Below are 114,577 nucleotides of genomic sequence, written 5' to 3' on the forward strand. Positions count from 1 at the left end.
ACATCCTGTTGCCGTTGTATTTGATACTGGCCGTGTTTCTGGTCAGTCAGGGCGCGATACAGAACTTTCTACCCTATCAGCCGGTGCAGGCCTTGCAGAACAGCGCCGAAGCATCGTCTCTGCTATTGCCCATGGGGCCGGCGGCGTCTCTGGACGCATCCAAAGTGCTCGGCGACAACGGCGGCGGTTTCTTTAACGTCAACGCCGCGCATCCGTTCGAGAATCCGACCGCATTCGCCAACTTTGCCGGCATGCTGGCGATGTTTTTGCTGCCTGCCGCGTTGTGTTACAGCTTCGGACGCATCGTCGGCGATACGCGTCAGGGCTGGGTCATGTTCGGTGCGATGACCGTCATGTTTGTCGGCTCCGCGATAGTCGCGCTGTGTTTCGAACAGGCCGGCAACCCGTTGCTGACGCCGCTGGGCATTGATCAAAACCCCGGCGCGCTGCAGGCGGGAGGCAATATGGAAGGCAAGGAGTCGCGCTTCGGCATAGCCGGCTCGGTGTTGTGGGCGGTCATTACCACCGCCTCCGGCACCGGCGGCACCAATGCGATGCACGATTCGTTTACGCCTGTCGGAGGTCTGGTACCGCTGTGGTTGATGCAGATCGGCGAAGTGGTGTTCGGCGGCGTCGGCGTCGGCCTGATCGGCATGATCGTGTTCGCCATGCTGGCGGTTTTTCTGGCCGGACTGATGATCGGCAGAACCCCCGAGTACCTGGGCAAGAAAATCGAAAGCTTCGAAATGAAAATGGTGTCGATCTCGATACTGGTCACGCCGCTGCTGGTGCTGCTCGGCACCGCCATCGCCGTGAGTCTGGATGTCGGCAAGGCCGGGATGCTGAACGCGGGAGCGCACGGTTTCAGCGAAATTCTGTACGGTTTTTCGTCGACCGCGAACAACAACGGCAGCGCATTTGCCGGCTTGTCGGCCAATACCCCGTTTTACAACAGCCTGTTCGCCACCGCGCTCTGGTTCGGACGTTTTGCCGCGCTGATTCCGTATCTGGCGATTGCCGGTTCGCTGGCGCAAAAGCACAGGCTGGAAGCAGGCGAAGGCACTTTGCCGACGCATGGCCTGCTGTTCGGCGCGTGGCTGGTGGGGACGGTGCTGATCGTCGGCGCGCTGACCTATTTCCCGGCATTGGCGCTGGGACCGTTTGCCGAACATTTCGCGCTGTCGCCTCAAACCACTACCTGGAGCCATCCATGAAACAACCGATGTTTTCTTTGTTGAGCCCGCAAGCACTCAAACCGGCTTTATGGGAATCGCTGGCAAAAATGGCGCCTCGTGTGCAGATGAAAAATCCGGTGATGTTCGTATGCTACATCGGCAGTATTGCCACGAGCGTATTACTGCTGCAGGCGCTGTTGACCGGAAAGGACGCGGATACGGTCAGTTTCATCCTCGCCATCGCCTTATGGCTGTGGTTTACCGTGCTGTTTGCCAATATCGCCGAGGCGCTGGCGGAAGGGCGAAGCAAGGCGCAGGCCGCTACGCTGCGTTCCATGCGTAAAACGGCGGAGGCCAAAAAACTGCGCGGCGCAAAGCATGATGCGGATTGGACCCCGGTATCCGCCGGCGAACTGCGTTGCGGCGATGTGTTTCTGGTGGAGGCGGGCGACGTCATTCCGGCGGACGGCGAGATCGTCGAAGGCGCCGCTTCGGTCGACGAAAGCGCGATTACCGGCGAATCGGCCTCGGTGGTGCGCGAATCGGGCGGCGATTTCTGCTCGGTAACCGGCGGCACCGTGGTGTTGTCCGACTGGCTGGTGGTGCGGGTTGCCGCCGATCCGGGCGACAGCTTCCTGGATCGCATGATCGCAATGGTCGAATCCGCCAAGCGCAGCAAGACGCCGAACGAAATCGCATTGACCATTGTACTGGTCATGCTGACCTTCGTATTTCTGGTGGTCGCCGCATCGATACTGCCTTATGCCCTTTTCAGCGCAAACGCAGGCGGGACGCCGGTCAGCATTCCGGTGCTGGTTGCATTGCTGATTTGCCTGATACCGACCACCATCGGCGGCTTGTTGTCGGCGATCGGCGTGGCGGGCATGAGCCGGATGTTTCAGGCCAACGTCATCGCCACCTCGGGACGCGCGGTGGAAGCCGCCGGCGATGTCGATGTGCTGATGCTGGACAAAACCGGCACCATCACTTTCGGCCATCGCCATGCGACCGATTTTTATCCCGCGCCGGGTGTTACCGAGCAAATGCTGGCCGAAGCGGCAGTGTTGTCCTCACTGGCCGATGAAACCCCGGAAGGGCGCAGCATCGTTCTGTTGGCGCATCAGTGCTACAGCCTGAAAAACAGTTACGATCCGGAAGAGATCGACGCAGTGATTCCGTTTACCGCGCGCACGCGCATGAGCGGCGTCGATATGCACGGACGCCAGTTGCGCAAGGGCGCCGCCGATGCGGTGCAGCGTTATGTCGAAGCGCAGGGCCGCACCGTTCCCGAGCAGGTGCGCCGGCGCGTCGAATCCGTGGCCAATAACGGCAGCACGCCGCTGGTGGTCACCGACGGCGCAACCGTGCTCGGCGTCATCGAACTGAAGGATGTCGTCAAAAGCGGCATACGCGAGCGTTTCGCCGACCTGCGGCGCATGGGCATACGAACCATCATGATCACCGGCGACAATCATCTGACCGCGGCGGCGATAGCTGCGGAAGCGGGCGTCGACGAGTTTCTTTCGGAAGCCACCCCGGAAGCCAAACTGGAGCTGATCCGCACGCACAAATCCGCGGGGCGCGTCGTCGCGATGACCGGGGACGGCACCAACGACGCCCCGGCGCTGGCCCAGGCCGATGTTGCTGTAGCGATGAACAGCGGCACGCAGGCGGCGAAGGAAGCTTCCAACATGGTGGATCTGGATTCCAATCCGACCAAGCTGATCGAGATCGTCGAAATCGGCAAGCAGATGCTGATGACGCGCGGCGCGCTGACCACCTTCAGCGTCGCCAACGATGTCGCCAAATATTTCGCGATCATTCCGGCGGCGTTTGTCGGCGTATACCCGCAACTCGGCGCGATGAACGTGATGAATCTGGCGACGCCGTCTTCGGCGATCCTGTCGGCGGTGATATTCAATGCGCTGATTATCGTGCTGTTGATTCCGTTGGCGCTGAAAGGCGTGACTTACCGGCCTTTGGGCGCGGCGCAGTTGTTTGGCAGGAATCTGCTGGTGTACGGTGTGGGCGGTTTTTTTGCGCCGTTCATAGGGATCAAGGTGATTGATATGGCGTTGACCACATTGAGTTTTATATAGAGCAGCTCATTGTAACCATGCACATCTGAGTTTCTAAATAAATGACCCCCCTAAACTTTTGAAATGCCCTGTAGGAGCGGGCTTTAGCCCGCGAGCGGTCTGTTGGTCTGTTATTTGCCGGCTAAAGCCCGCTCCTACAAAGATATATAAAAAGCGGAGTAGAAATGAACAACATAATCAGACCGTTATTCACGAGTTTTATTTTTCTGACCTTGGTAACCGGGGTGGGATACCCGCTGCTGGTTACCGCGATAGGCCAGAAATTTTTCCCCTATCAGGCCAACGGCAGCCTGATCGAGCGTCAAGGCAAGGTAATCGGCTCGCAGCTGATCGGCCAGAGTTTTACCGAGCCGCAGTATTTCTGGGGCAGGCTCTCGGCGACATCCCCTACCCCCTATAATTCAGGGTTGTCGGGAGGCTCCAACCTGGGGCCGCTGAATCCGGCGCTGCTACAGAACGCGCAGGCGCGCCTGGATGCGCTGCATGCCGCCGACCCCGGTAATCAGGCGGCGGTGCCGATCGACCTGGTAACGTCCTCCGCGAGCGGACTGGACCCGGAAATAAGCCTGGCAGCAGTGGAATATCAATTGAAACGCGTCGCGAATTCGCGTCATTTATCGGAAGCGCGTTTGCGAGCGCTGGTGAATGCGCAGGTACAACACCCATGGCTGGGGTTTGTCGGGGAAACGCGAGTGAATGTTCTGACGTTAAATCTGGCGTTGGATGCGATGATCCACCCTTGAGTTTTCCGTCAACGGAATAGTTATTCGGTTAATAATTAAGTGAGGTATATACAATGGAAATTGCAAGATATCTTCCGCGCATGTTGATAGAATTTTTCTTTTTTGTAACCTTTCTTCTGGTTTTTTGGCGGGTTTTCCTGTTCAGAAAACAAAAATAACCGCGGACCCGGACGGGGTGTGCGGCAATCGCTCAAAGGCGTTTCTTGCACGTTTCGATGATGGATTCAAAAACCAGGCTCTACGGAGATGAAAAAAAAACGGCCTAATCCCGATGCATTGCTGGCGCGCGTCAAACGGACGGATGCAAAGCGGAAACGCGGAGCCTTGAAGATTTTCTTCGGCTCGGCCGCCGGGGTCGGCAAAACTTTTGCGATGCTGCTGGCCGCGCGTGAACGCATGTCGCACGACGATGTCGTCGTCGGCCTGATCGAAACTCACGGGCGCAAGGAAACCGAAGCGCTGCTGGACGGCTTCGAACTGCTGCCGCGTCTGGTTACTCGCCATAAGGGCATGACGCTCAAGGAATTCGATCTGGACGCCGCGCTCAACCGCCGGCCCGAGCTGATATTAGTGGACGAGCTCGCCCACACCAATGCGCCGGGATCGCGCCATCGCAAGCGCTGGCAGGATGTCGCGGAACTGCTGGACCTCGGCATCGATGTCTACACCACGCTGAACGTGCAGCACCTGGAGAGTCTGCACGAAGATGTGGGAAGCATCGTCGGCACGCGCATCTGGGAAACCGTACCGGATACGTTTTTTGACGCCGCCGACGAAATCGCGCTGATCGACTTGTCTCCCGACGAACTGTTGACGCGTTTGCGCGAAGGCAAGATTTACCTGCCGCAGCGCGCGGAAAATGCGATTCGCAACTTTTTCCGCAAGGGCAACCTGATCGCGCTGCGGCAACTGGCGCTCAGGCGCACCGCAGAGCGCGTCGATGCGCAGATGCAGGAGTACCGGGCGGATCACAGTATAGACAGTATCTGGCAGATCGGCGAGCGCATATTGGTTTGCATCGGCCCGAACGATCTGGCCGAGCGTTTGGTGCGGGCGGCAAAACGTCTGGCGTCGAGTCTGCATGCCGAATGGATAGCCGCCTATGTCGAAACGCCGGAGTTACAGAAATTACCGGCGGAAAAACGCGACGACATACTGCGCGCGCTGCGTTTGGCCGAAAGCCTTGGCGCATCGACAGTCACGCTGTCGGGCTCCGATATGGCGGACGCGGTGATCGCCTATGCCCACGACAACAATGTGACCAAGCTGGTGTTGGGAAAACCGGGCCGACAGGGGTGGCGGCGCTGGTTTCTCGGATCGGTGGTGGACACTATCATCAATCGAGCGCCCGATCTGAATTTCTATCTGCTGGGCGGCGAGGCCCGGTCGGCTATTATAACACAGCGACAACGCCGGTCAGCCGAGCTGATCATCGCCCCTGGGTCGGGCGATCATCAATTTTCCCGTTTTTTAGGGAGCTTGTGGATACCTTTGGTATGCACGGCAGCGGGATGGCCTTTTCGCGACGTAATCAAACCAGCCAGCATATTGATGATCTATCTGCTCGGTGTGCTCCTGGTGGCAATACGCTATGGGCGCGGGCCGTCCATACTGGCGTCATTTTCCAGCGCCGCGTTGTTTGCATTCTTTTACGCCCCGCCGATTTTTTCTTTTATGATCTCCGATCAGGAGAATATGATCGGTTTGCTGGTGATGCTGGTGGTTGCAGTCATCACCAGCGGTCTGACCGGCAAAGTGCGCGCGCAAGCCAGAATTGCCGCTTTGCGCGAAGGCCGCGCTTCGGCGCTGTATCGTTTGAGCAAGGAGCTGGCCAATGCGCGATCTGAGCAGGAAATCGTGTTGACCAGCGTGCGTCATATTCATGACGAATTTGACGCGCTCAATACCGTGATTCTGCCCGACCGAGATGGACATGCCGCTTATCCGGTCATGGCGCCGATTACCGAATCGTTGTGCGGAGTCGACCTCGGCGTAGTGCGCTGGGTAATGAACCATGCGCAGCCGGCCGGACACGGAACCCAGACCCTGCCCGGCGAACGCGCTCTTTACTGGCCGCTGACCGGATCGGAAGGCATGCTGGGCGTATTGGTGATGGAGCCTGCCAATTTGCGCCGCGTGTTTCTTCCCGAGCAGCGGCGCCTGCTGGAAACCTTCCTGAACCAGATAGCGCAGTCGCTGGAACGTGTGCGCTCGGCGGAACAGACCGGCTTTATGATGGTGCAAATGGAAGCGGAAACGCTCAGAAACTCATTGCTGAACTCAATTTCCCATGACTTGCGCACCCCGCTGGCTACCATACTGGGCGCTTCCGGCAGTCTGGAAGAAGGCGGCGAACGTCTGGACGCCGCCAGTCGCAAAAAGCTGATCCACGCAATACACGAAGAAGCGCGATTCATGTCTGATCAGACCGCTAAAATACTGGAAATGGCCAAACTCGAATCCGGCAAGGTCAATCTGCACCGGCAGTGGATTACCGTGGAGGAGATTATCGGCAGTGTTTGGCATCGTTGCGAAGATATGCTGCAGGCCAGGCGGGTAAACCTCAAGGTTACAGACGGATTGCAGCTGGTCTATGTCGATGTACCGCTGATCCAGGTGGTTATGATGAATCTGCTGGATAATGCCTGCAAATATTCTCCAGCTGATGGGGCTATTGATTTACATGCGGAAACAACACGTTATGCGCTGGAGATTTTTGTCGAAGATAACGGACCCGGAATTCCGGCGGGTCTGGAGCAAAAAATCTTCGACAAGTTTTTTCGGGTGGAGTCGGAAGGCGTGCAACGCGGCGTTGGCTTAGGTCTGTCCATATGCCGCTCCATCGTCGAGGCGCATGGCGGAGAACTGCGCGTAGAAAACAGAGCCCAGGGCGGCGCGTCTTTTCAGATAATATTGCCCGCGCATGAACAACCCCGGATCGATACGGGCGAAACGGAGATGCTGAAACCATGAACGGCAACACGCTGCGCATTCTGCTGATTGAAGACGATCCGCAAATGCGCTTGTTTTTAACAACAACCCTGGAAGATTCCGGTTGGAATGTGCTGCAAGCGGCTACCGGTAAGCAAGGCCTCAGCCTCGTCCGAAGCCACGGCCCCAATATCGTTATTCTGGACCTGGGTCTGCCGGATACGGATGGCGTCGATTTGGCGGTCAGGCTGCGCAAATTATCTCCGGTACCGATTATTGTGGTATCCGCGCGCGACCGCGAAAGCGATATTACGCGTGCGCTGGATGCCGGAGCCGATGATTATCTGACCAAGCCGTTCCGTAACGCCGAGTTGATTGCGCGCATCAAAGCAGTTGCCCGGCGCGCGGCGCGAACTGATGCGCCCTCCTTGACCGGCGTTTTCAGCGTGGGCGATTTGCGTATCGATTTCTCCCGGCGGCAGGTGTTCGTTGCCGCATCCGAGATTCATTTGACGCCGATCGAATACAAACTATTGCTGCTGCTGGCGCGTCATGCCGGTCTGGTGGTAACGCACCGGCAAATCCTGCAGGATGTCTGGGGTCCCTCGCATGCCGATCAAAGCCATTATGTGCGCATTTACATGGGACATTTGCGGCATAAGCTCGAAACCGACCCCGCGCGTCCGCGCTATATTTTAACCGAGGCGGGCGTCGGCTACAGGCTGTGGGCAGGGAACGATGCGCCGGTATTTTAAGTGTCTGTTTTTTATGATCAATCAGCTATCGTTGTGTATCTTTGCCGGAGCGGACTTGTGAAGCGAACTTCGAAGGCTCGCATCAGCGTGCCGGATAGCTCATCATTTCTTGCCTATTTTAGGCTCGGTTCCATTCAAAATACGCTTGATGTTCGCGCTATGGCGCCAAAGCAGCATTACGGCGAGTATCGCCGCGGCCAGTGTGAGCGCGATGTCCTTTAGCAACAGCCAGACGAAAACCGGCGCCAACGAGGCCGCAACCAGCGCCGACAGGGATGAAATCCTGCCCAGGAATGCAACCAGCAGCCAGGTGGCGAGCACACTCAATCCGGTTGCCCACGAAAACCCGGCAAGCACGCCCAGCGAAGTCGCAACGCCTTTGCCGCCCTTGAAGCCGAAAAAAACCGGATAAAGGTGTCCGAAAAAGGCAGCCACCCCTGTTGCCGCCACCAGCTCGCCGGAACCGCCCAGCATTTGTGCCGCGACGACCGGAATCAGCCCCTTGAGCATATCGCCCAACAGCGTGATCGCGGCGGCTTTTTTGCCGCCCAGGCGCAGCACATTGGTAGCGCCTGGATTTTTGGAGCCTTCGCTGCGCGGATCCGGCAACCCGAGTATCCTGCTGACGATAACAGCGCTCGAAAGTGAACCGAGTAAATAAGCAGCCGGAACAATTAGACTATACCCTAGAGTGCTCATGATTTATGCATATTTGTGATGTTTTGCCGGTAGTCCGTTTATACGCGAAATTCTGTAAAACAGTTTGGGGTAGAATTAACTGCGCTGCGAATTTTTCGCTGCGCCGGGACGACCCAATACCCTCAATGCTTTGTAGCAAAGGCATGATGCGTATGCTACTCCCATTGTCGGCACACTTAACTTTCACGCCAAGTCTGGAATAACCATGGACATTATATTTCTACGAGGTCTGGAGATCGAGACCATTATCGGCATTTATGACTGGGAGCGCGTGACGTTGCAAACGGTAGTCCTTGATCTGGAAATGGCGACGGACATACGCGAAGCCGCGCGCTCGGAGCAAATTGAACACTGTCTGGATTATAAGGCGATTTCCATGCGCTTGCTCGAATTTGTCCGCGGCAGTCAGTTTTTGCTGGTGGAAACGCTGGCGGAACGCGTAGCGGAAATTGTGTTGACCGAATTCAATGTACCCTGGTTGCGTTTATCAGTGGATAAAAAAGGCGCAGTACCTGCTGCGCGCGGAGTTGGAGTGATTATTGAGCGGGGACAGCGCATATGAAAAATCCTGAAGTCGATGTTTTTTTGAGTATAGGCAGCAATATCGACCGTCACTTGCATATTACGCAAGCATTGGACGACTTGAAACAGCTATTTGGCATCAGCACCTGTTCCAGCGTATATGAAAGCGAAGCCATCGGATTTCCGGGAAAACCGTTTTTCAACCTGGCCGTAGGTTTTTTGACCAACCGGGAGGCCCGGGAGGTGAAACGCCTGCTGCGCGAGGTTGAAGTAAAACACGGACGCAAACCGGACGCGGCAAAATTCGAAGCGCGTACACTGGATATCGATATGCTGGCTTACGGCAATCAGGTAATTACCGAAGACGGTTTGATGCTGCCGCATCCTGACATAACGCGCTATGCGTTCATGCTGGAGCCGCTGGCGGAAATAGCGCCCGATTATGTACACCCCTTGCTGGGGCGGACCTATCAGGAAATTTGGGACAATTTCGATCCTGAAATGGTTAACCAGCATTCCGTTGCGCTGGTCGGAAAACCCTGATAGGCCTGCAACAGATCAGGAAAGCACCGGTAGTTAAAATCGGCGCCAAATAAGCCGGTAATACTAGGTTTAGGGATTGTGACCGTAAACCGTCACCCGGTTACGTCCCTGGCTCTTCGAGGTGTACAAGGCTTTATCGGCTCGGTTCAGGAAATCGGTGGATGATTCTCCCCGAATATACCTTGCGACGCCCAGAGAGATGGTGAAGTTTCCGATCTGCTCATTGCTGTCCTCGCGCCGGATCCGGCAAGACGCAACCGCGACGCGGACTGCTTCGGCCAAAGCGCGTGCGCCTTCCGGCGAAATTTTCGGTAACAGCACGGCAAACTCCTCCCCGCCATAGCGGGCCGGCACATCCTCGTCCGAAACATTGCGTTTCAGCAACTCCGCGACAGCCTGAATAACCTTGTCACCGAAAAGGTGACCGTAGGTATCGTTGATTTTTTTGAAGTGATCGATATCCGCCATCACCAGACAGCAATTGAACGCTCCGGCGCTACTCTCGCTTAACAGGGATGCAAGCGCCTCATCAAAGCCGCGCCGGTTGGCCAAACCGGTTAAACTATCCTCCAGCGAGTCCTGCCGTACCCGCATCACCTCGGCGCGCAACGCTTCAATTTCTTTACAGTTCTCAAGCAGCCGCTCGACCAGAGAGCTGGTCGACTGTTTCAATTGCTGGGTTTCCTGCAGCATTTGCGCGACAGTGCTATCCGAAGTTGCTTGCGGGGTATTAAACATATTGTATATTCGCCCGGAAAAAGAACCGGGGGCGTTTTCAGAGTCCGAGCCCGTCGGCGCCGCTTCTGAGGATAATTTCTCACTGAATTGCTGCAAAGAATGGCTATAGTGTTCGACCTCCTGCTCGGTGATGGCGACCGATTGCGAAGCATTGGCCATCAGGCGCTGAAGCTCCAGAGGAAGCTGGGCCATGACGTCCTCGTTCAGGACGACAATAAAACGGCGGTACAGCGCTTCCATGGTGTCCCCGTCCAACACCGTTTTTTCAGTCAAAGCCAAGTCCATAGCCGTTTTCAGCCGCGGGTTGACCCCCGAGATATATTCGTACCAGACAGCGAAACTGATGGGATTCATGGGCGCAGAGTGCTTGGCCATCAAAGGCATAATCTGCTTCACAAATGTTACGCTTTCCTCGACGCTCTCCTGGTACCGCATGAATGCCCTCAAACTTGCCGCTGCTATACTTATATATAATAAGCGATTTCATAAAACGATGCGCGGCTTTCAGCACCACTGAACGGATGCGGACGCACGAACCAGTCTGCTCCCTGCAAACCGAATAAGGCGGTGGCTCCCTTCAGCAGACCGTGACGAAAGTTGTTCCATCCAATATCGATGGATATACTAAGCTATCCTTGCATTCCCTATCACGAGTTCGGTATCTTAACGGGCATATGAATACGCTCATTGAAGTTGAACAACTCTACCGCTACTACGGCGACCACTGCGCCGTTAAAAATGTCGGTTTTACGCTGGAAAAAGGCGAAATACTCGGTTTCCTCGGGCCGAACGGCGCCGGGAAATCGACTACCATGCAGATAATCTGCGGCAATCTGGCGCCCTCTTCCGGCCGCATCATGGTCAACGGCGTCGACATGCTCGATCAGCCGCGCGAGGCCAAGCGCGCGCTGGGCTATCTCCCCGAGATTCCTCCGCTTTACCGGGAACTGACCGTCGACGAATACCTGGAATACTGCGCACAGCTGCATCGTATTCCGCGCAGACTGCAGGCGCGTGCGCTCGCAACCGCCAAGGACCGGTGCGGACTGAGCGATGTCGGCGCGCGTCTGATCAACAATCTCTCCAAGGGTTATCAGCAACGTGTCGGCATCGCGCAGGCCATCATCCATATGCCGGCGGTGATTATCCTGGATGAGCCCACGGTGGGACTCGATCCGATACAGATCAGGGAAATAAGAGAATTGATCCGGGAACTGGGCAAAGAGCACGGCGTCATTCTGTCCACGCATATACTGCCGGAAGTCCAGGAGTCGTGTACACATGTGCAGATCATCCATCAGGGACAACTGGTACTCAAGGACACCATCGACGGACTGGAACGCCAAATGCGTAATTCCAGTCTGCTGTTGACCACGGCGCGCCCGCTGGATATTGAGCGCCTGAGCGGAGTTGATACAGTTCAGTCCGTTGACGATCTGGGAGAACATCAGTACCGCATCTATCACGAAAAGGACGGCACTCCGGCTGAACAGATCGCCCGTACGGTTGTTGAATCCGGCTGCGGCCTGCTGGAAATGGTAGCGGAGCGGCGCAGCATGGAACAGGTTTTCATCGATATGACCCACACAGCCGATCCGTTACAGGAGTTGCCGTCATGATGGCGCTGATTATTGCCGCGCGCGAATTTCGCACGCTTTTCGTTTCACCGCTGGCTTGGGCGGTGCTGGGTGTAATGCAACTGATACTCGGCTTCATGTTTCTGACGCAGCTGGATTATTATCTGATGCTGCAACCGCGAATCGCCGGCATGGAAGACGCCCCCGGCGTCACCGATATGATCATCGTACCCTTGTTCGGCAACACCGGCGTGCTGATGCTGCTGGTTACGCCCTTGCTCACCATGCGCTTGATCGCGGAAGAGCGCCGCAACCGCACATTGAGTTTATTGTTTAGCGCGCCGGTGTCGATCAACGAGATTATTCTGGGAAAATTCTTCGGCGTTTTCGCGTTTCTGCTGGTTATGGTGGCGTTGATAGCGCTGATGCCTCTGTCGCTGCTGCTGGGCGGCGGGCTGGATTTCGGCAAACTGGCGGCCTGTCTGCTGGCCATGGCGCTGTTGCTGGGCAGCTTCGCTTCGATCGGGCTATATATTTCCGCTCACTCCGCACAACCCACCGTCGCCGCCGTCGCCACATTCGGCGCGCTGCTCGGACTGTGGATCATCGACTGGTCGGGCAAAAGCGACGACAAATCCGGAGGCGTTTTACAGGAGTTGTCATTATTGCATCATTACGAAAATCTATTGCGCGGTCTGGTGAGCACAACCGATCTGGCTTATTTCTTCCTCGTTATTTTCGCCTTTATTGTACTTAGCGTACATTCTCTGGATAACGATAGATTACAGAAATGAAAATCAACGCCCGTACCCACCTGGAAATTCGCCTGCAAAATCTGGCCTTTTTGTGTCTATTTCTAACAATCACCGGCTTGCTGGGCTGGCTGAGCACCCGCTATGTCGCCGAATTCGACTGGACTGCGGGCAATCGCAATACGCTTTCGGAAGCCAGCCGCAAGGTAGTCGACCTGCTGGATTCGCCGGTCAACATTACCGTCTTCGCACGCGAGGAAAAGGTGCTGAGGGATCGCATCAAGGATCAACTGGAGCGTTACCAGCGCTACAACAAATCGGTGACCTGCCGGTTTATCAACCCGGACACGCAGCCGACCCAGGTACGCGAGCAAGGCATCACAGTGGATGGGGAACTGCTGCTGGAATACCACGGGCATAGCGAAAAAGTACAGGAAGCCAACGAATCCGGCATTACCAATGCCCTGCAACGTTTGCTGCAGGGCGGCGAACGGCGGCTGGTTTTTCTGGAAGGGCATGGCGAGCGCTCGCCCAGGAACAAGGGAGATGCCGATATGGGCCAGTTTGGCGATGAAATGACACGCAAAGGCATAACGGCCTCCACACTGAATTTGGCGCAAACGCCCGCTATTCCGGAAAATACCAGCGCGCTGGTGCTGGCGAGTCCGCGCGTGCGGCTGATGTCCGGCGAAGTGCGGCTGATACAGGATTACCTGAACAAAGGCGGCAATTTGCTATGGCTGCAAGACGCCGGTGACGCGCATGGACTGGAACCGCTCCTGCAACAATTCGGCTTGAAGCTTTTACCGGGGGTAATAGTCGATCCCTCGGCTCAGCTGTTCGGCATCAACGACCCTACCTTTGTCATGGTCACCGAATATCCGCCTCATCCGGCCATGCGCGGTTTTTCCATCATGACGCTGTTCCCAATGGCAAGCGCGCTCGAAACAAGCGGAAAAACCGATTTTCAACCTACCCCGATACTGTCTACGCTCAGGCATGCCTGGACTGAAACCGGTTCTCTCAAGGAAACCAAGCTGCAGTTCGACGCCGACAAAGGCGAGCGTCAAGGACCGCTGGTTATCGGTTTTGCATTGGCAAGAGCGCGTCCTGCGTCCCAAGCCAATAATGCCGGCAGCACCGCAGAAAATACCGCCCCCCCCCAGGAACAGCGTATAGCGGTAATAGGCGACGGCGATTTCCTGGCTAACAGCTATCTGGGTGAAGGCGGTAACCTGAACCTGGGCGTCAACCTGGTCAACTGGCTGACGCAGGACGACCGCTTCATCAACATCCCCCCTCTGACCGCAACCGATAGAGCGCTTAATTTATCTCCCATTGCATCGATAGCGATCGCGATTGTTTTTTTGATTCTGTTACCCCTGTTGTTCTTCGTTTCCGGCGCCGTTATCTGGTTTAAACGGAGAAAACGCTGATGCAGAAAAGACTGCTGATTAATCTACTGCTGTTGCTGGCGGTGCTGGTGCTTGGCGCGATAGTTATTTTCGAGCCGGGCAAGGAAGAACAACCCGAATCCGTCCGTCTCACGGAACTTGACGATACGACGATAGATCACTTCGTGCTGAAAAACAACAGCGGAGAAATTGCCTTCGAAAAACGTGAAGACCACTGGTGGCTGACTGCGCCGTTTTCGGCTCCCGCCAACGACATCCGCGTCGGGCAACTGCTGGCCATCTCTCACGCCGCCAGCGCCTCGCATTACCCGTTGAATACCGAAGACCTTCCCAGATTCGAACTGGACAAGCCCAAGGCGTCCATAACGCTGGGCCAGGTCAAAATGGTTTTTGGCGGCGTCGACCCGATCGATTTGCGTCGCTATGTCTGGGTAGGCAAAACCCTGCATCTCGTTGACGATGATTTTTCTCACCATATTTCCGCTCCGGCAACCGAATACGTGGAAAGAAAGCTGTTGCCGGAAGGGAGCAAACCGAATGTACTAACGCTGCCCGGACTGAAATTGACTCAGGATAAGGACGGACGCTGGCAGGTCGACCCTGCCAGCCCTGCCGCATCGGGCGCAGCGGATCTGGTGGCAAACTGGCAAACTGCCAGAGCAATCGATGTCATGCAAATCGCACAACCGGTGCAAGGCGACATCATACATATCGACTTTACCGACCACGCGCCGGTGGAGTTCGTGATATTAAAACGCGACCCCGATCTCATCCTCGCCAGAGCTGACTGGGGATTGCAATATCAGGTTACTGCCGAAACCGCGGCACAGCTACTGACTTTGGCTCTAAAACCGGCGGTGGCGCCTGCCGCGCCGGTCAGCCCGAATGACAACGTGGAAGAAGAAGACTCAGAACCGGCCGACAGCGACGATCAACTCAAAATTGACGAGCATGATACTGAGGACGAGCCGGACAAGTAGCTTGCCGACTATCATTTCGCCTCTATCCGGGCAAGGTAGCAAAACGAGTCGGCAAGCAATTGTTTAGTCAGCCTCTCCCTTTGGGCGAGAGTGAGCGGCGAAAGGCCAATCCCGACCAATTAATAGCCCGACAAGGCAACAAACCCCAGCAATGCCGGAATTACCCGAAGTAGAAACCACGCGCAGCGGCATTGCTCCGCACATAGAGCAACAAGGAATAGAGCAGGTTGTGGTGCGCGATACGCGCCTCCGCTGGCCGGTGCCTGCAGAACTTGCACAGCTTGCTCAAGGACGGACAGTATTAGCCGTAACACGCCGCGCAAAATACCTGCTGTTGGCGTTGGATAACGGCAACCTGATTATTCACCTCGGCATGTCCGGCAGTCTGCGCATCACGCAATCGGGGCTGCCGCCGGAAAAGCACGATCATATTGACATTGCGTTCGCCGGCGGCAAATGTTTGCGTTTTCGGGACCCCAGACGCTTCGGTTGCCTGTTATGGTCTCAGCAAAACCCGCTCATGCACCCGCTTCTCGCCTCATTGGGTCAGGAACCGCTCGACGACTGCTTTAGCGGTGAATATTTACATCAACGGGCGCAGGGACGATCCATACCGGTTAAAACTTATATTATGGATCAACATATCGTTGTCGGCGTCGGCAATATTTACGCAAACGAAGCCCTGTTTCTTACAGGCCTTCACCCGCTTGTACCGGCGAAAGCCATCAGTCCGCAGCACTTCCGGCAACTGGCCGCAGCAATTAAATCAGTGCTGTCGCTCGCCATTGCGCAAGGCGGGACAACCTTGCGCGATTTTGTCAATGAAGCGGGCAAACCAGGCTATTTTCAACAGGCGCTGAACGTATACGGACGCAACGGCCAGGCGTGCAACCGTTGCGGGACAACGATACGGAGTTTGCGCATAAGCCAGCGCTCCTCGTTTTTTTGCCCTCTATGCCAAAACGGCCGGTAGTAGAGTCGCAACCCTTTTGCCTACGGCCGTTTTTAGGATAACCTATCCACTTTCAGCGCTACCGGAACAACAAAGTGAAACTCAGCGTACAACAGTTCAAGGAATGGAATGATAAAAGCATCACATTGCTTGGCATGTCCGGCGTCGGTAAAACGCGTCTGTCCAACATGCTGCGCAAAAACGGCTGGTTTCACTATTCAGGCGACTACCGCATCGGCACCCGTTATCTGAGCGAACCGATACTCGACAACATCAAACTGCAACTCATGCAGATCGACCTGTTACGCGACTTATTACGCTCCGATACCATACACATTACCAATAACATTTCCGTCGACAATCTTGCTCCGGTTTCCACGTTTCTCGGAAAACTGGGCAATCCCGAAAGGGGCGGGTTGAGCCTGCATGAGTTCAAACGCCGGCAAAGCCTGCATAGAGCGGCGGAGATTGCCGCGATGCACGATGTTCCCGAGTTTATTTTCAAGGCAAAAGCCATCTACGGATATGACAAGTTTATCAATGATGCGGGCGGAAGCCTGTGCGAACTGGAAAGTCCGGAAGTGATGGATACGCTCGCGAAAAATACGCTGATCGTATACATACGCGCCAGCAAGGAAGACGAGGAGGCATTGGTCAGCCGTGCGCAAAAAGCGCCGAAACCGCTCTATTACCGTGAAGCATTTTTAGACGAACAATTAAGTCGCTACATGCAGGAGCACGAACTTTCCTATGCCGCGCTGATAGATCCGGACGAATTCGTGCGCTGGATATTCCCGCGGTTGTTTGTATCCCGCATACCCAGATATGAAGCGCTGGCGGAGCAGTATGGCTATGTCGTCCACTCCGAGGAGATCAAACAGGTCAACAGCGAAGCCGACTTTCTGGCACTTTTGGAACACGCCATTGCAAGAGAAATCGCCTGATTCATCGTGCTTTCATCCTTCACCCCGAATCGCCCCCCTTATGCCACTCGTAGCCAACTCCAATCTTCCCGCCTTTACCGCACTTAAAGAAGAAGGCGAAATCATCATACCCAAAGACATCGCCTTACATCAGGATATCCGCGAGCTGCATATCGGCTTGCTGAATCTGATGCCCGACGCGGCATTGGCCGCGACGGAGCGCCAATTTCTGCGATTGATAGGCGATAGCAACGAAGTTGCCCAGTTTTATGTGCATTTATTCACACTGGATGAACTCGTGCGCGGAGCGGAGGCAAAAACGCATATTGCGGCCTACTATGAAACATTCGATGAAATCCGGGAATCGGGACTGGACGCGCTGATTATTACCGGCGCGAATGTTACGCGTCCCGATCTCGCCCTGGAAGACTTTTGGCGCCCCCTGATAGAAGTAGTAAACTGGTCCTTCGATAATGTGACTTCCACGCTCTTTTCATGCCTCGCCACTCATGCCGTCATGCAGTTTCATTACGGTCAGAAACGCAGGCGCTTGCCGCAAAAGCGCTGGGGAGTCTACAACCACAGGGTGCTCGACCGTACACATCCGCTGGTGGCCGGCGTCAATACCCGTTTCGACGTGCCGCACTCACGCTTTAACGACATACATCTCGATCAGTTTGCCGAGGCCAAGCTGAGAGTACTGGTTGCGAGCGAAACAGCAGGCGTACATCTCGCCACCAGCCCGGACGGCTTCCGTCAGGTTTTTTTTCAGGGCCACCCGGAATACGATACCATCAGTTTGATCAAGGAATATAAACGCGAGGTCATGCGCTACGCGCTAGGCGAGAGCAATGATTATCCTCCCGTCCCGGAACACTATTTTTCACGCCTGATTCAGGCCGTGCTTGAGGAACATAAGGAACAGATTGGCTCAGCACGTTTAAAGCAAACCATCCCCCCCAAATTTCCGGAGTCGCTCATAACGCCGACTCTGGATAACACCTGGCACGATACGGCTGAGGCAATACTCAGCAACTGGGTAGGCAAAATCTATCAAATTACCCACACCGACCGGCGTTTGCCATTCATGCTGGGCATAGATCCGGAAAATCCGCTAAATTTATATTAAGTTACTGATAATAAGCATTGTCCACGAAAGACACGAAAGGCACGAAAATAATTCATAACACGGCTTCTCCAACCGTTGCTTCAGGGTAGCGGCCTCAACCACTTTAAGTACCGGTGGATACGTCGGCGCCTTACCCAAGGCAATTCGCCACTATCGTTTGTTCGTGAGTTTCGTGTTTTTTGCGGACCTGCTTTTGATGTCAACGCGTTGCGGGCATCACCTTCACGCTCCGCCAGTTGAAATCCACCTCCTCGTCCGCGCCAAACACAACCGTGAAGGGAAAAACGCCCTCCAGCGGCATGTTGCCGCGCTTCGGCGGTGTAAAGCGCCAATGCTGCACAGCGCCCAATACCTGATTGTCCAGCTCATCATGGCCACTGCTCTGTACCAGATCGACGCCGCTGCAACTGCCGTCGGTAGCAATATGAATCAGCACCTTGACCACGCCTTGATAGTTGCGTTGCATCGATTGGCGCGGGTAGATGATCCGGGGATTGACATTGACGATGGAACCGGGACTCAGTCCTCCCTCAGGCGAAGTAAGACCGCCGGAATGGCTGTCGCTGCCGCCACCGCCGCCCCCACTGCTCGCCATGTCGCTGGAAAAACTATGCGACTTATAGGCAAAAGGATCATCAAACGTCTGAACCGGCTTTTCCTTGACCGGACTGGGTTTGGCTATCCTGGGGGGCGTTTCTTTCGGAGGCTCCTTTACCGGCCTTGGCTTGACTACCTTGGGAGGCGCAGGTTTCATCACCTTTACCGGTTTGCTGGCCGGCTTGGGCCTGGTTGCCGCCTGTACAGGTTGAGGCGCTTTTGACGGCGCAGGAGGCGCAGGAGGCGCAGGTGAGTTAGTTTGCGGACCGGCTGATTTTGCCGGCGGCAGGCTCGACAATGAGACTTCTATGCGTTTTTCGCCCTTCTCGGCCAGCAGCGGCTTGGGCTTTTCGTGGTGCTGCTGATAGTACAGCGAGAACAGGATATGCGCTATGATCGAAAGAGCAACGGCAATCCACAAAGGTCCATTGATCGTTTTCGATTGCAGATCCGCTGTTTTGCGCTCCTGCGCCCTTAATTTGCGCTCATACAGTTCCTGTATAGCCAGCAGCTCCAGAACCAGCGCATCTTTTTCAGCGTGGCTCATGCCGTCCAGATCGGCTTGTGTCGGGCGATTTTTATAAAACAGGTTCAAAATATACTGATAGCAGAGATGATATAGCGCGGACGGTCGGATATGCGCCTAAGGCATTTCACAATCTATGGGTATGATTTTACCACTGTCTTGATGAAGCGCCGGTTTAATTAATCTCATTTAAACAGTTGCCGCTGAGCCCATCGTACTGGGTACGTCTGCATACAGATCAGGACACCGTCAACCTGCAGAGGGTGCAGGCCACTATCTCATCCCTGCCCGGACGGCCACGGATTTGCTCATGCTCACCAAACGAAATCGACTCCGCGAGCAGCCCAATGCTCGCGGAACCCCGGATTCAACGGAAAATATCTGTTATGAACTCTACCGGGAACAGGAGGATTTTTATCGGACAAGACGGAAAACGCTATTCACAAACCCAACTCGCCCAATCCAGGATGTTCATTCGGGCGGCGGCCCAACGGCCAGAGAAACAATCTGTCCTCAGCCTTGATCGGTAAATCGTTAATACTGGCAAAGCGGCACTGCATCAAACCGAGCTCGTTAAACTCCCAGTTTTCGTTGCCATAGCTTCGAAACCAGTTACCGGCATCATCACGCCATTCATATGCAAAACGCACCGCGATGCGATTACCGGCGGCAGCCCATAACTCCTTGATCAGGCGATAATCCAGCTCTCTGGCCCACTTGCGCTGTAAAAACGCGTGAACCTGCTCCCGGCCTACCGGAAATTCGGAACGGTTACGCCAACGCGTATCTTCGGTGTAAACCTGAACGACGCGACCGGGATCGCGGCTATTCCAGGCATCTTCCGCCATGCGCACCTTCTGCGCGGCAGTTTCCGGGGTAAATGGCGGTAAAGGCGGTCTGGTTTCCATAAGCTATTCTCCGAAATACATATCCGATAACATATAATAGACTGTGATGTCTACATTCGAAGATAGCGTAGCAGGATGTAGACAGATTTGTCTACTACAAATAGAGCGACTACGAAAGATGCCGCGATCTCTGGCTGCGTGCGTAACACCAGTACTGCTTCTCCCTGCCGGTTTCACACTTGCCTACCAACAACCCCAGGCTTGTGATGCGCAGCTCAGCCGCTTTTCTCTCGGGATGCCGTTGTCGCCTCGATTTTGCCAGAAACGGTCCGGTTGAAAATCCGCTTGCAGACGCGGCAGTAAATCTTCGGCAAAAACGGTAAGGCCGTCATAGCCGCCAAGACACGCACAAAGTGTTTTCTGATTCACTAAATTCATCCTCTTTTAATCGAGCCTCCATCGTACTCGAAACAAGCGGATCGCCAATCATTATTGTTCAGTAGATTTTATGCGTGGGCCGCCCGATCAATATTTCGCTTGCGCCCCAGTTGGTGACATTGCGGAAAGCGTCCGACGTTATGAAAGCCTGAAAAGCGGCCTGATCCTTCCAATGCGAAATGATCAGGAACTTGCTGGGCTCGCCATGCTCGCTGTAGAGCCTGGATTCCTCGTGACCATTCGCTTGCGCCAGCGCGTTGGCAACGTCTTCAAAAGCTTTTGTAAACTGACTTTCCTTGCCGGGAATAACGTGGTAATTCATTCCGATAGTAATCATGGTCTCTTTTTGTATGTGTGGTTGAATTAAATTGCGATATTACCTGATTTATAAGAGAGCGTGCGAGTTGCAGCGGTTGACCATGAATCTACCGGCGGCGTTACTTTAACGTAGCGCCGCCGCTAGCATGCTCAAACAGCGTTGAACATGACCATGCCGGCCCAGCCGAAACCGACAGTTGAAACGACAAACGTTGCGGCTGTATATACCTTGGCCCAAGTATATTGCCAGAAATCCGGCTTGAGCATCGCGATGGTAAATACAGTGGGATTGGTGAAACCACCGATTGCGATCAGCCAGCACGCTTCGACAGGCAATGCAATGCCAGCCGCTTTAGCAACGGCGTAAATCACCAGGTTGAGGCCGGCCATCAGAATATAATCGATGTGCGCCTTGATCAGCAGGCCGTAATCCTTGATCAAACCGCCATCCAGACCCTTGATCGGGAACCAGCGGGAAAACGTACCCAGCCAGGCGCAGGCCAGCGAACAGAAAATCAGGATGACGCCCATTTTCAGCATAACTTCCACTTTATTTATCCTATTCTTACTTGTAAATATTGAGATTGAGCTTTCAAATCGAGAACGATGCAGCGGAAGCGTGTCGGTAATATTAACCAAGCTGCAAAGTCCACCCCTTCGGCTACCGCTCAGAGCAAGTAGCTCACCACAGGCCGTGGAAGCTCTCTGCCCCCATCTCTGGGCGCAGAAGGTCCAGCTTGTCTCACCGCGCTTCCTTTTCAACAGCCATGCTGAACAGTTACTTCCTGTTTTCGAGTTCAAAGTTTAGAAACGTGGCGTTGATGTAGGCAACAATTTCCTCCACAGCTTCGCAACCAACCCCGCGCCAGCTTTTGCCTGCGGGCAGTAACCGGACATGTGGTCCATTCAGGCACGCTCCAAGGCATCCCATTCGCTCCAAGGGCACTAACAACCCTGCTTCGGCCAGTTCCTGCTCCAATTTCACGGCTATATCCAAACCTCCACGATTCCCGCAGGAATGCGGGTTCGGTGCATGTCTTTTCATGGCGCATACGACTAACTTCATATCAATACGCTACGAGTGACTCAAAAAGTAGACCGGAGGAATTACATACTAACCGGTCAGTATTCCTTGTTCAAGAGTAAGTATTAACGCTGTCACAACAGTCAGGTGTTATAAAAGGGTCTAAACAAGCCGTACAGGTATACACGCAAGATTATACCGGCCGGGAATTTCCATTGAAAACCAATGTACCGATCGGTATATTGCTAAGATATCGTCAAACATCCTGGTGTCCATGGCCCGTAACCTGAAAGAACAGATACTCGAAACCGCTTCCAGGCTTTTTTACTGCCAAGGAATCAAGGCCACGGGAGTCGAAGCCATTGTGAAAGCGGCGGGAACCACCAAAATAAGTTTCTACAAGTATTTCCCGTCCAAGGATGAACTCGTGATCGCGTTCCTCCGCAAGCGCGACAAGGACTTCACCTACTGGTTCGTCGAACAGGTTGACTGCAAGGCGGAGCAGCCGATAGACAAGCTGCTGGCGATTTTCGATGTGCTCGGAGAATGGATGGAAATCCCGGAGTTTCGGGGCTGTGCGTTTATCAACGCGGCGGCGGAGTTTCCCTTGGAAGGCAACCCCGTGCATCGGGTGTCCGCGGAGTTTTACGATCAATTCAGGCGCTATATCAGCAATTTGGCCGGACAGTGCGGCATCGAAGCACCGGAAAGTCTAGCTTTGCAATTGAGCCTGCTGGTTGAAGGTGCGATTGTTTCCGAGCAAATGAAGCGCCATTCGGGCGCTGCTGAGCTGGCCAAACAGGCTGCCGGAGTACTACTGCAAAGCCGCTTGAGCGGCGCTGATTAACAGCTATCCCTGTGCCACCAAATCCCTGACCATCTCACCCAGTTTCTTCAACGCACATTCCAGCCAAGCGTTCCAGCGCAACGGAGACGGATAAAGTCGCCGTATTTTTTCTGCTTGGACGGGTACAGCGGTCCGGGTGGCGATGATAATGCTTTCCAAGCCCGGCGGTGCAGTGCCGTCGCGTCGGCGTGCTTCAGACAGATCTACCCGCAAGCACAAAACCGCCTCATGGCTGCGTCACACGGGTGTCGTCAGGATAAGCAGCCCACGGATTTCACCGAGCGGGTGGTTGTTTGCCGCAAATGGCGCTCATACCCACCCTGCGCCTGTATATGGGCGGCCACGCAAGAGTAAACGGCCGGCGTTCTCGACAGACGCGTTCACCGACTCGCTGGCTTTTGACGACGAGATTGCAATCATCGGCGTATCGGGTGCAGCAGCGCTCGATACACGGTACGCGCCGTTGAAGACGGCACATCAGCCGGTCATGACTGACGCGGTCGAAAGGCCTCCAGATCCATGTCCACCACCCAGCGAAAGCCGTAGCTGTCGCAGCGAAAGTGCGGTTCCCATTGCGCGCAGACAACTTGCGCAACCGGCCAACTGGATAAAGCGATCCACTGCCGTTGGTATCCCCAGCGAACGGGTTTTCCATCAGTATCGAGAATAGCACAATCAATCCCGGCCTGGGGAGATACATGCCCCTGCTACCCGTTGCGCGCGGATATCCAGCCAGTGCTGTTTGAGGAAGACGGGGAACTCCTTGACCGTCATGCAATCGACTCCGGTGCGCCTTTGTTCCGGCGGGCTCGCTTGAGGGCGCATTGCAGGTAGTCGCGGACAGCATGCGTTCCAGCAATCCGGCAGGGTTTGCGGTCTCGGATATTCCGGATACGCCAACACCGGGTCCATCGCACGGCTGGGCCGTGTCCTGTTCAGGCCTGTTGTCAAATGCTACCCCATTGTTCTTCAAATTGATATCCCTCGTCGTTCATCGGCAACGGATAAACCTTGTTGAACTGAACCGTCGGCACATCGGCGGCCAAAGAGGTGTTGGCGTAAACCACCCAGGCGTGTTTACTGCAGTTTGCGGCGGCGTTCGACAATGCGCTTCGCAGTATCTGCCGGATCGTGCAGTACCGCTTTGCCGATTAATGCGAAGCCGCCATACCGGCTCGATTAATGCCAAAGTTACTATACCGGCGCATTCTGCTTGAAGAATGGCGGCTTCTGTTCGGTTCCTGCTTCTGCAGTGCCGTGAACGGATCACACGCAGGATTATTGGCCTGCGGGGGCCACGAGACGATATATTACCCGCTGAGACGCATTTGCTGTAGTGTGCATATACTCAATTACTTAACCGACCCTGTTCTGCCATGCGCCGTTCCGCTTTTTTTATACGCGTCATTATCCTCGGCTTTATTTTACATCTCTATATCGGGCTGCGCCTGATTCCGGATCTGCCTGTCTCTACGCCATATCGCTGGCTGGCTGCATTGCTATTGCTGTTGTCATGGCTGTTTATCCTGCTGGCTATTGCCGCGCGCCGTTTGGAATCTGCCAGACTGAGCGACCGGCTGGCATGGGTCGGCTTACCAGCGATGGGCGCTTTTTCCTCGCTGCTGGTTTTGACGCTGTTGCGCGATATCTCGCTGCTGGCATTACTGGTGCTGAATACTGCAGCGTCTGAATGGCGCGCCGATTCTGCCGTTGCAGTTCCGTTATTTGCGCTGCTGCTGACTTTTGCCGGGTTCATCAATGCACGGCGGCTGGCGCGCGTAGTCACGATCAAGGTGCCAATCGAAAATCTTCCGGCGGCGCTGCAGGGCTTCACCATCGTGCAGATCAGCGATATCCACGTAGGGCCGACCATCAAGCGACGTTATGTCGACGCCATCGTCGATGCAGTCAACTTGCTGGAAGCGGATATGATAGCGCTGACCGGCGACCTGGTCGACGGAACGGTAGAGCGGCTTGCCGGCCATACCCTGCCGTTTTCACGCCTGCGTGCGCGGCATGGCGCGTATGCCGTCACCGGCAACCACGAGTATCTTTCCGGCGTACATGGGTGGATCACGGAATTCGAGCGGCTGGGAATGAAGATACTGCAGAACGAACATGTGGTGATCGCACACGGCGATGCGCGACTGGTCGTGGCGGGGGTTAATGATTTCAGCGCCGGACGCTTCGATCCGGCGCAGCGCAGCGACCCGGCTGCAGCCATAGCCGGCGCGCCGCCCGAAGCGGCAATACGCCTGCTGCTCGCGCATCAGCCGCGTAGCGCTGCCGCGGCGTCGGAAGCGGGGTTTACGCTGCAGCTGTCCGGCCATACCCACGGCGGACAGTTTTTTCCATGGAACTTCTTCGTCCGTTTACAGCAGCCTTTCACCGCCGGGCTTAACCGTTACAACAACCTGTGGGTTTATACCAGCCGCGGTACCGGCTACTGGGGGCCTCCGAAGCGCATCGCCGCGCCATCTGAAATTACTCGCCTGCTTCTGGTTGCGGCCGGCTAAAACTGTCAATTCTGACAGGTGTTGGGAAAGCGAGGATGGTCTAAAATAGAGACAGCATCTGTTTACAAAAACTGTCGCTAGTCGATGTGGCGAAATGGGTAGACGGGAGTCTGTCCTCCTCCTGCCCATTCTTTTTCCCCCAACCCGGCCGGGATCGTAATCTGGAGCCGGGTTACCTGACATATACCCGCCGCCATTCCGCAGTTGCCAAATACGCTTTTTCTTCGCCCCTGCTACTCAACTCCCTATCAGATATGCTAGTCTGGCAATACCCTTAAATGAAACTTTGAGGCGGCATTCGCGTAGTAGCGTCTTATCAAACTGCATGCCTCTTCTCACGAAGTGTTGTGTCCTATTTGCCGATACACAACCCACTTCCTGGAGAAGAACCGCCATGCCAGATTATCCGGCCGATAACAAGAACGCAGAGGCAACCGGTAAGCCAGCCCTCGTCACACAGGCGCTCACCAGCGCCGTCAGCAGCCGCGACAATCGCCTTTGGCGACAATGCTGGCGCGACCGTAGCACCGATTTCCATCAAAAATCGGTGAATGCGTTTCTTACCCGCTTTTGGCCCGGCTTCGAGCTGGAGCCGGGAAGCCGCGTGTTTGTGCCTCTTTGCGGCAAGAGCCTGGATATGATCTGGCTCGCCGCCCAGGGGCATGAGGTTATCGGCGTTGAGTTGAGCCCTATTGCGGTACGGGCTTTTTTCAACGAGAACCACTTACAGCCGGTACGGCGCAGGGCTGGTAAATTTACACTGTGGGAACATGGGACACTGCGTATTCTATGCGGCGATTATTTCTCGCTGACCCCAAGCGACCTGGGACGAATCGATGCGGTCTATGACCGCGCGTCGCTTACGGCATTGCCCGAAGATATCCGTAAACTTTATGTCGCCCATTTGACACGGCTGATACCGGAAGCCCGCAAGCTGTTTCTGCTGACCACTGAGGATGCGGAAGAGGGAGAGACCGAGGCGCAAGCCTTCGGTATCGACGAAGAAATTAAAATGCTGTATTCGGAAAACTTCGAGATAGAATTAGCCTGTGTCGACAGTTTGTTCGAGCCTGGAGCGGAATTGCCGGGCCTGCCGCGGCAACGCACTTCGTACAAGGTATACCGGCTTCGAACCCGATAAGACTGAATCAGCCCTACCCCTCATACTGTTGCACTGCGCATGCGAAGCTTCCCATCACCATTGTCAGTAAGTAGCAAGACCTGCCTGTTCATATCGAGACCGGCAGAAAAAGGCCGGCGCGCATACGATAACAGGAGAGACACCGAAAATGCGATGATAAGCGTTACGCCGACGCCGTTATTACGACTATGCCGGTGTCAAGTAATTGACGACAAATGAATAGCACACATCACTCTATTGAAGCAACCGAATACGCCATCCATCTCAACCGGCAGGCCGGCTGGCTGCGCATACATTCTCCGCATGTATTCCGTCGCGAGCGGCGCGGTTTTTGCCGCCTGATCATCGATAAAGCGGTGATGATACCCAGCGTACTATCCGCCGGCATCGACCTTTCCACATCTTCGCTACGTTTGCACTTCGAGCTTGATTGCGATATCGCCGAACTATCGAAGAATTTTGCCGATGCGCTGCGCGCCGCGCAGGCTCTCGATGCTGCCGGCGTTCGTTCCGCTACCCGCTGGGATATGCTGACTGCGTTCAAGACGAAGGCCGGCGTTACATTTTGGGAGGCGCGTTCTCCGACCGTATCCCGCCTGGATCTGCGATGGTCACCCAATCCGGCGAATCATCTCAACCTCATACTGGTGATCGAGCAACTGGCGCAGATACCGGGCGTGCTTTCCTGCCGGATAGGATACTGGCCGCACCGCCTGCTGATTGATTACGATTATTCGGCGGTGACGGCATTCGATCTCCTGCATGAAGGTCGGCAGAGATGGGCCGACAGCTATTCCATCGTCGATACCCGCTACGGCACGGCCGCCAGGCGCCAAATCCAGGAAGCCGCCGGATTGCGGCGCATCCCTTATTTTGTTCTGGCCGGAGGCTGCTTCGTTTTAACCTTGGGCGGCCTGCTGCTTCCGGGCGTTCCGACCGTGCCTTTTCTGGTAGCAACCAGCTATTTCCTGGCGCGCGCATCATCCGCGCTGCATGAGCGTTTACTGAGCGCGCCCGTGCTGGGCGCCGTCCTATGCGAATGGGAGCGCTATCGCGGCTTGAGCGCGGCATCGAAGGGCACGCTTATACAGATGAGCTCGGCGCTGGTTCTTCTCTCGGTGGCACTGGACCCTCTGGACCCGATAGCGCTGGCGTTAACCATGTTGTTCGCATCCATCGCCTTTTACAGCACTTCGCGTATTCCGCAGGCCCCGCTTTCGACAAGCGGCGCAGAGCCGCCGGCCTGCGCCGCCTCTGATAAAGAAACTTACGATTGCGGAGACGTCCAGCACCTCGCACCGACGCTTGATTACAGTGCAGAAAACCAATTAGCAGGGTTATAGAGCGCTGAGGTAAGAAAACAACATCATTCCGGCAGAGCCTGCCCCGCACTTGATCCGGGAGATTATTTGGAATCCAGTGACAAAAACGTTACATCAATGTAGCTAATACGCTCGGCGCTCTATATCCGCTCCCGCCCTCTCTAGGTTTATTGCGTGAGATGGAGGCCTGTATTCGAAGGCCTGCCTCGCACTGCTTTGCCGGCAGACGCTAATCGACCAGCGCCGGATCATAAGCATCAAGAATCGTTAGCAGCTGCTGATACGACTCGGAGCCCACGCCGTTCGGCCCTCGAAACGGATTATCCAGGCTGACGATCAGAAAAATCATCAAACCAATAAAAACCGCAAGCATGCCGGTCAAACAAACATGCGCGCGTCTGTCGCTCATATGAAAAAAGAAGCTCACCACGATAGTGAGCAAACCGCCGAAAAAAACCACCACCCACATTTCCAGCGGCAGTCCGCTATCCACCGAATCGACGCGCAGACGATACGCTTCAACCAGCTTGTTGAACGCTTCAAAAGCGGTCATGTAAACCGCTTTTTCGGCTTCGTTCGCGGGAACGAAACCCAGCATTATCTTGTCTATGCGCGTCATGAACAGCGCCTGTCCTTTAAAACACTCATCGCCGTTGTGATGAGCGGGCCAGGCTACATCGACCACATAATGCAAATAGTCCCGCACCTGGGTTTGCAAACGGCTCTTCTGCGGTTCGGGAAACCCGCTGATATCGCGATAAAACGCAGCAGCGGCGGCAGCTTCCCGCGATACCAGGTTATCGACATCATCAGCGTTTTGCCATGCGCCCACCGCGATTTGTCCCAGCAGTAAACCGTAAAACACCCCTACGCCGGAAAAAAAGCCGTTTACCGGTTCATTGGTCTCATGCGACAAACTGAAGCGCCTGTGTATCCAGCTTCTGCTCAACGCAAAAGCAGTGAGCGAAATGAAAATAAAAAATCCGACCGTCAGAGCTGCCAGCTGCCAATTCGGCAAATCGTAAATCCAGTACATCAACGCTTGCTGTGGGTAAAGAATCAGTTTATGTCAATACCGGCTAAAAGGAACGTCCGGTACGTTCGGAATTTCGCAACGGCGCGGTTTGCCCATTGTTCTTTTTCGAGGCCTCGCCAAATTCCTTGCTGATCATTTCATCCCAGGAATGATACGGCTTGAACTCGTCGCTGCCGGCGGCAATTTTTTGATTGACTTCCTGCCGCGCCAGATCGATTATTTCTTCCGGTTTTAGCCCATCCACCGCCTTTACAAACGCGTCCGGACCTTCTTCGTTCTTTAGTTTCTCCAGTACGCCGAAGGCGGTATCGAACAAGGTGCGATCATCGGACGGCATGGTGCGCCTTACCTTCAAGGCCGACTTTCTGACCTGTTCCACGGTTGAGCCATCCAGTTCGCGCCCTTCCTGCATACGCATGAATGCCGGAAAAAAATACGGAATAGCCAGCAACGCCATGACCCAGGCCAGGATTTTTATTTGAGATGTCTTTTGCGGTTGCGCTTTCATTTGTTGTTCTCCCCAGGTTATAGTCAGGTATTATAATCATCCGCCATGCAGGATATGCAAACTTCCAACATGCGTTCGAGACTAAGTTCTTCTCCGCCGGCTCGATCGATCGGTCGCTATCTGCATGCAACAACCTTGTTGCTTGTCAACCTTGCGCTGACGGCATGCCCGCATGACATGGGCATGTTGAAAATGAACGAGCAGCTCGACGCTTACGGCGCCGCCTTGCGCTGGAGCCGCTACGATCAGGCCCTTGATTCGCTTGCGCCTCCGCTTCGCGCGCAGTACAGGCTGCAAACATTTGGCAATGTACATGTTACGTCGTACAACCCGCTGCACCAGCAGGAAAGCGGCAACGGCTCCATGCTGTCGCAGAAGGTTGAAATCCGCTATTTACTGGGGAGCGCGGGCGCAGAGAAGTCGCTGATTGATCAGCAGACCTGGTTTTTAGACCAGGAAAAAAACAAGTGGTTCCTGCAGAGCGGCCTGCCAAATTTCAGGTAGCGCAGGAAGCCTGATGCGGTTAGACTGATAATGGAGTTGGCCAAGACAGTCGCTGCCCGCGATTGCGGGGGGAGGAAAGTCCGGGCTCCGCAGGGTAGAGTGCCAGGTAACGCCTGGGAGGCGCGAGCCTACGGAAAGTGCCACAGAAAAGATACCGCCTTGCAGCCTTCGCGGGCCGGAAGGTAAGGGTGAAATGGTGCGGTAAGAGCGCACCGCGCTTCCGGTAACGGAAGCGGCAGGGAAAACCCCACTCGGAGCAAGACCAAATAGGGGAGCAAGGGCTGGTCCCAACATGTGACCCGCATGGCTCCCGGGTAGGTTGCTTGAGGCGGATGGCGACATACGCCCCAGATGAATGACTGTCCTTGACAGAACCCGGCTTAACGGCTGACTCCACTTCTTGCCGGTAGCATGGCTTGAACGAAGCCATTGTGTCAGAATGGTAGCCTGCTTGGCGCTACGGACGGCACACGCCAGGATTCAACCCTCGACAGGAAGAGATTACTCAAAGATGCGCGTTGCCCATTCCACGGCGCACGCCCGAACTTCAAGGTAACAAAAAATGTTCAGACGCAGACAAAAGCCAGCATTTCCCTCCATGTCCGTTCAACCTGCATCATCCGGAAACGCGCTGCTGTGGCGGATAGTGGGCGCGATACTGGCCATTTCAGCCATCGCCGTGAGCTTCCTGTATTGGGAACTGATATGGGAACTGCTTTCGGAAGGCGTCATACTCGCGCTGGAAGCGGGAGAAGAAGCGCTGGACACCGTGTACGAGGCTATCGGACTCAATCCCGCCCTATCTCAAATCGCCACCGCCTATACCGGTTTCGTGCTGGGACTGGTGCTGGTTTACTTTATTGTGCGCAAAACGGTACAGCTGGCCAAAATACTGCAGAAAAAAATCGCGCTTTATCGCGACGCTTATGGAACGGTCTACAAGCAATGGCAGCACAATAAACAGGAGCGGATTTTAGCCTGGTGGGAGTCGCTGGACTGGATGCAGAAAACCGCAGCAATATCCGCACTGCTGCTGATCGGCATCCCGCTCGCCATGTTGGCTTCTTTCCTGCTCGGCGAGCTGGTTACAATGTTCATTGCCTAGCGAGAGCGTTACCGTGCAAATCGCATAGCGAATACCACCCAGCCTCTCCCGTCGAGAGAGGCTGGGTGAGGGAAACCACTCATGGCGCAAGCGTTTGCATGATAGAAGGCGACGCTTGCACCATGAGCGGTCAGGCCTGCGGAGCGTAAATCCAACCCGGCTCCCAATTCGCCAGACACTCGTTTTTGAGCGCCACGTAATGACTGGCGGAATAGCGCAGAAACTGTTTTTCTTCCTCGCCAAGCGGCCTGATGCGCTTGGCTGGCAAGCCGACGTAAAGGTAACCGGACTCCAGACGCTTGCCGGGCGCCACCAGACTTCCGGCCCCCAGCATCACATACTCTTCAATTACCGCGCCGTCCATGACGATGGAACCGATACCGATCAGGCAATGATCGCCAACCGTACAGCCATGCAGCACCGCGCGATGTCCCACCGTCACATTGCGGCCTATGATTAACGGAAAACCCGAGGGAGCCGCTTCGTGAGCATGGGTCACATGCAGCACCGCGCCGTCCTGAATATTGCTGCCGGAACCGATGGCAATGGAATTGACATCGCCGCGCACCACCGCCGCCGGCCAGATGGATACATCGTCCGCCAATTGCACCGAGCCGATCACCACCGCGTCGGCATCGATATAAACGCCCGCGCCAACTGACGGACTATCACCCTGCCAGCTCCGGATAGTCATCTAGTCTTCGCGCCGCGATGCTTTTTCTTCCAGGCCGGAAACCCCGAAGCGCCGTTCCAGCTCCTTCAGTACGTCCATCGGCCCCAAATCCTGATACGCCAGCAGCACCATGCAATGGAACCAGAGATCGGCCATTTCGTATACGATCTGCTCGGGATCGCCACCTTTTGCGGCGAGCACGGTTTCGGTGGCTTCCTCGCCGATTTTTTTCAGGATGGCGTCGATACCCTTGGTGTACAGCTTCGCAACATAGGATTGATCCGGCGTCTGCGGTTTACGCGCCTCGAGCGCGTCGGCCAGCTTGAATAAAATATTTGCAGTCATCAGTAAATGATCTCCGGTTCTTTCAAAACAGGCTCCACAGTTTCCCATGCGCCGTTATTCAGCGCGCGGTAAAAACAGTGATGGCGTCCGGTATGGCAGGCAATGCCGCCCTCCTGTTCAACTTCGAGCAAAATGACATCGCCATCGCAATCCAGGCGCATGTTGATCACCTTTTGGCTATGCCCGGACGTTTCGCCCTTACGCCATAATTTCCGGCGCGAACGCGACCAGTACACGGCGTATCCCTCTTCGACCGTCAGCGCCATTGATTCCCGGTTCATCCAGGCCATCATCAACACCTGACCGCTGCCCGCTTCCTGGGCGATTACCGGCACCAGCCCGTCGGAAGTCCAACTGATTTCATCCAGCCAGGATTTATTCATTATAGACGCACCGGAATATTTTGAGCGGCCATGAATTCCTTGGCTTGTCGAATGGTGTATTCGCCGAAATGGAAAATACTGGCCGCCAGCACCGCATCGGCCTTGCCGTCTATCACGCCGTCGGCAAGATGCTGCAGATTGCCGACGCCGCCGGAGGCAATGACCGGCACCGGCACCGCATCGCTGATTGCACGCGTCAGCGCCAGATCGAAACCGCTCTTGGTGCCGTCGCGATCCATGCTGGTCAGCAGGATTTCGCCTGCGCCGTAATCAGCCATCCTGCGCGCCCATTCAATGGCGTCGAGACCGGTGGGCTTACGCCCCCCATGGGTAAAAATCTCCCAATGTTGCGGCGCGGCGCTCACCTTTTTCGCATCGATCGCAACGACGATGCACTGCGAACCGAATTTTTCCGCCGCCTCACGCACGAACTCCGGGTTAAATACCGCCGCAGTATTAATGCTGACCTTGTCGGCCCCTGCATTCAACATGCGGCGTATGTCATCCAGCGTGCGTATGCCGCCGCCGACCGTCAGCGGAATGAACACCTGACCGGCGACCTGTTCGACCACATGCGCCATCGTTTCGCGATCGTCGGAGCTGGCGGTTATATCGAGAAATGTCAGTTCGTCCGCACCTTCCGCGTCATAACGGCGCGCCACTTCAACCGGATCGCCGGCGTCGCGGATATCGACAAAACGCACACCCTTGACAACACGGCCGTTATCGACGTCCAGACACGGAATAATCCGATTCGCCAGCATCTTACAGCGATTCCGCCAGTTTGAGTCCTTCGGCGAAATCCAGCGTGCCTTCATAAAGCGCGCGCCCGGTGATGGCGCCCATCACGCCGTCGCCGACTATGGCCCCGAGCGCGCGAATATCGTCCAGGTTGGTAATACCGCCGGAAGCAATGACCGGAATATGTATCGCGCGCGCCAGCCGCGCCGTCGCTTCGATATTGACCCCGCTCATCATGCCGTCGCGGCTGATATCGGTATAAACGATGGCCTCGACGCCATCCGCTTCGAATTTTTGCGCGAGGTCGATGACATCGTGATGAGACAGCTTCGACCAGCCGTCGATCGCTACCTTACCGTCTTTCGCGTCCAGACCGATAATGATGTGGTTGGGGAATTCGGCGGCGATATCGCTGACAAAATGCGGCGCGCTGACCGCCTTGGTGCCGATGATGACGAAATCGACGCCGGCATTGAGATAGCCCTGTATGGTGTCTTCATCACGGATGCCGCCGCCCACCTGGATCTGTACGTCAGGGTAGGTTTCGCGAATGGCGTGAATAACGTCGCCGTTACGCGGCACGCCGGCGAAAGCGCCGTCCAGATCGACCAGATGCAAACGCTTTGCGCCCTCCGCGATCCACCGCCCCGCGACCTGGACAGGATCATCGGAAAAAACCGTGTCGTCTTCCATGCGCCCTTGCCGTAACCGGACACATTTCCCGTCCTTGAGATCGATAGCCGGAATTAAAAGCATGTCAGATTCCTCGTCATCACTATAAGTCTATTAATTGTCTATGCCTGTACCCTGCGTCGCGTCAGGGCGCCCATGTAAGAAAATTGGACAATAACCTCAAACCTGCCGCCTGGCTTTTTTCCGGGTGAAACTGAACCGCAAACATATTCCCGGATAAAACCGCCGCCGTAAACGGCTCCGGATAATCGCTGCTTGCCGCCTGTACGGACGCCTGCGCAGGTTGAACATAATAACTGTGCACAAAATAAAACCAGGTTTCCTGGGCAATGCCGTTCCACAACGGATGCGCGAACGACTGATGCAGGCGGTTCCAGCCCATGTGCGGAATTTTCAGCTTGTTGCCGGAATGATCCTGCAATCCTTCGGGAAACCGCGCCACCTTGCCTGATATCAATCCAAGGCCGCGCGTACCGCCGTTTTCCTCGCTTTCATCCAGCAAGGCCTGCATGCCGAGACAGATCCCCAGCAGCGGTTTATTTTTCGCGGCTTCGGCAATAACGCCGTCAAGCGCTCGTTCGCGTACCGCGGCCATACAATCGCGCATCGCGCCGACGCCGGGAAACACCACGCGATCCGCGGCGAGAATTACGGAAGGATCGGAACTGACTTGCACATGGGTCGCGGAGTCCGCGCATTGAACAGCCTTGGCGATGGAGTGCAGATTACCCATTCCGTAATCGATAATGGCGACCGAGGACATAGAAAGACCGATTTAGAATAGGAAGGCGTTGGCGATGGGATCAGGATTGTCCATTTTATAAGGAAGCGCTGATTAATTCAAAACAAACTCATTACAAATACAAAAAAGCCGTATCAGTACATGCGCGCAAGCAAAACTCCGCACCCCCTGCCACTAAAGCACGCCCTTGGTCGAAGGAAGCGTATCGAGCCGGCGCGGATCGAATTCAAGCGCTGCGCGCAACGCGCGACCGAAGGCCTTGAACACCGTTTCGGCGATATGATGCGCGTTTACACCCTTAAGATTATCGATATGCAGGGTAACGCGGGCGTGATTGACAAACCCCCTGAAAAACTCGTTCAGCAAATCCACGTCGAAACTGCCGATCAGCGAGCGCGGAAAAATCACGCCGTATTCCAGTCCGGGGCGGCCTGAAAAGTCCACCACGACACGCGACAACGCTTCGTCCAACGGAACGTAAGCGGAACCGTAACGCTGGATACCCTTCAGACTGCCTGCGGCGGCGGCAACAGCCTGCCCGAACGCGATGCCGACATCTTCGACGGTATGATGGGCATCTATGTGCAAATCGCCGCTGGCCCGGATATCCAGATCGATCAAACCGTGCCGCGCAATCTGGTCGAGCATGTGATCCAGAAATCCTACGCCGGTATCCAAATTGGACAGACCGCTGCCGTCCAGGTTCAAACTGACGCAAATCTGCGTTTCCAGGGTGTTGCGTTCTATGCTGGCTTTTCGGTCCATTATCGGTATTGTTCGCATGAAGTTTAGGTGTTAAAAGAAAACATTATCATAAAACCAGGCGTCAAATAGATAAACCCTCAAACCGCGTGACCGAATCCCGTTATAATATCCCCATTTTCCAATCATAAACACCTGCACCCATGTCGAAGCAATCCATCAAAAAAGTGGCCCTCGCCTATTCAGGCGGTCTTGATACATCGGTTATCCTCAAATGGCTGGAAGAAATCTACCAATGCGAGGTTGTCACCTTTACCGCCGACATCGGTCAAGGCGAAGAAGTCGAGCCCGCGCGCGCCAAGGCGCAGGCGATGGGCATCCGCGAAATTTACATCGACGACCTGACCGAAGAATTCGCGCGCGATTTCGTATTTCCGATGTTTCGCGCCAATGCCATCTACGAAGGCGAATACCTGCTGGGCACTTCGATCGCGCGTCCGCTGATCGCCAAGCGCCTGATCGAAATCGCCAACGAAACCGGCGCCGACGCGATATCGCACGGCGCCACCGGCAAGGGCAACGATCAGGTGCGCTTCGAACTGGGCGCCTATGCGCTGCGACCCGACATCCGGGTCATTGCGCCCTGGAGAGAGTGGGATCTGACCTCGCGCGAAACCCTGCTGGCCTATGCCGAAAAGCACGGTATTCCTATCGAAATGAAACGCGGCAAGGCGTCGCCCTACTCCATGGACGCCAATTTGCTGCACATTTCCTACGAAGGCGGCGGGCTTGAAAATCCGTGGTGGGAGCCGGAGGAGGACATGTGGCGCTGGTCGGTTTCCCCGGAAAATGCCCCGGACAAACCGCTTTACATCGAATTAAGCTACGAAAACGGCGATATCGTTGCGCTGGACGGCGAACGCCTGTCTCCGGCGCAAGTACTCAGGCGTTTGAACCAGCTCGGCGGCAGCAACGGCATCGGCCGGCTCGATATCGTCGAAAACCGTTATGTCGGCATGAAGTCGCGCGGCTGCTACGAAACGCCCGGCGGCACGCTGATGCTGAAAGCGCACCGCGCCATCGAGTCCATCACCCTCGACCGCGAAGTCGCGCACTTGAAGGACGAACTGATGCCGCGCTATGCCAGCCTGATCTATAACGGCTACTGGTGGAGCCCGGAAAGAAAACTGTTGCAGCAGATGATCGACGCTTCGCAAGCCACGGTAAACGGCGAAGTTCGCTTGAAACTCTACAAGGGCGGCGTCAGCGTGGTCGGACGCAAATCGGAACGCAACAGCCTGTTCGACGCCACCATCGCCACTTTCGAAGACGATCAGGGCGCTTACGATCAGCGCGACGCGGAGGGCTTCATCAAGCTCAATGCGTTGCGCATGCGTATCGCGGGTAGAAAGGGAATCAGTTTTATTTAGAAAACAGGCAGCAATTCTGAGGCTAGTTGAAAGTTCACGACCGGAGTAGCCGGAAGCGGAGTAAACCAGCCGGGACACACCGTGAATCCACCCCTTCGGTCATTCTCCGGACAGGACAGGCAGTGGAGGTTCGTCTGGCTCAACCCGCTTCCTCTCCACAGAAGTGGCTGAAATGAAACTATCTCTTGTGGGAGCGGGCTTTAGCCCGCGATCAGTCTCTTTCGCGGGCTACAGCCCGCTCCTGCAGTGATATGCAACGGCATCTGAGTAGTTGCGTAATTTATTGATTAACCAACGTAGCCCGGACGAAGCTTCAGCAAATTCCGGATGACGGGGAGTTGTGCACATCCCGCATACGCATGCTCCATGCGGGCTACAACATTCCAGAGGCGACGCGAAAGCCGCCCGGATCAATGTGTACCGCTCACAATATGCCGCAAGCGGGAGGTGTGTTATCAGCAGAAAAGACTATTGGGGAATTTCGCTTTTTATCGTACTCGCTCTAAGCGTGGAACTATGGATTCCCATAGCCGATGAAGCGGTTTTCTACTCGCTCGAAACGCTGGAAATGATACTGGATGTACTGTACGAAAAAGGCCTGGGGCTGGATGAGGAAGCCACTCAAAAGGCAACAGCCTGGACCGGACTGCTGATTTCCATCGGACTGACGGGCTTGCTGCTGTACAAGCTGCCGGTTATCTTCCGGTATGCCAAAGCTTTTCTCGCCAAACGCTGGGCAATGCGCAAACTGGCCATCAAGGTCTGGTGGCCCACGCTCAACTGGCAGCAAAAAGTGGCGCATATCGCCGCTCTGGGCTTATTTCTCGGCGCACTGGTTCTGATAATATAAAAAACGGTACTTATTCAGCCATCCGATTTTCCGTTGGTTTTTTACGGCTTCACTCCGGACAAACTCTCCACGAACGGATTAACCGAAGATCATTGGAACTACTGACAAATGGTCTGAATAATTACGCAAACCGGAGTCTGGATAGCACACTCGCTCTCAAAGTCCACTTATTGCCATTCGGTACGCACTACGAGGTTTATTGCATGGAACGACACTTATCTACAGCTATTCTTATCGCACTGCTCGCGCTCGGCGGCTGCGCCACCAACCCCATTACCGGACGCAGTCAGGCCATGCTGGTCAGCGACAGCGAAGCGGCGCAACAATCGGCGCAGGCATACAGCCAATTAATCGCCGGCGCGTCGCAAAAACAGATACTGGATAACGATCCGGCGGCGCTGCAACGGGTACGCGCCATTGCTACGCCGCTGATTACACAAGCGAGCATCATGCGCCCGGAAACACGCAACTGGCAGTGGGATATCCATGTACTGAAAAGCGACGAGGTTAACGCCTGGTGCATGGCCGGCGGCAAGATCGCCGTTTATACCGGCCTGCTGCAGAAAATACAGCCAACCGACGACGAACTCGCCGAAGTCATGGGGCATGAAATTTCACACGCCATGCTGTCGCATCAGGCGGAAAAACTTTCTCGCGCGAAAATGCAGCAAGCGGGAATCACCCTCGGAGTCATCGCCGGCGCGATTGCCGGCTACAATCTGAGCGGCGTTGCCGGCCTGGCCAACAGCGCCGCAACCGTAGGCCTGCAACTGCCCAACAGCCGCGAAGCGGAAAACGAAGCCGACAGCGTCGGCATCGAACTCGCCGCCAGGGCCGGTTACAACCCCAATGCGGCGGTGACGCTATGGAAGAAAATGCTTGCCGCCAGCGGCGGAAAAAGCGGCCCCGGCTGGCTCAGTACCCACCCCGCCACCGAAGACCGTATTCAGGCCATGCAGGTTCGCGCGCAGCAGCTGATGCCGGTTTATGAGGCGGCCAAGCGGGGGCAATAAAGCGACGCATTTCGTTCAGAAATACGTTAATCCACCCCGCCAAAATGCGGAGGGATTATGCGCGACGGTTTCGATGAAGCATTGCTGGCTCTATGGTGCGAGCCGTATGTCCGCTTTGTCATCCAGCGCTGCCAATTAATACACTCTTCCGCACCACCGAGCGAGACGTTGAAAAAGAGCCACGTTAAGATTGGAGAGTCCCGGATTCCATGGATGCCTTGAGCAACATCCCTGTCGACCGGATACCGGCAATCCATGACGGGATGGCGGCATGAAAGCTGAGTAGTCAACAAAAACAATTGCATTCTATCCAATATGACACCCTTATTTAATTAAAAATACCGAGCCAGATCCATCCCGGCATAAAGCCCCGCCACCTGATCCGCATAACCGTTGAACGGCAACGTGGGTCGCTTCAAAAACTCGCCGATGCGGCGTTCCCTGGCCTGGCTCCAGCGCGGGTGGTCTACTGCGGGATTGACGTTGGCGTAAAAGCCGTATTCCCTCGGCCCGGCCTGCATCCAGCTGGTGACCGGCTGTTGTTCGAGAAGACGGATTTTTACGATGGACTTGACGCTCTTGAAACCGTATTTCCACGGTACGATCACACGCACCGGCGCGCCGTTCTGATTCGGCAACACCTCGCCGTAAAGCCCGAAAGTCAGCAGGGTCAGCGGGTGCATCGCTTCGTCGATGCGCAATCCTTCCCGGTAAGGCCATTCCAGCACGCCGCTGCGCTGTCCGGGCATTTGTTCCGCATCGTGGAGCGTGACGAACTCGACGAACTTGGCGTTGCCGGTCGGTTCCACCCGCTTGATCAATTCCGCCAGCGGGAAGCCGAGCCAGGGAACGACCATCGACCACCCTTCGACGCAACGCAGCCGGTAGACGCGCTCTTCCATCGGAGCCCAGCGCAGCATGGCGTCAATATCGAACACGCCGGGCTTTTGCACCTCGCCCTCGACGGCTACGCGCCAGGGGCGCGTCTTCAGGCTGCCAGCCGATTTCGCAGGAGATTCCTTGTCGACGCCGAATTCGTAAAAATTGTTGTAGCGCGTTACGTCTTCCAGCGGAGTCGGCTTGTCCGGCAGCATATAAGCGGTCGATTTTGCGCCTGCCAGTTTGTCCCCCGCCGATGCCGCTCCGGACAGCATGGCTGCCGCACCGGCTCCGGCGGCCATCTGCATGAACCGCCTCCGCCCATAAAACAATTCGCGCGGCGTGATTTCCGATGCCTGTATGGCAGCGTTGTTGCGTTTGATCATATAAGCTCCTTGCTTGGCGGCCTGACCGGCAGTTTAACCAGCCGCAGCAGAAATAACAAAGCCAGCAACACGATATAGATTGCCGGCGGACCTATATCGCGCTTGACCAGCAGCAGGTAATGAAATGCGGAGGCGATTGCGGCGACATAGGTCAAGCGATGCAGATTTCGCCAGTTCCTGCCGCCGAGGCGGCGCTTCATCGCATCGGTTGAGGTGACGGCCAAAGGCGTCAGTATCAGGAACGCTGCAAGACCTACGGTAATATAGGGTTTTTGGCTTATATCGGCAATGACCCCCGCGAAATCGAACGCCTGTTCGAAAACCAGGTAAAAAAGAAAATGCAGGCAGCCGTAGAAAAAACAGAACAGCGCCGGGACGCGGCGCAATCGGATCAACCAATGCCACCCGGTGATTTTCCGCAACGGGGTAATTCCGAGCGTCAACCATAGCAACCGCAAAGACCAGAGGCCCGAATCATTAATCAGCGTTTCAGCCGGATTAACGCCCAACGAGTTGGTAAGCGCGCCCCATAACAGATAGACAGCGGGGGCAAGATACAGCGCAAACAAAATTTTGCCGGCTTGCGCAATGCGGGACTGCTGCCCGGCTGACCGGGAGTTGGAAGCCTTTACGCCGCCACTACGGATTATTTCGGCCTTTTCATTGAGCGTCAGACACTTGCGCCGATGATGCGATAACATGACCGTTCCTTTCCTGATGCTGTCAATAATGGCGCAGGCTGACGCGACACGCAAGAAAAAGAAGGCGGACCTGGTTTCGACCGCTTTTATTGCAAAGCTTTTACCGCGTTGCGCAGCAGTTGCAAACACCGGCGATTAGCGGCCAGATCCAGCGCGCTGAAATCGTCCTGCGTCGTCAGCAACGGGTTTGCGCCCGCTTGCAGCAATTGCTCGACCACTGCGTCTCTACCGCTGGAAGACGAATAAATCAACGCGGTCGCGCCGCTGGGATTTTGATAATCGATATCGATTCCCGCTTCCAGCAGCAACGCGATGCAAACAGGCGCATTGGCAAAGCACGCGGCCCACAAGGCATTATTTCCATAAGCGTCCAGCAGGCCCAAATTAACGTCCTGCTGCTGCAGTAGATATGCCAGTACATCGCCGCGGGCTTGCTGAGCCGCCATGATCAGCGGCTGCCCGCCTTCGCTATTGGCGAGCAAAGGCTGCTCCGGCTGAAATCGGTAGTCCTGTAACCAGGCAATTGTTTCCGCTGATGCCATCAAACTCATGTTCCACTCATCTCGTTTATGAGGGACGCCAGCCCGCACCCACCGACGGCAGCAATAACGGCATCACTTGAGTCAACCATAGGTCTACCCGGCTATCCGTCAAGCCCGGTTGACCGCGCTGATCAAGCACCAGCCCGACAAAGCGGTTGTCGATGATCGCATGCGAGTGCTGGAACTGATAGCCGTCGGTGCTCCAACTGCCGACAATATCGGCGCCCTGGCCGTAAAACAGCCGGTAAAGATGGATCAGGGAACTGGCGAAACGGTCGGCGTACCGCTCCTGATGTCCCAGCCCGAACAGCGCAACGCGTTTGCCGGATAAATCGGCGCCATCCAGGTAGGGCGCAAACTCCTGCCAGTTGCTTTCCTGGCAGCCGGTCGACAAACCGGGCAGTTCGCCCAGGCCGTAACTGGGCGTACCCAGGATCAACGCTTCGTATTGCAACAATTCATCGGGGCGGGTGCGGTTGATATTTTTGGGCTTGTCGGCAAGCGATTCGCCGAGCCGGCTGTAAATTCTTTTAGCTACCAACCGGGTGCTGCCGGTATCCGTTCCGAAAAAAATTCCGATTTTGCTCATGAGTTACCTGCGTTCGATAAGGGTAGATGCCGCTTTAATCAACAGCAAGCAAATTTCACTCCAGTTTAGATTTTTAATTTATACCATACAAATCATATGGATAACATTAACGCATTTCGACCAAAACGATAAACGAAACAAACAAAGTGTTGTTTGCGACATTCGGGCATAATGCGCACCCTACGGAAGTTACACTGGCAAAGTTTGGCTTCCGCATTGCTTTATCCGGCTGTCACAGAAACTTTGCGTTTACCATGGAGAAACGGCATAAATGAAGGTACTCGAACAACTACGCGCCGGGAAGCTGGCCGGAAGCAGACGGCTTGCTTTATCTTGCGGCTTGCAGCAATTCCCGCGCGAGATTTTCGATCTGGCGGATACGCTGGAAATTCTCGACCTGTCGGGAAACGCGCTGTCGTCATTGCCGGACGATCTGCCCCGGCTGCACCAGATGAGGATACTGTTTTGTTCCGGCAACCGCTTTACCCGGCTGCCCGACGTGCTGGGCCGGTGTCTCCGGCTCGACATGATCGGCTTTAAAACCAACCGGATAGAAACCGTCCCGGCTGCGGCGCTACCGGCTACGCTGCGCTGGCTGATACTCACCGACAACCGGATCGCAGAGCTTCCTGCGGAAATCGGGTTGTGCACCAGAATGCAAAAACTGATGCTGGCGGGTAATTTTCTACAGACGCTGCCTGAAGAAATAGCCGCCTGCACCCGGCTGGAGTTGCTGCGCATCGCCGCGAACCGTTTGACCGGACTCCCCGCATGGCTGTTTTCCCTGCCGCGGCTTTCCTGGCTGGCCTATGCGGGCAATCCGTTTTGCGCGGACGCCGAAGCCGCGAAGCTGGCCGATGCTGCTGTTTCCCGCATCGCCTGGAAACGGCTCCAGCTGCAGCAGCAATTGGGGGAAGGCGCTTCCGGCGTGATTCATCAAGCCGAGTGGCGGGATGAAGCAACCCGGCAGGACGTAGCGGTGAAACTATTTAAGGGCGCTGTGACCAGCGACGGCTTGCCGCTCAGCGAAATGACCGCTAGTCTCAGCGCCGGCGCTCATCCGAACCTGATCCCGGTGCTGGGCAGGCTGGAAGACCACCCCGCCGGCGCAAACGGATTGGTGATGCCGCTGATCGACACGGATTTCAGCAACCTGGCCGGTCCGCCCAGCCTCGATTCCTGCACGCGCGATATCTATCCGGATGAAACGGGTTTTACCCTGACTACAGCAATCGGCATCGCCCACGGCATCGCTTCCGCTGCGAGCCATCTTCACGCACAAGGCATCATGCATGGCGATTTGTACGCGCACAATATTTTGCACTGCGGAAAAGGCCGCGCACTGCTGGGCGACTTTGGCGCGGCATCGTTCTTCGAGCCGGAGGACCGGCAACACGCTCATGCGCTGCAACGCATCGAAGTGCGCGCATTTGCCTGTCTACTGGAGGAATTACTGGAACGCTGCAACGCGTCGACTGACGCTCGCGGCGAGCTTAAGACGCTTGGCGGTTTACAGGCCCGCTGCGCGGACGAAAGCCCCGGCGCGCGTCCGCTGTTTGCCGAGGTAGAACAGGCGCTGGCGGCCATATCCTGCGTATAAGACCGGACAATCCTGATACTATATTCCCATATTGCGCCTCCCTATTCGATCAAGGAGCATTCAATGACCATCCCCGCCAAACGCCTTTGGACCGTAACCGCAAGCAGCGGCGACCCCAGCTTTGCAATCGACGATATTTACGCGACGACATGGATATCGGATCCGCTCAAAAAAATCTGGCTGCAAATCGACCTCGGAGAAATAACGACGCTGGGCGGGATCGAAGTGTACTGGGGCAGGCAGGCGGCCAACGTTTATCGCTTCGTCATATCGCTCGACGGCAATGTCTGGACGCCTATCTGCCGCACCGGACATGGCGAAGGCGGGCAAAATGTCTTCGCCTTCCCTCCGTCCGAAGCGCGATTTCTGCGCTGGAGTTGCGAAGACCCGGAGTCGGAGCGGCGGCTGGAGATCGTCGAAATCAACGTGTACAGTCCTGCCGAAGCCCTGTCGGTGCTGGAGGAAGGACGGATTGCGGCGCTCGGCCATGCGCCGGTCAAACTCCCATGCGGCGAAAGCATCACCGTCGATTTCGGCTATCAGCGCTCTCCGCTGGGGGTAAAGATCCAATGGGGGGAAACCCACGGCACCGTTTTTTCCGTGCATCTGTCCGACGACGGCGAGCAGTTTCGCGAAGTCGGCCGTATTCTGACCAGCAACGGCGGTTACGACGACTTTTATTGGCGAACCACCACCAGCCGCTATCTCCGTTTTACCCTGCACGAATCGAGCGCGCCGGAGGGGGCGGTCGTCAACGAACTCAAGGTCCGCATCCTCAATAAAGACCGCATGCCGATCGGACGCCTGGAGCGCGCCGCTCAGGCCGGACGCGGCGAACTGTACCCGCAGGCGCTATTGAACAGGCAAGTCTATTGGACGGCGCTGGGCGAGGTCGGTCACTCGAATGAAGCCCTGTTCGACGAATACGGCAACATTGAACCCCGGATCGGGTTCGGTCAATTGACCCCGCTGCTGAGGATAGAGGGAAGCTTGCACGGCGCGCCGGGCTCGCCTACGCTTAACCAGTCGCTGGCCGAAGGCGCGCTGCCGATACCCAGCGTCGCCTGGTCTGCACAAGGCATTGAAATCGGGGTTACCGCGCTGGCGGAGGGCGGTCAGGCAATGGTGGAATACCGGATATCCAACCGCTCCGGGCGGCGCCGGATCGGCGCGCTGGTTCTTGCCGTGCGTCCCGTTCAAATCAACCCCTATTGGCAAAAAGGCGGCCATGCCGTCATCAACGCCATTGCCGTCGACGACAGATGGCTCGAAGTCAATGACCGGCCTTACGCCGCGTTTTCGAGCGTACCCGACGCCGTGACTATCGTTGAGTTCGACGATGACGACGTCGTCAAACCGATCGCCGACGGCGCGCAGCAAACGGTCCGCACACTGCAATCCGGTTCCGGATTGTTGAGCGCCGCCTGCGAGTTCGAGTTCTCGCTCGAACCGGGAGACAGCATCGCTTTCGTAGCCGCGCTCCCGCTACGCGACGGAATAACGCCCTCGGCGGACGAGCTGTTTACCGATATCCATCAGCGCGCCGTGCGCTTCTGGCGCGACAAGATCGGCGCGCGTAAAATCATGCTCGGCAACCTGGAAATCTCCGACACCCTGGAAGCGCAAACCGGTTTGATCCTGGTCAACGCCACCGCATCCGCGTTCAAGCCCGGCCCACGCAATTACGACCGCATCTGGATACGCGACGGTTCGTCACAGGCGCTTGCATTGCTTTACGCCGGATTGATCGACGAGGCCAAAGCCTACGTAGTCTGGTATGCGGAACGCATCTACGAAAACGGCCTGGTGCCGCCGATACTCAACCCCGACGGCAGCGTTAACCGCGGTTACGGCAGCGATATCGAGTTCGACGCGCAGGGTCAGTTTGTCGCCATCGCCGCCGACGTCTACCGCTTCAGCCGGGATCGCGAATTCCTGAAGCGCATTTTCGAACCCGTGACGCGCGCAACTCGCTTCATCGAAGAACTCTGCGCCCGAACCGACGCACTGTACGGCCCGGACAGCCGTTTCCATGGCCTGCTCGCGCCTTCCATCAGCCACGAGGGATACAACAAACCGGTTTACAGCTACTGGGACGATTTTTTTGCATTGCGCGCCTGGCGCGACTGCGAATATCTGGCGGCCGAGATAGGCAACGAGGCTGTTGCCGCTCATGCCCAGGTCAAGGGCCGGGAGTTGGCCGCCAACCTGGCCCGCTCGATACGGCTGACCGCAGACCTCCTGGGCAGGGGACTGGTTCCGGCATCCGCCGACCACGAGGATGTCGATCAAACCTCGACTTCCGTCGCGTTCGAGCCTTGCCGGGTGGATGATGTCCTGCCGCAAGCGCTGCTGACGGCGACTTACGACGTCTACATCGCGCATCTCGATGCGATAGGCGCGCCCGGCTTCAGCGGCGGTTTTACGCCTTACGAAATCCGCAACCTCAACGCCCTGGTCGCGCTCGGACGTTTCGACGACGCCTACCGGTTGTTGACGGACAGCCTTGCCTGGCGGCGGCCGGCGGGCTGGCGTCACTGGGCGGAGGTGGTATGGGGCGAGAAGCGAGCCGCCGATTATATCGGCGACATGCCCCATACCTGGATAGGCGCGGAATTCGCCACGGCGGTGAGGCGCATGCTGGTGCGCGAGAACGGCGCTACCCTGGAATTGTTCCGCGCGGTTCCCGATGACTGGTGGGCGACAGGAGAGATTACCCTGCGCGATTTGCCCACGACATTCGGAACCCTCAACCTGAAAGCCAGCCGCGATTCGAAGCAGGTAAACATCGATCTGGCTTTGAGCGGACCGGCTCCCGATGAAATCACCTTCCGTTATCCGGGGGTCAGAATCGCTCACGCGGACGGGCAACCCTGCGCGATAGACGGAGATGTTGTTACGGCGGCGAATTTCGGACGGCTGGTAATCGAGCTTTAGTTCCGCTTGTAAATATCTGCGAGGAATCATGAAATCCATTTGCCACCCGGATGACGATATCTTATACCTGAAGTTCAATCACAAGCCGATTGTGCGTGAAGTCTCCTGCGATTGGCATGTAAACATTGCCTATGCGGAAGATGGAGATCTGGCAGAGATTACCGTGCTGGATGCGCAAGCAACAGGCCTTTATCCGGTTTTGACGGAGCAGCGGCGGGCGGCGTGAAATGCCCGGTTCGCAAGAAAAACAGCATGCCTTCGATAGTAGGCCGGGCCGAAGCTGGGACTTTCCAGCAGGGTTTTATCGTCGAAAAGACACTCTTCCCCCTCATCTAAAATCAGCCGCAGGTTTTCCTCGGAGGTTAGCGGAATCTGCTTGGCATCGATGTTGTGGAACAGCACTTTTTCAAAGCGCTCAGCCTGATCCGGATCATCGTACAGCACGATGCAGAAGGGCGTTGGCAGGCTGTAATTCGCCTCTCCCGGTTTGGCGTCACCGGCAGCGCTCAGGCGGTGATTGCCGTCAATCCGAAATAGTTTTACTCGATTGCTTAATCTTGATTCTGAAAGAATTAAAGCCATCGCTAAGATTTTCCTCCGGCAGTTCCAGATAAGCCAGTTTCGGCGCGTTAGCGCCGCCCACTGTCTCCAGCACCTTCGGCAGCTTTGTTAGGTGGGGCGGCCGGTAGCGTCATAGCCGATGTTTTCGGCCATCGCCATGAAAATGGCCTCGTCGTCCGAGGCGGGCACATTGGGCTTGCGCTTCTCCAGGAACACCACGCTGGATTTCACCCCCGCGCCGAAATGGGCAAAAGCGAATTGCGGCAGCGATACCACGGCCAGCACCTTGAAACGCCCCAGCAGCCAGTCGCGCACCCCTTGCAGGCTGGCGTTGGTGAGCAAACCGTCGGGCAACACGACACCGGCCTTTCCACCCGGTCTTAGCAGTTGCCAAACCCGCTCACAGTATATGACTTCGGTTTTAACGCTGGCGCGCTGCTTGATGGCCTTTTTTCCCGCCGTGGGGTCGGCGCTGGTGTCCTCCGCATCGTCCTCATCCTTGCCGCCGCTCTTGGCAAGGTAGCGGGAGAGATCATAGCCGGAGAGGTAGCTGTGCAGCTCGTCCTTGATGACCGCGCCGAAAGGCGGATTGGTCGGAATCTTGGTAAAGCCCTTGGCTTCGTCGCGTTTGATGACCTCTTCATTTTTTCCGGTTTCGGCATTGAATACGGTTTCCCGGTAGAGCCCCAGAATGTCAAACAGGCCCTGGCTTTTCCTGCCGAGTGCGGCAAGCGGCTCCAGCGCGTCGTTGCCGATGATGTTGGTATGCCCGTCATCGTGGACGATCATGTTCATCTTGGCGACGCGGGCAATTTCCTCGTTGATCTCGATGCCGTACAGCCGTTTTTCGGCGAAACTGTGCCAGTAGTTGAAATGCTCCTTGCTGTCCTCGTCATAGTATTCGCTCGCCAGCTTGCACACATGGTCAAGCGCGTGCAGCAGGAAACCGCCGGAGCCGCAAGCGGGGTCCATCACCGTGTCGTCGGCCTTGATATCCAGCATCTGGATGGCGAAAGCGATGATGTTGCGCGGCGTGAAATACTGGCCGAAATCGCCCTTGAAAAAGCCGTCCATGAACTGCTCGAAAGCGACGCCCTTGGTGTCCAGATCGGTGGCGGAGAGGTTGACGCTCTCCAGGTGTAGCACCAGGTTTTTCAAGGTGATGTCGTCGATCTTGATATCGTCGTTAAAAACATCCGGCTCATTCTGGCGCTCGATGGCGTACATCGCCTTGATGCGGGCCGCCAGCCGCTTCGGTGTTTCGTTGGTTTTGATCTGAAATTCGTAGGGTTCGCCCTTTTTGCGCGGACTTTTTTCATCGCGAGTCTTGAGAAAAATCAGCTTGGTCAGCTCGCCGAAGGCCATGGGCGGCGACAAGCGGCCACCGCCCCATAGGGTTTGATGGCATTTGCGTATGGTCTTGATCAGGTCGTCGCGAGTGACGGCGCCGATGTCCGGCTTGGGAAAAGCGTTTTTGTAGTATTTGAACTCTTCCGGCTTGCCGTATTGAACCGGCAGATCGGCGACGATGTTCGCTTCGCGCTCCAGCACGCCAAACTTATCGGAACAGTCATAAAAAGCGCGGGTTTGTCCGGCGATAACGCCGATGTACTCAGCGCGAAATTTGTGCGCGTGGCCGTTTCCAAAAGCTTGTTCTACCGCTTGTTTGAATTCGGTATCGGAAACTCCGTCGCGCTTGCACTCGATGACGCCATAAGGCTTGGTGCGCTCCTTGTCGCGGAAGATAACCAGATCCGCGCGATCCGTTGGGGTGCGGTCCGGTACGGTGGTTTCGACACCGATGCACTCGGGAGGGTATCCGTAACGGTAAAAATGAGCTCGGCGTAATAGCCGGCGCGAACCTTCTCTTCCGGATCGCTCCATTTTTCGGAGACATTCACGGCCACGTAGCGAATTTTTTCGGTTTTGCCGCTGGTGACAAGTTGCAGGTGTCCGTCCGCAAAGGCGCGTTGCAGGAAGTCCCGGGCTTCCATCGTCATATTGTTTCTCATTGAATCCATTGTTGTTATCAGCCGCCTGACTTTCTTGATGATTAACACTGCTACCCTGTTGGCATGGCGAGCTGTGTACACGGACGGCGACGGTGTGGTGAGATGCCCCACCGAGGTGGAGAAGGTATTGCAATGTACGGCAAATCTTGTAATAAACCAAACGATTTGATCGGCGTAATATAGCCTGATTGACGTAATGCGCAAACATCAGTTTTTTGCCGCTATTAAGAAGCGTTGTGGCCGATCGATCTACCGGAATTATAGGCTGGGCTGGTCATTTGAGGATTTTCCTGTCAGGGCTCTCCACCACCGCGCGGCAATTCGAACCGGCAGGCGGCGCCTGAACTCTGAAAGCAGAATGCCAATACCCTTTGAAAAGACGATTTTAAAGCCCCATCCAGCTCATTACAAAACCGCACCGGTATCGGCCGGTTTGGTGTGTAGATTCAGCGCATCCTGCAAGGGGCCGAGAAATTTTTCGTAATGCCGCCATCGTTCTATTGACGATTTATAGATCGGCTGGCGAACTTGAGCCGCGCTGGCGGTTTGAATCGGGCGCTCTTTTTTATGGAAATCGAGGCAGGCCGTGCGCCATTCCAGCCCGCAATATTCAATTATGCGGCGCGCCTGCGCTTCGGTATCGTTTACGATATCCTCATAATTGACATCGAGAAACGCTCCGGCAGGCAATACGTTGCGCCAATGCGCCATCAAGCGGGCATAATCCGCATAATAACGCCCCAGCTCGTCAAGATCATAGGAAAACTCCTGGCTGCAGGCAAACAACTCGGTAAAACAGGACAGGCATGTATCCATCGGATTGCGGTTGACGTGGATAATTTTTGCGTTGGGCAACATCAGATGAATCAGACCTACCCCGATAAAATTCCCCGGCAACTTGTCGGTAATGCGCTGTGCGTCCGGCGCAAGCGATTTCAACTTGGCAATATATTCCTCACCCCAGGAGGTAAGCCGTTCCCGGGTGAGCGGAAGCAAATTCTCCGGGAAGCTGACTCCCGGCATGCCATTGTCGCGCAGCATAATCTCTATCAGCATGGACAATTCACCCGCGCCATGGGCAGCCATGTGACTGGCGATCATCTGTTCTATCAACGTCGTGCCGGAACGCGGCATACCCAGTATAAAAACTGGTAACCGTGAGGGATCGCCGCTGCCGCGCAGGCGATCTATTGTCGCCCGGTCAAAAATATCGATGATTCCGGCAAGTTCCTGACCGGCTCGATCGGGGTTGTAGCCGAATGTGGCGCGCTTCAGTTTGCACCCTTCGAGGAAATGCGGAAAGGCTTTTTCGTAATCGCCAATATCGTCATAGCACTTACCCAGCGCAAAATGTAACGGTATTAATTCTTTTCCCGGTAGTGAAGAATTGCTGTTCCGTATCGCATCCCAATAACCAACCAGCGCCAGAAAGCTTTTGTCCTCCGGCGTCACGCTTTTAAGCAGTATAAAGTTTCTATGCGCCTCAAAGTAATCCGGTTTGAGCTCCAGCGCCCGGCGGTAGCTTGCTACGGCGTCATCGAGCCGCCCCAAGTCTTTCAGTACGTTTCCCAGGTTGTTATACACTTCGGCGAAATCCGGTTTGATATCCAGCGCCCGACGGTAGCTTGCCACGGCGTCGTCGAGCCGCCCGAGGTTTTTCAGGGCGGTGCCCAGATTACCGTAAGCCGCGGCGTAATCGGGTTTGATATCCAGCGCCCGGCGGTAGCTTGCCACGGCCTCTTCGAGTCGCCCGAGGTTATTCAGGGTCACGCCCAGGTTATTATGCTCCTCGGCGTAATCCGCTTTGATCTCCAGCGCGCGGCGGTAGCTTGCCATAGCCTCATCAAGTCGTCCGAGGTTTTCCAGGGCAATGCCCAGATTGTTGTGCGCCTCGGCGTAATCGGGTTTCACCTCCAACGCGCGACGGTAACTCGCCACGGCGTCTTCGAATTGTCCGAGCTCATTCAGGGTGTTGCCGAGATTGTTATGCGCTTCGGCGGAATCCGCTTTAATCTGCAGTGCGCGGCGGTAGCTTGCTGCAGCGTCTTCGGGCCGGCCAAGGTTTTGCAGGACGTTACCCAGATTGTTATGCGCCTCGGCATAATCCGTTTTGACCTCCAGCGCCCGGCAGTAGCTCGCCTCGGCCTCATCAAGTCGTCCGAGGTTTTCCAGGGCAATGCCCAGATTATGATGCGCCTCGGCGAAATCCGCGTTTATCACCAGTGCGCAACGGTAACTTGTCACCGCGTCTTCGAGCCGGCCAAGTTTTTGCAGGACATTGCCCAGATTGTTATACGCCTTGGCGTAATCCGGTTTGAGCTCCAGTGCCCGGCAGTAACTTGCCACAGCATCATCAAGTCGTCCGAGGCCATTCAGGACATTGCCCAGATTGTTGTGCGCCTCGGCGTAGTCCGGTTTGATCTCCAGCGCCCGGCGGTAGCTTGCCACGGCTTCTTCGAGCCGTCCCAGGTTTTGCAGAACAGTCCCCAGGTTGTTATGCGCTTCGGCAGAGCCGGATGTGAGATTCAGCGCCCTTCGATAGCAGGCTGCGGCGTCTTCGAGCCGCCCGAGGTTATTCAGAACATTGCCGAGATTGTTGTGCGCCTCGGCGTAATCCGGTTTGCTCTGTAGTGCGCGCCGGTAGCTTGCTTCCGCCTCGTTCCATCGAGCCAGACCGTAGAGGATGTTGCCCAGGTTGTAATGCACCGCGGCATAATCCGGTTTTATTTGCTGCGCGCGCCGGTAACTTGCTTCAGCCTCACCCAGCCGCCCCAGAGCATAGAGGATATTGCCCAGGTTATAATACACTTCAGCGTCGCTTGATAGCAGTGTCGCCGCTTTCTGCATGGGCGCCAACGCATCGTCAAAGCGCCCCAGCTGGTTATATATGACCCCCAAAACCTTCCAGCTAAACCCGTGCCGAGGAAAGCGCTCTGTCATGGTTCGGGCCATCGCTATGGATTCCATGTACCGCCCTGCGGTGAACAGCGCTATCAGGGTATTAATTTCGCTTAAACAGGGTGCTTTTTCCTGGCCCAGGAAAGATTTTTTGGCGGCTGCCCCCTGCTTTTTAGATTTCCATTTTGGTTTATTTTTGTTCATTGATCTATGCAGCAGTTTTAGCGGGGTAGTTATTGGCGGGCCAACAGCGCTTATGCGCTCAGCATTTCATAGCTCAGATAGGTATCTAAGTTTTTCTACGCAATAGTCAAAGAAAATTTTTATTTTGTTAATTATTTTCATATACATGCTACCGACAAGGAATCTGTTTAGCTCAAGTGCAACATAAACTGCCCTCATTATGGAAAGCAAAAACAATGCCAAAATAATAAATCTTTTAATATAATGATTTACATTTAGCTGAAAAATACCAACCCCATAAAAAGGATGTAACAAACCATCAACAAGGTGGTTGAAAACCACCTGATTCAAGCTGTACGGCAGCGGCGTCAATGAAAGAGAGATATTCGGGCGGTCAGGAAAGCATGCCGAATTATTTGATTGGCGCAACTGTATTGATAACACCAAGCATTTAGTGCTGTCTAAGGAAACACTGATTTAATCGGATTTTGCGCTGATTTTAAATTAATCAGTGTTTCCCTAAGTAGACTCAATCAATAGGATTGAGACATAATTGCAGCAGCGGCTTTTTACTTGTTTATGGACGTAAGGACTTGACATGACAGCAAAGCCACGAAAATCGCCTCGCGCATCTGACGACCGGTTTACAAATCTTTACATGCGCTGCAAAGATTGCGTTAACCGTGTTGCAATCTCCCTGCCCGGTCCAACATTTCCCGCCACTCAAGCGTGTGGCGCCGATATTTGGGCGCGAATAATCCGTAGCGTCTCTCCGCTGCCACCATCAATAAAACACTCGCCGCATCTGCTCGTTTTTCGCCGCGCATCCTCTTTGTATTTAACGCCATACACATGAACCCTATCCCTGTTTCATTCATACACCCCATGTAGAAGGAGAAACAACGATGTTCAAAAATATGTCCGTCGCAATGAAACTCGGTCTCGGTTTCGGTTTTGTCTGCCTTTTGCTGGCCGGCATCATCGTGCTGGGTATCGACAAGATGGCCGCCATGAACGAAATGACCCGGCTGATCGTCCAGGATCGTTATGTCAAAGTGAGCCTGGCCAACAAAGTCGCCCAAGGCACGCTGAACAACGGAAGATTGCTGCGCAACATGGTGATGGTGGATGACCCTGCCGAGATCGAAAAAAACCGTGAAATGATACAAAAGCAGCGCGCCGAAAACGGAGAGACCCTCGACAAACTCGACAGGATCATCGTCTTGCCCAAGGGCAGGGAGTTGTTCTCCGCCATCAAGCAGGCGCGCGAGACGCTCAACGGCAAGTACGGATCTTTCTTTAATCTGGTAAAAGGCGACCGCAAACAGGCGGTCGACTTCCTGCTCAAGGAACTTGTTCCCGCCAATTCCGCTTACTTGAAAACGATCAACGATCTGGTCGACTTTCAGGCCGACTTGATGGAAACAAACGCGAAGGAAAGCGAAAACAACTACTTTTCCACCCGCGCGCTGATGCTCGCATTCGGCGCCGCCGCTTTGCTGGCGTCCATATTTATTGCCTTCTGGATTACCCGTTGCATTACCGGGCCGCTGGCCGAATCGATGGCGGCCGCCAACGCCATTGCCGCAGGAGATCTGACGGCAAATATCGAAGTCGATTCGAATGATGAAACAGGCCGGCTCAAAGCCGCGATGCAGCGCATGGCCGCGTCGCTCCGGTCGGTGCTGGCGGATACCGATGTGATGATACAGGCGGCGGCGGAAGGCAGGCTGGATATCCGCGCCGATGTATCCAAACACCAGGGCGAGTACAAAAAACTGGTGCAAGGCGTCAACGACACCGTCAACAACATTGCCGAGCCGCTTAAAATCGCTTCCGGCTACATCGATCAAATCGCCAAAGGCGTGATTCCGCCTGCCATTACCGCCGACAGCAAGGGCGAGTATCTCGTCATTCGAGACAACCTTAATGTGCTCGTCAGGACAGTAAGCGGCCTGCTGGGCCAGACCGGCATGCTGATTCAGGGAGCGGCCAACGGCGAGCTGGACAAGCGCGCCGATGCCGAACTATTCCACGGCGATTGGCGCCAGTTGATCAAAGGGGTAAACCAGATTCTGGATGGCATATTGCTTCCTGTGAACGAAGCGATCGCGGTGCTGGCCGACCTGGAAAAAGGCGATCTTACCCAGTCGGTTAAAGGCGATTACAAAGGCCGGCTCAAGGAATTCAAGGACATCGTCAACAACACCATAGAAAAACTGGCACAAACCATTAGCCAGGTCATGACGGCCACCGATGCGCTGACCGAAGCAAGCGGCGAAGTCAGCGCCACGGCGCAAAGCATGTCGCAAGGATCGAGCGAACAGGCCGCCAGCGTGGAACAAACCAGCAGCGCGGTTGAACAGATGAGCGCTTCGGTGGTACAAAACGCCGAAAACGCCAAAGTAACCGACGGCATGGCCGCCAAAGCGGCCAAAGAGGCGGAAGAAGGCGGCGCGGCCGTTACCCTGACCGTTGCCGCGATGAAAAGCATCGCCAATAAAATTGGCATCATAGACGACATTGCCTATCAAACCAATCTGCTCGCGCTCAACGCCGCAATCGAAGCCGCACGCGCCGGTGAACACGGCAAAGGCTTCGCGGTAGTGGCGGCTGAAGTGCGCAAGCTGGCGGAACGCAGCCAGATTGCCGCGCAGGAAATCGGCGAGCTGGCCGGCAGCAGCGTGGATATGGCGGAAAAAGCCGGAACCTTGCTGAGCGAAATCGTGCCGAGCATCGCCAAGACCTCGGACCTGGTGCAGGAAATTGCTTCGGCTTCCGAAGAGCAAACCTCGGGCGTCAACCAGATCAACAACGCGATGACCCAGCTTAATCAGATTACCCAGCAAAACGCCAGCGCGTCGGAAGAGCTGGCGGCGACTGCGGAAGAAATGAGCGGGCAGGCCGAACAGTTGCAGGATTTGATGAGCTTTTTCAAGGTTAATATGGCGTCAATAGCGCCGGCAGGCCATGGCAACAGGACGCGCGCGCCCGCGCAGTCGAATAACAATGGCAAGCCGCCCAAACAGCACGGATCGGTTACGAGCGCGCCGAACGCCCAACCTCTGGATGAAAGCGAATTTGTACGGTTTTGAAAGCTTTTCGTCATCGATATCCGGCGTATCAAGGAAACTGTCGAACCAGGGCAAGTAACCGAAGCGCCGCGCATACCCGCTTTTATTCGCGGCATGATCAATCTGCGCGGTACAGTACAAGGAAGACCTGGCAATCGTTGCTGCTTCGTACGCTGACCCGCCCTTGCCGGACACTGTGGCCTGACAGGCGCCGTTAGTTTTATATTGACAAACACATTGTTTCTCACCGTTGTTTAATTATTTACGCTTTTTTTAGACGCTAAAAAATAACATGACAGCCGGTATTAAGAATACGACAACAATACCTGCCGTAAGTAATATCCGGAGGAACAATATGATCCATCATTCAAGTAAGCGCGTAACGCCACCATCTATTCCTGCGCTTACGCCTGCGGTTTAATATCCATAACGGCAAAGGGCAGCAACTCATCAATACGGCTGTTGGGCCAGACCGGCAGTTTTTCCAGCGTGTCTTTCAACCAGCGCGCCGGGTTAAGTCCATTGAGTTTGGCTGTGCCCAATAAGGTCTGTATTGCGGCGGCGCGTTGACCGCCACGCTCGGAACCGGCGAACAGCCAGTTCTTTTTGCCGATGGCAATAGGACGAATGCTGTTTTCCACCGGGTTGTTGTCGATCGGCAGATGGCCGCTGTCGGCATAGCGGATCAGGGCAGGCCAGCGTTTGATTGCGTAATCCAGCGCTTTGGCGGAGCCGCCGCCGTTGGCAGTACGCGCGCGGGTTTCGATCAGCCAGTCATGCAGGGCTGTTAGTTCGGGCTTGCTTTTTTCCTGGCGCAGTTGCTTGCGTGCTTCGATGTCCATCGTTTTGCCTTCGCCTTCTATCGCGTACAGCCTGGCAATACGCTGCAGGGCTTCCAGCGCCATCGGGCAGCTATTGGCTTTATGCAAATCGAAGAATTTCCGGCGCGCATGCGCCATGCAGCCCAGTTCGATACAGGGCTGCGCGCCCTCGCGGTCGGCAGCAAACAGGGATTTGTAACCGCCATAGTCGTCGACCATGAGGTGACCGTGCCAGTTGCCGAGGAAGTGGCGCGCATGTGCGCCGCTACGTCCGGGCTGATAGTCGAAGACGATGATGCGAGGCCCCGGTTCCAGATCATTGCTGCGGTAGGCCCACAGGTAGGCCTTTTTGGTTTTGCCGTTGCCGGGATCGAGTTGCGCCACCGGCGTCTCATCGGCGTGTAGGGCGTTGCGCTGCAACAGATGCCAGGCAAGCCGGTCTACCAGCGGTTGTAACGCCACACCGACACGACCAACCCAGTCTGCCAGCGTCGAACGCGACAGGATCACGTCGTCGCGCGCGGCGATCTGTTCAAGACGATAGAGCGGGAGATGATCCTGGTATTTGCCGATCATCACCCAGGTGAGCAAGCCGACCGCCGCCATGCCGCCATCAATAATGGCGGGTGCAATCGGCGCAGCCTTGACCGTCTCGCAGGCCTTGCACGCGTATTGCGGGCGGATATGGCGGTGGACAAAGAATTTGGCCGGTTCGACATCCAGCTGTTCGGTGATGTCTTCGCCGATTTTGACCAAGTCTTTACCGCACTGTCCGCACAGGCAGGATTCCGGTTCGTGACGGTGTTCGATGCGCGGCAAATGTTCTGGCAGCGGTTGACGGCCTGCGCGCGGACGCCTGGGTCTGGCGACGGTGGTGCAGGGTTGTTCTTCGACCAGCTGTTCGACTTGCGCTTCAACGGCGGAGAGGTCTTCGTTCCAGGTGTCTTCGAACAGATCGCGCTGCACAGCGGGCAGTGCTTCGCTTTTGACGCTGAAGCGGGTGCGGCGCAGGATGCTGAGCTCCAGGGTCAGCGCCTCGATCTTGATGTCCTTGATACGAATTTCATCGTCCTTGGCTTTCAGCGTTGCGTCGAACTGCTGTTCAGTTTCCTGCCGCGCCTGTTCGATCAACGAATCGATCGCCGATGCCAGCTGTGTTTTGGCCGCTGCTTCCAGATTCAGTTGATCGAGTTTAGCTTGTAAATTCATGGTGTTATTATACCCGATGCTCGGTAGGGAGTCACGCTGAAACCCGCATGAATGCTGGGTTTCAGCAGGTTTTTACGGAAAATGCAGGCGCTGTTCAAGCCCGTAAATCCGCCGACGGGACAGACGACAAGCGCCGCCAATCGACCCCGGCAATCAGCCATTCCCATTGCGCGACTGTGAGAGAAACACAGGGCTCTCCCGCCTTCGGCCCAATAAAGCGGCCCTCGTGCAAACGGCGCTGACATAACCACACTCCGGTGCCGTCCCACAGCAATACTTTGATGCGATTACCCGCACGATTGCGAAACACGAAGGCCGACCCCGCGCAAGGCGCATGTCCCAGCACCTGCTGCACATGGCTTGATAAACCGTCGATGCCGCGACGCATATCCACCGCCGCGACACTGAACCAAATCTGGACGGGATGAGCGATCAATCCAGACATTGCAGCAGCTCCGCCAACCAGCGAGGAGAAGTCGACGTTGAGAGTTCCAGGGTGTACCCCTGTCTTGTCCGCAATAGCAGCGCATGCGCCGCCGGTTCAGCTACTTTATCAATCGATACCGGCAAAAAACCGGCGCGCGAAGGTGAAAGAGGGCGAACCGCGGATGCTTCGGCATCCAGATGCCGCACCCAGTAGTTGAAAGTAGCCGGCTTCAGCTCGTTCCGACGGCTATATTCGACCTGACTCAGGCCGCTGGCTCGCCACTGCTCGATATGGCGTATCTGCTCTGCTTGCTTGTTATTCATGCTATTCATGCTTCGACTCCTCAAGGAAAATGCAAAGCATGACGGAAGACTTATTTTTTATGTAGACGGGACGACTGGACGCTTACATTCAACAAGTAAAAATTTGTTATTAAGGGCGCTGGCGGCAACGGGGATCATGGGGCTGACCATGGGCGCCGCGCAGGCGACCGGTATCAGCGAAGCCGGCGGACTTTTAGAGACGGTGGGTGATCTGAACCCCAATAGCTGGAAGCTGCTGAGCGATAGTGGTTTAAAAATCGGCGGCTGGATAAACGGCGGTGTTACCTACAACGCCAATGGCAACAGCATGGCCACAACGCAAGGATTCAATGGCGGCGGCGCCACCTTTGGCGACCGCGCCGACATGCTGCAGTTGAATCAGCTGTACGTCTATCTGCAGCGCGCAGTGGCAACGGAAGGCGACGACTGGAGTTTCGGCGGGCGCTTTGATTTTAACTACGGCACCGACTCCATTTTTACCCAGACCTACGGTATCCCGACCATCAACGTCACCACCGGCAATGTGAATCCTACGCGCGGCAACTGGGATTTGAATATCATGCGCGGCCAATATTATGGTATCGCATTACCGCAGGCTTACCTTGAAAGCTATATTCCGATAGGCAACGGTCTCAATGTCAAGCTGGGGCATTTTTATACGCCGATCGGCTATGAAGTTGTCACCGCGCCTGACAACTTCTTTTATACCCATGCTTACAGCATGCAATGGGAGCCTTTCACCCATACCGGCGCACTGTTCAGTTATACCTTCGATCCGAACTGGTCGGCATTGGGCGGCGTGATAACCAATAGCGGCACCGGAGGCTTTGACGGCGGCTTCAATGGCCAGTGGGGTAACTGGGACGGCATCGCCGGCCTGACCTTGAGCAGTGACGACAAAAACACTTCACTTTACGGTTCGGGTACTTATGGCGGCACGTCATCGACGCCGGGGAGCGGTACCTGGAGCTTCTTTAGCCTGGTGTTAAAGCATAACTTTCTGGACAATCTGCATTTTGTGCTGCAACACGATCACGGGTTTGCCAATAATGTCTGCTCGGTTAACGGCAGCAACGGACGCGCGGCCTGTAACATTCCGGTAGCTACCAGCCAAAATCCGCAGTGGTACAGCATCAACAGCGAATTGTTCTATGACCTCATGGAGGGGCTAGGCGCGGGTATGCGCGTTGAATGGTTCCGTGATAACGACGGCTTCAGGGTCAGCGCGCCGGCGCGCGTGGCGGCAGGCTGGAATCCCAGCACAGGGAGTCCAGGCGGCATGTATAACTATGTCGGCGCGAATTATACGAACTCCGGATTATTGTCGGCCAGTTATTACGAAGTTACGCTGGGGCTGAACTGGAAGCCGCTAAAGTGGCTTACCGTGCGTCCAAATGCACGCTTTGACTGGGTCAGTTCATCCAATCTGGCAGTTGGGTACTCCCCGCTCGGCTACAACAGCAGCGGCGCGCCGCAAACGACGCAGTTCCTGTTCTCCACCGACGCCATCATCATGTTCTAACAGCCCGAGGACCATCATATTCAGGAACGCGCCAATGAAGAAAAAAACAGGGTTTTCAATTCTGATTGTGATAGCGTTTCTATTATCGACCGGGTGCGCTTCGAACAATACCTCGCTGGATTTGATTACCGCAGGCGAAGTTCAAACCGCCAAAACGGAAAATGACCATCTGGCTCTGGCAGCACGGTACGAAACCATCGCGAAGGAACTCCAGATCAAGGCAGACGAGCACAGAAAGTTGCTGAGTGCAGCCGCGAAACCGGCCTTATGAAATAGGACGCAACGTAGAGGACGTAGAGGAACACAATCAGGCATTGATCGACGCTTACCAGAAAGCCGCTGATTCCAACATGAAAATGGCTCAAATTCAGAAAGCTCTTGCTGCGGAAGCACGTTAATTCTTGCATTTCTACCAGCATAGGTATCGACCAAGCCAAGCTATTTTTTTATTTCCCTCTCCCGCTGGGAAAGGGAACTTTTGCAGATACCCCCATGTGCGTTGGCGGGGGAGATGCGCACAGATCACCAAACAGCATCCAACTTCTATTATATCCTTGTAGGAGCGGGCTTTAGCCCGGGAATAACCAGGATCGCGGGTTAAAGCCCGCTCCTACAATGCATTCCGGCCAAGGGCCATACGCGCATATTTCCCGTAAAATCCCGAATGAGAAGAATAAGGTTAGTTTATGCATCTGTAGGAAACAGCATGTACGAAAGCTGAAAAATAAATTTTCTGCCGCCCGCTAAGGAACCGCTGATTTAATCAAAAAATGTCGACTCCAGCCACATGAAATCAAAATGTTACCATTTTTTTGTGGCAAAAACCGATTAAATCAGTGTTTCCCTAAAGCCAGCCGGCTCTTTTCAACCGTCGATACAACCAGACACAGGAAAGAACTACAAGGCCAAGCGTTACCGGATAACCATACCGCCAGTCAAGCTCGGGCATGTAACGGAAGTTCATGCCGAACAAGCTGAAAACCATGGTCGGAATAGCGAGAATTGCGCCCCAACCCGCCAAGCGCTGTATCCCCTCGTTCTGATTGACGGTAATCAGAATCAGATTGATCGACATCGCCGCCGTCAGCATTTCGCGCATGCCGCCCCTGGACTGGTCAAGCCGTTTAACGTGATCGTAAATATCGCGAAAATACGGGCGGATGTCTTTCGGGATCATCGCGGAGTGAATTCATGTCAGCGCATTGCAAATATCAAGCAGCGGCACTGCGGCGGTTTGCAGCAACAGCATCTCGCGCTTGAGTTCATAGAGCTTCACCAGCGTCTCATGATTAAAGCGCGATGCGAAAATATCAGCCTCTATCCTTTCCAGCCGTAGCTGAAAATCCAGCAGTACCGGGCTGTATTGATCCACTATCGCATCCATGATCGCATACAACGGATAACCGGGCCCGCTGGCAAATCCTCGCGGCGCGCGCGCACAACGCGCGTCGATTTTTCCATAATTAAGCCACGAACCATGGGTGAAAGTGTCGACCACAGCGAGCAGCGCGGTGCGAAACGCACCGAACAAAGCCGCCTGATGCATTTTGTACAGGGAAAGGTAAACCAGCCGGGCCATGAATCCTTCGATAAATACCTGACCCAGCAGATTTCCCATCAAGGTGCCGACCGTGCTGTATTTGCCAAACGTTACCAGGCAGCCGTAATCACGGTAACTATATTCCAACAGCTTTTTTCCATGAAGGCGGCGGAGAATGTTGGTGTAGGTTAGCGACGCTTCCTGGTGTGCCGCTTGCGCAGTGGGGGGTACGTTCCGGTTCGAATGGGGCTGCGGACAAGCCGCGCAATCGCCGATGACAAAAATGTTGTCATCCAGCGAGGTTTGCAGAGTCCGCCGCACGATCAATTGATTGATGGCATTGGTTTCGAGGCCGTCGAGTTCCAGGAGAAAAGCCGGCGCCTTGACGCCTGCGGCCCATACTTTGATGTGCGCAGGCACATGAGGAATTTTCCCGGTTTTAAGTCCCTCCCGGGTAACCTCCAGCACACGTTCGCCGGTAAGGACAGCGATGCCGAGCTTTTCGAGTTGGCGGCTCGTGGCGGCCGAGAGATAGGGTGGTAATCCCGGCAACAGCCGTTCCGCCGCCTCTATGATGCAAATACCGACTTCAGCGGGGCGCCCGCCGTCGTAACGATACGCATTGATTTCGCAAAGCGCCTGCACAATACGGTGTAACTCCGCCGATAACTCGATACCGGTCGCGCCGCCGCCCACAATGACGATTTCCAGGCGCTGACTTGATTTCGGCTGATTCTGGGCACGCAGGTAAGCCTCCATGAACTGCCGATGGAACTGTTCGGCCTCGGCTTGCGTGTCGATAAATAAACAATGCTCGGCTACGCCCTTGATGCCGAAATCGTTGCTCAGACTACCCACAGCCATGACCAGGGTGTCGTAGCCGATACACTGCCCGGATACGATTTCTTCGCCCTTCTCGTTCAGAACCGACTCCAGCCGAATCTCTTTTTTACCGCGATCGAGTCCGTTCATACGTCCAGGAAAAAACCGGTAGTGGTTGTCGGCACTGTGGCCGAGATATTCCAACGCCTCATCGAGCGGCTCCAGGGTGCCGGCCGCCACTTCATGCAACAATGGTTTCCAGACGTGCGTGGGACTGTAATCAAGCAGTGTAACTATGGCTTTGTTCCGCCGTCCCAGCGTATTGCCCAAACGAGTCGCCAACTCCAGTCCTCCGGCTCCTCCCCCAACAATAACGATACGATGCCGTTCGTCGACAGTAAAAATTTGCATGGTTTCAACCTCGATCCAGTTTCAACGAGGTTCAAATTTAAGAAATCGGGAATAAATATCCTGTAAAGATATCAACAGGCATGAGAAACAGTGTATTGCCTAAACAGTCGCAAAGTATTAAACGCGACCACAAACTTCACAATTGCTATCATTAAGCTTCATGCAAATCGAAGAACTTACGGCGCGCCATCGCGCTCGGCGGTGAACGGGAATTTGTAACCGCTATAGTCGCCGGCCATGAGGTGACCGCGCCAGTTGCCCGGGAGGTTGCGCACATGATGCCGATGGCGCAGCCATCAGTGCGACGGCTAGATGATAAAGCGCGACTGAAAATATTGCTCCGATCCGGCAGGCTTTATGTTTCAAAAACCCGGCTGATAGAGCATGGTCAGAGCCCTGGAAATACTCAGTGAGCGCAGTTCCAGGTTTTTTTCGAGCGCGCTGAGAATGTCCTGGGGATAAGCCAAGTCGAACGCGCCGCTGACGATGCGTTGTCGAATGCGCGGATCGGCGATCATGATTTTGCCGGGAAAATAGCGGTTCAGTTCGGTGACCACAGAAGCCAGTGATTGCTGGTTAAATACCAACAAGCCGTTTTTCCAGGCAGAAACCTGCCGGGCGTCGGTATGCAATACCGGGCCGGCGCCATACATGTTGAGCGTGGTTTGTAAACCGGCTGTCAGTTCGATTGCCTGACCCCTGGCTCCTTCGCGGTAAACTTTTACCTTGCCTTCGGAAACGGTGACTGTCATCTGCCCGCTTTGCTTGTAAACGTCGAAAGCAGTACCCGTAACTTGAGTTACGCCATAATCGGTAACGACAAGGAAAGGGCGCGCGGAATTATGGGCTACCTGGAAATAGGCTTCGCCTTCCGAGAGCTTGATTACGCGTTGTTGCGAAGAGAACGCGACCGATATCGCGCTGTGCGTGTTCAACGTGATTCGAGAGCCATCTTCCGTGACAAGCTCGCGCCTTTCACCCCAGCCGGTATGGTAATCGCTGTTCCAGAAATGAAAAAAGCCAGGCAAGCAGGTGAACATAAGCACTGCTGCGGCCAGAGAAAAGCCTGCCAATGCTCGACGACGCGTTCTCCCTCCGGCAAACCGCGGTGCGGAAAGTGCTGGTTTGCGCGTTAATGCAGTGATTTGAGCGCTGGCGGCACTTTGAGCGTCTTCCCTTTCGAAAACTCTTTTTGCAGGCGTATCCAGCCATGCCCAAAACCTTTCGACATCCGCATAAGCTTCGGCATGACTGGGATTTAGCTGACGCCACTCTTCGAAATGAACGAAATCTTCAGGCACGGCGTCCCCTGAGTGGAGCTTGGAAAACCACTCGATGGCCTCGTTGGAGATTGTTTCCTCCATGGAGTTGCTATGCATAACCGTTTTTATAAATTATTAGCCACTATGCAGCGCGTGCTTATGCCGAGGCAATAGGGGAGAGCTCTCTAAAATATCGGGGTAGATTCAAATTGCTTCGCAAACCCGTCAGAGGCTCGTCTTTGGCCATCCGGCCCGCAAAAAGTCGCTCCGGACCTGGCTTGCGTTCTCTTCCTGGCCGTCCGCTGAATAGTTGGAATTATTATTATGTCTGATCCAAGTCACTGGAGTAGATTTGCTCCAATGAGTTGATTACAGTCTGTCCACACGTTATTGTCAAGCAATGATTTGAACTCTCGCCGTGGAGCCGGCAACATTATGATTGGCGCATGCGATCGCGCAGTAACTTCAATGCCTTGCCGATATGTGTTTCCACAGTGCGTGGAGAAATGCCCAGTTGCCTGGCGATCTCCGCATGACTGAGGTGTTGCACCTTATGAAGCAGAAATACCCGCCGGCATTGCGCCGGCAGCTCGGAAATCAACTGTTCGAGGCGATCCAGTTCCTGGCCCGTTTCCGCGATTTTCTCGGGCGAAGGTTTCGGGCAGACCAAATCCTCTTCCAAAGGTTCGATATGATTCCATGATGAAACGGCGGCCCGTCTTCCGTGATCGGTCGCCAGGTTGCAGGCAATACGGAATAAATACGCGCGTAAATTACCGATTTCCGAAGCGGGGTCCTGTTGAAGAACCCGTAAATAGGTTTCCTGCATCAGGTCTTCCGCCGTATGGCTGCAACCTAGACGGCGTTTAAGCAACTGCAGCAAGGGTTTTTGGATGTCAAGAAAAGTCGATTCAATCAGCGCAATAGAGGATTTCATTATTGTTATTCTGTTGACATTTACGTTTCCGCCAGGGGGATGCTGCTTTCATATACTTGAGTACAGGGCCACGCATTAGCCGTGCCATAATTTTTTATTTTAAGATTCATAGTCATATTTATTTATGCAATCAAGAAAATTTAGGCATATGACACAGTGGTGTGGCATTTCACACACCTTCCCGGTATATGAAACGGCTTCAGACGTTACTGCCCGTCAATAGTTACTCAGCCGTCGCGGGCAGCTCTGCGACCAATGGCGCTTCAGCGTGAAATAGCCGCGAAGTTCAATGCTGTTAGTGAAGAAGCCAAACGTCTGGAAGCCATTTACCAGCAAAAACTGACCGCCCTTGATGAACTCAAAAAATCCCTACTTCATCAGGCCTTCAGCGGTCAGCTATGATGTCGGCATAACGGAGGTAGGTGATGGAAAATATTCAAACAGAGCTGGTCATTTTTCAGGAATCGGGGCAGCCGGTTGAGGTTAGGCTGGATGCGCAGAGTGATACCGTTTGGCTGACTCAGCGGCAAATGGGTGTTTTGTTCGATACCACGCCTGAAAACATCCTGATGCACTTGAAAAATATCTTTCAAGACGAAGAGTGTTGTCGCTGACCGAAAACTGACCCATGTAGAGGTGGTTTGCTGATTCAAAAGTGACCCAGGTGTTCTACTTGCCCTGTCCAATTTTTGGGCAGGAGATAAAGGTGATCACTATGGAAATGATAGGCAAGATACGGCGGATGTATTTACGCGACAAAATGTCGCTGCATGAGATAGCAAAGTGATGTGTCAACACTTTTCCGGACACAAAGTTAAGCAGTTTTAAACTGCAATTCGTAGTCCACTGGCGACATATACTCGTTGGCCGAATGAAGCCGCTCCCGGTTATAAAAGACTTCAATATATTCAAATATACTCTGCTTGGCTTGCTCCCGGGTTTTGTAGTTTTCCTGATAAATCAGCTCTGTTTTGAGCGTATGAAAAAAACTTTCCGCAACGGCATTGTCCCAGCAATTCCCCTTACGGCTCATACTTTGCCGAACACCGTGTTGCTTCAATAACATCCGATGACTTTCCGACGCGTATTGACTGCCGCGGTCGGTATGCCAGATCAGGCCTTTTTCCGGCTTACGCTTCCAAACCACCATCAAAAAGGCATCGTTGGCCAACGCAGTGCGCATATGTTCAGCCATAGACCAGCCTACGACTTGGCTAGAATATAAGTCGATTACCACCGCTAAGTACAGCCAGCCTTCTTGCGTCGAAATATAGGTATATCACCCACGTAAGCTTGGTTGGGCCGCTGGACGCTAAACTGGCGACCCAGAGGATTGGCTGCAACCGGCAGGTTATGCTGCGAATTTGTGGTCGCCTTGAAGCGGCGCCGGGTCTTACAGCGTAAATCGGCTTGTCGCATCAAGCGCCCAATTCTTCGGCGGCTCAGATGGATATCCCTCTTTCCCAATTCTATTTTCAGCCGTCGTGTGCCGTAGCTCCCGCGGCTTTTTTTAAATTTGGTCGGGACGACAGGATTTGAACCTGCTACCACCTGTCCCCCAGAAAGGTAACTTACCATTCTATTACGTCCAGCAAACACTCATACAAACTAGAAATCCCATTATAAACAGCAGTATATGGGATTGCATTTTCCAAGATTGTCCGATAACATCTTACACAAGCCGCCCAAATTGTTATCCCGAAAGTTATCCCGGAAATTGATGGTGCGGATTCAATTTAGAAATGCAATCCCTATGGGGATTTAGTGTAACGTATTTCCACTCTGAAGAATACTTGGTGCAAATCATGGCAATCAACAAGCTCACCGATGTAGCCTTCCGTAAAATCAAACCGACTGACACCGAGCAGTTGCTGGCGGATGGCGGCGGGCTTTATGTGCGGGTACGATCACAATCAGAGGAGCGTGAACAAGGGTATCGACCCCGCGTTGAAGAAAGCCAATGATATTCAACGCAATCGACAGGAACAGCTTGCGGAAAAATTAAAATTGGATCAGCAAGCCGCACGCGCTACTATCAACGACCTGTTTGATCGATGGGTAAGCTTGGAGCTGTCACAACGCAAAGAATCTTCGCGTGATGAACTGGTGCGCGCTTTCAATAAGGATGTGCTTCCAGTGATCGGTAAAATGCCTGCGGACGATGTAACCAAGGCACACGTTATGAACATACTGGATAATATATTATCCAGAGGCGCGCGCCGTCTGGCTAACCGCACATTGTCGGAGCTGCGGCAAATGTTTGGCTTTGGATATACCAGGGACATCATTAAGACTGATCCCACACACCGGCTTAGCAAGGCCGATATAGGCGGGAAGGAAACGCAGCGCGATAGGGTTTTATCTGAGGCTGAAATCCGCTTGCTGACGATCAAGATACCGGAAGCGGGTCTTCACCCCGCCACGGAATGTGCGATTTGGATCATGCTGGCGACCGGTTGCCGCATCGGTGACTTGATGAAAGCCACATGGGATGAAATCGACCAGGAGGCACGAACATGGGTGTTCTCCCCGGAGAAAGACCAGACGCATATTAAGCGCACGCATACTGTATATTTATCCGATTTTGCTTGGCGGCAGTTTGAGCGGCTGCGTGATTACAATGGCGGCGGACAGTGGTTATATCCGAACCGGGAAGTTACAGCGCCGGTGTGCAAGAAATCTGTTACCAAGCAGATAGGCGACCGCCAGCGGACAAAAGCGCCGTTAAGCGGACGAAGCCGGTTGGTGGATTCGCTTGTACTTCCTGGCGGCAACTGGACACCACACGATTTGCGGCGCACCTGCGTTACCGTAATGGTGGAGCTGGGCGTGTCGGGAGACGTGGCCCATCTGTGCACTTATCACATAGAACAGGACGTCATCAAAAGGACATACAACCGCGCCAAGCAGGTTGAAGCGCAAAAGCAGGCTTGGAAGCTATTGGGGGATCGGCTGGAGATTCTGACCAGCGGTAACATAGATAATGTTGTTTTGCTGAGGCAGGCATCATGAAGCTTGTCTACCGGCAGCATGCCATACGTCGTATGTTTGAACGCAACATCAATACCGACGATGTTACCGCCGCGTTGACAACCGGGAATGAGATAGAAAAATACCCGAATGACACCCCGTACCCAAGCTGTCTATGGCTGGGATACTCGGGTAGCAGACCGTTGCACATCGTCTTTGCGGATAACACAGAAGACGATGAGCGTATCGTAATTACAGCCTATGAGCCTGATTCGGCGCAATGGCTACCAGACTTTACAAAGAGGGCTAGGGTATGAAGTGTGTAATCTGTAAGCAAGGCAACACCCGTGCAGGTACCGCAACTGTAATTCTTGAGCGTGATGGTTCGACTGTCGTCTTTCATAAAGTGCCTGCGGATGTTTGCGATAACTGCGGCGAGGCTTATCATTCCAGTGAGGTAACGGAAGCGCTTCTGCAACAGGCTGCGGCGTCGATAGCTCAGGGGGCAGAGGTTGACATCAGGCGGTATGCCGTTGCGGCGTGACCATGAAATCCGTTTACCATCCAGAAGACGACAGACTGTTAAAGTTCAACGTAAAGCCTATTGTGCGCGAAGTCTCCCGGGACTGGCATGTGAATATTGCTTATGCAGAAGATGGGGATATGTGGAAATTACTGTATTGGATTCGCAAGCAACAGGCCTTTACCCGGTTTTGACGGAGCAGCGGCGAGCGGCGTAAAATGCCTAATTTGTAAGCACGACACACGCACCCAAGTACAGCAACGGTATCTTTGGAACGCGAAGGCTCGACAATCGTATTTCATCGGGTTCCCGCCGCTGATGTTCGCGAAAACTGTGGCGAGGTACACCATTCTGCAAATATTACGAAAGTGCTTTTGCAGCAGGCGGAGACGTCGATAGCTCAAGGCGTGGAGGTTGATGTGCGATGTGCGGCGTTTTGCAGTGGCAGCTTGATAATTGATAGCGAAAGCTTTTGCCGTAGACAGAGGCCTTGATAACTCAGAGCATTGAAATCAAGCTGCTTTGATGAATCAAAGTTCCAGACCATAAAAAACCGCCAGTTGTTTCTCTACCTCTACGCTAATACTGTGGGTGTCAGCTAATCTAAGCTGTTTGAAGTCAGCGATGTTGAAACCGAAATCTTTACTCAAATCTCCAGCGCTGCTATTGTGCAATAGAAGAAAATTGTCATGTAATTTTTGACGTGCTTGATTTAGACCCATTAATAGACCTAGCTCGTGATACACATTTTTGTTGCCTGCTGTCAAATCGACGATCAGATAACCTGAGTCTTCGATCAACTGAAAAATCTCGCTGCTGATTGGGTACGAAAAGCCCTTGTTGAATTCGTCAATGCGGATGGACTTCAACTTCAGATCAAGTTTGTGTTTTCGATTCAAGTGATCGACGGCTGTCTCAATGGCATGTTAACGCTGATTGAATAATGCCCCAGAGTGCTGATTGAATTTTGACCCAGGACCTGTTGCTGTTTTGTGTTGCAGCAACTGTGGATAAGTCTACCAGATTGTTGATTTGAAGTTTTTAGATGCGCGGGAAGTTCACGAAGTTTGGAGACCGTAGTGAACTCCCCGCGCGTGCCTGGTTAGAACGGCTCTTCTACTGCTGCGTTTTTGCCTCCTCTTCGTGTTTGCTCTCTCGATTTGATGCGGGCCTTCGCGGCCATGCTGCTGTGCTGAAACCGGTATGACTCATTCCCGGTTTCAACAATGTGGCAGTGATGCGTCAGCCGATCCAGCAACGCCGTCGTCATCTTGGCATCACCGAATACACCCGACCATTCCGAGAAGCTCAGGTTCGTCGTGATGATCACACTGGTGTGCTCATACAGTTTCGAGAGCAGGTGAAACAGCAAGGCTCCTCCCGTTTGGCTGAACGGCAGATAGCCAAGCTCGTCGAGTATGAGCACATCCATGCGCATCAACGATGCGGCGATTCGCCCGGCACGGCCATCCTGTTTCTCGCGTTCGAGTGCATTGACCAGATCGACCGTCGAATAGAATCGCACCCGCTTACTCTGCGTGGTGATACCCGACACCGCGATGGCGGTCGCCAAATGCGTCTTGCCTGTCCCGGGCCCGCCGATAAGCACCACGTTCTGCGCTGTCTCGGTGAATGATAGCGTTGCCAATTGCTCTACCAGCGGCCGATCAGCCTTGGAGGCGGCGAAGTCGAATCTGGCCAGGTCGCGATGTACCGGAAACCTGGCCGCATTCAATTGGTTTCTCACTGAGCGCATGTGCCGGTCCGTTGCTTCGGCTTGCAGCAGGTGTTCGATCAGCCATTTCGACGAATCGGTCGATGCTGCCCCTTGTGCGATCAGGTCCGTCCATGCGCCGGCCATTCCATGTAGCCGCAAATCCTTGAGTTCAGCAGTGACATCACAACGCATGATCAATCTCCTCCGCATTAAGTTGAGCTTCAGCTGTCAATGCCGATTTAAAATTGATACAGTTTTTGAAGAAATGCCGATTTAAATCTGATACACCTCCCCTAATTCATTATCGCGCTGGCACTATCGTTGTCGGCTCACCTTTAGCCTTGACCATACCGGCTGCCCGTTGATGTTTTAACCGGTAACTGTCGCCGGCAATCGGCACGATATGGGCGTGATGAAGCAAGCGATCCAGCAGAGCGGCAGTCAGCGTTGCGTCCTGAGCAAAGGTCGCGTCCCACTGTCCGAACGGCAAGTTGCTGGTTACAATCAGGCTGCTTTTTTCATAGCGCGCCGCGATGACCTGAAAGAACAGGTTGGCCTGTTCCCGATTCATCGGCAGGTAGCCGATTTCGTCAATAATCAACAGGCGGTAAGCGTTGATCGCCCGATGCATGACGGCCTTCAACTGATTCTGGGTATGCGCAGCCACCAGCGTCAGCAATAAATCGGCTGCCGTGGTAAAGCGGGTCTTAACGCCAGCCTGCGCCGCTTTGTATCCCAAGGCAATCGCCAAATGGGTTTTACCGACACCGGACGGGCCGATAAGCACGACATTCTCGTTACGCTCGACAAAACCCAGCCCTGCCAGTTCGTCAATCTGGCTGCGTTTGACTCCGGGGGCAAAGGCATAGTCGAACGCCTCCAGAGTTTTGATCGCCGGGAAACCGGCAAGGCGTGTAAATAGACTCTGTTTTCTTACCGTTCGCCCCGCTGCTTCCATTTTGAGCATGTCTTCCAGAAAGTCGCTATATGCGCTTTCCTGTTGCGCGGCCTGCTGAGCGGCAGCCGGGTAACCCTGCGCTATGAACGGCAGATTCAGCGATTCACACAGGGTTTGTATTCTTTCGTGTTGCAGGTTCATGCCGCCACCTCCCTTTCACTCTGGATAGCCTCCAGAAGCCCGTCATAGACCGCGAGCGGGTGTTGTAATGGCGTTTCCTGCGCTATCCGTTCGATAACAACGACCGGACGATCTGCCGCCGTTACCACCGCCTCAGATTGCGGGCGCGCCGCGCGGATATCTCCGCGCCAGGGAGCGGGCAGTTCTTGCAGGCGTTCCTCTCCCAGGCGCTCCGAGGGACGCACTTGCGTGGTGCCATGTATGCGTTCATTGGCTACGTCTTTTAGCCAGCGTCGCACTTCAGCATTGGCAGTGACCACGTCCAGCGTCAGCCCGGACTGCTTGAGCTGTGCCACCAGCGGAACATAAAAAGAGCGGCGCAGATAGCCGTTGAAACGCTCGACTTTACCCTTGGTCCTGGCGCGATAAGGGCGACACAGTTTTATAACGAAACCGCAATGCCGCGCATAATCGAGAAATCCAGCGTGGAAACGATGCTCACCTTCACCCGATGCGTCGCGCTCCAACACCACCGTCTTCATGTTGTCGTAAAGAGCCCGTTGCGGAATACCGCCAAAAGAGTCGAACGCATGGTTATGGCACGCGATCAGCGTCTCCACTTTCATGTCCGTGACGAACTCGACAAAGCTGGCTCGACTGTAGCCCAGCGTTGCGCAGAAGGCGTAGAGCGGGTTACTGCCTTTACGAAATTCGACCCAATCGACCTGCATCTGCTCGCCCGGCACCGTCTCAAAGCGCACCACCGGCTCTGCCGCGCATGTGGGCTTGAGGCTATGCAGGTAGGCACGTAGCTGACTTTGTCCGCCGCTATAACCCAATGCGGCTATCTCTCGATACAACACCGTCGCCGGTATCCAGGCCGGTTGCGCCGCAGCCTGCCGTTCCTGTAAATACGCTTCAAATGGCGAAAGCTTGGTAGGGCGCTGCTTTTTGCGTTCGTATCGGGGCAGGCTATCGCTTGCAAGATGACGGCGTACCGTGTTGACCGCGCATCCGGTCTCTTCGGCAATCTTGCGTAAACTCAAGCCGTGTTTTCTCAATAATTCAATTTCCACATACACCTCGTCAGTGATCACGGCTGCGTTCCAAATGCAGCCGATCTTCTCAATTCGGTGTATCAGTTTTCAATCGGCACGCTGTATCAATTTACATCCGGCAGTGACATCAGCGTCATGCCTCAGTTCATCATATCGGCTGGTATTGGCCAGCGGCACATCCTTGAGCTGCAAACTCGTTTCCACATTCGGTGGAAGGGGCGGCGCATTCAGCCGTCCCAGTACGTTGAGTACGTGTTCCACACTCAGCACGCCGGATTCGATGACCAGTTCCACCGCAACAATAACGGCTTCAAGCCCCGCCCGTGGTACGGCGGCCAGCACCTGCGCCATGCAGCGATCTCCGCCCGGATCGCGCATCAGCCCCTGCCTGAGCTGTCTGAGTGGTACAGGCATGTCTGCGAACGGGGCGCCATTGCGCAGCGCTCCCGGTTTGCGTTCGATCAGCGTGATGTAGTGTTGCCAGTCGTAGCGAACATGTCCGCGTTCTGTCAGGCGCTCGTGGCAGGCGACAAACGCGTCACCCGACACAACGATGACTTGATTGGGATAGAGCCGGACGCTGACCATCTTGCCCGCCAGCTCGCATGGCACGGAGTAGTGGTTGCGCTGTACATTGATCAGGCACGTGCTCGATACACGAGCCGGATTTTCAACATACCCATCAAATTGAACCGGCATGGGCATCATGTGCGCGCGCTCCTGCTCCAGCATGTCGGCTACGCTAAGCTCCTTGTACTCGGGATGGTGCAGCTCGCCCCATAATGCCCGGCAGCGATCACCCAGCCACACATTGAGTTCGACGAATGAACCGAACCGCTGGTTCTGCGCTTCCAGCCAGATGCGCCGCCGACTGTCCTGTACGTTCTTCTCGACAACGCCTTTCTCCCAGCCGGATGCCACGTTGCAGAAATCGGCATCGAACAGGTAGTGCGCGCGCATCACGGCAAAGCGCGCATTGACCACGCGTCCCTTACCTTTGTTGACGCGATCAACGGCAGTCTTCATGTTGTCGTAAATGCCACGGCGAGGAATGCCACCCAGCGCCGCAAAGGAGCGCGTATGGGCATCGAACAGCATCTCGTGCCCTTGGCCCGGATACGCCACCAGCCAGAATGCCCGACTGGCGCACAGCTTCAGGTGCGATACCTGTATGCGCCGGTAAATGCCTCCAATTACCAACCCTTCTTCGCTCCAGTCAAACTGGAAGGCTTCGCCAAACTCAAATTTCAACGGCACAAAGGCGTGGGGCTTCTTGCCTGAGTCAGCACGCCAGTTGCGAATGAACGCAGTCACCTGGCTGTAACCGCCCGTGTAACCATCCGTCTTGATTTGTGCAAACAGATTTTTGGCGGTGCGCCGATTCTGTTTGGGGCGATGGGAATCCGCTTTGAGGGCTTGTTCCAGTGTGGGGTGAAACGCGCTGAGCTTGCAGTCCGCCTTTATCCTGCGGTATTTCGGCGGTACTGCTTTCTCTTCCGCCCTTAGCCATTTGCGTATCGTGTTGCGCGATAAACTCGTGCGTCTAGCGATCTCGTGTAGCGACATCTTGTCGCGTAAATACATCCGTCGAATCTTGCCTATCATTTCCATAGTGATCACCTTTATCTCCTGCCCAAAAATTGGACAGGCCAAGTAGAACACCTGGGTCACTTTTGAATCAGCAAACCACCTCTAACTGGGTCAGTTTTCGGTCAGCGACAACAGAATGGCATCCAGAGTATCGCTATTCCGTTGATGAACTGATTGCCGGTTTGCAATTGGAGCTGGCGCAGGTTGGGCGGCCTAAGCGGCGCGAGGGGCGCGCGGTTCAAGAACGCCCATCGGACGGTGATCCGGTATGGATTCCACGCCCAGAGGAAAACGCTGTCATTGTCGCGTTGCGCGAGCGTAGTCTTTACAAAGCCCCGCTCGGTAACGGTAAGCACGATCTCAGTTGTCCATGGATGGCTGAGCACAGCGGTGGAGTGGATGGAGGCACTGCCTATTTCGAGCCCGACGACCAATGGCCAATAGGCGGTTTTAAATGCCTGCATGGTCATTGTGCCGACCGGCATATCCGCGATCTGCTGCGTTTTCTGGATATCGAAGCGAATGCGGCGCGCATGAAACCAACCATCCGGGTGGTGGCGGGGGAAATCCATCGTGTAGTTGATGCGGCCGAACATGAGCTTGCATTGGCAAAGCGGTTTTACCAGCGCGGAGGGTTGATCGTTACCGTGACGACTGACCCCGGTACGCGTGAAACCCGCATTCAGGAAATCAGCCAGCCAGCTCTAGTGCGCGCGTTGGCGGGGGTTGCGACATGGGAACGCTTTGATGCGCGCACTGAAGATTGGGTTCGTGCCGATCCGCCAGCGCGGCATGCGGCGGTATTGTTCGACTCGACCAGTTACCCTCATTTGCCTGTACTGAATGGCCTCACGCGTCAACCTTATCTGCGACCTGATGGTAGCTTGATGACTACTGCAGGATATGACTCAACGATAGGCATGTTCGGCGTGTTCGATGCGCGAGCATTTGACGTACCGGACAACCCAACGCGCGCACAGGCTGAAGCCGCGTTAGCGTTGTTGCAGGACTTACTGATCGAATTCAGCTTCGCCAAAGATACCGATCTGGCAGCGGCTCTAACCGCCATACTTACTGCAGCCATTCGTTCAGGCCTTGCGCACGCGCCCATGATTCATGTGCGCGCACATATGGTGGGATCGGGTAAGTCTTACCTATGCAAATTGATCACCGCCTTTGCTACGCCTCAACGTGGGACACCTACCTCATTTCCTGCCGACGACGAAGAGTGCCGTAAATTGTTGCTCGCGGAATTGTTACGTGCGCCCGCGGTGATTGAGTTTGATAACTTGACCGGCGATCTTCTGCCGCACAAGAGTCTATGTACCGCATTGACTTCGGAGTATATGAGCGGGCGCATCCTGGGTGTATCCAAAACCGCGACGGTTGTTACCCGCAGCTTATTTATGTCAAGTGGCAATAACGTGGGGCCTATTCAGGATATGGCGCGCCGCTGCATTACTATCAATCTATCTCCAGAGTGCGAAATTCCGGCAGCCCGCAGTTTTCAGCGGCCCGATCTGGTGCGGGAAGTATTACGAGAACGAGGACGCTATGTCTCAGCGGCTTTAACTCTCGTACGCGCTTGGATTGTTGCCGGTAGACCGATGACAGATTGCAAGTCACTGGCCAGTTATGGTGACTGGTCTAATCTTTGTCGACAGCCGTTGATGTGGCTGGGTTGTGCCGATCCGACTGCATCGGTGTTTGAGGCAATGGCGGAAGACCCGGATCGAGAAACATTATCACGTCTCCAGACTGCATGGTTAGCGGTGTTTGGTAAAAGGCCAGCCATGATTCGTGATGCAGTTAACCAATCGTTATTTGGTCATGATGAAAGCATAGAGCTGGGTGAAGTGCTACACGATATTGCAGGCGAGCGAGGCGTCATTAACCGTCGAAAGCTCGGTCGTTGGATCAAGCGCCATGCCGGGCGTATTGTCGAGGGCCTGCGATTTACCCGCGCCAGTGGTAGTCGATCCGCAGAAGCGTGGCAGGTGGAATCGGTTTCGTCGGTTTTATCGGTTTCTGTCGGCTCAACTGAAAAAACTGTCATAAATAACGCATGCGATAGTGATGCCTATCTTCGAGCCAGTCGCGGCGAGTAACAGGAGAAATTGTTATGGAAGTTTTAAAAAATAACCATCTCGTTGAAGCGCAAGCCATTAATGAACCCAGCGAACCCACTGCACTGAACGGCTATGGTTCTGTGCGCTTCAATGCGTTGAAGCATGGCATTTTATCGCAACATGTAGTGCTGGGGCATGAGGATAAAAATGAGTTTGACAATCTACTGTCTGCACTGATCATTGAATATCAACCAGGCGGGCCCACAGAAATGCACCTGGTAGAAGAACTGGCTGGCATCATGTGGCGTAAAAAACGAGTATTGCTTGCTGAAGGGGCTGCTATAAACCGTGGATTACGGAGTGTTGCCCACAGCGCACATGATAGCCCTGTTCCGGCAGCAGCGCCTTTTGAGCGTGCATTCACAGTCAGGGACGCCGATCTCCCTGATCTGCTGACTGAAACCCCTGACGAAACAGCAAAGAGCCAGCAAAATACAAAGGCTGATCTTGCAGCAACGCGCAAGGCAGCGGCAATTCTGCGTAAGGGTGGAGCAAATGCCTATCAGAGAGCTCGGCGCACACTCATTCAGGAATCCCGGGACTGGTGGGATCAGTACGTGGAGGATGGAGAGCATCCTGCTACTGCTGATGGGCTTGAACAATTCATCAGTGAAACGCTTGAACCCATTTGCTTTCAAATGGAACGAGAAGCGCGATATCAACCGGCAATCAAGGCGCAGACATTGGGTGAAGGGGTGCAGGTACATCGTTTTGAGAAGCTGAATCGTTATGAGACCCATCTTGACCGCAAGTTTGAGCGCACACTGGCTATGCTTTTGAAACTAAAAGAACTGCGTGGCGGCGGAAGTAAATAAGCTATTACATCAATACCATGGGCTGGGCGGTGGCAGATTTATAGCCGTTTATGCGACAGACATTCAGCGAACTTGCCTAATGATTTCGGTAAAATTGGGAGAACATAATGGGTGGCATTTGTAGTGGACGACGCAGGTATTCCGGCTCAAAGAAAACGACAGGTGATTATTTGGCATTGGATAGCCGGTACTTGCAGCGTGAAGGACTACTTGAGGCTAATTGTTCTAGAAACTTGGATTGGAGTCGTAATGACGTTAAGGTCGCAGCCATCAATATTCGCGCTGAAGTTGGTCGTGTGATTCTGAGCTATTGCCACAGACGTGGCGACGGCGAATGGACGCATGAGGAATACGCAGTGTCGCTGAAATGGACGCCCTGTAATTATGGCGGTCGACGTGCCTGGTTCATTTGTCCGGCGCGAGGTTGCGGTCGACGCGTGGCGATTCTCTATGGCGGCAGTATTTTTGCGTGTCGATTTTGTCATCAATTGGCATATCAGAGTCAGCGGCAAACAGATAGTGATCGTGCCAGAACACGGGCGGAAATGATTCGGAAGCGACTCGGCTGGGAGCAAGGTATCCTAAACGGTAGTAGTGGCAAACCGAAGGGTATGCACTGGCGCACATACCAGCAATTAACTCATGAATATATTGACTACGCGGGTGTGTATCTAGCTGATGTAGATATACGGCTAAACCGGTTGAATCGTTTGCTTGGTGTGCTTGCCGGAAAGGGCTGAATCTGTTTCGCAAAATCGCGATTTAGGTGCTTTCGGGGCGGCAATCACTAAAGGTGAGCATCGCCAGCCGTGAAAAATGTTATCCCGTATGTTATCCCGAAAGTAAAAACCTTCGAATCTGTCTTATGTTTTATTTTCTAAGCTATTGATTTAATTGGTCGGGACGACAGGATTTGAACCTGCGACCACCTGTCCCCCAGACAGGTGCGCTACCAGGCTGCGCTACGCCCCGAATATTAGATTCGGCCATATTGGCCTTTTACCCGCTAAGAATGCCATTTTTACGCGTATTCGTCAAATTCAACGAAATAAACCGAATACGGCCAATATCTAACCCGACGCGCCGAGCTGTATGAAGTGCTCGCGGTAGTAACGCAGTTCGCGTATGGACTCGCGAATGTCGTCCAGCGCCAGATGGGTGCCGTTTTTGCTGAAACCTTTCATGATTTTTGGCGCCCAGCGCGTAGCAAGCTCCTTGACGGTAGAAACGTCGAGGTTGCGATAGTGGAAAAACGCTTCCAGTTCCGGCATGCAGCGGTACAGGAAACGCCGGTCCTGGCAGATGCTGTTGCCGCACATCGGCGATTTCCGCTGCGGCAGCCATTCGGCAAGAAACTCGATCGTCGCCTTTTCGGCATCGGCTTCAGACACGATGCTGGCGCGCACCCGCTCCAGCAGACCCGATTTGCCGTGCTGGTTTTGATTCCACGCGTCCATGGCCGCTAAAACGCTTTCCTGCTGATGGATCGCCAAAACCGGGCCTTCCGCCAGTATATCGAGATCCTGGTCGGTGACAATGGTGGCTATTTCGATGATGACGTCTCTTTGCGGGTCGAGCCCGGTCATTTCCAGGTCGATCCAGATCAGGTTTTGCGGGTTTTGCGGCATGGCGTTCCGGCTCTTGAGATAATTCCATGCAGAATAGCGATGCATGGCAATCCCCGTCAATCCTCCGCTGTCTATGATGCGGACACGGCAGGTTTTTTTGTTGGCCGTATCCATCAAAGACGCTTGTCAATAGAGCAGTCTGGGGCTAAGCTGTCGCGATACCCAACGCTGTTTCGACCTGGCCGCGCGCACAACTCATGAACAACTTTACGCTGATTTTTCTATTTGCCCTTGCACTCTCCTTTGCCATCGAGCTTTGGCTTACCCGGCGGCATTTTGCCCATATACGGGCGCATCGGAATGCGGTACCGGACGCCTTCCGCTCGTCCATTACCCTGGAAGCGCATCAAAAGGCCGCCGACTATACCCTTGCCAAGGGCAAGGTCGGCCAGTTCGAGCAGCTTTTGAGCGTCGCCGTGCTGCTGGGATTGACGCTCGGCGGAGGCATCGACCTGGTCGCCAGCTGGTGGGGCGGCGCGCAAACGGCTTCATCGGTCTGGCTGGGTACGGCTATCATCCTCACCGTGATGCTGCTGGCGCAAATCATCGAATTGCCGGCCAGTATTTACCAGACATTCGTGATCGAACAGCGCTTCGGCTTCAACCGCAGCACGGTACGCCAGTTTGCCAGCGATCTCGGCCTGCAGTGGCTGCTGACCCTGTTGATAGGCGCGCCGTTGATCGCGCTGATTTTATGGGTAATGGGCGCCGTCGGCGGCTACTGGTGGCTGCTGGCCTGGGCCATACTGCAGAGCGTGTCCATATTGATGAGCTGGGCTTTTCCAACCTTGATAGCTCCGCTGTTCAATAAATTTACGCCGCTCGAAGACGAGGCGTTGCGCGCGCGCATCGAAACCCTGCTGCAGCGTTGCGGCTTTCAGAGCAAGGGGATTTTTGTGATGGACGGTTCGCGCCGTTCCGGGCATGGCAATGCCTATTTCACCGGTATCGGCAGCAACAAGCGCATCGTATTTTTCGATACCCTGGTCGAGTCGCTCGAACATGAGGAACTGGAAGCGGTGCTGGCGCACGAACTGGGACATTTCAAACGCAGGCATGTGCTGAAAATGCTGATTGCCAGCGCAGTGCTGACCTTGATCGGATTCGCCCTGCTCGGCTGGCTGGTTAATGCCGACTGGTTTTATGCCGGTCTCGGGGTGCATGTGCAGACCAACGCCATGGCCTTGTTGCTGTTCATGCTGATTGCGCCGGTCTTTGCCGGATTCCTTCAACCGGTAATCGCCTATTTTCAACGCAGACACGAGTTCGAAGCCGACTCGTTCGCCGCCTCACTGGCGCAGCCCGACTTTCTGGTGAATGCGCTGGTCAAGCTCTATCGCGACAACGCCAGCACGCTGACGCCGGACCCGCTGTATTCCGCGTACCATTACAGCCATCCGCCGGCGGCAATCCGCATTGCCCATTTACAGGGAAAAGCGGTCTGATTTCATGATGCGCTTAAATCGTTGCGCGCAAAAAACATGAAGGCGCAACGGACTTGAGCGCGGAACGCGACGGTCTGGTCATTGCCCACCTCGGCAAAGGGGTAGCAGTGGAAGGCGCGAACGGAGCCATCGTTCTGTGCCACACCCGGCGCAGACTGGGCGATGTGACCGTCGGCGACCGCGTACGCTGGGTTGCCTGCGACGGAGATCTGGGGCGAGTAGAATCGGTACTGCCGCGCACATCCTGCCTGCTGCGGCCCGGCTATGCCGGGAAGCTGCGCTATGTTGCCGCGAACCTCGATCGTATCTATGTGGTGCTGGCGCCGCTGCCGGAGCCGGACTGGCTTCTGGTCGACCAGTTTCTGGCAGTGACCGAAGCCAGGGATATCGACGCGCGCCTGCTGGTCAACAAGGCCGACCTTACCGCTACGGCGGGCAGCGACGGGATAAGCGCGCGGCTGCGCGAGTATGAAATGGCCGGCTATACCGTGCGTGCGGTCAGCGCCTTGCAGAGAACCGGCATGGACGCCTTGATGAGCGAGTTGCAGGGGCAGTGCAGCATGTTTGTCGGGCAATCGGGCGTCGGTAAATCGTCGCTGACCAATACCTTGCTCCCGGAACGGGATTTGCGCATCGGTGAAATTTCCGAAAAAAGCGGTCTCGGGCGGCACACCACCACCACGGCAACGCTTTACCATTTACCCGGCGGCGGCGACTTGATCGACAGCCCCGGCGTCGCTGTGTTCGGTCTGGCGGAAATGAATTGGAATCAGTTGGCCTGGAGCTATCGCGAGTTTCAGTCGCTTATTCCGAACTGCCGCTTTAACGATTGCCGCCATGCAGGAGACAAGGGCTGCGCGATCATGGACGCGGTAAACAGGGACAAAGTGAGTGCGGCGCGTTACCAGCGCTTTCTTAAACTCGGCGAAAAACTGTCCAGTCAGATGTCGGGCGTCTGATAGAGCAAACGTTCAAACTCACCGCCATACAAATCCCGATAAAGATCGCATCAAGCACAACATTCACATTTTCTTCAAAATCTCTTCCGCTTTTCTACGCAGGGCAGGCTCAAGCTTGGCACCCGTAGCGCTACATCAAGGCTACTCATGCTGCCATTTGATCGTCGAGATTACTTCAATTCAAAAAACAACAAACCATTCGGTTTGTGCTGATATTCGCATGAGGGCGGTTATATCGGCTACGACAACAGCAGCCATATCGCGACAGCTTCCAGTTTTAACGCCACGCTCAACGCTGTATCGGAACAACTGGATTTAAATGCTGCGGGCGAGAATTTGAGCATCCGCCCGCGCATCAGGCTCCTGCGCGGCCGACAGCAGCTCGTCTGATTCCCAACCCACAGCTTATGAACTGTTTCAGTCCTCTTAAGAGATTTGAGATTTTTCTTTTCCTTTGCAAACAGCGGTTCGAACCGGAACACGTTTGATCAAATTCGGAAAGACAGTCGGCGACGGCGCTGGGGGAGATCCCGGTTCACGATTGCCAGCTGTATTGACAGCCTTCGCGTGTTTTTTGTCCGTTTGCCTACAATTAACGGTGGGGAGACGCCAAAAAATCCGGTATTCTGATAGCCGTTAAAATGGCTGGACGGACCACACATTACGCCATGCGTTTAAAAATCCGGCATAAACTATTTATCGTTTTTTTACTGATCGCTGTGGTTGTGCTAGTGCTGTCTGCCGGCTTGATGCGCTGAAGTTTGCGCCAGGGGTTTCTGAATTGATAGAGAGTGCAAACCTGACCGGTATGGCCGCCCGCCTTGCCCAGGTCTACGATCCGGTAAAGGGCTGAGCGCAATTGGCGGATGAGACGGACGCCTTAAAAAGGCTTATCCTCGGACGGGGGACGCAATTTACCCGAACCAGCCAGGAAACCTTCTCCCTCGCTGCAATTTACGCCGAAAACGCCCGCAGAGCCGGCATCGCTCGAAGTCGAAACCCGCAATGGATACTGGCTGATGCCGATCGTATGACGCAGTTGCTCAACAACCTGCTGGTAAATAGCGTGCGGTTACGCCGATGCGAACGGTTTGGTTCAGGTAAGCGTCATGAATGAAGATAATAGGGTTGTTGTAGTTCTTCAGGATTCCGCGCCAGGTGTTCAGAGCGAGGAGTTACCCAGGCTGTTCGAGCCGCTCCTACCGGGCAGGGCCTTCGCTTAACCGGAAAAACGGCGGCGCGGGGCTGGGGCTTGCTATTTGCAGGAATATAACGGAAGCGTATGCCAGCAGCATCGTCGCTAATGCTTCTTCGCTGGGAGGCCTGAGAGTGAAGCTTCATTTTCCCGCTTTAATTCCTGATCCGATATTCTGAACTGTTGCAAGGTTATGATGAAACACCCTGTACTGGTGGTCGACGACGAACCCAAGGTTGCGCAACTACTGGTCGATTACCTCAGATTTGCTTCTTATGAAGCGCATGCGCTGATGGAGGGAGGCGAAGTAATTGCCTGGGTCAAGGCGAACTCGCCACAGCTGATCCTGCTGGATCTTATGTTACCCGGAAAAAGCGGTCTGGAAATATGTCGCGAACTGCGCCTTTTCAGTGATGTGCCGATCATTATGATAACTGCGCGTGTTGACGATATCGACCGTTTACTGGGACTGGAAATCGGCGCCGATGATTATATTTGCAAGCCATTCAACCCCCGCGAGGTTATAGCCAGAGTCAAGACCGTTCTTCGACGGACTAACGGTCATTCGCCAACTTTGGCCTTGTACGGAATAACACTGGACGATGTACAGTTTCGTGCTACCGTGCATGGCCAGTCATTAAGTGTGACCCCGGTTGAGTTCCGTTTGTTAAAAACATTTATCGCGGAACCCAAAAGGGTTTTCTCGCGTAGCCAGCTGATGGATTGCGCATATAACGATAATCGCGTGGTGAACGATCGAGCCGTGGATAGCCACATCAAAAATCTGCGCAAAAAGCTGGCATCGCTGTTGCCCCCCGAACAGCCCGCAATGATACATTCGATTTATGGCGTCGGTTATCGCTGGGAACCGTAGAAAAACATTTTATACCTGTTGTTTCTGGCGGTTTTTCGGTGAAACCACATACAGGACATTAATTTTCTTGTCCCGGTCCACAGAACATTTTTCTGATTTTGACATAATACAGGCTAACGCTGTTGACTTAAGGCGTAATCTTTACCGTTAACCCTGTTCCCTCCCGTACTGCCTCTGCAAATGCCAGTATCGCATCTGAAGCCAGAGGCGTTATGATTGCGCATTCAGGCTGCATTGCCGGTCTGGCGGGCCCGTACAGTAATACGCCTTGCAGCTTGACACCTTTATCAAGCGCCGATTGCAATAATTCGACATAAGCTTGCTTTTCTCGGTTGCGATCTATTTTCTCATCGCTTCGGTTGAATAAGCAGGTTTGTATCCACACAGAGCAACAATCAGCGGCTATCGCCAGATTACCGAGTATCGTGTTCGTCGAAAGGGTTACATCGTTAATGGCGCGCACGCCGGATTGCGTCGCGCTGTCGATCTTGAACCAGATTTCACCTCCCTGTTTTCCCCATTCGGCCAGACCGAGTCGCACCGCTGCCCGGCTGATCAGGCTACCGTTGGTGATCAGTACCCGCGCAACGTCAGCTCCGGGCTGCAACGCCATGCATACACGGCCTATCGCCGTTATCACCTGATCGAAAACCGGCGAGCTGGTGGGCTCGCCGTTGCCGGAGATTGCGATATCGCGGATGCTGCGCTGGGCTTCGGGAACCTGGAACTTCTCGTAGAAATCGCCATCAATAACCGATGTTAAAAATGTTTTCAGCTCACGTTCCAGTAGCGGAATATCGGTAACCGGCGCGCTGCCGCGCGTCAGGCCGGGTACCTGGCAATAAATGCAGCGCCAGTTACAGGCATTGTTTGGATTCAGATTGATGCCGACGGAAAGCCCCCCGCTACGCCGGGACAACACGGGGTATACATAGGTCAGGCCGGCGCGGTCGCGGTCGTGATTGTCTATTGTCAGCGCGCTCATGCCCACATCGCTCGCGAACCGGAACGGCAAGACACGCACCGCAACGGATGCAAAACGCTAATGATTAACGACATATGACATTCTTTCCTTGAAAGCAAAGGGCTGCCGCTTCATAATTACACTAATGATAATCTCCAATCAAGATGCTCAACTTCTATACCATACGCCTTATCAACCGCCAGAGTCTTCTGTGTTGCTTGGTCGGATGTTCGCGCAGTCTTTTCCAGAGGCAGCGTGCTGTCTGCGGGCTAAGGAACTTAGCGCATGAAAGTTGCGTCACTCGCCACGGAACCGCCATCAATGACTGAACCAACCCTGCCGCTGTTGCATGGAATCGACAGCCCTGCCGCACTTCGCCAGCTCAACCAGAACCAGCTTCCCCAACTCGCCCAGGAATTGAGAGAGTTTCTTCTGGACAGCGTTAGCCAGTCCGGGGGACATCTGTCCGCCGGTTTGGGTACCGTCGAACTGACTATCGCTCTACATTACGTGTTCGATACACCCGAAGACCGGCTGGTCTGGGATGTGGGGCATCAGGCCTATCCGCACAAGATACTCACCGGTCGCCGCGACCGCATGATGACGATACGCAAAAAGGGCGGCGTTTCCGCTTTTCCTTCCAGAGATGAAAGCGTTTACGATACTTTTGGCGTGGGACATTCCAGTACTTCCATCGGCGCCGCACTGGGCATGGCCATCGCCTCGGCTCTGGATAAGAGCAAGCGGCATGCGGTCGCCATCATCGGCGACGGAGGAATGACCGGCGGCATGGCGTTCGAGGCGATGAATCATGCAGGCGCGCTGGACGCCAATCTGCTGGTGGTGCTTAATGACAATGAAATGTCCATTTCTCCTAATGTCGGCGCACTAAGCAACTACCTGGCCAGAGTGCTGTCCAGCAAATTTTACTCAAGCATGCGCGAAGGCAGCAAGCACATCCTGTCGCGTAGCATGCCGGGCGTTTGGGAGCTGGCGCGCCGCGCGGAAGAGCATGTCAAAGGCATGGTGGCCCCGGGAACCCTGTTCGAGGAATTGGGCTTCAACTATATCGGCCCGATAGACGGTCACGACCTGGACTTACTGATCGATACCTTGCGCAACCTGCGCGAACTGCCGCCCGGCCCGCGCTTTCTGCATGTCGTTACCAAGAAAGGCAAGGGCTATCTGCCGGCGGAACAGGACCCGGTCGCCTATCACGGCGTCGGCACCTTCGACCTGAGCAAGGATCATTTGCCCAAGGCCAAGCCCAGTTCCCCGACCTATACGGAAGTGTTCGGTCAATGGCTGTGCGACATGGCGGTGCTGGACGACAAGCTGCTGGGCATTACACCCGCCATGCGCGAAGGATCCGGACTCTATAATTTCTCGCAACAATTTCCGGAGCGCTACTTTGACGTCGGCATTGCCGAACAGCATGCGGTTACGCTGGCGGCGGGACAGGCCTGCGAAGGCTTCCACCCTGTGGTTGCGATCTACTCGACCTTCCTGCAACGCGGCTACGATCAATTAATACACGATGTGGTGCTGCAGAACCTTTCAGTACTGTTTGCGCTGGACCGCGCCGGCCTGGTGGGCCCAGACGGTCCCACGCATGCAGGCAGCTTCGATTACAGTTACCTGCGTTGCCTGCCCAACATGGTTATCATGGCGCCTGCGGACGAAAACGAATGCCGCCAGATGCTTTACACCGGCTTCAAATATCAGGGACCGGCTTCCGTGCGTTACCCGCGCGGTAAAGGACCTGGCGCTGAAATCAATGAACAGATGAGCGAGATCGAGATTGGCAAAGCCGAGATCAAGCGCCGAGGCAGCCGCATTGCCCTGCTGGCTTTCGGCAGCATGGTTGCTCCGGCGCTGCACATCGGCGAAAAGCTGGACGCGACCGTCGTTAACATGCGCTTTGTCAAACCGCTGGATGAGACGCTGGTGCTGGAACTGGCGCGCAGCCACGACGCCATTGTTACGGTCGAAGAAAATGTGATTCCCGGCGGCGCGGGAGCCGCAGTCAATGAGTTGCTGATTGCGCGCCGCATCATGCTGCCGTTGTTAAATCTGGGATTGCCCGATTTTTTTGTCGAGCAGGGCAGTCGCGAAGAATGTCTGGCAGTATGCGGACTCGATCACGACGGCCTACTGAAATCAGTAACTCAGTTTCTGGCGACACTGCCCGGATAGCCCGGACATGGAGCGGCTAAAAGCAAAAATCAGCTATATATCAGATTTCCTCGGATCGGGCATCGCATTCAAGGATTTGACTCCGTTAATCCGGGACCTCGGCGCGCTGAGTGCGAACGGCAGGTTTCCGGCGGTCGATGATCTCCTTGCGGCGGGAGGTACTGCAAAAACGGGCTGCGAGCTGCTGAAAAGCCTGAACACCGTAATTGCTGCATGCGGGCTTCGTTGTTGAGCCTGATTCTCCCAAGGAGCCCGATTTTCTGGCCTGTTATTCCGCCCATGTGTTATTGCACTATTGATTTATTATGGCGACAGCTGGTGATGCTGGTTGTGTGTGGCAAATCCATAAATCAACAACCACCAGCTAAAAGCCGGCGTGTTGACGATCGGCGGGCTAAACCGCCGACTGAAGAAAATACTGCTCATGCCGCTAGCTTTAAACCGGTGGCTATCGCACATTCTTGCGATCTAAATCCGTATTTCGAAAACAAAAACCCGGTCGCTGCCGGTTTGCTTGCCGCTTTTCTGTGGGCGTTGCCGTTCATTGCCGTTGCCGGGGTTTTCCATCCACAGCCTGAAACGGATCAAGCACTGGCGGCTCCGCTTGTGGCCGAGGGCGAAGCAGAAGACATGAGTTTCGACGAACAGGCTCGCGAAATGCGCATCTGGATGCGTCAGCGCGATCAAGAGCGCCGCGGCGGCGGTGTCGGTCCACTGCTGGACTTGAGTATTCCAAAAAACTTTGTTCGTCCGGAGAGCGATGTTGTAGCGCCTCGCCCCTCAGACCCTTTTCAGGATAGCGCAATTGATGACTCCGGGTATCGCGCCTGGGGCGATACGCATATCAAACTCAGGAACTCGGGAGAATATTCTGGAAGCACTGGCCATTCGAGTCGTTATACCCGCCATTGGACTACCCGGCATGGCAGGCACGCGGTCAAATACGGCAAGGGTAAGACAAAAAAGGGCGACTATAAAGAAACCGGCCTTCCTGAGCATCATCAAGCGCCTGTTGCGGATGACAAAGGTCAGCACGTACATGACAAGAAACCGCACGAACAAGCCGGTGTAAACAAGGATAAAACGGAAGAACCCGTTCAGACCGGCCACAAAAAGCAAAAAGAAAAACAGGCGGCGCCTGCCAAGGCGGACGATAAAAAACAAAGGGAGTTACCACCGAGAGAACCTGTTCATTCAACCCACAAAAAACAGGCCGATAAGCAGCAAGCGTCGCCTGATAAAACGGCGCATAAAAAACAAACGGACAAACAGGGAAAATCAGCCGGCGCCAAAGCGCACAAATAGCCGCGATGCGCGCTAAATCAGGTGCGCCCACATGTCGTGTTCGTCGGCTTCTTCTATCTCTACTTCGACCCAATCGCCCGTCTGCAGATGAGTGGCGTCATCGATAAATACCAGCCCATCGATTTCCGGCGCATCGGCGCGGCTGCGCCCTACCGCGCCCTCATCGACCACTTCGTCGATCAGCACATATTCTCGCGCGCCGATACGCGACTGCAGGCGTTGCGCGCTGATGGCGGCCTGTTTTTCCATGAAGCGGGCCAGCCTTTCTTCCTTGATTTCCTCCGGCACCGCGCCCGGCAGGTTGTTTGCGGCAGCGCCTTTGACCGGCGAATAGGCGAAACAGCCGACGCGATCCAGCTGCGCTTCTTCCAGAAACGCCAGCAGGCTCTCGAAACTTGCCTCGGTTTCACCCGGAAAACCGACAATAAAGGTGCTGCGCAGCGTCAGATCAGGACAGATACTGCGCCAGACACGTATCCGCTCCAGGGTGTTTTCGGTCGAGGCCGGACGTTTCATCAACCCCAGAATGTGCGGGTCGGCATGCTGAAACGGCACATCCAGATAGGGCAGGATTTTGCCTTCGGCCATTAACGGAATAACTTCGTCAACATGCGGGTAAGGATAGATGTAATGCAACCGGATCCAGATACCGAGATCGCCCAGCGCTTCGGCCAGTTCGTAAAAGCGGGTTTTGAGCGGGCGTCCGTCCCAAAAGCCGGTACGGTATTTCAGGTCGACGCCATAAGCGCTGGTATCCTGCGATACTACCAATAGCTCGCGTACCCCGGATTCGACCAGCCGCTCCGCCTCGTTCATGACCTCGCCTACCGGGCGGCTGACCAGATCGCCGCGCAAGGAAGGAATAATGCAAAAGGAACAGCGGTGACTGCAGCCTTCCGCGATTTTCAGATAGGCATAATGGCGCGGGGTCAGCTTGATGCCCTGCGGCGGCACCAGATCGGTAAAGGGATCGTGTGGCGGCGGCAGATGCCGGTGTACGCTTTCAACCACAGCCTCGTAGGCATGCGCGCCGGTAATTTGCAGTACCTGGGGGTGACGAGCAAGGATTTCGTCTTCACGCGCGCCCAGACAACCGGTCACGATGACCTTGCCATTTTCCGCCAGCGCTTCGCCTATCGCATCCAGTGACTCCTCGACGGCGGAATCGATGAAACCGCAGGTATTTACGATCACCAGATCGGCGTTTTTATAGCTCGGCACCAGATCGTAGCCTTCCGAACGCAGTTGCGTCATGATGCGCTCGCTGTCCACCAGCGCTTTCGGACAACCCAGGGATACGATGCCGATACTTTTAGATTTGTGCATAATGGCCGGTTTTGAGTGCTCGTCTATCGATTTCAGGAGTTCTGCCGCGGATACCCCCGGACACATAGGGAATCATGTCATTCCATCTCGGTATAATCGGTAATTTGATTTATTGTAAACGCGTTCATGTCTTCCCCGGCGCGATGCGCTTTATGCCAGGAGACTATATGCTCCAATGTACTGGCCAGCCGCCATTTCGGACGCCAGTTTAAACGCATTTTCGCTTTGGAACAGTCGAGTTTGAGGTGATGCGCTTCATGAGGGTGATCCGCCGTATCCAGCACCCAGCCCGCGCATTCGCCCCAATTTTCCGAGAGCTTGCCAACCACCCACTGCACCGGTTTGGCGTCTTCGTCGTTGGGGCCGAAATTCCATGCTTCACAGTAACCGCGGCCTTCATCGCAGAGCCGTTGCGCGAGCAGCAAATAGCCGGAAAGAGGTTCCAGCACATGCTGCCATGGCCTGATGGCGTGGGGATTCCGAATAATGACCGGGGTATTTTCGGATATGGCGCGCATAATATCCGGAATCAATCGGTCCTGCGCCCAATCTCCGCCTCCGATAACATTTCCGGCTCTGGCGCTGGCAATCGCCACCCGATGCCGATCATGCAGGGACTGATTGAAAAATGAGTTGCGGTAGGCGGCAGTAACCAACTCCGCGCACCCTTTGCTGCTGCTATACGGGTCATGGCCGCCCATGGCTTCGTCTTCACGGTAACCCCAAGCCCACTCGCGGTTTTCATAACACTTGTCGCTGGTAACATTGACGACCGCGCGTACGCTGGGCGTCTGTCTGACTGCTTCGAATAAGTGTACCGTCCCCATCACATTGGTTGAATAGGTTTCAACCGGGTTGGCGTATGAATAGCGCACCAAAGGCTGCGCCGCCATGTGAATGACAATATCGGGAACGGCTTGCCGCATGGCTGCCGCCAGCCGTTCGCCATTTCGAATATCATCGATTATCGATTGCATGCCGTCTGCAACCCGCGCCGTTTCGAATAAGTTCGGCGTGGACGGGGGCTGCAGCGCATAGCCGGTTACGTCCGCGCCCAGCTTCTGCAGCAACAAGCTCAGCCAGCCACCTTTAAAACCGGTATGACCGGTAATAAAAACGCGCTTGCCCGACCAGAATTCGCCGTTGATAATCATCCCGGCCTACGACTAAAGCACAACCTCAAAGCCCTCGAACTGAGGCGGCCCCAGATAGAGTCCTTTGGTACCGCCGGCGTTGGCGTGCGCCTGGCGGAAAGCTTCCGAATGCACCCAGGCGTCGAAAGCCTCGCGCGTATCCCAGATCACATGCGATGCAAACAAGGTATGCTCATCGGTTGACGGCCCTTGCAGCAAGTGAAACTGCTGAAACCCGGACACCTTGTCCAGTTGCGATTCGCGGTTTTTCCATACGGCTATAAACTCATCTTCCTTGCCGGGTGTGATCTTGAAACGATTCATCGCAATAAACATAAGCAAACCTTGTATATTAATTAGTATTAACCGCTTTCAGATAACCCTGAATATAGGTTGCCGGCAACTCGATTTTCTGCAAATCGCCGCTTTTACCAACCAGACGCGCACTCAAACCAGTCTTGGCAAAAACGGCCAGCTCTTCCTCAGAAAGCGGAAAGTCAAAGCGATCGCGGAAGGCGCATCCTGATTGCATGGTGTTAAATTCCTGGCAACGCTCGGTTTCCTGCCTTAGATGGGCGATGGGACGCAGCGTCCCGTCGGCAAAGCGCGCATCCAGATATCCCGCCGGATGTTTTGCCCGGTATTCGCTATCGATATCAATACGATGATGCTGCACACGCTTGCCTGCATCATCGGCGTGTCCACTCAAACGGTAGCTCAGGATATCCTCGCCACCCATGTTCACTTGCCAATGCTCCTGGGTCAACAACGGTGATTGATAATCGACGCCCGGCTGCCCGCCGGCGGTTGCAACCCGCTCTGTATTGGCTGCTATTTCATCGGGAGTCGCATTACGTAAATTGGCCTTGCCGCACCCGGAGGCCAGCAGAGCGCAAAAAAATAATCCGGCAACGCCAAGCTTCATATAACCGGATAAATCACTTTTACGAATCAATATCACTACTCCTCCGAGTCGAGTGTAAACCAGCCTGACTACTCGGCATAAGCTTTATCCCAAATAATGAGTCGAATAGTAGCCGCCGGGCTTTTTTCTCTACGCTGATTTCAGCATCCGCGTGCTGTTAATCGCAGCATTCGGCCTTTGTCAAATATTGTAGAATTATACCGGGTTGTATCGCTTGCGATAGCTTCATTGCCATCAGCGCCTTCATTCTCGTACCACATCAATACGAAAACGCCTTGAGGTATTTCTCCTCAAGGCGTTTCCCACAAAAACCCGCGAAGACAGAGTATGTCTCTGTCTCAACCGATACTCACAACCTTAGTTATGAGCAGCGAATGGGTGACCTTCGGTAGCCTTTCTGGCAACAACGTCAACAGCCTTCGGCTCGCCGGCAATGGCGCGCTTGATGGACAGCTTGGTTGCTTCGTAGTTGTAATCCTGGATTTTAGCGTCGTCTTCAGCCAGCCAGTGAATGAATACGCCTACGCAAATGAACAGGTCGTCCGCTTCGTCAGCCGGGATAGTGCCGTCTTCAACACAATCGGCCACAGCCATTGCAACGCCGCGCTGAGCAGGTCCGAACATCTGGGTTGCCTGTTTGCCGTTCTTGATGGTGACCTTGTTGAACATAACCGTGTTCGGCTTGCACAGCAGGTTGGGAGCAACCACAGCCAGCAGCGACGTAAAGCCGTCCTTGTTGTTGGTCAAGGTGTTGGCGAAAGCCGCTTCAGCGGCGCTGCCGCGCGGTCCCATGATCAGATCGATATGAGCGATTTCATTACCGCCGCCACACAATGCTTCGCCGACCAGCAACTTGTTAACTTTTCCCATCTGGATTTCCTCTTTTGTAAAAAATGAATAGAATTTTTGTATTAATGACACCGACATGTCTCCTGAACAATATGGCGATACGCGGCAAACAACCGCTCCCTGCTTCCAGGTCAGCTTGTTTCCGTATATCGCCCAGCCTTAACGCAATGTCCCTTAAGCATCCATTGAATCCCTGCGCAACGAACCAACACACCGACACAACAGATTTTCCAGGCGCACTGCCAGAAGACACGCTACCGTGAGATCCGCGGTTGTACCCGGATTTACTCCGGAAGACTTAAACTCTGTATCTACCTCATAAAGCAACTGCATGGCCACTTCGGGCCTGTCGGATTGAGACAGCATACGGTTAAGCGCTGTCATACGCTCCGTCACCATCCCGGTGAACCGGTTCCCAAACTTGCGCTGGATATGCGTATCAGGAATCTTTTCCAGCAGCCCTGAAAACACGAATACCGCAGCCCACGCTTCATCCCCCCATCGGGATGTCCCACTATGATAACGCGGAATTGCGAAATCAAAAATATCTTTAAAGGAGACAGTGTATTGATAAGCGATGCGATCCCGCTCCGCAGCCAGTTTCATGGCCTCATACAGAGTGATTTGCGGAGCGGTATTTTGTACATCCTGTGCGTCAACCTCCCCCAGACCGCCCGGCGCTGCCTCGCGTATGGCTTCGTAAACCTGGGCGCAATCATCCACCGTTGTTTCTTCCAGAACCCTGTTCAGACGTTCACGCAAATTTCCACTGTCTCCATCAATCTGACAAGCCTGCATCAGCGGAGCGGCCAGCAGCAGGATGCCCAGATTGGTATTGCACCTCACAGCGGCGCGCGTGGCGCGTACCGCCCGTACTATTTTTTCCCCGAGGGACAAACGGTAATCGGCAAGAAAAGGCGCGCTTACGCGCGCGCTCACGCGAAAATCCTCGACCGTCATATCGTGCGCTTCGGAGTAAACACTGACATTACCCGGTTTGAACGCCTGCAGCTCGCACTCGCAGGATTCGATAAACGCGGTTTCCAGCGCCTGCGCCGGCAACATCGGGCTCATTGCGCCATGACGTTATCGAGCACGGATTGCCGCACGCACTGCGATAAAAAATCATCCGCGAGCCGGTCGGCGATCACGACGTCGCTAACGCTTTGCAAGCCTTTCCATGCCGGCACGCTGTTGACCTCTATGACGCTATAGCGTCCCGCCTCATCCTGGATAATGTCCACGCCGGCGTACGGCATCCCGATGACAGCGACGGCATCCTCCGCCAAACGGCGCAGCACGGCATCGTCGTCCAGCCGCGCCGCCTCGCAATGCGCGCCCTGCGCGACATTGTTCAGCCAGGAAACGCCGCATCTGCGCATCGCGGCCACCGCCCTGCCGCGTATCACAAATACGCGCCAGTCATGGTATATCGAACCGCTGTCGACAAAGCGCTGCAGATAAAAAATGCCGTTGCTCTCGGCCAGCCCCTCCAGATCATCAAGCGAACGGTAACGTTGCACCCCCTCGCCCTGCGATCCGAACAGCGGCTTGGAAACAAGCTGATGACCCTGCTCCAGCTCGCGCACAGCAATGCTTATCGCCATATCTCGATCGTTACAAACCCATGCCGGCGGCGTCGGAATATCTGCGCAATGCAACAGAAAACTGGTCATGCCTTTATCCACAGTCCGCTCTATCGAACGCGCGTCGTTATATACGGGAACGCCCAGAAAAGCGAGGCCGTGCAATATGTCCAGAAAAAAACTGACCTGCTGCAGCGAGCCTCCCGGCACCCCACGTACGAACACGCCTGATGGCAACTGCGCATCGAATCCAGGTATCGAGATCGGTGCGCCTTCGCCGTCCAGATTGAGACGGCACGCTGTCAACGAAACATAGCAAGCTTCGAAGCCACGTACGCCGAACGCCAGTTTCAGCCGCGAGCCGTGCCATCCCGGATCGTCGGTAACAATAGCGACTCGCCCCAAATCACTCTCCGAAAGAGCGATCCAGCAAAGCTTCGTCCAAAGCGCCGGCATGGAAGCTGCGTCCCGACTCGATCGCGGTCACAATGACGCGCGCCGGACTGAACAGCATGGCGTCGACTTTGAAAAAGTCGTATTTATATTCCTTGAATATTTCGGCAAACGGCTTGCCATAATCGCGCGAAACCGAGCTCGGCAGATTATTTGCCAGAGCTTCCGCTGCATCGTCACTGCCTTTCACAAACAAATGGACGGTGCCGCCAAACAAAATGGCGTCGTTGGTACGCCCCATCGCCTTGATGAAATCGGGATGAGGCGGAGGTACCGGAGCATAGCCGGTACCGTCGACGATGTGCTCCAACGGAAAATGCAGCGAGTGCGCCTTGTGCAGCGATACTTCGAGCACGCGCGCCACCACCTGCATGCAGCCGGCCAGACTGCTGGTAGGCGTCAGAATAACGGTAATCTGCTCAGGGGGAAGCTGAGTGGCGGCGGCAACCTTGTCTATCAGTTCAACCGGCGGTATTTTGTCGACCTCCAGCACGATAACCGTCTCTTCCCCCCGATCACGGTAGGCCAGTTCATTGTAAAGCGCTTCCACCGGCTCATCGGCCCCACTCCTCTTTTTAACCGCCATCGCACGCGCGGGACCTGAACCGAGCGCATGAAAAGCGCCTTTGCCTTCACCATGCGACAGGCTCCAGCCGGCATATTGGCTCCCAAGACAGGAAAGAACCGGGTTGGTGGAATGCACGTTGACCATCAGCGGCCATAGTCTAAACGTGCTGCTGTGCGTCAGCGTTACCTTAGCCAGCCCGCCCATGCAGATTTCCGCAATAAGGCGCCCTGCTTCGAGCGACCCCGGACTCTGGATGCCGGCATCGATAATGATTGCGCCGTTTCCCAGTCTGCTGATATTCAGGCGATACTGGTCGGCGTTGGCAACCAGGTGCCGCACAATCGGCATGGCATAGGCATTGACGCTAATGGGTGTAGACATGGATTCCCTCTCTGTTAATCAATCTCTTCAATTTATGGCGCAGGAGCAATCTCCCAGCGAGGCCAGCAGCGCCAGCGCGCGCTGTTCCAGCAAAATTGCGGCCGACGCCGCATCGGAAATCTTTAATACCGTATGCTGCGTCGTTATTGTGCATAATGGCTCGTTCCCGGCAATCCGCGCGCCAGCATCAGGGCGATCAAAACACCATGCCGGCCAGGAAAACCCAAAAGGTACAATCATGGCGCGCGGTGCGTATACTATCCGAAACGCCCTTACACGACCGTCTTTGGCCCAAGCCTGCGCAACGTTGCCCCTGCAAGCCTGGATGTGCATCCACATCAACCCTTCGGGCAACAACTCGTCGTACAACATCAAGGTTGCGCTCGGACGAGGGTTCAACTCCAGCACGCGCACCCGGCCTTGATCCAGCACAAAGTCCAGGCTGTTCAAACCCACCAGCGCGCACGCTGCAACGATACGCTCTATATAATCGCAGACCTGATCTCGTTGCGCATGCGTCAAATCAGCACAGCTCACCGCGCCCGCGAACAAAAAAGGCGTATCGGGCGTCGTTTCGCACCAGAGCGTGTTAAAGCCGAAAACTTGCGCCCGACCCGCATGCGCCAGGAACAAAGCAGACATCGCCTCGCCCGGAATATAGCGCTGAAAGTAACCGTAGGATATATTTGGCGCCCTATTATCCGTCGGGACCAAGTGCTTCGGTGCGCAGAAGGCTACACCCTTGCCGCCCTCGCTGCAACCGCGTTTGAATAGCCAGCCATCCGCATTCACTGGTGGTAAACAGCTTGTTTCCGGATAAGCAATGGACAAGCGATCCAGCAATTCGAAAAAGGCGGACGGCGTATTGATCTGCGCCAGAATTTCCGGGCTATTACCCAGCAACGTACGCCCTTCGGCGAATCGCCTTACCCGCTGCGGATACATATCGACGCCGCTGCCGATTATCAGACCATGACCGCAGCCCGGCGGAGCCAGCAAGTCTACGGTTTGCTGCAAGGCTTGCTCTTCGTTCAGATCCAATCGTACATGCCGGTTCACATATGCGCACAAATCCGCATCGCCGAAACGATCAATCGCGTTCGCTCTGATACCGGCCCGCGCCAGCGAGCGCGCCATCATGCCGGCATGTTGCGCGAGCAGCAGAACGAAACCGGACGTATTCAGAACGACAACTCATCAGCCGGTTTCGGCCTGCCAAAATAGTAACCCTGAAACAATTTACAACCCAGCTCCCTCAAATGCTCATATTGCTTGATGTCTTCCACGCCTTCGGCGATGACGCTCATACCCAGTAGCCGCCCAAGCGTAATCACGGTCGATACGATAAAAATATCGTTGGAATTATATCCGATGCCTTGCACGAAGCTTTTATCAATTTTCACCTGATCGAAAGGCAGTTGCTTGAGATAACTGAGCGAGGAATAACCAGTGCCAAAGTCATCCATGGACAGCGTTACGCCCAAAACCTTAAGCTCAGCGATGGCTTCCTCGACATTCTGCAGTACGATGCTTTCAGTCAGCTCCAGCTTGAGCAACGCGGGGTCGATGGCGTATTGCGCGGCAATGCCCCGTACCTGATCGACAAAACCGGGCTGATAAAACTGCCTGACGCTGACATTCACCGCCACGCTCAAGCGTTGCGTTTCCGGCTTGCGGCTCCAGCGCATCAATTGCGCGCAGGCAGCTTCCAGCACCCACTTACCGATATCGAGAATAAACCCGGTTTCTTCGGCCAGGGGAATAAACTCCATCGGCGGCACCTCGCCGAGCAAGGGATGCTGCCAGCGCAGCAAGGCCTCCACGCCGATAAGGCGTCCGTCTTCGTCTACCTGATTTTGATATAACAGCGTTAACTGTAACCCTCTCACCGCCTGCCGCAATCCGGTTTCGAGTTCCGCGCGCTTTTCCAGGGCCTGCTGTATCGCCGGATCGAAGATACGATAGGTGTTTTTCCCGGCGTCTTTCGCCTGATACATGGCGGTATCGGCGCGCGAGCATCGCATGCGCGGTGATGCCGGGTTCGGAAAAAGCAATGCCTATGCTTGTCGTGCTGTGATAAATCCCCGAACTTAAAATATATGGCGCTCTGAACAGCGCCAGTATTTTTTCGGCCAAACCGTTGATCCGGGCCAGCACATCGTCCCGCTCACGGTTCAAGCCCTGCAACAAAATTCCGAATTCGTCGCCGCCCAGACGCGCCACAAAGACCTGATCATTAGCCGCCTGAATACCGAGCAACTGCTGGGCAACGTCCGCCAGCAGTTCATCGCCGACAGGATGCCCCTTGATATCGTTAAGCGTCTTGAAATTATCCAGATCGAGAAACAGCAAAGCTCCGCAACTTTTGCCCTGATTACAGTACTTAATCACACGATCCAGATACGCCAACAGGCGGTTCCGGTTGGGCAGCCGCGTAAGCGCATCATAAAACGCCAGATTATGGATTTTTTCTTCTGCCGCCTTGCGCTCGCTGATATCGGCAAAATTACCCACATAATGCGTCGTTCGTCCGTCGTCTCCGCGCACTGCGGTAATTCTGAGCCACTTGGGGTAACAATGGCCCTGTTTATGCCGGTCCCCCAGACCTCCCCTTGCCAAAATCCGCTACGCAGCAGCGATACCAGCATATCCCGATAAAACGACTCGTCGTGGCGTCCCGACTTCAAAACGGAAGGCTTCTTGCCTATGACTTCTTCGGCTTCGTACCCGGTTATCTCGGTAAACGCGCGGTTGACCCGCACGATGCGATGATCAAACTCGGTAATGATGATGCCTTCCTGAGTCTGAAAAGCGGTTGCGGCTATACGCTGCTCCATTTCTACGCGCTTGCTGTCGGTAATATCGCGCGATGCGCCGATGGTGCGCACGGCGCGTCGCATTGCGTGCCGCCCGTCAAAAAGGGTTTGAGAGCGCGTGGACAGCCAGCGCACGCCGCCATCACGGTGAACGACGCGATATTCGACATCAAGTAACCCGTCTCCATCCGGGATGTGCGCGCACGCTACAGCGGCAACGATACGCTCGCGATCTTCAGGATGCACGCATTTGAAAAACGTCTGCAAACTGATCCATTCATTGCCGCCCCAGCCATGCAATGCACGCTGCTCGCCCGACCAGTAGATGATATCCTTATCGTGATTATGATCGAAAACACCGGCGCCGGTAACGCGCAACGCCTGCCTGAGGCGCTCTTCGCTGAGCCGCAACGCCTCTTCGGATTTTTTGAATGCGGTAATATCCTGCAGCGACCCGACTACCAGAACCGGATTCAAATCCTGATCCTGCTCGGTCAGATAATGTACATGAACGTATTTGATGCGCCCGTCCGGCATGCGCAAACGGTGTCCCATCTCGGCAGGCTCGGGGAGCGCATGCGCGGCTCTGCGGCTCTATAGCCTTGAGCCGCAGCGATGCGATCATCAGGGTGGATCAGAGCGAGGAAAGCACCGTAATCAGAAATGCTTTGAGGCGAGTCGACTTCCAGTATACGGCAGGCTTGCTCGCACCAGCGCATTCTTCCGCTGCTCAGCTCCAATACCCAACTACCTAGATCCGCAACGCATTTCACTGAACAAAGCCGATTTTTCAACGAAATGTCTGAATCCATTTGATGCGCCCGACAGCCCCTTGGAGGGGCGGTGTAAAGTGTGCCTAAGGTTCGTGTACAAGTAGATGCAGTTTCACACAAACCGGCTGTCTGTGTAAACGTTGTATTTATTTGCCCATAGCACTGCTTTTTGGCCAGGAGATCGCTATGCGGTTAGACGTTGTCCGGTATATCCGGTATTGTGTGGAGCAAATCCGCAAGGCCGATTCCTGTTCCGCCCCCAAAAACCGGAGTCCCGATGATATCCCAACGACCAGCTGCAAAAATCGAATCCGAAGAGCCTGCTCTCCGATTGGCGGTTCTAATCGACGCCGACAATGCTCAGGCGACCGTCATAGAAGGTCTTCTGGCCGAAATCGCAAGATTCGGAGAGGCCACTGTCCGGCGCATATACGGCGACTTCACATCCCCCGCAAGCGCTTCCTGGAAAAGGGTTCTCCAGCGATATGCCATCAAACCGGTTCAACAGTTTGCATATACCACCGGCAAGAATGCCACAGACAGCACGCTGATAATCGATGCCATGGACTTGTTATACACGCGAAATTTTGACGGCTTTTGCCTGATTACCAGCGACAGCGATTTCACCGGACTGGCTATGAGGTTACGAGAAGAAGGGCTTACAGTGCTGGGATTTGGCGAAAGGAAAACGCCTGAAGCTTTCCGCAATGCCTGCCACAAATTCGTGTTTACCGAAGTACTGCGTCCAGGCACTGCAGCCGAGCCGGTCGCACAGCCACTTAAAACCAAGCGCGGAAAAAAGTCCTCTCCAGCTCAGGCGCCTGCCGAAGAAACAGATTACAAGCCTCTATTTCCAAAGGAATTTCTCATAACTGCCCTGGAACAGTCCATTGACGATGCCGGATGGACGCATCTCAGCACCTTCGGGAACTACCTTACCAAGCTGCAACCGGACTTTGATTCCCGGTTATACGGCTACAGGAAGCTTTCCGATCTCGTCAAGGCGAAAACCGATCTCTTCGTCACGGAAGAGCGACAGGCGGAAGGCGCAAATCAGAAGGTTCTCTATATTCGCGCAAAATAGCCTCGCCAAACGAGGCAAGCCGGCTGAGGAGTTGCCGCGACTGTTAAAAAAGCGCTGCTGTTATTTACTTGAAGCGAAGCGTCATCGACAAAGAATCCGCGTATCGGTTATAGTCGATACGCGGCCTGAAAGCCTTATGCACACTAGGCCAAAGTACTGACGGCATTGCCCGACAGGGAGCCGTTGCCGCTGCTCGGCAGATTATTGGCAAAAGCCGACAAAAAATTACTCAAGGTCGCATTGCTGCCGGTAATTCCCAAAGAACTCGCCAGGGTCTGAAAACTGGACTCCAGGGAAGACAAATCGCTCGAAGACGAAGAGCCGCCCGACGAGGAACTCGAAGACGAGGAAAGCTCGCTGATCAGGCTTTGCAAGTCTTTCGATATATTCGGCTGGGACGGAGGGTTTCCACCCGCACCGGAGACGGACGACGTGCTGCTACTGCCATCGCTATCACCATCGCTGTCCGTGCCGCTGCTCGACGAACCGCCGCTGCTCTGCGAGTGCAGGGCCTGCATCAGGTTTTGCATGAAAACGGCAAGCGCCTGCTGCTGCGACGAACTCAAGGAACTCGTTGAAGATGAGTCCGTCGAGCTGCTCGACGAATCCGAACTGCTGGTCGACGTCGAACTGCTGCTGGACAGCGACTCCAACGCGCTCAAAATGGAGTTCTGAAGACCGCCGCTCGGTGGTGGTCCGGGCGGTGGCTGCGCACCACCGGTGCTGCTGGTGCTGCCGGTGCCGGTAGTAGCGCTGGATTGACTCAGACTGCTAAGCCGAGACCACCAGTCGCTGGTGTTTGAAACCGAAGAAATGCTCATTGTTGCTCTCCTGAATAAGGTGTAGGGAGGAGGACTTCGTATCCGGACAGAATCCGTTCATCCGCTCGTTATGCGAATTCATTATCGACCCGCTCTCAAGAAAAGTAAGCGGTGAAACGGGTTAAATAAATTAAAAAATTGTTAAGATGCGACCTGCCTGCAGTTAAATGTAAAAAAAGGTAAATCCCCTGCTCCAACTGCGAATTTCGGGCATAAGCTTGCCTATCATTAACGGATTGAACTACACCCGAAAAATACAATGAGCAAGGTTTTGCTGATAGACGATGACGCCGAACTGGTCGAAATGCTGGCCGATTATTTGAGCCGCGACGGCTTCGCCGTCACCACCGCCCATAACGGCGAAAAAGGGCTCCCTCTCGCGCTCGGCGGCGAATTTGCGCTGGTCGTTCTGGATGTCATGATGCCCGGCACCAATGGCATTGAGGTACTCAAACAGATCCGTCAGCAAAGCCAGATACCGGTCATCATGCTTACCGCAAGAGGGGACGACACCGACCGTATTATCGGTCTGGAACTGGGCGCAGATGATTATGTTCCGAAACCGTGCACCGCTCGCGAACTGGCGGCGCGCATCAGAGCGATACTACGTCGCATGGAGCCGAATCCTGCGGACAACCATCAGCCCATCACTACCGGCAATCTGGTTTTGTGGCCGCAACAGCGGCGCGCGCTATGGTGCGGCGCACCACTGGACCTCACCAGCACCGAATTTAATCTGCTGGAAATACTGGCTCGCAATGCCGGCGCCACGGTCAGCAAGCAAACGCTGTCGGAAAATGGTCTGGGACGTCCGCTGGCGAAATTCGACCGCAGCATTGAAGTGCACATGAGCCGCATCCGCGAAAAACTGGGACTTTTGGCCGACGGACGCTCCTGTATTCAGACCGTCATTCGTCAAGGCTATCTGCTTATCAGGGAGTAACGCGTGGGACGTTTATTCTGGAAATTCTTTCTGGTCATTTTATTAGCGCAGATAATCAATGTCGCTGCCGTCAGCGGCCTGTTCTGGCTGCATGAACCGCAACATTGGCCGCCACATCACCCGGACTGGACGCCCCCGGAAACATGGAATCAGCAGCCCACACCGCAAACCGGCTCGATACCTTCCGCCGTCATGCCGCATGACCGCCACCCGCCGCCTCCACCGCCCGGCTTTCGCGAGTTTCCGCTATTGCCGATCGGCGTAGGACTGATTGTCAGTCTGGCGCTTGCCCTGCTGCTGGCGCGTCACATTTCCCGCCCGGTACTCGGGCTTAGACGGGCGTTCGAAACAATGGCGCATGGAAACTTCGATGTGCGCCTTGCGCCGCAAATGGAAGGGCGTCAGGATGAATTGGCCGATCTAGGGCGCGACTTCGACCGTACTGCCGAACAGCTGACCATCCTGATGGACAGTCAGCGCCGGCTTTTGCATGATGTTTCCCACGAGATTCGCTCTCCACTGGCGCGCATTCAGCTTGCAATCGATCTTGCTCAGCAGCAGCCGGATAGAACCGCCGCCAGTATCGAGCGCATACAGCGCGAATCGGAGCGGATTGTTAGACTGGTAGACGAATTACTCACTTTATCCCGTTTGGAAGCGCGCACTTTTCTGCCGGGAGAAGAAGACAATGTCGATGTGGCGGAGCTGATCGATGAAATTGTTGCTGATGCGCGTTTCGAAGCCGCAACGCGAAACTGCGAAATCGAACTCGCGGTATCCACCAAGACATTAATTCGTGGACGTCCGGATTTACTGCATCGTGCGTTTGAAAATATCATCCGAAACGCTATAGCGCACACTTTCGACGGGACGCGCATCAATATCACTGTCGCGAAGCAGGATCATTGGTTGCGCATAGATGTAACCGATGACGGGCCCGGCATACCGGAAATTGCATTAAAAGCCATTTTTGAACCCTTCATGCGTTTCCGCGAACAGCGCGGCAAGGACGAAGAAGCAAAAGGCTACGGCCTCGGTTTGGCTATCGCGCGCCAGACCATCGTAGCCCATGGCGGCAGCATAACGGCGCGCAATCGCAAAAACGGCGGATTGCAGATTAGTATGCTGCTGCCAATAGCAGGGATATAGATGGTACGGACGGATTATTTCCTGCCGCCATTCAATTTTTCCCTGGCCAGACGCGCCGCTTCGCGCACGCGCCTCGGTGCGGTGCCGCCCGGCAAATCACGCGCGGCGACGGAACCTTCCAGCGTCAACACCTGATAAACATCAGCTTCGATGATACCGGAAAGCGCTTGCAGCTCCTGCAATCCTAGTTCGGATAAGTCGCGCGAACCGGCTATTCCCAGTTGAACAGCTTTCCCTACCACCTCATGCGCGTCGCGAAACGCAAGTCCCTTGCCAACCAGATAATCGGCAAGGTCGGTCGCCGTAGCATAGCCTTTGCGCGCCGACTCGCGCATGGCTTCGCGGCGCGGCTGTACATGCGGCATCATTCCGGCGAAGGCGCGCAACGAATTAACCAGGGTATCCACTGTGTCGAACAGCGGCTCCTTGTCTTCCTGGTTATCCTTGTTGTAGGCCAGCGGCTGGCTTTTCATCAAGGTCAGCAGAGCGAATAAATGACCGTATACCCGCCCCGATTTGCCGCGTATCAGCTCGGGTACGTCGGGGTTCTTTTTCTGCGGCATGATCGACGATCCGGTACAGAAAGCGTCCGGCAGGTCGATGAAACCGAACTGAGCGCTGGTCCACAGTATCAATTCTTCGGAAAAACGCGACAAATGCATCATGATGATGCTGGCCGCCGCGCAAAACTCAATGGCGAAATCGCGGTCGCTGACAGCGTCCAGCGAATTGAGCGAAGGCTGTTCGAAACCGAGCAGCTCGGACACATAAGTGCGATCCAGCGGATAAGGGGTTCCGGCAAGCGCGGCAGAACCCAGCGGCATGACGTTGACGCGTTTGCGGCAATCGCCCAGACGCTCGTAGTCGCGCGACAGCATTTCGTTCCATGCCAGCATGTGGTGTCCGAAGGTAATGGGCTGCGCCACCTGCAAGTGTGTAAAGCCGGGCATGATGGTGTCTGCTTCACGCTCGGCCAAATCGATCAGCGCGGTTTGCAATTGCGCGATCCAGGTGCGGATTTCATCGATTTGATCACGCAGGAATAACCGGATATCGGTAGCCACCTGATCATTGCGGGAACGTCCGGTGTGCAGCTTTTTCCCCGCCTCACCGATATCCCGTGTCAACTGCGCTTCGATGTTCATATGTACATCTTCCAGCCCGATCGACCAGACGAAATCGCCGTCGCTTATCTTTTGGCGGATGACGTTCAGGCCTTGTACAATACCATCTTTCTCCCGGTCGTTGAGTATGCCGATACGGTTCAGCATCTTGGCGTGTGCAATGGAGCCCATGATATCGTAATCCGCCAGGCGCTTATCGAATTCGATTGATGCGGTAAACGCTTCGACAAAAGCGTCGGTCGCTTCGGTAAAACGGCCACCCCAAGGTTTATGTACCTGTTTCATGCGTATTCCTACGGTAAATAGCCGCATTATAACGCTATCCGCCGCTCCGCTTTTACCCGAGCCGCATTTGTGGAGAAGTTTGCCTTTAAAACCGTGGAACTCGTCATACTTTAACGGCTAGAATACGCGCACTGAAAACTGTCTTTCCGCCATGACGCTCATGAAGCGGGCGCCGAACGGTATTGAAGCATTTTCCAATAATAAAACAGCACCAACAGGATAACTCCAACATGCCCGTCGTTACCGAATCCGCCGCCTGGCTTGCCCTGCAAAGCCACGAACAGATAATTGCCGATCTGCACCTCAGGGACTTGTTTGAGGCCGACCCCAGTCGCTTCGATCGGTATTCAATAAATCTGGACGATATTCTTTTCGACTACTCAAAAAACCGCATTACCGATGACACATTGCCTTTGCTGTTGAAGCTGGCCGATGACGCGCAACTCAAGCAAAAAATTGCCGCTATGTTTTCCGGTGAAAAAATCAATGTCACCGAAAGCAGAGCAGTACTGCATACCGCACTCAGGAACCGCGCCAATACGCCGGTTATGGTTGATGGCCGCGATGTAATGCCTGACATCAACCGCGTGTTGAAGCAAATGCGCGAATTCAGCGAGCGGGTCCGTTCGCACGCATGGCGCGGCTATACCGGCAAGCCGATCACCGATATTGTCAATATCGGTATCGGCGGGTCCGACCTGGGTCCAAAAATGGTCGTCAAGGCCTTGACGCCTTATATTCAACCCGGATTGCGCGCCCACTTCGTCTCGAATATCGATGAAAACGATCTGTTGAATAACTTGCGCACACTGGACCAGGAAACTACGCTGTTCATCGTAGCCTCCAAGACCTTCAGCACCCAGGAAACCATGGCCAATGCGCATTCTGCCCGCGACTGGCTCCTGTCCAAGGCGCCGGATGAGACGGCGATTGCAAAACATTTCGTGGCCGTTTCCACCAACGCCGAAAGAGTTCATGATTTCGGCATAGACACCAGCCATATGTTCGAGTTCTGGGACTGGGTAGGCGGGCGTTATTCCATGTGGTCCGCAATCGGTTTGCCTATTGCAGTCATGATCGGCATGGACCATTTCGAAGAATTACTGACCGGAGCCGAGCGTGTTGACCAGCATTTCCGGACGGCCGACTTCGATAAAAACATACCCGTTATCATGGGGCTGCTGGGCATCTGGTACAACAACTTCATGGGAGCGGAAACGCACGCCGTGCTGCCGTACGATCAAAACCTGGAGTACCTGACCGACTATTTGCAACAGGCCGACATGGAAAGCAACGGCAAATCCGTCGATATCAATGCGCAGCCGATTTCATACAGCACCGGACCGATAATTTTCGGGGAACCGGGTACTAACGGCCAGCACGCTTTCTATCAGCTGTTGCATCAGGGCAGTAAGCTGGTACCCTGCGATTTTCTTGCTGCGGCTCAAAGCCATCACCATGTCGGAGACCATCACGCCATACTGGTATCCAATTTTCTGGCGCAGACCGAAGCGCTGATGATGGGGCGCACTACCGAGGAAGCGCGCCGCGAACTTGAAAAGCAAGGCGTTGCTCCGTCGAAAGTCGACGCCTTGGCCCGGGCAAAAACCTTTATCGGCAATAAGCCGTCCAATTCATTCCTGTACCGGAAATTATCGCCGCAAACGCTGGGGTCGTTAATTGCGTTATACGAACATAAAATTTATGTGCAGGGTGTAATATGGAATATCAACTCCTTCGACCAGATGGGAGTGGAGCTGGGCAAGCATCTTGCCCGCAAGATATTGCCGCAATTGGACGACGATCAACCTGTCGGCGACCATGATTCATCCACCAACGGCCTGCTTAATTATTATAAAAGTATTCGGTAACTATTCAGCTCATTAGAGTCTTCTTCGGAAGACCCATCATTAAATGGGACTGCAATGTAATCTTCGAATGAGGCAATTTTGCAGGAGCTGGCTAAAGCCAGCTCCTGCAGTAGAGAGATACAACGCTAGCCGAATAACTGCATTATTCGCAAGCCATAGCTTGGCATTGAAGGGCTTTGCTTAACCCACCGGTTCCCGGCGCCAGCATTATATGATTTCCATTTCCTGGCGGGCTTTCGTCACCCGCCAGAACTTCAGTCAGGCGCATTTCTTGCGTCCGGATTCGAAAACTGCCCGGAGTAACTTCGTTGCGGCTACAAGCGCAAGACGAACGGAGCCGAAAGGCTTAAGCGCTTCCCCCAAGCGCAAAGTTTCCGTCGGCAACCATGCGGTAAACATCAACTGTTTTTTGCGCTGTCGACTGCCAGGAATATCTTGATGCCACCTCCAGCGATTTTTTAACAGCAACGTTACGCCACTGCTCGTCTTCCAACAATATACGCAGATTATCTGAGATTTCACGAATATCGTTCGCTTCAACAATCAGCGCCGCGTCCGCGGCGACTTCCGGCAATGAAGAACGATTGGAAATAAGCGCGGGAATACCGCTGGCCATGGCTTCGAGTACAGGCAGCCCAAAACCCTCATACAAAGAAGGATAAGCAAATCCGCGCGCGCCGGAAAAAATTGCCGGCAAGTCGCTTTCCGGCACAAAACCAAGGTAACGCAACCACCCCTCGCTTTGCGCCTGCTCTATGCTCCGATGTATCGGCTTGCTTAGCCATCCTTTATCGCCAGCCAGCACCAAAGGGTAACGCTTGCGTAAGGCTTCGGGCAACTCCCCGTAAGCGCTCAGTAAAGCCGCGATATTTTTTCTCGGCTCTATGGTCGCTACGCAAAAGGTATAACCTCCATACTCAAGACCGAACCGGCCCAATACTTCGGCAGTCTGCTCACGATTGCGCGGATGAAAATCCTCTGTAACGCCTAATGGCACGGAACAAACCTTGTGCTCCGGCCAACCGAAGAACTCGATCACTTCCTGGCGAACGAATTCCGAATCGGTAATCAGAAAATTTGCCCGCTCCAAAGAGACCGCAACCTCTTTCTCCATGAAAGCAACCCGTTCAGGCGGATGGAACTGCGGGTAACGAAAAATGGAAAGATCATGAATGGTGGCGATGGCCGGGCCGGAACATTGAGGCAAGTAGAAATTCGGTCCATGAAAAATATAATCGGCGTAAGGGCGCAAGCGCTGACGCAACAGGATAGTTGTTAAAATCCGGTATGAGGCGACCACAGTGGAACTGCGCAACAAACTGCGCCTGGCCGCAATTTTTATTGCCGATCCTTGCAGTAACGCATCAATATCTTTTACCCACTGACCTCTACCGCCCCGAAGGAAGCGCACGTCTTCCACCCCGGGAATAGACGGAATACGCGTTGCCAGCTCCCAGTTATATCGTCCGATACCCGTTAGAGGCGGTTTGATGGCGTTTACGGCTAGTATGACTTTCATATATGTTTATTCGCCCGGATAAGCGCTGATTTTATACCAGCAAAAAGGGTAACTGTTCAGCGTTTGATGTAGAAGAAGAGAGGCGAGTCTGGCGTTACACGTGGAAACGCGCCAATCGGAACAACGGCGATTTCGCCAATTTCCTCCCCAGGCATTCATACTCCGCTTTTGATGCTGCAGGGTGCATACGGAGATTATATCCTGCGTAAAAAGTGCTTCAACATCGCAAAAGTAACCCGCTTGTTCCAGCGCAGTTCCGCCAGTATCGCGCGTATGCCCACTTCAGGCGCATGGAAAATCGGAAGAGATATCCTTCCGATTCGCGATCCAACAACCACATGGGCATAATTACATAGCCAGGGGATAGGCACAGCCCCGAATTTTTTTTTGAACATGTCGTTTATTTCTTCACGGACTGCGACGCGTGCGCTCAGGGTTTTGTTTTCTGCGTACAATCTTGATCCGGCAAGCTTGCCTTCGAGATAAGCGAAGCGGATGCCGTGCTCGGCAAGGCGCAGCCAATATTCGTAATCCATACAATAATTCAACGTTTCGTCCAATAGCCCGAGTTGCTCCACGACGCTACGCCGGAAAAACGCAGCAGGCTGGCAAATAATACAGGTTTCCTTCAGACGCTGATAACTCCATGGCTCGGTTGGATAGGACTCGAACACTTTATCTTCAGTATCTATATGATCGGCCATCCCATATACCAGATCGATGTCCGGATGATCGTTGAAGAATGCGACTATTTTCGCAATAGCGCCGGGATAATAAATATCATCGGAGTTCAACCAGCCGATAATATCTCCATCGGTTGCGCTAATGCCTTTATTGACTGCATCGGCTTGTCCTTTATCCTTCCGAGACTCCCAGCGTATGGAAGAGCCGTAGCGCTTTAATATATCAATAGTCTTGTCGGTGCTGCCGCCATCGAACACGACATGTTCGATTTCAGCGCCCGTCTGATCTGCGACGCTTTGCAGCGTACGTTCTATGAATTGCCCTTGATTAAAAGAAGGAGTAATGATGCTGACTTTCAATACGTGAATCTCTGCGTTACCGTGTAAATCGTGTAGCATACATCAACCCTCATTTTCTGCTGTGAGCGGCTGGTTGGGGGAAACCGGGCATGGCAAACGATCGCGGCGTTAAAGGGGCGGTAATTTGCCATGACCGGTTGGAACGCCTCAGCCTCTTTTTCGAATTACATGGCCGGCCGGGTTAAAAAGTCCGCGTAGGCTTTAGCAATTCCATCGCCCAGCGAGATTTTTGACTGCCAACCAAGCTCACGCATCCTGTCGACATTCAACAGTTTACGCGGAGTGCCGTCCGGCATATTTGCATCGAACACTATCTTGCCTTTAAAACCGACAACGCTCATGACCGTCTCTGCCAGTTCGCATATCGTTACATCCTCGCCAGTCCCCACATTGAATAACCCATCCAATACGCCCCGTTCCATCAGGAAAATACAGGCGTCAGCCAAGTCGTCAACATACAGAAACTCGCGCTTAGGCTTGCCCGTTCCCCAAACGACCAGCTCCTTATCGCCCCGCGTCCTGGCTTCGTGCGCCTTGCGTATCAAAGCAGGCAAGACATGGCTGTTGTTTAAATCGTAGTTGTCATTGGGACCATAAAGATTGGTCGGCATAACCGAAATATAATTAGTACCGTACTGGCGGTTATAGCTCTCGCACAGCTTGATTCCGGCGATCTTGGCGATGGCGTAGGGCTCGTTGGTCTGCTCCAACGGGCCTGTCAAAAGGTACTCTTCCCTGATGGGTTGCGGGCAATCGCGCGGATAAATACAACTGGAACCGAGGAAGCATAAGCGATTAATATCCGCCCGGCATGCGCCATTGATGACATTGGTTTCGACAGTTAAATTTTCGAAAATAAAATCGGCTCGATAGGTATTGTTGGCGTGTATACCGCCCACTTTGGCTGCCGCCATGAAGATATACTCGGGCTGCTCAGCCGCCAGAAAATTATACACGGCGTGTTGATCAAGCAGATCCAACTCTGATCGCTTACGCGTAATAATGTGCTGGTAGCCTTTGGATTGTAAGCCGCGCATCAACGCCGAACCGACCATCCCCCGATGACCGGCAACAAAAATTTTCGCGTCTTTGGCTATGGCCGTCATTATTCACGCCCCACGGAAACCTTGAACCCACGGCTTTTAAGCAAAGCGTGCTGCCTGGCCTTGTCCAGATCGTGAGCAACCATCTCTGCTATCATCTCGTCCAGGGTAATGCCTGGCACCCACCCCAGCTTCTCTCTGGCCTTGGTCGGATCACCAAGCAGCGTTTCCACTTCGGCGGGGCGGAAGTAACGAGGGTCGACTTTAACGACAATATCGCCGACTTTCGCTGCCGGCGCTTTGTCTCCACTGATTGCGGCTATACGTCCCTGCTCATTTACGCCCTCGCCCTCCCAAGCAAGTTCGATGCCCAGCTGTGCGGCAGCTTTATTAATAAATGTGCGTACGTCGTACTGCTTGCCGGTGGCGATAACGAAATCGTCGGGCCGATCCTGCTGCAGCATCAACCACTGCATTTCTACATAATCCTTGGCGTGTCCCCAATCGCGCAGAGCGTCGATGTTGCCCATGAACAGACAGCTATCAAGACCCTGAGCAATATTGGCAAGACCTCGGGTAATCTTGCGGGTTACGAAGGTTTCTCCACGTCGTGAGGATTCGTGGTTGAAAAGTATGCCGTTACAGGCATAGATACCGTAAGCTTCCCGATAGTTGACCGTGATCCAGTAAGCATATAGCTTGGCGACGGCGTAGGGAGAGCGGGGGTAGAAAGGCGTCGTTTCCTTTTGAGGGATTTCCTGAACCAGACCGTACAGCTCCGAGGTACTGGCCTGGTAAAAGCGTGTTTTCTTCTCCAAGCCCAGAAAACGAATGCCCTCCAGCAGACGCAAGGCGCCTATCCCATCCACGTCGGCAGTATATTCCGGCGACTCGAAACTTACCGCAACATGCGACTGCGCGCCAAGGTTATAAACTTCATCCGGTTGAACTTCCTGTAAAATGCGGATCAGGTTCGATGTATCCGTCAAATCGCCGTAGTGCAGCTTCAGCCGCGCATGTGGAGCGTGGGGATCCTCGTAGATATGATCGATGCGTTCCGTATTGAATAAAGAGGCGCGGCGCTTGATTCCGTGAACCTCGTAACCTTTGGCCAATAGGAATTCAGCCAAATATGAGCCATCCTGGCCGGTAATGCCAGTAATCAAAGCCTTTTTCATTTCAACTACTCTCTAAATGTTACTCGAATCCTGTTTTTTGTGCACTGCCAAGAGAAGGACCGATTTATTTAAAACGCTCAACGCCGTTAAAATATCTATTTACGTTCCATTTCCATCAATAAAAACGCTGTCAATGATATCCGGGCGGGGATTCAAGACGCGCAATTTGAGCGGCAACCATATCGCGGACCATCCGCTCAAAACTGATGGTTGGCTCCCAGTCAAGAATCCTGCGCGCCTTGGCTGCATCCGCAAGGGTTTGCCCTGTTTCCATCGGACGAACCAGATCAGGGTCGCTGATGACATGGTCCTGCCACTCGAGACCGACGTGATCATACGCAGTCTCACATAGCTCCCGCAAGGTATGCAGTTCTCCAGTACCGACCACAAAATCGTCCGGTTTTTCTTGTTGGAGCATCAGCCACATCGCGCGGACGAAATCGACTGCGTGCCCCCAGTCGCGCGCTACATCAAGGTTACCCAGTGCAAGGCGGCCCCCGCTGACTATAGGATGCCCTCTTTCATTTAAATCCGGCGAATCTGTTATTCCTAAAGCAGCGCAGGCGGCTCCGTAGACAATCTTTTGGGTAACAAAATGCAGCGGACGGCGCTCGCTTTCGTGATTAAACAATATTCCGCTGGAGATAAACAAGCGATAGCTTTCGCGATAAATCTGCACCATTTGATGGGCGTAGACCTTGGCCGCTGCATAAGGGTTGGCCGGATTAAACGGGGTATCCTCGTTCTGAGGGAAACATTTGGCCTGGCCAAACATGTCTGAAGACGATGCATGATAAATTCGTGCTTCCGGGCATAAATGGCGAGCGGCTTCGAACAGCCGAATAGCCCCCATGCCGTTGATCAACAGCGTTTCCGGCGCTCGTATCCATGACTCACCCGGACGGGACTGGGACGCAAGATTGTAAATCTCGTCAGGATTTGCATCCTGTAAGGCAGATGAAATATCAACGCCTTCCGACATATCGCCAAAAATCACCTGAATTCTATCAGCAAGATGACTGGCATTGTTCCGTCGAAACCAGCTCTCGCGCCGCACTAGCCCGTAAACCTGGTAACCTTTCTCCAGCAGCAGTTCCGCCAGAAAAGATCCGTCCTGTCCGGTAATGCCGGTTATCAAAGCTTTTTTCATTAAATCATCTGTCGTTTGGGAAGCATCGCGGCCTCCCGGTATAAATCCAACAGTGCCGTCGCACTGCTTTGCCAACTGAATTTTCCGGCTTGCCGCCTTGACTTGATCTTTAACTGTTCACGTTCGTCCTTGTTCTGTGACAGGCGCAACATGCTGTCGGCCCATGCAGCCGTATCCGCCGGATTCAGCAATATTGCCGCATCACCCGCTACTTCAGGTATGGAGCTTGTATCGGACGTCAGCGTCGGCGCGCCAAATTTCATCCCCTCAAGCACAGGCAGACCGAAACCTTCGAAAAGTGAAGGGTAAAGGTTGGCATAGCAGTTACGGTATAGCCATATCAACTCGTCATCAGAAACATAGCCGGTCATCACAACTTGCGCAGCTATCCCCAAGTCAAGCAAATGTTCCTTGAAGTCATCCATCAGCCAGCCTTTGCCTCCGGCCAGCACCAAAGGCATGGGCGCGCCTCCCGAAGCGATGTAGCGGGCATAGGCGTCTACAAGACAGCGCTGATTCTTTCTGGGCTCAATAGTACCCACGTTCAACCAATAGCTTCCGGATGGAATATTTCCCATTGATTTAGGGCGCTTGCCTTCGCCATTTGAATCAACGAATCGCGAGCAGGGGTAAATGACGCGTATTCTGTCTTCGGGAAAATGCGGAAAAACCCTTAAATAATGGTCTCGCGAAGCTTCCGAAATCGCAACTACCCAATCAGCTGCGACACTTGCGCGAAAAACGCCGTCGAAACACCCTGTCCGGTTAGTTTCCATGGTCCAGCTTGGATCGATTGCAAAACCCAAGTCGTAGAAGGTATAAACAAGCCGGCTCGACATCAGCTGAATCGGACACCAGTAGTTGTTGGCATGAATGATGTCCGGCATTCCCAGCTGGGTCTCTACATCGGGGTTAGCCCAGAAAACCGAAGCAATTTCCCTTGTTATATGCCGCGGGCCGTAATGGACATTGTTCCCTGCATATGGGGATCGAACCGGCATTAATGCGTCAAAGTAGAAATCACCAAAACTGGGGAAAAGCGAATAGCGATACTCCGGCGCATGCACAAGCATGGCTTGAAGCATCGCGTGAGCATAATATCCGCAGCCGGCTTTTCCGGAACCGGTTTGAGATACATCAAAACCTATATGCATATTTTTCAAAGAATAGTGCGCGTAGCAGCCTTATTCCGCAGTCTGCGCATTCAGCCTCCTGCCGGATATTAACTACGTTTTTACGGACGAGCTATATTAATGTTTTCCGAAGAAGTGCGGCACTTAGAGTTTAAATTCCGCGTCTACCGCATCGCGGTAAAACATTTTGACCGTATCGAGCGAGAACTCATCCAGGTCATAGCCGACCAAAGACAATTTTTTAAGAATATCGTTTGTTACGGTGATCACCTGACAGCCAACCTGATCCGCCTGAAAAATGTTCAGCAACTCGCGCGGACTGGCCCATATCAGTTCCGCTAGCGGATTTATCTTCAGCAACTCCACCGCAGCCGCCATTAAAGGCACCGGGTCGCGCCCGGTGTCGGCGATACGTCCGGCGAATACCGATACGTAACTGGGGACTTCCGGATCCAGCGCAGCAACCACATCGCGCACCTGAGACAGCGTCATCAGTGCGGTTACATTTAATTTGATTTTTTTCGCGGCCAGTTTTTTCACGAGCGCATAACTGGTTTCCCGGCAGGTATTGGTCACCGGTATCTTGACGTAAACATTATCGCCCCAGCCTGCAATTTCCATTGCCTGACGCTCCATTTCAGAGAAGTCGTCAGAAAAAACCTCAAAAGACAGCGGCTTATCTTTTATAGAGCCAAGTATCGATTTGCAGAAAGCCCGATAATCGGTGATGCCGGCCTTTTTCATCAGCGTCGGATTGGTTGTCAATCCCTTGATGTAAGACTTGGCGTACATCTCAAGCATGCCCGCCTCGTCAGCACCATCGGCGAAAATCTTCACACTCAGTTCTTCAATTTTTTTCACTACATTTCTCCGGGAATACGACAAATGATTTGTGCAATCGCGCCTAATGACCTCGAACGGAAATCGGCATCTTCGGGCTGTTCCTCATCGTAGCCATATTCGTAAAAGATGCTTTTTGCAACAGCCGCGCTGTATTACTTGACAGCCGATTCCCATTTCGTCTGGTTCGCCTTGAGTTTGGGATGCGAAACAAGCAGATGCCATACCACCGCCTGAAACGCTTCCGAGTGCGGCGTGATGTTATCGATATTCACCGTCGGCACGATGACGCAAGCATCGGCCACCTGCCCGGTGTATCCTCCGTCGCGGCCCACTACGCCCGTTACTTTGGCGCCCACGGATTTGGCGTATTTCAGCGCCTCCACCAGATTCGGGCTGATATTTTTTTCCAGATTCCCGCCGCCCACGGAAAGTATAAACAGCGCGTCTTTCGCCGTCAGCTTGCTTATTTTCAGCCATTCGACAAAAATCGTGGCCCAGCCCTCATCATTGGTCCGCGCCGTCAGCTCCGATACGTTATCAGTCGGCGCATAGGATTCGATCCCGACTATCTTGCGAAAGTCATTCACCGCATGGGAACAATTGCCGGCACTGCCGCCAACGCCCAGAAAGAAAATCCGCCCGCCATCGATTTTAACCACGGCCAGCAGATCGGCCACTTTTTCAATAGCGTCTGCGTCGATTTTTTGAATAATCTCAACGGCCTCGTTCAAATGCTGCTGTGCGTAGCTCATGCTTCACCCTTCTCTAAAAAATAGGTTTCTGTTTCTTTCAGGCCGTTATGCGAGCCTATTTCGTAAAAACGCTCATGTACCTCGTAACCGGCAAGCTGTCCATCAAGCGAAAGCGCGTGGTAGACCTCAGCCAGATCGAACGCCTGCCCGTCGGGGTAGCTGTCCAGCACCTTACCGGCAAGCACCCCCAAGCCATAATCGATGTAAGCCATGTCCGGTTTCGGAGCGTGCTTATTGTATTCCACCAGCTCGCCTTCGCGGTACAGAACGTTGCTTTTATCCCAGCGATCTCCATTTTCAAGCACCGTCATCAATGCGGTTTTGTTGCTTGCGAAAAACGCTTGCTCAATGGGAGCAAACGCTACCGGCAGAAACGAATCGCCGTACAACACAAAAAAACGCTCGCCAAGTAAAGGCAGGGCCTGCTTCAGCGCGCCTCCGGTTCCGAGCAGGACAGGTCCGTCCGGTGAGTAAGTAATGTCCAGGCCGAATTTAGAGCCGTCCCCGACGATCGCCTGTATCATTTCGCCCAGGTAGCCTATGCACAATACAATACGCTGCAGTCCCTGGGCGCGAAGATAACGCAACTGCCTGATGATAAACGGCTCTCCCGCCACATCCACCAAGGCTTTGGGAATTGTTTCGGTAATCGGGCGCAAGCGGGTCGCCAGTCCGCCGGCAAGGATGGCTACCGGCAGCATCAGGATGACATCACTACTTTGGCGCCCTCGAAATCGAAGCGAAAACGCACCTCCTCCAATCCCGCCCCCGCCATGGCGTGGCGCAATTTATTCCGGTCGTGCGCCAGGAACATCAGGAATCCGCCACCGCCCGCTCCGACTAGTTTACCGCCTACGGCGCCGTTTTTCATACCCAAATCATACCAATCGTCAATTTTGGGATTGCTCATCCCACCCGACCGGCGTTTCTTATGCTCCCAATGCTCGTGCATCAGCTCGCCGAACAGCCCGGTATTCCCGGACTCCAAGGCTTCCTTGCTGCGATATCCCAGATCTTTTACATAATGCAGATTGTTTAGCATATCGCTATCGTTCTTTTGAGAGCGCACCTGCTGATCTTTCAATATTCCGCTGGCGCTACGTGAAAAACCGGTGAAAAACAACAACAGGTTGTCCTCGAGATCAAACATGGTGTCCATGTTTATCCCCAAGGGTACGGCAGTCACTTTGTCGTCTTTATGAAAGGTAAAACAGGTAACACCACCCACTGCGGCGATATACTGATCCTGTTTGCCGATCGGTTCGCCAAGTCGGTCTATTTCAATATGGCATGCCAGTTCCGCCAGCTCTTCCTGATGCAGGTGGCGCTTGCGGTGAGTGTATAACGCCTTCAGCAGCGCGGTGGTAAAACTCCCCGAAGACCCCAGGCCGGTACCCGCGGGTATATCCGCCAGAGTGGTTATTTCCACTTGCGGCGTTTTAAAACCCAGCATATGCAGGGCTTCACGAATGATGGGGTGTTTCACGTCGCTTATTTGCTCGACGTGCTCGA

At 54.5% G+C, this 114,577-nt stretch carries 109 protein-coding genes, 2 tRNA genes, 1 other RNA gene and 2 pseudogenes (2 of these 114 cut by a window edge); 49 read left to right on the forward strand and 65 right to left on the reverse strand.

Going from position 1 to position 114,577, the window contains the following annotated elements; translation table 11 throughout:
- The 5 genes from kdpA to F6R98_RS18640 form a co-directional block, all read left to right on the forward strand.
- Positions 1-1,214 carry the 3' portion of a potassium-transporting ATPase subunit KdpA gene (gene kdpA, locus F6R98_RS18620; RefSeq protein WP_153250347.1) on the forward strand. The gene continues 535 nt to the left of window position 1, outside the view, so only the last 1,214 of its 1,749 coding nucleotides appear in the window; its start codon lies off the left edge, out of view; its stop codon occupies positions 1,212-1,214.
- The gene (gene kdpB, locus F6R98_RS18625; protein WP_153250348.1) at positions 1,211-3,274 is read left to right on the forward strand and encodes a potassium-transporting ATPase subunit KdpB; all 2,064 of its coding nucleotides are present in this window, start codon (positions 1,211-1,213) and stop codon (positions 3,272-3,274) included. The genes kdpA and kdpB overlap by 4 nt, the downstream gene beginning before the upstream one ends.
- 164 nt (positions 3,275-3,438) lie before the next feature.
- A complete protein-coding gene (gene kdpC / locus F6R98_RS18630) occupies positions 3,439-4,017 on the forward strand; it encodes a potassium-transporting ATPase subunit KdpC (RefSeq protein WP_153250349.1) in 579 nt (192 codons plus the stop codon).
- A 246-nt stretch (positions 4,018-4,263) separates the two neighbouring features.
- Positions 4,264-6,990, forward strand: a complete 2,727-nt coding sequence (locus F6R98_RS18635; RefSeq protein WP_153250350.1) for a sensor histidine kinase — start codon at positions 4,264-4,266, stop codon at positions 6,988-6,990.
- Entirely contained in the window at positions 6,987-7,703 is a 717-nt protein-coding gene (locus tag F6R98_RS18640) for a response regulator (protein WP_153250351.1), read from the forward strand. The genes F6R98_RS18635 and F6R98_RS18640 overlap by 4 nt, the downstream gene beginning before the upstream one ends.
- Positions 7,704-7,805: 102 nt before the next feature.
- Here F6R98_RS18640 and plsY read toward each other — a convergent pair whose 3' ends face one another.
- On the reverse strand, positions 7,806-8,402 hold the full coding sequence (plsY, locus tag F6R98_RS18645; protein ID WP_153250352.1) for a glycerol-3-phosphate 1-O-acyltransferase PlsY: 597 nt from the start codon (positions 8,400-8,402) through the stop codon (positions 7,806-7,808).
- Positions 8,403-8,607: 205 nt separating this feature from the next.
- Here plsY and folB point away from each other — a divergent pair, with 205 nt between their 5' ends.
- On the forward strand, positions 8,608-8,964 hold the full coding sequence (folB, locus tag F6R98_RS18650) for a dihydroneopterin aldolase (protein ID WP_153250353.1): 357 nt from the start codon (positions 8,608-8,610) through the stop codon (positions 8,962-8,964).
- Positions 8,961-9,467, forward strand: coding sequence for a 2-amino-4-hydroxy-6-hydroxymethyldihydropteridine diphosphokinase (folK, locus tag F6R98_RS18655; RefSeq protein WP_153250354.1), 507 nt, complete (start codon positions 8,961-8,963; stop codon positions 9,465-9,467). Before folB ends, folK begins: the two co-directional genes overlap by 4 nt.
- 69 nt (positions 9,468-9,536) lie before the next feature.
- Here the strand turns inward: folK and F6R98_RS18660 are convergent, their stop codons facing one another.
- Positions 9,537-10,640 (reverse strand): GGDEF domain-containing protein, encoded by a 1,104-nt coding sequence (locus tag F6R98_RS18660; RefSeq protein ID WP_153250355.1) that lies wholly within the window; start codon positions 10,638-10,640, stop codon positions 9,537-9,539.
- A gap of 239 nt (positions 10,641-10,879) precedes the next feature.
- Between F6R98_RS18660 and F6R98_RS18665 the strand changes: the two genes are divergently transcribed.
- From F6R98_RS18665 to metA, 7 genes are all read left to right on the forward strand, one after another.
- On the forward strand, positions 10,880-11,824 hold the full coding sequence (locus F6R98_RS18665; RefSeq protein ID WP_153250356.1) for an ABC transporter ATP-binding protein: 945 nt from the start codon (positions 10,880-10,882) through the stop codon (positions 11,822-11,824).
- On the forward strand, positions 11,821-12,576 hold the full coding sequence (locus tag F6R98_RS18670; protein WP_153250357.1) for an ABC transporter permease: 756 nt from the start codon (positions 11,821-11,823) through the stop codon (positions 12,574-12,576). Before F6R98_RS18665 ends, F6R98_RS18670 begins: the two co-directional genes overlap by 4 nt.
- Positions 12,573-13,970, forward strand: coding sequence for a GldG family protein (locus tag F6R98_RS18675; RefSeq protein WP_153250358.1), 1,398 nt, complete (start codon positions 12,573-12,575; stop codon positions 13,968-13,970). The genes F6R98_RS18670 and F6R98_RS18675 overlap by 4 nt, the downstream gene beginning before the upstream one ends.
- Positions 13,970-14,929 (forward strand): DUF4340 domain-containing protein, encoded by a 960-nt coding sequence (locus tag F6R98_RS18680; RefSeq protein ID WP_153250359.1) that lies wholly within the window; start codon positions 13,970-13,972, stop codon positions 14,927-14,929. Before F6R98_RS18675 ends, F6R98_RS18680 begins: the two co-directional genes overlap by 1 nt.
- Positions 14,930-15,080: 151 nt before the next feature.
- The gene (gene mutM, locus F6R98_RS18685; protein ID WP_153250360.1) at positions 15,081-15,902 is read left to right on the forward strand and encodes a bifunctional DNA-formamidopyrimidine glycosylase/DNA-(apurinic or apyrimidinic site) lyase; all 822 of its coding nucleotides are present in this window, start codon (positions 15,081-15,083) and stop codon (positions 15,900-15,902) included.
- 74 nt (positions 15,903-15,976) lie between these two features.
- The gene (locus F6R98_RS18690) at positions 15,977-16,825 is read left to right on the forward strand and encodes an ATPase (RefSeq protein ID WP_153250361.1); all 849 of its coding nucleotides are present in this window, start codon (positions 15,977-15,979) and stop codon (positions 16,823-16,825) included.
- 40 nt (positions 16,826-16,865) lie between these two features.
- A complete protein-coding gene (metA, locus tag F6R98_RS18695; protein ID WP_153250362.1) occupies positions 16,866-17,933 on the forward strand; it encodes a homoserine O-succinyltransferase MetA in 1,068 nt (355 codons plus the stop codon).
- Positions 17,934-18,132: 199 nt separating this feature from the next.
- On the opposite strand, the gene F6R98_RS18700 is transcribed toward metA, so the two are convergent.
- The 5 genes from F6R98_RS18700 to F6R98_RS18720 form a co-directional block, all read right to left on the reverse strand.
- The gene (locus tag F6R98_RS18700) at positions 18,133-19,125 is read right to left on the reverse strand and encodes an energy transducer TonB (protein WP_153250363.1); all 993 of its coding nucleotides are present in this window, start codon (positions 19,123-19,125) and stop codon (positions 18,133-18,135) included.
- Positions 19,126-19,496: 371 nt separating this feature from the next.
- Positions 19,497-19,964, reverse strand: coding sequence for a nuclear transport factor 2 family protein (locus F6R98_RS18705; protein ID WP_153250364.1), 468 nt, complete (start codon positions 19,962-19,964; stop codon positions 19,497-19,499).
- Positions 19,965-20,147: 183 nt separating this feature from the next.
- A complete protein-coding gene (locus F6R98_RS18710) occupies positions 20,148-20,333 on the reverse strand; it encodes a hypothetical protein (RefSeq protein ID WP_153250365.1) in 186 nt (61 codons plus the stop codon).
- Positions 20,334-20,400: 67 nt separating this feature from the next.
- Positions 20,401-20,679 carry an antibiotic biosynthesis monooxygenase family protein gene (locus F6R98_RS18715; protein ID WP_153250366.1) on the reverse strand — a complete coding sequence of 93 codons (279 nt, stop codon included), beginning with the start codon at positions 20,677-20,679 and terminating at the stop codon, positions 20,401-20,403.
- Between the two features lie 131 nt (positions 20,680-20,810).
- A complete protein-coding gene (locus F6R98_RS18720; protein ID WP_153251146.1) occupies positions 20,811-21,200 on the reverse strand; it encodes a hypothetical protein in 390 nt (129 codons plus the stop codon).
- A gap of 758 nt (positions 21,201-21,958) precedes the next feature.
- On the opposite strand from F6R98_RS18720, the gene F6R98_RS18725 reads away from it, so the two are divergent.
- Positions 21,959-22,531, forward strand: coding sequence for a TetR/AcrR family transcriptional regulator (locus F6R98_RS18725; RefSeq protein ID WP_153250367.1), 573 nt, complete (start codon positions 21,959-21,961; stop codon positions 22,529-22,531).
- A 947-nt stretch (positions 22,532-23,478) separates the two neighbouring features.
- On the opposite strand, the gene F6R98_RS18730 is transcribed toward F6R98_RS18725, so the two are convergent.
- The gene (locus F6R98_RS18730; RefSeq protein WP_153250368.1) at positions 23,479-23,637 is read right to left on the reverse strand and encodes a hypothetical protein; all 159 of its coding nucleotides are present in this window, start codon (positions 23,635-23,637) and stop codon (positions 23,479-23,481) included.
- A gap of 270 nt (positions 23,638-23,907) precedes the next feature.
- Here F6R98_RS18730 and F6R98_RS18735 point away from each other — a divergent pair, with 270 nt between their 5' ends.
- The 3 genes from F6R98_RS18735 (at position 23,908) to F6R98_RS18745 (ending at position 27,531) form a co-directional block, all read left to right on the forward strand.
- On the forward strand, positions 23,908-25,047 hold the full coding sequence (locus F6R98_RS18735; RefSeq protein WP_153250369.1) for a metallophosphoesterase: 1,140 nt from the start codon (positions 23,908-23,910) through the stop codon (positions 25,045-25,047).
- 394 nt (positions 25,048-25,441) lie between these two features.
- On the forward strand, positions 25,442-26,188 hold the full coding sequence (locus F6R98_RS18740) for a thiopurine S-methyltransferase (RefSeq protein WP_153250370.1): 747 nt from the start codon (positions 25,442-25,444) through the stop codon (positions 26,186-26,188).
- A 215-nt stretch (positions 26,189-26,403) separates the two neighbouring features.
- A complete protein-coding gene (locus F6R98_RS18745; RefSeq protein ID WP_153250371.1) occupies positions 26,404-27,531 on the forward strand; it encodes a DUF454 family protein in 1,128 nt (375 codons plus the stop codon).
- 208 nt (positions 27,532-27,739) lie between these two features.
- On the opposite strand, the gene F6R98_RS18750 is transcribed toward F6R98_RS18745, so the two are convergent.
- Together F6R98_RS18750 and F6R98_RS18755 are read right to left on the reverse strand one after the other, a co-directional pair.
- A complete protein-coding gene (locus F6R98_RS18750) occupies positions 27,740-28,546 on the reverse strand; it encodes a bestrophin-like domain (RefSeq protein WP_153250372.1) in 807 nt (268 codons plus the stop codon).
- Positions 28,547-28,589: 43 nt separating this feature from the next.
- Entirely contained in the window at positions 28,590-29,054 is a 465-nt protein-coding gene (locus F6R98_RS18755) for a hypothetical protein (RefSeq protein ID WP_153250373.1), read from the reverse strand.
- Positions 29,055-29,123: 69 nt separating this feature from the next.
- Between F6R98_RS18755 and F6R98_RS18760 the strand changes: the two genes are divergently transcribed.
- The 3 genes from F6R98_RS18760 (at position 29,124) to F6R98_RS18770 (ending at position 30,663) form a co-directional block, all read left to right on the forward strand.
- Entirely contained in the window at positions 29,124-29,558 is a 435-nt protein-coding gene (locus F6R98_RS18760) for a hypothetical protein (RefSeq protein ID WP_153250374.1), read from the forward strand.
- Positions 29,559-29,590: 32 nt separating this feature from the next.
- An RNA gene (gene rnpB / locus F6R98_RS18765) (RNase P RNA component class A) lies at positions 29,591-29,957 on the forward strand.
- Positions 29,958-30,156: 199 nt separating this feature from the next.
- Entirely contained in the window at positions 30,157-30,663 is a 507-nt protein-coding gene (locus F6R98_RS18770; protein WP_153250375.1) for a hypothetical protein, read from the forward strand.
- A 130-nt stretch (positions 30,664-30,793) separates the two neighbouring features.
- On the opposite strand, the gene F6R98_RS18775 is transcribed toward F6R98_RS18770, so the two are convergent.
- From F6R98_RS18775 to hisB, 7 genes are all read right to left on the reverse strand, one after another.
- Positions 30,794-31,357 carry a gamma carbonic anhydrase family protein gene (locus F6R98_RS18775; protein ID WP_153250376.1) on the reverse strand — a complete coding sequence of 188 codons (564 nt, stop codon included), beginning with the start codon at positions 31,355-31,357 and terminating at the stop codon, positions 30,794-30,796.
- Positions 31,358-31,681, reverse strand: coding sequence for a phosphoribosyl-ATP diphosphatase (locus tag F6R98_RS18780; RefSeq protein WP_153250377.1), 324 nt, complete (start codon positions 31,679-31,681; stop codon positions 31,358-31,360).
- Positions 31,681-32,064 (reverse strand): phosphoribosyl-AMP cyclohydrolase, encoded by a 384-nt coding sequence (hisI, locus tag F6R98_RS18785; protein ID WP_153250378.1) that lies wholly within the window; start codon positions 32,062-32,064, stop codon positions 31,681-31,683. Before hisI ends, F6R98_RS18780 begins: the two co-directional genes overlap by 1 nt.
- Positions 32,064-32,828, reverse strand: a complete 765-nt coding sequence (gene hisF / locus F6R98_RS18790) for an imidazole glycerol phosphate synthase subunit HisF (RefSeq protein WP_153250379.1) — start codon at positions 32,826-32,828, stop codon at positions 32,064-32,066. The genes hisI and hisF overlap by 1 nt, the downstream gene beginning before the upstream one ends.
- Position 32,829: 1 nt before the next feature.
- Positions 32,830-33,561 (reverse strand): 1-(5-phosphoribosyl)-5-[(5-phosphoribosylamino)methylideneamino]imidazole-4-carboxamide isomerase, encoded by a 732-nt coding sequence (hisA, locus tag F6R98_RS18795; protein ID WP_153250380.1) that lies wholly within the window; start codon positions 33,559-33,561, stop codon positions 32,830-32,832.
- Between the two features lie 61 nt (positions 33,562-33,622).
- The gene (gene hisH / locus F6R98_RS18800) at positions 33,623-34,261 is read right to left on the reverse strand and encodes an imidazole glycerol phosphate synthase subunit HisH (RefSeq protein ID WP_153250381.1); all 639 of its coding nucleotides are present in this window, start codon (positions 34,259-34,261) and stop codon (positions 33,623-33,625) included.
- Between the two features lie 153 nt (positions 34,262-34,414).
- The gene (gene hisB, locus F6R98_RS18805) at positions 34,415-35,005 is read right to left on the reverse strand and encodes an imidazoleglycerol-phosphate dehydratase HisB (protein WP_153250382.1); all 591 of its coding nucleotides are present in this window, start codon (positions 35,003-35,005) and stop codon (positions 34,415-34,417) included.
- A 140-nt stretch (positions 35,006-35,145) separates the two neighbouring features.
- Here hisB and F6R98_RS18810 point away from each other — a divergent pair, with 140 nt between their 5' ends.
- The 3 genes from F6R98_RS18810 (at position 35,146) to F6R98_RS18820 (ending at position 38,235) form a co-directional block, all read left to right on the forward strand.
- Entirely contained in the window at positions 35,146-36,372 is a 1,227-nt protein-coding gene (locus F6R98_RS18810; RefSeq protein WP_153250383.1) for an argininosuccinate synthase, read from the forward strand.
- A 508-nt stretch (positions 36,373-36,880) separates the two neighbouring features.
- Complete coding sequence (locus F6R98_RS18815; RefSeq protein ID WP_153250384.1) at positions 36,881-37,222, forward strand: hypothetical protein; 342 nt, start codon at positions 36,881-36,883, stop codon at positions 37,220-37,222.
- Between the two features lie 203 nt (positions 37,223-37,425).
- Positions 37,426-38,235: a M48 family metallopeptidase gene (locus tag F6R98_RS18820; protein ID WP_153250385.1), complete on the forward strand. Its 810-nt coding sequence runs from the start codon at positions 37,426-37,428 to the stop codon at positions 38,233-38,235.
- Positions 38,236-38,567: 332 nt separating this feature from the next.
- On the opposite strand, the gene msrP is transcribed toward F6R98_RS18820, so the two are convergent.
- The 4 genes from msrP to F6R98_RS18840 form a co-directional block, all read right to left on the reverse strand.
- Positions 38,568-39,500, reverse strand: a complete 933-nt coding sequence (msrP, locus tag F6R98_RS18825) for a protein-methionine-sulfoxide reductase catalytic subunit MsrP (RefSeq protein WP_153250386.1) — start codon at positions 39,498-39,500, stop codon at positions 38,568-38,570.
- Positions 39,497-40,201 carry a protein-methionine-sulfoxide reductase heme-binding subunit MsrQ gene (locus tag F6R98_RS18830; RefSeq protein WP_153250387.1) on the reverse strand — a complete coding sequence of 235 codons (705 nt, stop codon included), beginning with the start codon at positions 40,199-40,201 and terminating at the stop codon, positions 39,497-39,499. The genes msrP and F6R98_RS18830 overlap by 4 nt, the downstream gene beginning before the upstream one ends.
- A gap of 86 nt (positions 40,202-40,287) precedes the next feature.
- Positions 40,288-40,752 (reverse strand): ankyrin repeat domain-containing protein, encoded by a 465-nt coding sequence (locus tag F6R98_RS18835; protein ID WP_228124966.1) that lies wholly within the window; start codon positions 40,750-40,752, stop codon positions 40,288-40,290.
- 16 nt (positions 40,753-40,768) lie between these two features.
- Positions 40,769-41,332 (reverse strand): flavodoxin, encoded by a 564-nt coding sequence (locus F6R98_RS18840; protein ID WP_153250388.1) that lies wholly within the window; start codon positions 41,330-41,332, stop codon positions 40,769-40,771.
- Between the two features lie 271 nt (positions 41,333-41,603).
- Here F6R98_RS18840 and F6R98_RS18845 point away from each other — a divergent pair, with 271 nt between their 5' ends.
- From F6R98_RS18845 to F6R98_RS18855, 3 genes are all read left to right on the forward strand, one after another.
- Positions 41,604-42,932, forward strand: coding sequence for a leucine-rich repeat-containing protein kinase family protein (locus F6R98_RS18845; RefSeq protein ID WP_153250389.1), 1,329 nt, complete (start codon positions 41,604-41,606; stop codon positions 42,930-42,932).
- A 63-nt stretch (positions 42,933-42,995) separates the two neighbouring features.
- Complete coding sequence (locus tag F6R98_RS18850) at positions 42,996-45,869, forward strand: discoidin domain-containing protein (protein ID WP_153250390.1); 2,874 nt, start codon at positions 42,996-42,998, stop codon at positions 45,867-45,869.
- A gap of 28 nt (positions 45,870-45,897) precedes the next feature.
- On the forward strand, positions 45,898-46,095 hold the full coding sequence (locus F6R98_RS18855; protein ID WP_153250391.1) for a DUF2283 domain-containing protein: 198 nt from the start codon (positions 45,898-45,900) through the stop codon (positions 46,093-46,095).
- Here the strand turns inward: F6R98_RS18855 and F6R98_RS18860 are convergent.
- From F6R98_RS18860 to F6R98_RS18870, 3 genes are all read right to left on the reverse strand, one after another.
- The gene (locus tag F6R98_RS18860; RefSeq protein WP_153250392.1) at positions 46,059-46,451 is read right to left on the reverse strand and encodes a hypothetical protein; all 393 of its coding nucleotides are present in this window, start codon (positions 46,449-46,451) and stop codon (positions 46,059-46,061) included. The two genes, F6R98_RS18855 and F6R98_RS18860, sit on opposite strands and share 37 nt — an antisense overlap.
- A gap of 87 nt (positions 46,452-46,538) precedes the next feature.
- The gene (locus tag F6R98_RS18865; RefSeq protein ID WP_194270016.1) at positions 46,539-48,314 is read right to left on the reverse strand and encodes a restriction endonuclease subunit M; all 1,776 of its coding nucleotides are present in this window, start codon (positions 48,312-48,314) and stop codon (positions 46,539-46,541) included.
- Between the two features lie 533 nt (positions 48,315-48,847).
- Positions 48,848-51,544 carry a tetratricopeptide repeat-containing sulfotransferase family protein gene (locus F6R98_RS18870; protein WP_153250394.1) on the reverse strand — a complete coding sequence of 899 codons (2,697 nt, stop codon included), beginning with the start codon at positions 51,542-51,544 and terminating at the stop codon, positions 48,848-48,850.
- An 884-nt stretch (positions 51,545-52,428) separates the two neighbouring features.
- Here F6R98_RS18870 and F6R98_RS18875 point away from each other — a divergent pair.
- The gene (locus F6R98_RS18875) at positions 52,429-54,618 is read left to right on the forward strand and encodes a methyl-accepting chemotaxis protein (RefSeq protein ID WP_153250395.1); all 2,190 of its coding nucleotides are present in this window, start codon (positions 52,429-52,431) and stop codon (positions 54,616-54,618) included.
- Between the two features lie 12 nt (positions 54,619-54,630).
- Complete coding sequence (locus F6R98_RS22915) at positions 54,631-54,774, forward strand: chemotaxis protein CheW (protein ID WP_153251148.1); 144 nt, start codon at positions 54,631-54,633, stop codon at positions 54,772-54,774.
- Between the two features lie 227 nt (positions 54,775-55,001).
- Here the strand turns inward: F6R98_RS22915 and tnpC are convergent, their stop codons facing one another.
- The 3 genes from tnpC to tnpA all read right to left on the reverse strand — a co-directional run bounded on the left by tnpC (position 55,002) and on the right by tnpA (position 57,386).
- Positions 55,002-56,594 carry an IS66 family transposase gene (gene tnpC / locus F6R98_RS18885; RefSeq protein ID WP_153251037.1) on the reverse strand — a complete coding sequence of 531 codons (1,593 nt, stop codon included), beginning with the start codon at positions 56,592-56,594 and terminating at the stop codon, positions 55,002-55,004.
- 127 nt (positions 56,595-56,721) lie between these two features.
- Positions 56,722-57,072: an IS66 family insertion sequence element accessory protein TnpB gene (gene tnpB, locus F6R98_RS18890; protein ID WP_153249364.1), complete on the reverse strand. Its 351-nt coding sequence runs from the start codon at positions 57,070-57,072 to the stop codon at positions 56,722-56,724.
- Positions 57,060-57,386, reverse strand: a complete 327-nt coding sequence (gene tnpA, locus F6R98_RS18895; RefSeq protein WP_153249229.1) for an IS66 family insertion sequence element accessory protein TnpA — start codon at positions 57,384-57,386, stop codon at positions 57,060-57,062. The genes tnpB and tnpA overlap by 13 nt, the downstream gene beginning before the upstream one ends.
- A gap of 94 nt (positions 57,387-57,480) precedes the next feature.
- Between tnpA and F6R98_RS18900 the strand changes: the two genes are divergently transcribed.
- On the forward strand, positions 57,481-58,899 hold the full coding sequence (locus F6R98_RS18900) for a porin (protein ID WP_228124967.1): 1,419 nt from the start codon (positions 57,481-57,483) through the stop codon (positions 58,897-58,899).
- Positions 58,900-58,933: 34 nt separating this feature from the next.
- Positions 58,934-59,170: a hypothetical protein gene (locus tag F6R98_RS18905; protein WP_153250397.1), complete on the forward strand. Its 237-nt coding sequence runs from the start codon at positions 58,934-58,936 to the stop codon at positions 59,168-59,170.
- Positions 59,171-59,743: 573 nt separating this feature from the next.
- On the opposite strand, the gene F6R98_RS18910 is transcribed toward F6R98_RS18905, so the two are convergent.
- The 4 genes from F6R98_RS18910 to F6R98_RS18925 all read right to left on the reverse strand — a co-directional run bounded on the left by F6R98_RS18910 (position 59,744) and on the right by F6R98_RS18925 (position 63,871).
- Entirely contained in the window at positions 59,744-60,076 is a 333-nt protein-coding gene (locus F6R98_RS18910) for a CorA family divalent cation transporter (protein ID WP_153250398.1), read from the reverse strand.
- Between the two features lie 12 nt (positions 60,077-60,088).
- Complete coding sequence (locus F6R98_RS18915) at positions 60,089-61,672, reverse strand: FAD-dependent oxidoreductase (protein ID WP_153250399.1); 1,584 nt, start codon at positions 61,670-61,672, stop codon at positions 60,089-60,091.
- A gap of 362 nt (positions 61,673-62,034) precedes the next feature.
- Positions 62,035-63,051: a FecR family protein gene (locus F6R98_RS18920; RefSeq protein WP_153250400.1), complete on the reverse strand. Its 1,017-nt coding sequence runs from the start codon at positions 63,049-63,051 to the stop codon at positions 62,035-62,037.
- A 316-nt stretch (positions 63,052-63,367) separates the two neighbouring features.
- Entirely contained in the window at positions 63,368-63,871 is a 504-nt protein-coding gene (locus F6R98_RS18925; protein ID WP_153250401.1) for an RNA polymerase sigma factor, read from the reverse strand.
- A 255-nt stretch (positions 63,872-64,126) separates the two neighbouring features.
- Between F6R98_RS18925 and F6R98_RS18930 the strand changes: the two genes are divergently transcribed.
- Positions 64,127-64,273 carry a restriction endonuclease subunit S domain-containing protein gene (locus F6R98_RS18930; protein WP_194270017.1) on the forward strand — a complete coding sequence of 49 codons (147 nt, stop codon included), beginning with the start codon at positions 64,127-64,129 and terminating at the stop codon, positions 64,271-64,273.
- A 23-nt stretch (positions 64,274-64,296) separates the two neighbouring features.
- Complete coding sequence (locus F6R98_RS18935) at positions 64,297-64,485, forward strand: hypothetical protein (protein ID WP_153250402.1); 189 nt, start codon at positions 64,297-64,299, stop codon at positions 64,483-64,485.
- Between the two features lie 200 nt (positions 64,486-64,685).
- Here F6R98_RS18935 and F6R98_RS22245 read toward each other — a convergent pair.
- Positions 64,686-65,386: pseudogene (locus F6R98_RS22245) on the reverse strand (IS3 family transposase); the annotation flags it as partial.
- Positions 65,387-65,388: 2 nt separating this feature from the next.
- Positions 65,389-65,463: transfer RNA gene (locus F6R98_RS18950), tRNA-Pro, on the reverse strand.
- 213 nt (positions 65,464-65,676) lie between these two features.
- Here F6R98_RS18950 and F6R98_RS21730 point away from each other — a divergent pair.
- From F6R98_RS21730 to F6R98_RS22920, 4 genes are read left to right on the forward strand one after another with little or no spacing between them, the layout of a single operon-like run.
- Positions 65,677-65,835 (forward strand): Arm DNA-binding domain-containing protein, encoded by a 159-nt coding sequence (locus tag F6R98_RS21730; protein WP_194270019.1) that lies wholly within the window; start codon positions 65,677-65,679, stop codon positions 65,833-65,835.
- Positions 65,795-66,883 (forward strand): tyrosine-type recombinase/integrase, encoded by a 1,089-nt coding sequence (locus F6R98_RS18955; protein ID WP_194270020.1) that lies wholly within the window; start codon positions 65,795-65,797, stop codon positions 66,881-66,883. The genes F6R98_RS21730 and F6R98_RS18955 overlap by 41 nt, the downstream gene beginning before the upstream one ends.
- The gene (locus F6R98_RS18960; RefSeq protein ID WP_153250406.1) at positions 66,880-67,158 is read left to right on the forward strand and encodes a DUF4258 domain-containing protein; all 279 of its coding nucleotides are present in this window, start codon (positions 66,880-66,882) and stop codon (positions 67,156-67,158) included. Before F6R98_RS18955 ends, F6R98_RS18960 begins: the two co-directional genes overlap by 4 nt.
- Positions 67,155-67,385 (forward strand): type II toxin-antitoxin system MqsA family antitoxin, encoded by a 231-nt coding sequence (locus tag F6R98_RS22920; RefSeq protein WP_153250407.1) that lies wholly within the window; start codon positions 67,155-67,157, stop codon positions 67,383-67,385. Before F6R98_RS18960 ends, F6R98_RS22920 begins: the two co-directional genes overlap by 4 nt.
- 509 nt (positions 67,386-67,894) lie before the next feature.
- On the opposite strand, the gene F6R98_RS18970 is transcribed toward F6R98_RS22920, so the two are convergent.
- The 5 genes from F6R98_RS18970 to istA (F6R98_RS18990) all read right to left on the reverse strand — a co-directional run bounded on the left by F6R98_RS18970 (position 67,895) and on the right by istA (F6R98_RS18990) (position 72,828).
- On the reverse strand, positions 67,895-68,263 hold the full coding sequence (locus F6R98_RS18970) for a hypothetical protein (RefSeq protein ID WP_153250408.1): 369 nt from the start codon (positions 68,261-68,263) through the stop codon (positions 67,895-67,897).
- 203 nt (positions 68,264-68,466) lie between these two features.
- Positions 68,467-69,273, reverse strand: a complete 807-nt coding sequence (gene istB / locus F6R98_RS18975) for an IS21-like element helper ATPase IstB (RefSeq protein WP_153248859.1) — start codon at positions 69,271-69,273, stop codon at positions 68,467-68,469.
- Between the two features lie 109 nt (positions 69,274-69,382).
- A complete protein-coding gene (gene istB, locus F6R98_RS18980; RefSeq protein WP_153247439.1) occupies positions 69,383-70,180 on the reverse strand; it encodes an IS21-like element helper ATPase IstB in 798 nt (265 codons plus the stop codon).
- Complete coding sequence (istA, locus tag F6R98_RS18985) at positions 70,177-71,256, reverse strand: IS21 family transposase (protein WP_194270021.1); 1,080 nt, start codon at positions 71,254-71,256, stop codon at positions 70,177-70,179. The genes istB (F6R98_RS18980) and istA (F6R98_RS18985) overlap by 4 nt, the downstream gene beginning before the upstream one ends.
- Positions 71,257-71,304: 48 nt before the next feature.
- A complete protein-coding gene (istA, locus tag F6R98_RS18990; RefSeq protein WP_153251149.1) occupies positions 71,305-72,828 on the reverse strand; it encodes an IS21 family transposase in 1,524 nt (507 codons plus the stop codon).
- A gap of 353 nt (positions 72,829-73,181) precedes the next feature.
- Here istA (F6R98_RS18990) and F6R98_RS18995 point away from each other — a divergent pair, with 353 nt between their 5' ends.
- From F6R98_RS18995 to F6R98_RS19005, 3 genes are all read left to right on the forward strand, one after another.
- Positions 73,182-74,915, forward strand: a complete 1,734-nt coding sequence (locus F6R98_RS18995) for a hypothetical protein (protein ID WP_194270022.1) — start codon at positions 73,182-73,184, stop codon at positions 74,913-74,915.
- Between the two features lie 14 nt (positions 74,916-74,929).
- On the forward strand, positions 74,930-75,751 hold the full coding sequence (locus F6R98_RS19000) for a hypothetical protein (protein ID WP_194270023.1): 822 nt from the start codon (positions 74,930-74,932) through the stop codon (positions 75,749-75,751).
- 107 nt (positions 75,752-75,858) lie between these two features.
- On the forward strand, positions 75,859-76,491 hold the full coding sequence (locus F6R98_RS19005) for a hypothetical protein (RefSeq protein ID WP_153250409.1): 633 nt from the start codon (positions 75,859-75,861) through the stop codon (positions 76,489-76,491).
- A gap of 155 nt (positions 76,492-76,646) precedes the next feature.
- On the opposite strand, the gene F6R98_RS19010 is transcribed toward F6R98_RS19005, so the two are convergent.
- Both F6R98_RS19010 and orn read right to left on the reverse strand, forming a co-directional pair.
- A tRNA-Pro gene (locus F6R98_RS19010) sits at positions 76,647-76,723 on the reverse strand.
- Positions 76,724-76,821: 98 nt separating this feature from the next.
- Entirely contained in the window at positions 76,822-77,379 is a 558-nt protein-coding gene (gene orn, locus F6R98_RS19015) for an oligoribonuclease (RefSeq protein ID WP_153251150.1), read from the reverse strand.
- A gap of 197 nt (positions 77,380-77,576) precedes the next feature.
- Between orn and F6R98_RS19020 the strand changes: the two genes are divergently transcribed.
- The 3 genes from F6R98_RS19020 to F6R98_RS19030 all read left to right on the forward strand — a co-directional run bounded on the left by F6R98_RS19020 (position 77,577) and on the right by F6R98_RS19030 (position 81,852).
- On the forward strand, positions 77,577-78,824 hold the full coding sequence (locus tag F6R98_RS19020) for a M48 family metallopeptidase (RefSeq protein ID WP_153250410.1): 1,248 nt from the start codon (positions 77,577-77,579) through the stop codon (positions 78,822-78,824).
- Positions 78,825-78,877: 53 nt separating this feature from the next.
- Positions 78,878-79,783, forward strand: a complete 906-nt coding sequence (rsgA, locus tag F6R98_RS19025; RefSeq protein WP_153250411.1) for a ribosome small subunit-dependent GTPase A — start codon at positions 78,878-78,880, stop codon at positions 79,781-79,783.
- Between the two features lie 1,391 nt (positions 79,784-81,174).
- The gene (locus F6R98_RS19030; RefSeq protein WP_194270024.1) at positions 81,175-81,852 is read left to right on the forward strand and encodes a response regulator; all 678 of its coding nucleotides are present in this window, start codon (positions 81,175-81,177) and stop codon (positions 81,850-81,852) included.
- Between the two features lie 127 nt (positions 81,853-81,979).
- Here F6R98_RS19030 and F6R98_RS19035 read toward each other — a convergent pair whose 3' ends face one another.
- Positions 81,980-82,837: a radical SAM protein gene (locus tag F6R98_RS19035; protein WP_153250413.1), complete on the reverse strand. Its 858-nt coding sequence runs from the start codon at positions 82,835-82,837 to the stop codon at positions 81,980-81,982.
- Between the two features lie 300 nt (positions 82,838-83,137).
- On the opposite strand from F6R98_RS19035, the gene dxs reads away from it, so the two are divergent.
- The gene (dxs, locus tag F6R98_RS19040) at positions 83,138-85,012 is read left to right on the forward strand and encodes a 1-deoxy-D-xylulose-5-phosphate synthase (protein WP_153250414.1); all 1,875 of its coding nucleotides are present in this window, start codon (positions 83,138-83,140) and stop codon (positions 85,010-85,012) included.
- Positions 85,013-85,456: 444 nt separating this feature from the next.
- Positions 85,457-86,317 carry a hypothetical protein gene (locus F6R98_RS19045; RefSeq protein WP_153250415.1) on the forward strand — a complete coding sequence of 287 codons (861 nt, stop codon included), beginning with the start codon at positions 85,457-85,459 and terminating at the stop codon, positions 86,315-86,317.
- Positions 86,318-86,329: 12 nt separating this feature from the next.
- On the opposite strand, the gene rimO is transcribed toward F6R98_RS19045, so the two are convergent.
- The 12 genes and pseudogenes from rimO to F6R98_RS19105 all read right to left on the reverse strand — a co-directional run bounded on the left by rimO (position 86,330) and on the right by F6R98_RS19105 (position 96,909).
- Positions 86,330-87,643: a 30S ribosomal protein S12 methylthiotransferase RimO gene (rimO, locus tag F6R98_RS19050; RefSeq protein WP_153250416.1), complete on the reverse strand. Its 1,314-nt coding sequence runs from the start codon at positions 87,641-87,643 to the stop codon at positions 86,330-86,332.
- Between the two features lie 77 nt (positions 87,644-87,720).
- Complete coding sequence (rfbG, locus tag F6R98_RS19055; protein ID WP_153250417.1) at positions 87,721-88,797, reverse strand: CDP-glucose 4,6-dehydratase; 1,077 nt, start codon at positions 88,795-88,797, stop codon at positions 87,721-87,723.
- A gap of 12 nt (positions 88,798-88,809) precedes the next feature.
- Positions 88,810-89,112 carry an antibiotic biosynthesis monooxygenase family protein gene (locus tag F6R98_RS19060; RefSeq protein WP_153250418.1) on the reverse strand — a complete coding sequence of 101 codons (303 nt, stop codon included), beginning with the start codon at positions 89,110-89,112 and terminating at the stop codon, positions 88,810-88,812.
- A gap of 16 nt (positions 89,113-89,128) precedes the next feature.
- The gene (locus F6R98_RS19065) at positions 89,129-89,731 is read right to left on the reverse strand and encodes a hypothetical protein (protein WP_153250419.1); all 603 of its coding nucleotides are present in this window, start codon (positions 89,729-89,731) and stop codon (positions 89,129-89,131) included.
- Between the two features lie 327 nt (positions 89,732-90,058).
- The gene (gene fae, locus F6R98_RS19070) at positions 90,059-90,571 is read right to left on the reverse strand and encodes a formaldehyde-activating enzyme (protein WP_153250420.1); all 513 of its coding nucleotides are present in this window, start codon (positions 90,569-90,571) and stop codon (positions 90,059-90,061) included.
- A 153-nt stretch (positions 90,572-90,724) separates the two neighbouring features.
- Positions 90,725-91,624 carry a triphosphoribosyl-dephospho-CoA synthase gene (locus F6R98_RS19075; RefSeq protein WP_315700173.1) on the reverse strand — a complete coding sequence of 300 codons (900 nt, stop codon included), beginning with the start codon at positions 91,622-91,624 and terminating at the stop codon, positions 90,725-90,727.
- On the reverse strand, positions 91,621-92,541 hold the full coding sequence (locus F6R98_RS19080) for an ATP-grasp domain-containing protein (protein WP_228124968.1): 921 nt from the start codon (positions 92,539-92,541) through the stop codon (positions 91,621-91,623). Before F6R98_RS19080 ends, F6R98_RS19075 begins: the two co-directional genes overlap by 4 nt.
- Before the next feature lies 1 nt (position 92,542).
- Entirely contained in the window at positions 92,543-93,538 is a 996-nt protein-coding gene (gene mch / locus F6R98_RS19085; RefSeq protein WP_153250422.1) for a methenyltetrahydromethanopterin cyclohydrolase, read from the reverse strand.
- A 27-nt stretch (positions 93,539-93,565) separates the two neighbouring features.
- Positions 93,566-94,678 (reverse strand): ATP-grasp domain-containing protein, encoded by a 1,113-nt coding sequence (locus F6R98_RS19090; RefSeq protein ID WP_153250423.1) that lies wholly within the window; start codon positions 94,676-94,678, stop codon positions 93,566-93,568.
- A gap of 41 nt (positions 94,679-94,719) precedes the next feature.
- Positions 94,720-95,562, reverse strand: coding sequence for a putative bifunctional diguanylate cyclase/phosphodiesterase (locus tag F6R98_RS19095; RefSeq protein ID WP_153250424.1), 843 nt, complete (start codon positions 95,560-95,562; stop codon positions 94,720-94,722).
- Between the two features lie 70 nt (positions 95,563-95,632).
- Positions 95,633-95,947 (reverse strand): annotated as a pseudogene (locus F6R98_RS22925) (diguanylate cyclase domain-containing protein); the annotation flags it as partial.
- A complete protein-coding gene (locus tag F6R98_RS19105; RefSeq protein ID WP_153250425.1) occupies positions 95,926-96,909 on the reverse strand; it encodes a PAS domain-containing protein in 984 nt (327 codons plus the stop codon). The pseudogene F6R98_RS22925 and the gene F6R98_RS19105, both read right to left, overlap by 22 nt.
- A 495-nt stretch (positions 96,910-97,404) precedes the next feature.
- On the opposite strand from F6R98_RS19105, the gene F6R98_RS19110 reads away from it, so the two are divergent.
- Entirely contained in the window at positions 97,405-98,211 is an 807-nt protein-coding gene (locus F6R98_RS19110) for an NYN domain-containing protein (protein WP_153250426.1), read from the forward strand.
- Between the two features lie 143 nt (positions 98,212-98,354).
- On the opposite strand, the gene F6R98_RS19115 is transcribed toward F6R98_RS19110, so the two are convergent.
- A complete protein-coding gene (locus F6R98_RS19115) occupies positions 98,355-99,032 on the reverse strand; it encodes a hypothetical protein (protein ID WP_153250427.1) in 678 nt (225 codons plus the stop codon).
- Positions 99,033-99,291: 259 nt separating this feature from the next.
- Here F6R98_RS19115 and F6R98_RS19120 point away from each other — a divergent pair, with 259 nt between their 5' ends.
- Both F6R98_RS19120 and F6R98_RS19125 read left to right on the forward strand, forming a co-directional pair.
- Positions 99,292-99,975 carry a response regulator transcription factor gene (locus F6R98_RS19120; RefSeq protein WP_153250428.1) on the forward strand — a complete coding sequence of 228 codons (684 nt, stop codon included), beginning with the start codon at positions 99,292-99,294 and terminating at the stop codon, positions 99,973-99,975.
- A 3-nt stretch (positions 99,976-99,978) separates the two neighbouring features.
- The gene (locus F6R98_RS19125) at positions 99,979-101,124 is read left to right on the forward strand and encodes a sensor histidine kinase (RefSeq protein ID WP_153250429.1); all 1,146 of its coding nucleotides are present in this window, start codon (positions 99,979-99,981) and stop codon (positions 101,122-101,124) included.
- A 14-nt stretch (positions 101,125-101,138) separates the two neighbouring features.
- Here F6R98_RS19125 and argH read toward each other — a convergent pair whose 3' ends face one another.
- Positions 101,139-102,533, reverse strand: coding sequence for an argininosuccinate lyase (gene argH / locus F6R98_RS19130; protein ID WP_153250430.1), 1,395 nt, complete (start codon positions 102,531-102,533; stop codon positions 101,139-101,141).
- A gap of 230 nt (positions 102,534-102,763) precedes the next feature.
- Here argH and pgi point away from each other — a divergent pair, with 230 nt between their 5' ends.
- Positions 102,764-104,404 carry a glucose-6-phosphate isomerase gene (pgi, locus tag F6R98_RS19135; RefSeq protein WP_153250431.1) on the forward strand — a complete coding sequence of 547 codons (1,641 nt, stop codon included), beginning with the start codon at positions 102,764-102,766 and terminating at the stop codon, positions 104,402-104,404.
- A gap of 346 nt (positions 104,405-104,750) precedes the next feature.
- Here the strand turns inward: pgi and F6R98_RS19140 are convergent, their stop codons facing one another.
- The 10 genes from F6R98_RS19140 to F6R98_RS19185 form a co-directional block, all read right to left on the reverse strand.
- Positions 104,751-105,923, reverse strand: a complete 1,173-nt coding sequence (locus F6R98_RS19140) for a glycosyltransferase family 4 protein (protein ID WP_153250432.1) — start codon at positions 105,921-105,923, stop codon at positions 104,751-104,753.
- A 194-nt stretch (positions 105,924-106,117) separates the two neighbouring features.
- Positions 106,118-107,005, reverse strand: a complete 888-nt coding sequence (locus F6R98_RS19145) for a glycosyltransferase family 2 protein (RefSeq protein ID WP_194270026.1) — start codon at positions 107,003-107,005, stop codon at positions 106,118-106,120.
- Positions 107,006-107,130: 125 nt separating this feature from the next.
- Positions 107,131-108,072 carry a GDP-L-fucose synthase family protein gene (locus F6R98_RS19150; protein ID WP_194270027.1) on the reverse strand — a complete coding sequence of 314 codons (942 nt, stop codon included), beginning with the start codon at positions 108,070-108,072 and terminating at the stop codon, positions 107,131-107,133.
- A complete protein-coding gene (gene gmd / locus F6R98_RS19155; protein WP_153250433.1) occupies positions 108,072-109,187 on the reverse strand; it encodes a GDP-mannose 4,6-dehydratase in 1,116 nt (371 codons plus the stop codon). Before gmd ends, F6R98_RS19150 begins: the two co-directional genes overlap by 1 nt.
- A 130-nt stretch (positions 109,188-109,317) precedes the next feature.
- Positions 109,318-110,337, reverse strand: a complete 1,020-nt coding sequence (locus F6R98_RS19160) for a GDP-mannose 4,6-dehydratase (RefSeq protein ID WP_153250434.1) — start codon at positions 110,335-110,337, stop codon at positions 109,318-109,320.
- Positions 110,337-111,491: a glycosyltransferase family 4 protein gene (locus F6R98_RS19165; RefSeq protein ID WP_153250435.1), complete on the reverse strand. Its 1,155-nt coding sequence runs from the start codon at positions 111,489-111,491 to the stop codon at positions 110,337-110,339. The genes F6R98_RS19160 and F6R98_RS19165 overlap by 1 nt, the downstream gene beginning before the upstream one ends.
- A 123-nt stretch (positions 111,492-111,614) precedes the next feature.
- Positions 111,615-112,331, reverse strand: a complete 717-nt coding sequence (locus F6R98_RS19170; RefSeq protein WP_153250436.1) for a transaldolase — start codon at positions 112,329-112,331, stop codon at positions 111,615-111,617.
- Positions 112,332-112,465: 134 nt separating this feature from the next.
- Positions 112,466-113,065, reverse strand: a complete 600-nt coding sequence (locus F6R98_RS19175; protein WP_153250437.1) for an SIS domain-containing protein — start codon at positions 113,063-113,065, stop codon at positions 112,466-112,468.
- Positions 113,062-113,766: a nucleotidyltransferase family protein gene (locus F6R98_RS19180; RefSeq protein ID WP_153250438.1), complete on the reverse strand. Its 705-nt coding sequence runs from the start codon at positions 113,764-113,766 to the stop codon at positions 113,062-113,064. The genes F6R98_RS19175 and F6R98_RS19180 overlap by 4 nt, the downstream gene beginning before the upstream one ends.
- Positions 113,766-114,577: the 3' portion of a GHMP family kinase ATP-binding protein gene (locus F6R98_RS19185; protein WP_153250439.1), read on the reverse strand. It continues 172 nt past the right edge of the window; only the last 812 of its 984 coding nucleotides appear in the window; the start codon falls outside the window, past its right edge; the stop codon is at positions 113,766-113,768. The genes F6R98_RS19180 and F6R98_RS19185 overlap by 1 nt, the downstream gene beginning before the upstream one ends.

Source organism: Candidatus Methylospira mobilis (assembly GCF_009498235.1).
Taxonomy (GTDB): domain Bacteria; phylum Pseudomonadota; class Gammaproteobacteria; order Methylococcales; family Methylococcaceae; genus Methylospira; species Methylospira mobilis.

Excerpts from the sequence above, each read along its gene's own strand:
- F6R98_RS18840 (WP_153250388.1), bottom strand. The coding sequence starts at position 41,332 with ATGAGCAAAATCGGAATTTTTTTCGGAACGGATACCGGCAGCACCCGG.
- F6R98_RS18755 (WP_153250373.1), bottom strand. The coding sequence starts at position 29,054 with ATGAAAGCGCAACCGCAAAAGACATCTCAAATAAAAATCCTGGCCTGG.
- F6R98_RS18745 (WP_153250371.1), top strand. The coding sequence starts at position 26,404 with ATGAATAGCACACATCACTCTATTGAAGCAACCGAATACGCCATCCAT.
- F6R98_RS18930 (WP_194270017.1), top strand. The coding sequence starts at position 64,127 with ATGGCGCTTCAGCGTGAAATAGCCGCGAAGTTCAATGCTGTTAGTGAA.
- F6R98_RS18725 (WP_153250367.1), top strand. The coding sequence starts at position 21,959 with ATGGCCCGTAACCTGAAAGAACAGATACTCGAAACCGCTTCCAGGCTT.
- F6R98_RS18835 (WP_228124966.1), bottom strand. The coding sequence starts at position 40,752 with ATGAGTTTGATGGCATCAGCGGAAACAATTGCCTGGTTACAGGACTAC.
- fae (WP_153250420.1), bottom strand. The coding sequence starts at position 90,571 with ATGGGAAAAGTTAACAAGTTGCTGGTCGGCGAAGCATTGTGTGGCGGC.
- folK (WP_153250354.1), top strand. The coding sequence starts at position 8,961 with ATGAAAAATCCTGAAGTCGATGTTTTTTTGAGTATAGGCAGCAATATC.
- F6R98_RS18820 (WP_153250385.1), top strand. The coding sequence starts at position 37,426 with ATGGAACGACACTTATCTACAGCTATTCTTATCGCACTGCTCGCGCTC.
- F6R98_RS18845 (WP_153250389.1), top strand. The coding sequence starts at position 41,604 with ATGAAGGTACTCGAACAACTACGCGCCGGGAAGCTGGCCGGAAGCAGA.
- F6R98_RS18675 (WP_153250358.1), top strand. The coding sequence starts at position 12,573 with ATGAAAATCAACGCCCGTACCCACCTGGAAATTCGCCTGCAAAATCTG.
- F6R98_RS18735 (WP_153250369.1), top strand. The coding sequence starts at position 23,908 with ATGCGCCGTTCCGCTTTTTTTATACGCGTCATTATCCTCGGCTTTATT.
- F6R98_RS18920 (WP_153250400.1), bottom strand. The coding sequence starts at position 63,051 with ATGCATAGCAACTCCATGGAGGAAACAATCTCCAACGAGGCCATCGAG.
- F6R98_RS19160 (WP_153250434.1), bottom strand. The coding sequence starts at position 110,337 with ATGAAAAAAGCTTTGATAACCGGCATTACCGGACAGGACGGATCTTTT.
- F6R98_RS19095 (WP_153250424.1), bottom strand. The coding sequence starts at position 95,562 with ATGCGATGCTCGCGCGCCGATACCGCCATGTATCAGGCGAAAGACGCC.
- F6R98_RS19075 (WP_315700173.1), bottom strand. The coding sequence starts at position 91,624 with ATGAGCCCGATGTTGCCGGCGCAGGCGCTGGAAACCGCGTTTATCGAA.
- F6R98_RS19140 (WP_153250432.1), bottom strand. The coding sequence starts at position 105,923 with ATGAAAGTCATACTAGCCGTAAACGCCATCAAACCGCCTCTAACGGGT.
- F6R98_RS18770 (WP_153250375.1), top strand. The coding sequence starts at position 30,157 with ATGTCCGTTCAACCTGCATCATCCGGAAACGCGCTGCTGTGGCGGATA.
- F6R98_RS18865 (WP_194270016.1), bottom strand. The coding sequence starts at position 48,314 with ATGGAGCGATCCGGAAGAGAAGGTTCGCGCCGGCTATTACGCCGAGCT.
- F6R98_RS18780 (WP_153250377.1), bottom strand. The coding sequence starts at position 31,681 with ATGACTGCAAATATTTTATTCAAGCTGGCCGACGCGCTCGAGGCGCGT.
- orn (WP_153251150.1), bottom strand. The coding sequence starts at position 77,379 with ATGCCGCAAAACCCGCAAAACCTGATCTGGATCGACCTGGAAATGACC.
- F6R98_RS19060 (WP_153250418.1), bottom strand. The coding sequence starts at position 89,112 with ATGTTTATTGCGATGAATCGTTTCAAGATCACACCCGGCAAGGAAGAT.
- gmd (WP_153250433.1), bottom strand. The coding sequence starts at position 109,187 with ATGAAAAAGGCTTTGATTACTGGCATTACCGGCCAGGATGGCTCATAT.
- kdpC (WP_153250349.1), top strand. The coding sequence starts at position 3,439 with ATGAACAACATAATCAGACCGTTATTCACGAGTTTTATTTTTCTGACC.
- F6R98_RS18875 (WP_153250395.1), top strand. The coding sequence starts at position 52,429 with ATGTTCAAAAATATGTCCGTCGCAATGAAACTCGGTCTCGGTTTCGGT.
- F6R98_RS18810 (WP_153250383.1), top strand. The coding sequence starts at position 35,146 with ATGTCGAAGCAATCCATCAAAAAAGTGGCCCTCGCCTATTCAGGCGGT.
- istB (WP_153248859.1), bottom strand. The coding sequence starts at position 69,273 with ATGCGTTGTGATGTCACTGCTGAACTCAAGGATTTGCGGCTACATGGA.
- rimO (WP_153250416.1), bottom strand. The coding sequence starts at position 87,643 with ATGCACAAATCTAAAAGTATCGGCATCGTATCCCTGGGTTGTCCGAAA.
- F6R98_RS18635 (WP_153250350.1), top strand. The coding sequence starts at position 4,264 with ATGAAAAAAAAACGGCCTAATCCCGATGCATTGCTGGCGCGCGTCAAA.
- argH (WP_153250430.1), bottom strand. The coding sequence starts at position 102,533 with ATGAAACAGGTACATAAACCTTGGGGTGGCCGTTTTACCGAAGCGACC.
- F6R98_RS18995 (WP_194270022.1), top strand. The coding sequence starts at position 73,182 with ATGGCTGAGCACAGCGGTGGAGTGGATGGAGGCACTGCCTATTTCGAG.
- plsY (WP_153250352.1), bottom strand. The coding sequence starts at position 8,402 with ATGAGCACTCTAGGGTATAGTCTAATTGTTCCGGCTGCTTATTTACTC.
- F6R98_RS21730 (WP_194270019.1), top strand. The coding sequence starts at position 65,677 with ATGGCAATCAACAAGCTCACCGATGTAGCCTTCCGTAAAATCAAACCG.
- F6R98_RS18910 (WP_153250398.1), bottom strand. The coding sequence starts at position 60,076 with ATGATCCCGAAAGACATCCGCCCGTATTTTCGCGATATTTACGATCAC.
- folB (WP_153250353.1), top strand. The coding sequence starts at position 8,608 with ATGGACATTATATTTCTACGAGGTCTGGAGATCGAGACCATTATCGGC.
- pgi (WP_153250431.1), top strand. The coding sequence starts at position 102,764 with ATGCCCGTCGTTACCGAATCCGCCGCCTGGCTTGCCCTGCAAAGCCAC.
- F6R98_RS22920 (WP_153250407.1), top strand. The coding sequence starts at position 67,155 with ATGAAGTGTGTAATCTGTAAGCAAGGCAACACCCGTGCAGGTACCGCA.
- F6R98_RS19165 (WP_153250435.1), bottom strand. The coding sequence starts at position 111,491 with ATGCATATAGGTTTTGATGTATCTCAAACCGGTTCCGGAAAAGCCGGC.
- hisB (WP_153250382.1), bottom strand. The coding sequence starts at position 35,005 with ATGGACCGAAAAGCCAGCATAGAACGCAACACCCTGGAAACGCAGATT.
- F6R98_RS18665 (WP_153250356.1), top strand. The coding sequence starts at position 10,880 with ATGAATACGCTCATTGAAGTTGAACAACTCTACCGCTACTACGGCGAC.
- F6R98_RS19175 (WP_153250437.1), bottom strand. The coding sequence starts at position 113,065 with ATGAGCTACGCACAGCAGCATTTGAACGAGGCCGTTGAGATTATTCAA.
- F6R98_RS18640 (WP_153250351.1), top strand. The coding sequence starts at position 6,987 with ATGAACGGCAACACGCTGCGCATTCTGCTGATTGAAGACGATCCGCAA.
- F6R98_RS18760 (WP_153250374.1), top strand. The coding sequence starts at position 29,124 with ATGCGTTCGAGACTAAGTTCTTCTCCGCCGGCTCGATCGATCGGTCGC.
- F6R98_RS18925 (WP_153250401.1), bottom strand. The coding sequence starts at position 63,871 with ATGAAATCCTCTATTGCGCTGATTGAATCGACTTTTCTTGACATCCAA.
- F6R98_RS18705 (WP_153250364.1), bottom strand. The coding sequence starts at position 19,964 with ATGGAAACCAGACCGCCTTTACCGCCATTTACCCCGGAAACTGCCGCG.
- hisF (WP_153250379.1), bottom strand. The coding sequence starts at position 32,828 with ATGCTGGCGAATCGGATTATTCCGTGTCTGGACGTCGATAACGGCCGT.
- F6R98_RS19110 (WP_153250426.1), top strand. The coding sequence starts at position 97,405 with ATGATATCCCAACGACCAGCTGCAAAAATCGAATCCGAAGAGCCTGCT.
- hisI (WP_153250378.1), bottom strand. The coding sequence starts at position 32,064 with ATGAATAAATCCTGGCTGGATGAAATCAGTTGGACTTCCGACGGGCTG.
- tnpB (WP_153249364.1), bottom strand. The coding sequence starts at position 57,072 with ATGTCTGGATTGATCGCTCATCCCGTCCAGATTTGGTTCAGTGTCGCG.
- F6R98_RS18750 (WP_153250372.1), bottom strand. The coding sequence starts at position 28,546 with ATGTACTGGATTTACGATTTGCCGAATTGGCAGCTGGCAGCTCTGACG.
- F6R98_RS18660 (WP_153250355.1), bottom strand. The coding sequence starts at position 10,640 with ATGCGGTACCAGGAGAGCGTCGAGGAAAGCGTAACATTTGTGAAGCAG.
- F6R98_RS18830 (WP_153250387.1), bottom strand. The coding sequence starts at position 40,201 with ATGTTATCGCATCATCGGCGCAAGTGTCTGACGCTCAATGAAAAGGCC.
- rfbG (WP_153250417.1), bottom strand. The coding sequence starts at position 88,797 with ATGATTATCAACGGCGAATTCTGGTCGGGCAAGCGCGTTTTTATTACC.
- F6R98_RS19020 (WP_153250410.1), top strand. The coding sequence starts at position 77,577 with ATGAACAACTTTACGCTGATTTTTCTATTTGCCCTTGCACTCTCCTTT.
- F6R98_RS18670 (WP_153250357.1), top strand. The coding sequence starts at position 11,821 with ATGATGGCGCTGATTATTGCCGCGCGCGAATTTCGCACGCTTTTCGTT.
- F6R98_RS19115 (WP_153250427.1), bottom strand. The coding sequence starts at position 99,032 with ATGAGCATTTCTTCGGTTTCAAACACCAGCGACTGGTGGTCTCGGCTT.
- F6R98_RS18860 (WP_153250392.1), bottom strand. The coding sequence starts at position 46,451 with ATGGCTTTAATTCTTTCAGAATCAAGATTAAGCAATCGAGTAAAACTA.
- istB (WP_153247439.1), bottom strand. The coding sequence starts at position 70,180 with ATGAACCTGCAACACGAAAGAATACAAACCCTGTGTGAATCGCTGAAT.
- F6R98_RS19090 (WP_153250423.1), bottom strand. The coding sequence starts at position 94,678 with ATGATGGCGCGCTCGCTGGCGCGGGCCGGTATCAGAGCGAACGCGATT.
- F6R98_RS19035 (WP_153250413.1), bottom strand. The coding sequence starts at position 82,837 with ATGAGCGCGCTGACAATAGACAATCACGACCGCGACCGCGCCGGCCTG.
- mch (WP_153250422.1), bottom strand. The coding sequence starts at position 93,538 with ATGTCTACACCCATTAGCGTCAATGCCTATGCCATGCCGATTGTGCGG.
- F6R98_RS18720 (WP_153251146.1), bottom strand. The coding sequence starts at position 21,200 with ATGCTGAAAATGGGCGTCATCCTGATTTTCTGTTCGCTGGCCTGCGCC.
- F6R98_RS18850 (WP_153250390.1), top strand. The coding sequence starts at position 42,996 with ATGACCATCCCCGCCAAACGCCTTTGGACCGTAACCGCAAGCAGCGGC.
- F6R98_RS19120 (WP_153250428.1), top strand. The coding sequence starts at position 99,292 with ATGAGCAAGGTTTTGCTGATAGACGATGACGCCGAACTGGTCGAAATG.
- istA (WP_153251149.1), bottom strand. The coding sequence starts at position 72,828 with ATGGAAATGATAGGCAAGATTCGACGGATGTATTTACGCGACAAGATG.
- mutM (WP_153250360.1), top strand. The coding sequence starts at position 15,081 with ATGCCGGAATTACCCGAAGTAGAAACCACGCGCAGCGGCATTGCTCCG.
- F6R98_RS18960 (WP_153250406.1), top strand. The coding sequence starts at position 66,880 with ATGAAGCTTGTCTACCGGCAGCATGCCATACGTCGTATGTTTGAACGC.
- metA (WP_153250362.1), top strand. The coding sequence starts at position 16,866 with ATGCCACTCGTAGCCAACTCCAATCTTCCCGCCTTTACCGCACTTAAA.
- F6R98_RS18775 (WP_153250376.1), bottom strand. The coding sequence starts at position 31,357 with ATGACTATCCGGAGCTGGCAGGGTGATAGTCCGTCAGTTGGCGCGGGC.
- F6R98_RS19030 (WP_194270024.1), top strand. The coding sequence starts at position 81,175 with ATGAAACACCCTGTACTGGTGGTCGACGACGAACCCAAGGTTGCGCAA.
- F6R98_RS19180 (WP_153250438.1), bottom strand. The coding sequence starts at position 113,766 with ATGCTGCCGGTAGCCATCCTTGCCGGCGGACTGGCGACCCGCTTGCGC.
- F6R98_RS18935 (WP_153250402.1), top strand. The coding sequence starts at position 64,297 with ATGGAAAATATTCAAACAGAGCTGGTCATTTTTCAGGAATCGGGGCAG.
- F6R98_RS18740 (WP_153250370.1), top strand. The coding sequence starts at position 25,442 with ATGCCAGATTATCCGGCCGATAACAAGAACGCAGAGGCAACCGGTAAG.
- msrP (WP_153250386.1), bottom strand. The coding sequence starts at position 39,500 with ATGATCAAACGCAACAACGCTGCCATACAGGCATCGGAAATCACGCCG.
- F6R98_RS19145 (WP_194270026.1), bottom strand. The coding sequence starts at position 107,005 with ATGCTACACGATTTACACGGTAACGCAGAGATTCACGTATTGAAAGTC.
- F6R98_RS18905 (WP_153250397.1), top strand. The coding sequence starts at position 58,934 with ATGAAGAAAAAAACAGGGTTTTCAATTCTGATTGTGATAGCGTTTCTA.
- kdpB (WP_153250348.1), top strand. The coding sequence starts at position 1,211 with ATGAAACAACCGATGTTTTCTTTGTTGAGCCCGCAAGCACTCAAACCG.
- F6R98_RS18855 (WP_153250391.1), top strand. The coding sequence starts at position 45,898 with ATGAAATCCATTTGCCACCCGGATGACGATATCTTATACCTGAAGTTC.
- F6R98_RS18715 (WP_153250366.1), bottom strand. The coding sequence starts at position 20,679 with ATGATTACTATCGGAATGAATTACCACGTTATTCCCGGCAAGGAAAGT.
- F6R98_RS18870 (WP_153250394.1), bottom strand. The coding sequence starts at position 51,544 with ATGAACAAAAATAAACCAAAATGGAAATCTAAAAAGCAGGGGGCAGCC.
- F6R98_RS18915 (WP_153250399.1), bottom strand. The coding sequence starts at position 61,672 with ATGCAAATTTTTACTGTCGACGAACGGCATCGTATCGTTATTGTTGGG.
- F6R98_RS19005 (WP_153250409.1), top strand. The coding sequence starts at position 75,859 with ATGGGTGGCATTTGTAGTGGACGACGCAGGTATTCCGGCTCAAAGAAA.
- F6R98_RS19000 (WP_194270023.1), top strand. The coding sequence starts at position 74,930 with ATGGAAGTTTTAAAAAATAACCATCTCGTTGAAGCGCAAGCCATTAAT.
- F6R98_RS18680 (WP_153250359.1), top strand. The coding sequence starts at position 13,970 with ATGCAGAAAAGACTGCTGATTAATCTACTGCTGTTGCTGGCGGTGCTG.
- hisA (WP_153250380.1), bottom strand. The coding sequence starts at position 33,561 with ATGCTTTTAATTCCGGCTATCGATCTCAAGGACGGGAAATGTGTCCGG.
- dxs (WP_153250414.1), top strand. The coding sequence starts at position 83,138 with ATGACTGAACCAACCCTGCCGCTGTTGCATGGAATCGACAGCCCTGCC.
- F6R98_RS19150 (WP_194270027.1), bottom strand. The coding sequence starts at position 108,072 with ATGACGGCCATAGCCAAAGACGCGAAAATTTTTGTTGCCGGTCATCGG.
- F6R98_RS19105 (WP_153250425.1), bottom strand. The coding sequence starts at position 96,909 with ATGGGACACCGTTTGCGCATGCCGGACGGGCGCATCAAATACGTTCAT.
- tnpA (WP_153249229.1), bottom strand. The coding sequence starts at position 57,386 with ATGAATAGCATGAATAACAAGCAAGCAGAGCAGATACGCCATATCGAG.
- hisH (WP_153250381.1), bottom strand. The coding sequence starts at position 34,261 with ATGTCCTCGGTCGCCATTATCGATTACGGAATGGGTAATCTGCACTCC.